The organism is Paracidovorax citrulli (assembly GCF_900100305.1).
Lineage (GTDB): Bacteria > Pseudomonadota > Gammaproteobacteria > Burkholderiales > Burkholderiaceae_C > Paracidovorax > Paracidovorax citrulli.
Window position 1 is genome coordinate 28041 of sequence record NZ_FNEY01000011.1, and the last position, 111861, is coordinate 139901.

The following is a 111861-nucleotide window of genomic DNA, read 5'->3' on the forward strand; positions in this document are numbered from 1 at the left end:
GTTCCGGCCAGTGCGCATATCCCAGTGATCTAGACTCTGATCGCGATAACCCCTTGATTCGTCAAGGGGTTTTTCGCTTTTGCGGTCCAGGAAAACATGGCGTCTGGCTAGAAAAGATCGAACTGGTCGGGTGCTTTTTGCGCTGGTTGCCGGCTGCGGCCATGGAAGGAAATGGCGCGTTCGTACTGCTTGTCGGTGAACTGGAAGATATGCACTTTGCCGCCGGGCGGCAAGGCCTGTTCCACCTGCCTGCAGAGCGTGTCCACCTGGGCCTGGCTGGTGCAAAAGCGCAGGTAAACGCTGAACTGGCTCATCTGGAAGCCCGCGTCCAGCAAGGCATTGCGAAACCCCGTGGCCGCCTTGCGTTCGGCCTTGGTGATCACGGGCAGATCGAACATCACCACCATCCACATCAGTCGGTACCCCGTCAGCATGGTTTGCAATCCTGTCGGTCGGCATCAATCGGGATCGAAGTTCCCTGCCAGCGACAGCGGCAGCCCGGGCAGAGGCAGGTCCAGCCGGAGCCTTTCCCCCAGATACACCTGGGCCAACGAAGTCGCCATGCGCTGCATGCACACCATGACGGGCGTCACGCCCTGCAGGGTCTGCATGTCGTCGTACAGCACACGCACCAGGGCGCGCTTGGTCTCGGGCGTGACGTGGGCTTCGCCCACCCGATGCAGTTGCCAGACCTTGAGGTCCACCACCGGCCGGAAGGGCTCCATCAGATCGTCCACCAGCCGCATGGGATTGGCATCGTTGCTGTGGTGCAGGCCCAGGCTGGGGTGTAGGCCGGCCGCCACCACGGCGCGGGCGGTGGCGGAGCGCAGCACGGTGTAGCCGTAGTTGAGCAGCGCATTCAGGCCGTCGCCATCCTGGTCGCGCCGGAAATCCGCACCGAACAGCAGGTTCCAGTAGCGCTTGGCCCCCTGCCCTTCGATGTTCTCGGGGTCACCGCTGCGCACCTTGCCCACCAGGGCCAGCAGCGGGGCCGTGGCGGCGCCTGCGGCTTCCAGCGCAGCGGCCTGCTGTTCCAGCTTGGCCTTGACTACGGTGGCCCAGAGGCGCTTGAGCAGCGGCAGTCCGGCGGCCAGTTGCGCTTCGATGCGCTTGGCCTGCACATGGTGGCCGTCGACGGGCAGCAGCATGCCGACCGCGTTGTGGTTGGCTCCGCAGAGCACGAAGGGCGCCCCGCGTTCGGCCAGTGCCACCAACAGGTTGTTGGTGTAGCTCAGGCCGTGGGCATTGGCGATGACGGCGGCGATGTCGTCCAGGGGGATCTGGCCGAGTTCCTTGCGCTCTCCCTCGGTGTCGCGCACGACGAGAAAGCCGCGATGCACAAAAAGGTGCCGCCTGTCGTCCGCGATTTCGACGATGCGGCCGACCATGGTGCGTCAGCCCTTGAAACCCGGATCGCGGAGTTCGCCGATGGGAGAGATGGTGACTTGGCGGGCCCTGGCTTTTTGGAAAGAACCAGCCATCTTGGAGACATAGGGCAAATCGCCGCTTCTGTTGCGGGCATCCACGTTAGCTTGATTTACCTCTGACATGAAGACCTGTCCCGCCGCAGACATCTTCGCGATGCGCAAAGTTTGCAGGTTCCCATCACCTGTCTCCAGCCGCACGCTATCGCCAATCACCAGCCGCATGGCCAATGCCCGCCCATTCTGGCCTTGGGTTGGATGCCGCAACTGCTGTAGGCCGCCTTCCCGCACGATGCGATACGCATCGAAGGTGGAGATCACCCGCCCTTCCCACTTGCCCTCGTCGTTGACGGTGATCTCGATACAGTAGTTGCTGCCGCCCACATAGCCCTTGTAGGGCAGCGGCCGGCCTTCGGCATCGACGCCATGACGCATGGGTTGGCGGGGCTCGGCAATGCGGATCAGGTTGCTGATCTCGCGCCCCGCACTGCCGTCGACCTTGCGGCGCTGCTTGATGCTGCCGTCGCGCAGGATGCCGTAGCTGGTCTCCTCCATCATGGCGCCTTCGAAGCCGTGGTCGGGCTTGTGGCTGACCCAGATGTGGCGCACGGCGCGCTCCACGTGGGCGCGGTAGGTGGGCCAGGGCAGCGGCATGTCTTCGACGAGGCGTGTCAAACCATCTTCACGCGCCTGCGCGTTGGCCTGGGCGAAGCGCTGCATCATGCGCTGGTCGGTCACGCCGATCACGCAGGCATCCACCGCATGGTGGCGGTGGTCGTTGCGGTTCTTCTCGCCGTCCAGGCCCAGCACGTCGTTCAGGCCGAACTTGCCGCGCAGTAGCGCCGTCATCTGGCCTGGGATCACCCGCGTGGCGCTGCCGGGGCACACCAGCCGCAGGTATTCCGCCGCCACGCGCGACAGATAGCGCGTGTCGTTGAGCGCACGGGCCAGGAAGTCCTTGTCCTCGCCCAGCCAGCGTTCATAGCCGTCGGGCGCGAAGCGGTAGCGCTTGCGCAGCGGCATCCGCTCGGCACGCTGCAGGATGCCGTCATAGATCCATCCGTGCGCCTCGAAGTCTGCGCGGGCATCCCACGGCGTGCGGTTGCGTTTGATGCGATTGGCTTCGCGCAGGGCCACCGTGCGGTTGTTCAGACTGTCGTCCAGGGTCACCGAGAACGGCAGGATGTGCTCTATCTCGACGCGATCGCCCAGCAGCATGTTCGCGCTGATCTGCACGCCGCTGTAGGGACAGCGGCGGTCGGCCGCGTCGCGGCTCAGCTCTTCCCACAGGATCCATTTCTGGATGTCCAGAGCGCGCACCCGTTCCTCGCTGATGCCCAGCACCTCGGCGATGGAGCGGCGGATGCGCGCGTTGCGGCGCTGGTTGTCCGCCTGCCGCTGCTGCGCTTCCAGCTTCTGCTCGCGGCTCTGCTTGAGATCGCGCGCCAGCTCGATCACCACTTCGGCCGGCCGGCCATAGCGACGGATCAGTGCGTTGACCACCGTGCGCATCTGGTTCAGGCCGATGTGAACGGTGGGGTTGGCGATCTTGCCGTAGCGCTTTTCTTCTGCGTCCTCGGGTTTGCCGCTGCCGAAGGCCACATGGCGCTGCAGCGCCCGCCCGTAGTACGGCAATTGCCTGAAGATGGGGACCGGCTTGATCTCTCCGGTAGAGGCAATGGTGCGTTCGCCGATGCATTCCACCTCGTCATCACCGTGGCCGAAGCTGAAACCCAAGTCGCTATGGTGCGCGAAGCCGGCCGCCTGCACGGCCTTGTCGTAGGTGATGACGTCGCGCCGCAGCTCCGGCACGATGCGGGCCAGTGCCGTGCGTCCCAGACTGCCGTAGCCTTCCGGCAGGCCGGCATTGGCGATGGCCTGCGCCCGCGCCTCGTCCACGCCCGTGTGTTCCTGCAGCCAGGCGATCAGGCGCGGCTCGCTTTCCTCGGTCATCAGCTGCGTGACGATCTCGTCCTGCAGGGCCGCATCGAAGTCCGTCCAACGCGGGCCGAACAAGTGCTTCTTGCCCAGCGCTGCCGCCGTGGCATTGCCTTTGAGGCCATCGCGCTTGGCGTCTTCCAGGTTGAAGAGAGCCGAAAAGCCCAGCGCCTTGCGCATCGCGGTGAAGGTCACTTTCGCCTGCTTCTCCAGCAGCGCCACGATCTGGTCGCGCTGCGTCAGGGTTAGCGGCTCTTCGCGCAGTTCACCCTCCAGCAGGCGCAGATTGTTGACCTCCTGGTAGATGCGGAAGCGCTGCGTGCTGGGTAGCGCCAGCAGGGCGCGGGGCTCGTCGGGTACCAGCGTGCAGCGGCCGGGCTGGACGGGACGCAGCTTGCGCTGGTGCAGCAGGGTGTCGCGCAGTTCGAAGCGGGCGGTCTCGTTGAACAGCACGGGGTTGAAGGCCGCCTGCGCGGCCCACAGCGCATCGAACTCCTGCGCCACCATGGCACGATCCACGTACAGGTCGTAGCGCTTGTCGATGCGCGGCTTGCCTTCATCGTTGGTGTAGCGGTTTTCGCGATAGCGGGCACGTACGCCCTGGCCTTTCACGCCTTCGGGCTTTTGCTCCATGCGCGCTTTCCAGAACCACTCACCCACCGTGCGGCAGCCGGATTCCTGCATCTGTGCCCGCAACGTGCCGATGGCCTGCTTGAGCGCACCGCTGTCGTTGTCCTTGCGGTCGGTCTTGCGGTTGCTCTGGAAACCCCGTCTCTGGTTCAGGTGGAACAGCGCGCGGCCGAATTCTTCCGGCTTGAGAGTGGACTCCAGCCCTCGGGCGCGCAACTCGTAGGGATTGAGCTTTTCCAGCGCCTTGCGGGCTGCCTCGTCCTGCGGAAAGAAACCATGCCGCTCCAGCGCGGCCAGCATGCGGGCCTTGCGCTTGAGGAGCCGGTCGCGCCGCCTTCGCATCGCACGTGCCGCGCGGCGGGTGACTGCCAGGGACGAACCGTCCTTTGGGTTACGGCCATCGCTGAAGATGCGTACGCCGGCCTTGATGATGGCCGAAGGCTCACCCGGCGCGCTCAGACGAAGCACGGCCCAGCCCAGCGACGTGGAGCCCAGGTCCAATGCCAGCCGATAGGCCAGCGGTTTTTCTTTCTGCATGCGTTCCCCCTCTGCTCTGCTATTTGCCGTTTGTAGCGGATTCGGGTAGATTCGCAAACACTCAGATCACTGGGATATGCGCTCTGGACGCTAACAAGCTGAAAGATGCACCAAATGGAAGGCCCCGCATGCGGGGCCTTCGTCTTTTCCGGGGCAGGACGCAAATCAGAGATTCGGCGCCAGCAGCCGCTCCAGCACCTTCTCGTCCATCCCGCGCCGCTCGGCCATGTCGTGCAGCTGGTCCTCCCCGATCTTGCCGACGTTGAAGTACGTGCTCTCGGGGTGGCCGATGTAGAAGCCGCTCACGCTGGCGGCGGGGGTCATGGCCAGGCTTTCCGTCAGGCCCATGCCGATCTCCTCGCACTGCAGCACGCGGAAGAGGTCGGTCTTGGCGCTGTGGTCCGGGCAGGCGGGGTAGCCGGGCGCTGGGCGGATGCCCTGGTACTTCTCGGCGATCATCTCTTCGTTGGTCAGCTGCTCGCCGGCCGCATAGCCCCAGAGGTCGGTGCGCACGCGCTGGTGCAGGCATTCGGCGAAGGCTTCGGCGAGGCGGTCGGCCAGGCCCTTGAGCATGATGGCGGAGTAGTCGTCCAGCGCGTCGATGAAGGCCTGTTCCTTCTTCTCCACGCCCAGGCCGGCCGTCACGGCGAAAAGGCCGGCGTAGTCGGCGATGCCGCTCTCCTTGGGCGCGACGAAGTCGGCCAGGCACCGGCTGGGGCGCATCACGCCGTCGATCACCTGCTTTTCGGTCTGCTGGCGCAGGCCGTACCAGGTCATGGCGACTTCGGTGCGCGATGCGTCGGTGTAGAACTCGATGTCGTCGCCCACGCTGTTGGCGGGGTAGAGCGCCAGCACGCCGCTCGCGCTGAGCCAGCGGCCTTCGATGATCTTCCTGAGCATGGCCTGGCCGTCGGCGAAGACGCGGCGGGCCTGCTCGCCCACCACCTCGTCGTCGAGGATGGCGGGGTACGGGCCGGCCAGGTCCCAGGTCTGGAAGAAGGGGCCCCAGTCGATGTATCTGGCCAGCTCGCCCAGGTCGAAGTTCTTGAACACGCGGCGGCCCAGCAGGCGGGGCGGCTGCGGCTGGTAGGTGCTGAAGTTGACGGGCGTGCGGTTGGCGCGTGCCTTGGCCAGCGGCCACATCGGCGTCTGCTTCCTGTTGGCGTGCTGCTGGCGCACCTTGTCGTAGTCGGCGTTCAGCTCATCGACGTAGCTCTGCGCGCCGTCGCCCAGCAGGCTCTGCGCCACGCTCACGCTGCGCGAGGCGTCGGGCACATACACCACGGGGCCTTCGTAGTGCGGCGCGATCTTGACGGCGGTGTGCACGCGCGAGCAGGTGGCGCCGCCGATCAGGAGCGGGATCTTCCGGACGCGGAAGTGGTCGTCCTTCTGCATCTCGCCGGCCACGTACTGCATCTCTTCGAGGCTGGGCGTGATGAGGCCCGACAGGCCCACGATGTCCGCGCCCTCGACCTTGGCCCTGGCGAGGATCTCGTGGCACGGGACCATCACGCCCATGTTCACCACCTCGAAGTTGTTGCACTGCAGGACCACGGTGACGATGTTCTTGCCGATGTCGTGCACGTCGCCCTTCACGGTGGCGATGACGATCTTTCCCTTGCTGCGCACGTCGCGGCCGGCGAGTTCGTCCTGGCGCTTTTCTTCCTCGATGTAGGGGATCAGGTGGGCCACGGCGGACTTCATCACGCGCGCGCTTTTCACCACCTGGGGCAGGAACATCTTGCCGGCGCCGAACAGGTCGCCCACGATGTTCATGCCGTCCATGAGCGGGCCTTCGATCACGTGCAGCGGGCGGCCGCCCCCGGCCAGGATCTCCCGGTAGGCCTCTTCCGTGTCCTCCACGATGAAGTCGGTGATGCCGTGCACCAGCGCATGGGCGAGCCGCTCGCGCACCGGGGCGTTGCGCCATTCGAGCTTCCTGCTCTCGTCCTTGGCGCCGCTCTTGGCGGTCTCGGCGATCTCGACCAGGCGCTCGCCCGCGTCGGGGCGGCGGTTGAGCACCACGTCTTCCACGCGCTCGCGCAAGGTGGGCTCCAGGTCGTCATAGACGCCCACCATGCCGGCGTTGACGATGCCCATGTCCATGCCGGCCTTGATGGCGTGGTAGAGGAACACGGTGTGGATGGCCTCGCGCACCGGGTCGTTGCCGCGGAAGCTGAAGGACACGTTGGAGACGCCGCCCGACACCTTGGCGCCCGGCAGGTTCTGCTTGATCCAGCGCGTGGCCTCGATGAAATCCACCGCGTAGTTGTTGTGCTCCTCGATGCCCGTGGCCACCGCGAAGATGTTGGGGTCGAAGATGATGTCCTCGGGCGGGAAGCCGACTTCATCGACCAGCACGCGGTAGGCGCGCTCGCAGATCTCGATCTTGCGCGCGTAGGTGTCGGCCTGCCCCACCTCGTCGAAGGCCATGACCACGGCGGCGGCGCCGTAGCGCTTGACGAGGCGCGCCTCGTGCTTGAACTTCTCCACGCCCTCTTTCATGCTGATGGAGTTGACGATGCCCTTGCCCTGGATGCAGCGCAGGCCGGCCTCGATCACCTCCCACTTGGAGGAGTCCACCATGATGGGCACGCGGGCGATGTCGGGCTCGGAGGCGATGAGCTGCAGGAAGCGCACCATGGCGGCCTTGCTGTCGAGCATGGCCTCGTCCATGTTGATGTCGATGACCTGGGCGCCGTTCTCCACCTGCTGGCGCGCCACGGCCAGGGCCTCTTCGTACTGGCCGTTGAGGATCATGCGCGCGAAGGCCTTGGAGCCCGTCACGTTGGTGCGCTCGCCGATGTTGACGAACAGCGTGCCCTCGCCGATGGAAACCGGCTCCAGGCCGGACAGCTTCATGGGAGGAAGGGAATGGGGGGCGGACATGGGGCTCACCTGCGCGGACGGTGGGAAAGGACAGGTGAGCGTCGTTGGCATCGATTCTTCGGCACGGGCTCCGAGCCTGACGGCGCACCCGCGGCGGTCGTGACCGACGCCGGCGGACGGGCCGCTGCAACGCTCCTCGGAGGGCGGGCGGATTTTAAACGGGGACGGCGGTGCGCCGCCGGGGGAGGCCTCTTCGCCTAGCGCACGGGCAGGAACTGCAGGAAGGTGCCGCCCACCAGGTTCTGCACGTAGCTGATGGCGGCGCGGCGGTACTTCTCGGCCACCACGCCGGCCAGCAGGTCGAGCCGCGCGATGATCTTGCCGAACTCGCGCTCGAAGCTCACGTTGCGCACGTCCGGGCCGATCTCGTCGGCCAGCAGCAGCGGCCGGCCGTCGGGGCCCTGCCGCTGGGCGATGAGCCAGACGGCGATTTCCACGTTGCGCGCGGCGTTGTAGAGGTGCTGCGCATCCAGCCCGTCGATCAGGAAGAAGCGGGTCTTGCCGCCGTGGGCGGTGACGATCATGTCGGCCGTGGCGTGGATGACCGCGGCCACCCGGTCGCCCGTGAACCCGGGGCTGAGCGAGTAGGCCAGCGCGGCGATGTCGCGGCGCCCCTGCAGCGGCGCCCAGGGCTGGCGCTGCTCGATGGCGTCGCGCACGCGCTGGGCGGCCAGGATGCGGCCCGGCAGCTGGTCCGGTGCCTGGCCCTTGCGCCACTCGGCCGGGTTGCGGCGGTAGAGCTTGTCCATCAGCCGGTAGAGGCTGTCCAGGTTGGCGCGCATGCCCAGCGTGGCCATGCGGTTCACGTCGGACTGCGCCAGTTCGGTGGGCTCGATGTCGGCGGCCTGCACCTCGCCGCGCTCGGTATGGGCGGGCGTTCCGCAACCGGCCAGCAGGGCGCCGGCCAGCGCGCAGCCCTGCCCCAGCAGGCAGCGGCGGGAAAGGAGGGAATCGGCCTTCGTCATCACACGCGGATTATGGGCAGGCGCCGGGTGCGCTCCATCCCGGGCGCGGTGCTGCAGCGCACCAAATGCAGGCAGCGCGGCAGGCCGGAGCAGAGATGCACCATGCCCGCGCGTTCCGGCAAGTTTCTTCCACGATCCGGCCAGCGAACTTATCCACCCTCGGTGGGTTGCTCCTCTTTTTGATACTGGCACGCAAATCGCTTTTGGCTGGGCACTGGTCCGACCTGTCAGGCCACCGATCCACCGAGCCCATGCACCGCATTCCCTCCTCCGTCGCGCAGACGCTGCAGCAGCAGATCCTGAGCGGCCACTACGCCAGCGGCAGCCCGCTGCCCGCGCAGCGCGAACTGGCGCAGCGCCTGGGCATCAGCCGGGCCTCGCTGCGCGAGGCGCTGTCGGTGCTGGAGACGCTGGGCCTGGTGGACATCCTGCCCGGCCGGGGCGTGATGGTGCGGGGCCCGCATGCCAGCGGCGAGCGCACGCACCGCGCCTTCGCCACGCCCGAGATGGGCACCCTCTCGCCGCGCCAGCTGATCGAGCTGCGGCTGGTGCTGGAGCCCGGATGGACAGCCCTGGCCGCCGGCCGCGCCGACGCGGGCGCGCACCACCAGTTGCAGTGGCTGCAACAGCAGCAATCCGAAGCGCTGCGGCGCAACGACCTGCTGAGCGCCGCCGAGGCGGACCTGCATTTCCACCTGCTGCTGGCGCAATGGTCGGGCAACCCCGGCCTGATCGCCATGGCGCGGCAGCTGGAGCCGGCCATCGCCCACAGCCTGCGCCTGCCTTTCGCCCGCACGGGTGCCGACGACGAGCCCGCGCGCGAGCACGGCGCGATCGTGCAGGCGCTGCGCGCGGGCGATGCCGCGGCCAGCGCCCAGGCCATGCACGCCCACCTGCTGTCGGCGGCGCGCCGCGGCGGCATCGACATGGATGCGCCGGAGGCCCCCGCGGCCGGCGCGCCGGCTTCCTTTCGCCTCGTTCCCCCCTCTCCCCCTTTCCCTGAAGGAGTTTTCCAATGACCCGCACCGCCACTTTCCCCTCGACCGCCCGCCGCGGCGCCCTCCACGCCCTGCTGGCCGCCACGGCCTTCGCGGCCGCAGCCCTGGGCGGCGCGGCGTCCGCCCGTGCCGACGTGCTGGCCAACATCCAGAAGGCCGGCGTGGTCCGCGTGGCCATTCCGCAGGACTTCCCGCCCTTCGGCTCGCTGGGCACCGACCTGAAGCTGCAGGGCTACGACATCGACATGGCCAACCTGGTGGCCAAGGAGCTGGGCGTGAAGGTCGAACTGGTGCCCGTCACCAGCACCAACCGCATCCCCTACCTGACCACCGGCAAGGCCGACCTGGTGATCTCCAGCCTGGGCAAGAACGCCGAGCGCGCCAAGGTGATCGATTTCACCCAGGCCTACGCGCCCTTCCCCAAGAGCGTCTATGGCCCCAAGGAGGCCGCCATCAAGGGCCCTGCCGACCTGGCAGGCAAGACCATCGGCGTGACGCGCGGCTCCACCGAAGACCTGTCGCTCACCAAGCTGGCCCCGGCCTCTGCCACCATCAAGCGCTATGAAGACAACAACGCCACGGCGCAGAGCTACCTCACCGGCCAGGTGCAGCTGGTGACGCTGGGCAACATCGTCGCCAACGCCGTGAACGAGCGCACCAGGCTGCGCCAGCTGGATGCCAAGTTCGCCGTGGAAGACACGCCCTGCTACGTGGGTGTCGCCAAGGGCGAGGACGCGCTGCTGCGGAAGGTGGACGCGATCATCACCAAGGCCAGGTCCGACGGCCGCCTGAACGACATGTCGCAGCGCTGGATGAAGATGCCGCTGCCCGCCACGCTGTAAGCGGCCGGGACCGCACCGTCCGCACAGGGCCACGTTGACCGGAAGAGACCTCCTCCATGGCATATGCATTCGACTTCGGCGCCGTCTTCGACTACAGCGGCCAGCTGGCGCAGGGCGCCGCCTTCACGCTGGGGCTGACGGCGGCCGGTGCCGTGCTGGGCGGCGTGATCGGCGTGGCCGGCGGCGTCTGCCGCGCCTGGCGCATCGCGCCGCTGAACTGGCTGTTCAAGCTGTATGTGGAGGCCATCCGCAACACGCCCTTCCTGGTGCAGCTGATGTTCGTGTTCTTCGGCCTGCCGTCGCTGGGCCTGCAGCTCAATGAATGGCAGGCCTGCCTGCTGACCACCGTGGTCAACCTGGGCGCCTACCTCACGGAGATCGTGCGGGCCGGCATCCAGGAAACGCCGCGCGGCCAGCTGGAGGCCGCGAGCGCGCTGGGCATGGGCCGCTGGGCCTGCTTCCGGCACGTGGTGCTGCGGCCCGCGCTGCAGAAGGTGTGGCCCGCGCTCAGCAGCCAGATCGTCATCGTGATGCTGGGCACCTCGGTGGTGTCGCAGATCGCGGCGCAGGACCTGACCTTCGCCGCCAATTTCATCCAGTCGCGCAATTTCCGCGCGTTCGAGACCTACATCGTGGTGACGGCGCTCTACTTCGCGCTGGCCCTGCTGCTGCGCCAGGCGCTGGCCTGGATCGGGCAGCACGTCATCGTGGCGCGCCGCGCGCCGGCCGGAGACGCCGCATGATCGCCGACATTCCCCTGCTGCCCATCCTGCTCAAGCTGGCCGAAGGCCTTTGGGCCACCCTGCTGCTGTCGCTCATGGCTTTCGCGCTGGGCGGCGCGGCCGGCCTGGTGGTGCTGTTCGCCCGCGTGGGCCGGCACCCCGGCCTGCAGCGCGTGAGCCGCACCTATATCCAGGTGTTCCAGAACACGCCGCTGCTCATGCAGATGTTCCTGGTGTTCTTCGGTGCGTCCATGGCGGGCTTCGACGTATCGCCCTGGGCGGCCGCCGCCATCGGCCTCACGCTCTACACCAGCGCCTACCTGGCCGAAGTCTGGCGCGGCTGCGTGCAGGCCATCCCGCGCGGGCAGTGGGAGGCGTCGTCCAGCCTCGCCATGGGCTACTTCCAGCAGATGCGCCACGTGGTGCTGCCGCAGGCCGTGCGCCTGGCCGTCGCGCCCACCGTGGGTTTCTCGGTGCAGATCGTCAAGGGCACGGCCGTGGCCTCGATCATCGGCTTCGAGGATCTCACCAAGCTCGGCTCCATGCTGGCCAACGCCACCTTCCAGCCCTTCCTCATCTACGGGCTCGTCGCCGCCGGCTACTTCCTGCTGTGCTGGCCGCTGTCCGCCTGTGCATCCCATCTGGAGAAGAAACTCTATGCCGCTCGTTGACGTCTGCGCCGTGCACAAGTACTACGGCGACAACCATGTGCTCAAGGGCGTCGATCTGCGCGTCGAAAGCGGCCAGGTCGTGGCCATCATCGGCCGCAGCGGCTCGGGCAAGAGCACGCTGCTGCGTTCCATCAACGGGCTGGAGTCGATCAACGACGGCCAGATCGTCGTCGATGACGCCGTGCTCAAGGGATCGCAGGCCACGCCCGCGCAGCTGCGCGCGCTGCGGCTGAACGTGGGCATGGTGTTCCAGCAGTTCAACCTGTTTCCGCACCTCACGGCGGGGGAAAACGTGGCGCTTTCGCCCGTGGTGGTCAAGGGCACGAAGAAAGCCGAGGCCCGGCAGCTGGCCCGCGAGATGCTCGCCAAGGTGGGCCTGGCCGAGAAGTACGACGCCTACCCCGACCAGCTCAGCGGCGGCCAGCAGCAGCGCGTGGCCATCGCCCGCGCCCTGGCCATGCAGCCCAAGGTGCTGCTGTGCGACGAGATCACCTCCGCGCTGGACCCGGAGCTGGTCAACGAGGTGCTGGCGGTGGTCAGGCAACTGGCCACCGAGGGCATGACGCTCATCATGGTCACCCACGAAATGCGCTTCGCCCGCGACGTGGGCGACCAGCTGGTGTTCATGCACCAGGGCCGCGTGCATGAATGCGGGCCCGCCAGGGAGTTGTTCGCCCAGCCGCGCACCCCGGAGCTGGCCGGCTTCATCGGCGCGGTGCAATGAGCGGGGCAGTAGTGCTGCCGGTGCGGCCCCTCACCGCCGAAGCCTTCGCGCCCTACGGCCAGGTGATCGCACCGGGCGGCAACGGCACCCGGCAGATCCCCATCAACGACGGCCGCTGCATGCGCCACCACGACCTGGCCCGGCCCTTCGCCGCCGGCCCCGGCACCGTGGCCTTCAGCCTGTTCGATGCCGCAGCCACCGCGCTGCCCGCGCGGCTCACGCTGATGGAGCGGCACCGGCTGGGCAGCCAGTCCTTCGCGCCCTTCGGCGCCGCGCTGCAGCTGTTGGCCGTGGTGGCCGATGCGGGCATCGCGCCCGAAGCGCTGGGCCCGGAACACCTGCGCGCCTTCGTCACCGACGGCCGGCAGGGGCTGCAACTGGCCCCCGGCGTGTGGCACCACCCGCTGCTGTCGCTGCAGGCCGGCCTCTGGCTGGTGGCCGACCGCATCGCGGCGGAGGTGGATTGCGACGTGGTGCGCATCCACGCCTGGGGCGTGGACTGCGGGCTGTAGGGCCGCGCGCTACAGGGCCGCGGCCTCGCGGGTGGCGAGCGCCGCATGCACCCGCACGATGTCTTCCGTCACCCGCAGGAACGCATCCACGTCCTGTGCCGTATGGCAGTGCAGCGGCGATACGCGCACCGCGCCGGCGAGGCCGAAGGATTCGAGCATGCGCCGCGAATACAGGCTCGCCACGCTGCGCTCATAGACCGTCACGCCGCGCAGGCCGTATTCGTGCACGGCCCGGGTGCAGTCCACCCCGTCGATGCCGATGGCGATGATGAGGTCGCGCAGGGTGAGGTCCGGGTGGTCCAGGAACACCTGCACGCCGGGCATGCCGCGCAGGCCGGGGCGGGCCGCGCCGTCGCCGTCCAGCAGGCGCGCCAGCAGGCCGCGCTCGTGCAGCATGATGCGTTCGATGCCGGCCGCGAACAGGGCCCGGCGCGGCGGCTCGCCGGCATCCGCGCCCGCGTCCAGCACGGCGGCCAGCTCCGGCAGTTCCTTCAGGGCCTGGCAGCCCAGCCAGCAGACGTAGTCGGCGATCTCGGTCACCACGGCGAACTGCCAGGGCGAGGAACTGCCCAGGTCCCAGAAGCCCTCCGGCTTGGCCGAGAGCTTGTGGTGCGGCAGCGCGGCCGCGCGGTCCGACAGCCAGGCCAGGCCCGATCCCCGGCAGCCGAAGAACTTGTAGGGCGCGAGATTGATGCCGTCCACCGGCGTCTTCTGCAGGTCGATCAGGCCGTGGGGGGCGTGCTGCACGGCATCCACCACGATGTAGAGGTCGGGCTTCACGGCGCGGGCCGCGGCCACGATGCGCTCCAGGTCCAGCTTGGCGCCGGAGATGTTGGAGGCGTAGATCACGTTCAGCAGCGTCGTGCCTTCGTCCACCAGCCGCACGATGGCGTCCACGTCCACCCCGCCCGTGGCCGGATTGCTGGGCGCCACGCGCAGTTCGCGGCCGGTCTCGCGCGCATAGCGCTCCATGGCGTCGTAGGACGAGGGGTGCTCCAGCACCGTGGTGACCATGTTGGTGCCCGGCACGTTCAGCGCGATGGCACGCACCATCTCGAACATGGCGCCCGATGCGGTGAGCGCGGCATGCACGCTGCCGCCCTCGGCATTGAGCATCATGCGCAGGTCGTCGGTGCCCGTGGCCTGGATGGCCTGCAGCTCGCGCGCGACGGGGTGGATGCGCTCGGTGTTGTCGGGCACGGCGTCGATCTGCGCGAAGCGCTCCACCGCCGCCTTCAGGCGGAAGGAGCCGCCCGCGTTGTCGAAATACAGCCGCGGGCGCCCCGCGTGGTCGTGGTCCACCTGCAGGAAGCGGCCGCGCACCTCGCGCATCACCGCCTCCGGGAACAGCAGGCCCTGCGGGTAGCGGGCCGAAATCGCGTCGTGGCCAGCCATCACACGCCCTTCTTGCTGGGGTTGCGGTAGGCCTCGCGCACGGCGTCCGTCATCGGGAAGTTCAGGTTCACGTTGTTGGGCGGAATCGGCTGGGTGAACCAGCGGGCGTAGAGGCGCTCCATCTCGCCGCTCTTCATGAGCTGGGTGACGGTCTCGTCCACCAGTGCCTCGAACTGCGGATCGTTCTTGCGGAACATGATGCCGTAGGGCTCCTGGCGCAGCACCACGTCGCGCAGCATGCGGTACTCGCCCGGGTTGGGCGAGGAGGCGATGAGGCCGGCCAGTTGCACGTCGTCCAGCACATAGGCGTCGGCCCGGCCGTTGGCCAGCAGCAGGAAGGCATCGGCCGTGTCCTTGCCGCTCAGTTCACGCACGTCCAGCGCTTCGGCCCGCTTGTAGGTGCGCAGCAGTTGCACCGAGGTGCTGCCGGCCACGGTGGCCACCGTCTTGCCCGCGAGATCCGACAGGGAATTGATGCCCGAATTCTTTTTCACCGCCACGGTGATGCCCGCCACGAAATGGCTGGGCGCGAACGCCACCATCTGCTGGCGCACCACGGAATTGGTGGTGGTGGCGCAATCCAGGTCCACCGTGCCGTTCTGCATCAGCGGGATGCGGTTGAGCGAATTGAGCAGCGTGTATTGCACGCGCAGCGCCGGCAGGCCCAGCTTCGCTTTCACCGCCTCGACGATCTTCAGGCAGATGTCGTTGGAAAAGCCCACCGGATCGCCGCCGCCCTTGGGGCTGTAGGAGAACGGAATCGAGCTGTCGCGGTTGCCGATGTGGATCACACCGGTCTGCTTGATGCGTGCCAGCGTGTCGATCTCCTGCGCGCTGGCGGCGGCGCCGTGGGCCAGCAGGCAGGCGCCCAGCACGGCGACCAGGGAGGAGGACGAGAAAAGGCGGCGAGAGGTCATGGCGGGCACTCCTGGATGAAGGCGGCTGCGGACGGAGGAAAAGCCGTGGGCGGTCAGCGCCACGGCCGGGATGCATCCCATTGTGAAAGCCGCGTTATTTCCCGAAAAGCGATTTTTTGTGCTCGAATCGCATGAATAAAAGCGATGAATCGACACCCGCCATGATGACCTTCAAGCAACTGGAAGCCCTGTACTGGATCGGCCAGCTCGGCGGCTTCGCGCCCGCCGCCCGCAAGCTGCACACCACGCAGTCCGCCATCTCCAAGCGGGTGCACGAGCTGGAACAGGTCTTCGACACCGCCCTGTTCGACCGGAGCCAGCGCAGCGCGCGCCTGACGGAAAAAGGCGAGGAGATGTTCATGCTGGCGCGCAAGCTGCTGCGCGAGCGCGATGCGGCGGTGGAGCAGTTCGGCAAGCCCGGGGTGATCGAACGGCGCCTGCGCATCGGCGTGACGGAGCTCACCGCCATGACCTGGCTGCCGCGCCTGGTGGGCCTGGTGCGCGCCCACTACCCCAAGGTCACGCTGGAGCCCGACGTGGACGGCAGCCTGCCCCTGCGCGACAAGCTGCTGGCCGACGCGCTGGACCTCGTCATCGTGCCCGACGCCTTCACCGACAGCCGCCTGCCCGCCAAGCCCGTGGGCCAGGTCGAGAGCGCCTGGATGTGCCGCCCCGGCCTCGTGCAGTCCCCCGCCCCCGGCCGCCCCGTGCGCCTGCACGACCTGGCCGCCCACCGCCTGCTGGTGCAGGGCAATGCCTCCGGCACCGGCCGCATCTACGACGGCTGGATGCGCGAGCGCGGCGTGGAGCCCGCGGACACCCTGGTGGTCAGCAACCTGATCGCCCTGGCCGGCCTCACCATCTCCGGCCTGGGCGTGAGCTACCTGCCCCGCCACTGCCTCGCCCCCCTGGTCGCCGCCGGCATGCTGGCCGAGATCGAGGTGCAGCCACCGCTGCCGCCCGTGCCCTATGTGGCGATGGTGCGAGGGGAGCAGCGCAGCGCCCTGGTGGCGTCGGTGATCATGCTGGCGCAGTCGTGCTGCGACTTCACGCGGGTGTTCCAGGCGGGGGTGGATGTGGCCAGTGCAGAGCCCGGTCGCATGGAATCTCGACCAGGACCATTCCGGCAGGGCCGCGGTGCGAGCGCGTGACAACCTTCTGAAAGCGCTTCCTGCCCTGCCCCATGCCAACGATGGCCACCCCATCGACATCCTCGCCCACGACCAGGCCGCCTGGGACCGCCAGGCCGCGCAGAGCTGCGAATGGTCCGCCCCGGTCGGCCCTGAAGCCATCGCCGCCGCGCGCGCCGGACGCTGGCAGGTCCACCTCACGCCGGGCCCGCTGCCCGCGGGATGGCTGGAGCAGGTTGCCGGCCCTGCGCATCTTGCATGGCTGGAATGAATGGCGGTGTCGGCCGTGGATGCATGGGATATTGCTTCTGCGTACCATCCTCCCGGAGCGGGCGGCGGCGGCATCCCCGCATTCTCGCCCTGCCGCCTCCCCCCATGCACCGTGTCAGGCCACCCGCCCGGAAGCTCCCCAGATGATCGATTGGATCCCCGTAGTCTTCATTGTGTTCAAGGTGCTCGTGTTCGGCACGTGCATGTTCTTCGCCATCAAGTGGCATTACGACCAGAGCGGGAGGAAGATGGACAGGCGCGCGCTGCTGCTGGCCACCTGCAAGCTCGGTGCCGCCTTCCTGCTGGCGCTTGCCGTGGTGCTGTGGTTGACGTTCGCGCTGGCCAGGCATCTCGGGATGGACCTGAGCCTGCCTTGAGGGCAAAGACCGGGCGTGGATAGAGGTCCGCGTCCGGTCTTGCAGTGGCCGCCAAGAAGCGCAGTGTTTACCCGCCGTACGCCGTCAACGCCATCCGGTGGCTCGACCAGTCAAAGGCCGCATTGAGCATTGCAATGGACACCTTCTGCCCCGGGCCCAGTTCCGGGTCATGGCAGATGACGTCTCCGTCTTCGTCGATGCCCGTGAGCACGATGGCATGGGCAACCAGTTCATCGTTGGGAGACTCGATGCGGGCCTCCAGCGGGCCATGCTGATCGAGCAGGGCCCTGATCTTGTCGGCATCCCAGGACTTGCCTGCAGGAACAGGGATGTTCTTGAGCTTGGCCTTGCGGTTTCTCGTCGCGTAATCCAGTGGCCCATTCAGCTCCTTGGGCACGCCTTCCGCATCGTACAGGTAGGCAAGTTGTCCCTTGTCGAGAGGCGGTTGCCCGAAGTAAGCCCGCAGCATGTTCATGGTGGCTTCCCAGCACCCTCTCGTCCCATTCTGGGGAATATAGGGAACTACAAGCTTGCAGCCTCCCGACGAGGAGCTGGACCCGGCACTTTGAAAATGCCCTCCGCCCAACGTCCTCGGCTTGCCCGCCGCGATGTCCAGGATGCCTTTCCTCGGGCGGATGCCGGGCGCCTGGGCCTCGGCCAGGTTCTTCCTGCCAGGTGTCAACGGCATGGCGTTGCCGTGGGACGCGCTCTTTGCACGGGCAGCGGGCGCCTGCACGGCAGCTCCGCCCTCGCGGGCAGCGTTCATGTTCCTGTGGTGGGCCACCGCATGGGTGATATGCATTTCATCGTCCAGATACAAAATTGCGGCGACTCTACGCAGCGCGGCACGGACTGTGAAATGCAACCATTCGGCTGACGGGCGAGTGCTTCGCCCGGGTTGGCGAGCACAACCTCCTCCAGACCTGCCGCCTCAATCCATCCGGATGTTGCGGTCCTTGATCAGCGCGCCCCACCGCGCCATTTCCTTGTCCAGGTGCGTCGCCAGCTGCGCGGGCGTGCTGCCGATGGGCTCGGCGCCGATGGCGTCGAAGCGGGCTCTGGTTTCCGGCTGCTTCATGGCGTCCAGCAGGGCGGCGTTGAGCTTCTGCACGATGGGCGCGGGCGTGCCGGCCGGGGCGAACACGGCGAACCAGGGCGAGACCTCGTAGCCGGGCACGCCGGCCTCGGCGATGGTGGGCACGCCCGGCAGCGTGGCCGAGCGCCTGGCGCTGGTGACGCCCAGGGCGCGCAGCTTGCCGGACTGGATGTGCGGGGCGGCGGAGGTGATGCTGTCGAACATCAGGTCCACCTGCCCGCCCAGCATGTCGGTCATGGCCGGGCCGCTGCCCTTGTAGGGCACGTGCAGCAGGTTGAGTTTGGCCATGGAGGCGAACACCTCGCCGGCCAGGTGGATGGAGGTGCCGTTGCCGGCCGAGGCGTAGGTGAGCTTGCCGGGCTCGCGCTTGGCGTGCGCGATCACGTCGGCCACCGTCCTGTCGGGGCTGTTGGCGTTGACGACGAGCACGTTGGGCACGATGGCCAGCAGGCTGACGGGCGCGAAGTCCTTCACCGGGTCGTAGCTCAGCCTGGCGTAGAGCGCCTTGTTGGTGGCCATGCCGATGGAGGTGATCATGATCGTGTATCCGTCGGCCGGCGACTTGGCCACGGCGTCCGCGCCGATGTTGCCGCCCGCGCCGGGGCGGTTCTCGATCACGAAGGGCTGGCCCAGGGTGCGGCCGGCGCGCTCGCCCAGGGTGCGGGCGATGACGTCCATGGCGCCGCCGGGCGGGAACGGGACGACCCAGCGGACGGGCTTGGCGGGCCAGGCGGCGGCGTCGGCCTGCTGCGCATGGGCCGGCGCGGGCAGCACGCCCGCCAGGGCGGCCGCGGCAGCGACCGCGCCACCGGCCGCAAGGGCCAGGACGCGGCGGCGCGTGGGGGCATGGGCGGACGGCAGTGCGTGGGCGCGGATGGATGGCATGGTGCTTGTCTCCGGATTCTGAGGTTCGATGAGGGTTGGATGGATGAAGGGGTGGCGCAGGCGTCAGGCAGAGGGGGCGGCAGGCGCCGGCTCCGCGGCCGGGGCGGCGGCCTGGCGGCCCATGTCCACGTGCACGGGCGCGAGGCCTTCGCGGGCGCGGTCGAAACGGCGCAGTGCTTCGGGCAGCACCTCCACGCCGAAGCCGGGGCCATCGGGCAATTGCAGCGCGAAGTCGCGCACGGTCATGGGCGTGGCGACGATGTCGTCCACCAGCAGTTGCGGGCCGAACAGCTCGCAGTTGTGGTGCGTGCCGGGCAGCGTGGCGAAAACGTGGGCCGATGCGGCACTGCCCAGCGACGTTTCCAGCATGGTGCCGCCGTACCAGCCGATGTCCGCGGCCTCGGCCACGGCGGCGACTGCGCGGGTGCGCAGCAGGCCGCCGTGCTTGGCGACTTTCAGGGAGAAGACATGGCAGGCGCCCTGCCGCGCCAGCAGCATGGCGTCCTGCGGCGTGCAGACGGTTTCGTCGGCCATCACCAGCGCGCCGGCGGGCAGGCCGGCGGTGAGCTGGCGCAGGGCCTCCACGTTCCATTGCGCGACGGGCTGCTCGATCAGGCTCACGCCCGCATCGATGAGCTGCGGCACGTAGCGGCGCGCGGTGTTGCCGTCCCAGGCCTGGTTGATGTCCACGGTCATGCCGGCGCGCCCGTCCAGGCCGCGGGCGATGCGGGTGACATGGGCCACGTCGTCCTGCGGGGCGCGCGCGCCGATCTTGAGCTTGAAGATGCGGTGGCGGCGGGCCTCCAGCATGCGCTCGGCCTCTTCCACGTCGCGGGCGGAATCGCCGCTGGCGAGCGTCCAGGCCAGGGGCAGGCTTTCGTGCTGCTTGCCGCCCAGCAGCTGCCAGGCGGGCAGGCCCAGGGAGCGGGCCACGGCGTCGATGGCGGCCATTTCCACGGCGCTCTTGGCGAAGCGATTGCCCTTGCAGACGGCGTCCATGCGCGCCAGCAGTTGCTCGAAGCGGCCCGCGTCCTGCCCGGCCACGGCGGGGCCGAGGTACTGCGTGATGGCGTGCAGGATGGTCTCGGGCGATTCCTCGTTCCACGAGGGGCCGCCGATGGTGGCGGCCTCGCCGAAGCCGCAGGCGCCGTCCGCCAGCCACAGCTGCACCACCACCGGGCTCTGGCGGTGGATCGCTCCGAACGAGAACTTGTGCGGCCGGATGGTGGGGATGTCGAGGATGCTCGCCTCGATGCGCTCGATGCGCAGGCCGGCGGAGGGGATTGCGGTCATGGCTGCACCTTATCCCGGAGAAAGCCTGCGATCCAATGGTATATATGACACGATTCATTCGATGCCATCGAACGATAATGCACACCTGCCATTCACCCGTTCCACCCATTCCCCAGGAGCCGCCATGGAATTGCGCCAGTTGCGCTACTTCCTGAGCGTGGCCGAGACCGAGCACCTCACGCAATCGGCCGACGCGCTCTTCGTCACCCAGTCCACCCTGTCGCACGGCCTGCGGCAGCTGGAGGCCGAACTGGGGCTGCCCCTGTTCGACCGGCTGGGACGGGGGCTGAAGCTCTCGCAGGCAGGCATGGCCTTCCGCAGCCACGCGGCGCGTGCGCTGCAGGAACTGGAGGCCGGCCGCATGGCGCTGGCCGACATGGCAGGGCTGCAGGCGGGCACGCTCACGGTGGGCGTGATCCCCACCTTCCTGACCCACCTGGTGCCGGACGTGGTGGCCGCCTTCAGCGCGGACTACCCCGGCGTGCAGGTGGTGGTGCGCGACCTGCGCGGCGGCCCGATCGAAGAGCAGCTCATTGCCGGCCGGCTGGACGTGGGCATCTCCTTCCACCCCGCGCACCGCGAGGAGATCGAGGCCGAGCCGCTGTTCGAGGAGCGCCTGCAACTGGTGGTGCACGCGGGCCACGCGCTGGCGCGCCGCCGCACCTTGCGCACGCGCGAGCTGGCCGGCGTGCCGCTGGCGCTGCTGCCCCGGAGCTTCGCCACGCGCCGCATGATCGACGCGGCCTTCGCCCAGGCCGGCGTGGTGCCCGTGGTGCGGGTGGAGATGGAATCGGTGGACGCGCTGCTGCACGCCTGCCGCGGCGGGCCGCTGGCCACCATCGCGGCCGAGCGCGCGGCCGGCCAGGCCGGGCCGGACATGCGCGCGATCACGCTGACCGAGCCCGCCACCGTGCGCCGCGCGGGCGTGCTGTGGCGCCGGGATGCGTCGCGCAGCGCGGCAGCGCGGGAGTTCGTGGCGCGGCTGCGGCCCATCGTGGGCGCCACGGCCACCGCTGCCCGCCGTCCGGCAGCGTGCCGGACAATGCGGTGATGAACGACTCCCCCATGCAGAAGACCGCAGAGGCATCTCCCGATACCTCCGAAGCGCCCATCCAGGAAGCGCGCCTGTGGAGCGACGGACGCTGGACGGCCGAGGTGATCAAGAACGAAGACGACGACGGCTGGGCCGTGTCCATGACGCTGCGCGGCGAATCGGAGCCGGCGCTGGTGGGCCCGTGGACGATGGGCCGCGACAAGAAGAATCCCAAGCCGCTGGACGTGACCGCCTTCCACACGCTGGTCAAGACCGCCTCCGAAGTGCTGCGCCGCCACGAGCAGCAGTTGCATGCGCAGCTGCACAAGGAGGTGACCGTGGGTTCCGGCGCGGACCTCGTCCGGGTGGCGCTGCGCATCGTGCCGGACGAGGAATATCCGTACGCGATGCTGACGGCGCATGACGCTTCCGGCCAGCTGCTGGGCGAGGCGCGCGTGGAGGCGAACTTCAAGCTCAGCCAGGGCAGCGCGCTGGCGTGGGTCGAGAGCGATTATTCGTCGAGCGGGCGCTGACGGCACCGATGCCCCAGGGTGGCAGGGCGGGCCGTAGCTGCCGGCACCGGAGTTGCGCGCGGGTCGGGAGTCCCGGGCAGCCCCTTCCGCGAATGTCCCCCGGCTTCGCCTCCTCCTTGATTTCGCTGCAGGGGCCACCCGGTGCTCCCGACCAGTTCACCGCTCTGCCGTGCCAGACTTCGCAAAGCCGCGGCGGCGCCGGCTGCCTGCGGTGGTGGCATGCCGCCGCCGCAGGCCACCCCGAACCCGAACCCGGGCGCGAGACGCAGCCGCTCAGTGGCGCGCCGAGGCCGGCAGGCCGAACACGCGGTCGAACACCCAGTTGAAGACGAAGGTGTAGCCCAGGAAGAACAGCAGCAGGCCCATGTCCATCACGAAGGCTTCCCACAGCCCGATGCCGAACCACCAGGCCAGCACGGGCACGAGGACCATCGCCAGGCCGCCCTCGAAGCCGATCGCGTGCGCCACGCGCCGCGCCATGCTGCGCCCGCGCACTGCCTGGCGAGATTCCCAGCGCTCGAACGCCCAGTTGAACGCCACGTTCCACACGATGGCGATGCCCGAGGCGATCGCGGCCACGGCGCCCGAATGGCCCGCGCCCTGGCCGGTGGCCCACATCATCCCGAACGTGGCGAACGCGATGGCGATGAGTTCGTAGAGCGTGACATAGACCACGCGGCGCAGGGGGCCCTGCAGGCCGGAGGAACGGGCAACGGAAGGGGCGGAAGTGGACAGCATGCGGGCCACTTTATGTTCCAGAGGCTGATATATAAAGTCAGCTTCTTTCAGTTTTTCTGATACATCGGAGCCATGGCGTTTTCTTCCGACAGCGTGAATGTGTTCCTCGCCGTGCTGGACCACGGCTCTTTCTCCGCCGCGGCGCGGGCACTTTCGCGCGTGCCCTCGGCCGTCAGCATGACCATCGCCCACCTGGAGGCGGAGCTGGACGTGCGGCTCTTCGATCGCGGTGGACGCGAGCCGCAGCCCACGGCCGCCGCGCGGGCCCTGGAGCCGCAGGCGCGGCTGCTGGCCGCGCAGCTGCGGCAGCTCAATGCGCAGGCCCTGGCGCTCACGCAGGGACTGGAAGAGCGCCTGACCATCGCCATCGCACCCGAGCTGCTCACCGGCCCCTGGACCGATGCGCTGGCCGCGCTGACCGCGGAATATCCCCAACTGCAGGCGGAAGTGCTGGCCGCCCCGCAGGCCGACGCCATGGCTTTGCTGCACGCCGGCCGGGCGCAGCTGGCGCTGGTGTTCGAGCGGTCCAGCCTGGACGGGCGCGAGGGCTTCCAGGAAGTGGGCAGTGAAACGCTGGTGGCGGTCATCGCGCCGCAGCACCCCGTGATGCAGGCCGCCGCGGGCGCACCGCTCAGCGAGGCCCACCTGACCACCACGCGCCAGATCGTCGTGGCCGGGCGCGACCTGGCCCAGACCGATCCGCGCTTCGTCTTCGCGCGCCACCACTGGCGCACCGACAACCACCTGGCCGCGCTCCGCCTGATCGAGGCCGGGCTGGGCTGGGGCTGGCAGCCGCGCGAACTGGTGGAGCCCGGCATCCAGGCCGGCACGCTGATGGAAATGCCGTTCGACAACCTCAGCAACGGCGTGGAGCTGTGGGTGGACGTGGTGTGGTCCAAGGAGCGGCCGCAGGGCCTGGGCGCACGGCGCTTCGTGGAGTGGTTGCGGCAGGCCGCGCAGGCCCCCGCGGGCCGCGGCGGTGGAGGTGGAGGTGGTACCGGTTTGCAGAAATTACATCCGGCAAAACAAAGGCACGGACCAGCACCCTAGACTGGGGCGTTTCCATTCCACGGATGGGTCATGCCTGCGCCGCAGAAAATCAACTACCACCATACAGGCCCCTATGACCGGGTCGTTTTCCAGGAGGAGTTCACCCGCCAGTTCGGCACCAGCGGCGGGTACAACGCAGCAGCCATTCCCGACATGCTGACCCTGCTCGGCATGATCGAACGCGACACGAACATCAACGACGTGCGCCAGGCCGCCTACATGCTCGCCACCGTGATGTGGGAGACCACGTCGCCGGTCACGGTCACCAAGGTGGCGACCCACAAGAAAGGGCAGCCGCTGCCGGACAAGAACCGGCAGCCCGTCGTCCTCAAGCAGAAGAATTGGCTGATGACCATGGCACCCGTGGCCGAGATCGGCCACGGCAAGGGGCGGCAGTACCACGAGCCCGTCAAGGTCAAGCTGCTGCCGGATGGCGGGGCGCGCATCACCGGGCAGGACGGCGACCAGTTCTCGGTCACGGCGGCCGGGGACGTCTCCCCGCTCACCAAGGGTGCCAAGATGGGGACCAGGGACGGCGGTGCCGCCACCACGTCCACACCCACACCAGCCACCGCCACGCCATGACACGCTGCAATCCCCCGACGACCCTGCGCGGCCCGGTGACGGCCCGCGTCCTCCATGCCCTGCTGTGGCTGGGTGCCTGCCAGATCGCCACCGCCGCGATGCCGCCCGATACGACCACGCGCTGCGGCTGGTTCGACAACCCGACGCCGGGCAACGCGACCCTGGCGGACAAGGACGGGGAATGGACCATCGGCATGCAGGGAGGCCACCAGGCCGAAGGCGACTGGCCGACGTTTCCCAAGGCGCGCTGGGTGGCGACCGGCGCCGGCAGCGCGGGCTACGGCTGCGCCTGCCTGAAACTGAGCGCCCGCGCCGATACGCGGGAAGTGACCCACATTTTCTCGGCACGTGCGCAGCCCCTGTCGGTCTGCCGCAAGGACAAGGCGCTGACGGGCAAGGAACCCGAGAACCCCCTCAAGTGAGTCCGGCGGCCCGGGCGTGCAGCCCCGGGGCAGCGTCGCGGTAATGCGACAGAGAATGAGAGTGGTTCTCAACTTGATGTTACAGTTCGGCGCCTTCAAGGCCGAGCCGCGCACCGTTGCGCGCTGATCCGCTCCGTCCTTTCTCGTCACTTCCCGCGCCGGAGCTCCCTCCGGCCCTGCTGCACATGCCCGCTTTCTCGTCGCTTTCCACACCGGCCGCCGTGGCCGCGGCCAATTCGCGCCCCGCCATGCCCCGCCGCGCCCCGCTGGCGCGGGCCGTGCTGGCACTCGCCGCCAGCCTTTCCGCCCAGCACGTGGCCCACGCGCAGGAGGCCGCCACGGCCCCTGCGGCCCCCACCGCCACGCTGCAGGAAGTGCGCGTGCAGGATGCCACCGACGGCTCCGGCTACCAGGGCGCGCAGCGCCAGACCGCGGCCACGCGCACCGACACGCCCCTGATCGAGACGCCGCAGGCCGTGCGCGTGGTGCCGCGCCAGTTGATCGAAGACCTGGGGGCCAGGCGCCTGGCCGATACGGTGGACTTCGTGAGCGGCGTGACCCGCATGAACGACTTCGGCGGTACCTGGGACAACTATGCGATCCGCGGCTTCAGCAACACCGAAGGCGGCTCGCTGCTGAACGGCTTCGCCTCCGGCCGCGGCTACGGCCCGCAACGCGACGCGGCCACCATCGAGCGGGTGGAGTTCCTCAAGGGCCCGGCCGCCGCGCTCTACGGCAGCAGCGAGCCCGGCGGCACGCTCAACGTGGTCACCAAGAAGCCGCAGTTCACCGCCGCGCGCACCGCCGGCCTGCAGATCGGCACGCTGGGCATGCGCCGCGCCACGCTGGACCTGACCGGCCCGGCCACGCAGAACCTGGCCTACCGGCTGAACGTGGCGGCCGAGGACGGCGCCAGCCGCACGGGCCTCGTGGACAACCGCAAGTACGTGGTCGCCCCCGCCTTCGCCTGGACGCTGGGCGCCGATACGGTGCTGCAGTACGAGGCGGAGATCATCCGCATCCGCACCCCGCTGGACCGGGGCGTGGTGCAGGTGAACGGCAACGCCCTGGCCCTGCCCGCCGACCGCTTCCTGCAGGAGCCCGACCGCGGCAACCTGCACGTGAACGGCGACACGCACCAGGTCACGCTGGACCACGACCTGGGCGGCGGCTGGCGCACGCGCCTGGGCGGCACTTATCGCGAAACCGAGTTCCACGGCAATGCCGTGGACTTCGGCACGGGCCAGATCGGGCTGCTCGCGGCCAACGGCCGCACGCTGTCGCGCACCGACAGCTGGCGCACCCTGCCCTCGCGCGACGTGTCGGTGCAGGCCGAGCTGGAAGGCAAGTTCAGCACCGGCAGCCTGCGCCACACCGTGCTGGCCGGCCTGGAGTCCTGGCGCCTCTACATGGGGCAGGACATCCGCTATTCCGCGCAGAAATACCCGATCGACATCTACGATCCGGTCTATGGCACCGTGCCGCGCGGCCCGCTGGTGCAGGGCTACCTGCAGGACGACCGCCTGCGCGCCACCGGCCTGTTCCTGCAGGACCAGATCGACCTGACGCCGCGCTGGAAGCTGATGGCCGGCCTGCGCTTCGACCGCTTCCACGAGGATTTCGTCAACTGGATGACGAATGCGCGCCAGAACCAGCAGCATTCCTCGGCCACGCCGCGCGTGGGCCTGAGCTACATGGTGACGCCGGACAGCTCGGTGTACGTGTCCTACGGCCGTTCGTTCCGGCCCAATGCCGGCACCGACGCCGCAGGCAATTCCTTCGATCCGCAGGAGGGCAAGGCCTGGGAGGCCGGCGCCAAGTGGCAATCGCCCGACCAGCGCCTGAACGCCTCGATGGCCGTGTTCGACATCCGCAAGACCAACGTGCTCACGCGCGACCCCGCCAACGGCAATTTCAGCGTGGCGGCGGGCGAAGTGCGCAGCCGCGGCATCGAGGCCGACGTGGCGGGCAAGCTGGACGCGCACTGGCGCCTGACGGCCAATGCCGCCTTCACCGACACCGAGGTGCTGCGCGACAACAATCCTGCCCTCGTGGGCAAGCGCCTGCTGGGCGTCCCGCGCGTGAGCGCCGGCCTGTTCGCCATCCGCGAAGACCGCCTGGCCTCGGGCGGACGCTACGGCGTGGGCGCGGGCCTGGTGCACGTGGGCGAGCGCACCGGCACCGCCACCGACACCTACCGGCTGCCCGCCTACACCACGGCACGCCTCACGGGCTACTGGCAGATCGACCCGCGCACCCGGCTCACGCTGGACATCCACAACCTGTTCGACAAGCACTACGCCGCCGCCTCGTGGAACGCGATCGCGGTCATCCCGGGCATGGGGCGGCAGGTGGTGGCGGGGGTGCAGGTCAAGTTCTGAGCCCCAGGCAGCCTGCAGGGCGGCCGTCCCAGGCGGCGCCGGTGGGGGCCCTGCGCGCGATGCGCGGTAACCTTGCCGGCGTACGACGCGAACGGAAGGCTTGCACATGGGCTTGGCGATGGGTTGGGACGAATGGGCCGCGCACGACGCGGTGGGGCTGGCCGGACTGGTGCGCCAGGGCGAGGTGACACCCGTCGAACTGGCCGCCCAGGCGGCGGCCGGCGTGGCGAAGGTCAATCCCGCCCTGAGCGCGGTGGTCGAGGTCTTCGCCGATGCGGTGGCCGATCCGCAGCAGGCCGGCATGCAGGCCGGCGGCCCGCTGGCCGGCGTACCCTTCTTCATGAAGGACCTCGGCCCCACCCTGGCCGGGCGGCTGCAGGAACAGGGCTCGCTCTTCATGCGCGGCCACCGCCCCACCGAAGACGCCTGGCTCGCGCAGCAGATGCGCCGCGCGGGCCTGAACCTGATGGGCCGCACCACCACCCCGGAATTCGGCGTGTGCAGCTCGGCCGAGAACCCGGCCGTCTATGTCACGCGGAACCCCTGGAACACCGGCTACACCACCTGCGGCTCGTCCGCCGGCACGGCGGCCATCGTGGCGGCGGGCGTGGTGCCGATGTCGCATGCCACCGACGGCGGCGGCTCCATCCGCATCCCCGCGGGCTTCAACGGCAACATCGGCCTCAAGCCTTCGCGCGGCGTGTTCTCCATCGCGCCCCATGCCTCGGACATCACGGGCTACGTCTCCACCCAGGGCTGCCACAGCCGCACGGTGCGCGACACGGCGGCCTTCGTCGATGCCTGCCGCGGCGGCGCGCCGGGCGAGTTCATGCCCTACTGGACGGCGCCCGAGCCCTACACGGAACTGATCCGGCGCGACCCGGCCCGGCTGCGCATCGCCCTCTCGCACGAATGGGGCGACTACCGCGCCACGCCCGCCATCGTGGCGGAACTGGAAAAGGCGGGCCGCTTCCTCGAAGGCCTGGGCCACCAGGTGGAGTGGGCGCTGCCGCAGGTGGACCTGCGCGCCGCCTTCCGCGCCCAGACCACCTGCTACATCAGCAACTTCGCCCAGGTCATCAACGGCCTGCTGGAGCGGCGCGGCCTGGAGCGCCTGCCCGCCGACCTGATCGAGCCCATCAACATCCGCATCTGGGAGGCGGGCCGCGGACTGCCCTACGCCGAGCGCCACCGCATGCAGGCCGTGTTCAACACCACGGCGCGCGGCTTCGGCGCGTTCTTCGAGGACTGGGACATCCTCCTCACGCCCATCACCGCGCGGCCCACGCCGCCCGTGGGCACCACCGAATACCTCACCACCAGCGGCAACCCCGACGTGCTGGACTGGTTCGACAACCTCTGGCGGTTCTTCGCGTACACGCCGCTGTCCAACCTCTGCGGCATCCCGGCCATCTCGCTGCCCATGGGCACGCAGGACCACGGCCTGCCCTTCGGCATCCACGCCCAGGCGCGGCAGGGCCACGACGGCCTGCTGCTGCAGCTGGCAGCGCAGATCGAGCGCGCGCTGGACGGGCGCTGGAACGGTGGCCGGCGGCCAGGGGTGCACGTGGCGCAGCCGCAGTAACGGCAGGGAAGCACAGCCCGGCAGTGGCGCGTTTTCCCACGGCAGGGCACGCGGGGAGCGGGGTACAGTGGCCCATCGCCCAGGAGACACCCACCGATGGAATTCGCCCCGCCCTTCTCCCGCATCGACCCCGCCCTGGCCCGCCAATGGGCCGGCTGGCAGCCGAAGGAGTTCGCCAGCCTCCCCGCCCTCCGCAAGGGCCTGCCCGCCCCACTGCCCCTGGAGCGCTTCGACCCCGGCGCCAAGCCGTTTTCCTCCGGCGAGAAAGCCATGGACAAGGCCGCCGTGGAGGCCCTGGCCGAAGAGCTGGACGGCCTGCAGAACCTGTTCTACGCCGACCGCCGCTACAAGCTGCTGGTGCTGCTGCAGGGCACCGACACCTCGGGCAAGGACGGCACCGTCCGCGGCGTGTTCGGCCGCATGAGCGCCCTGGGCGTGCGCGCCGTGGGCTGGAAGGCCCCCACCGAGGCCGAGCGCGCGCACGACTACCTCTGGCGCATCCACGCCCAGGTGCCGGCGGCCGGCGAGACCGTGGTCTTCAACCGCAGCCACTACGAGGACGTGCTGGTGCCCGTGGTGCAGGGCTGGATCACGCCGGAGCAGCACGCCCAGCGCCTGGCGCACATCAACGACTTCGAGCGCATGCTGGCCGAGACCGGCACGGTGATCGTCAAGTTCATGCTGCACATCAGCAAGGAAGAGCAGCGCGAACGCCTGCAGGCCCGGCTGGACGACCCGGCCAAGCACTGGAAATTCGAGATGGGCGACATCGCGGCCCGCAGGCAGTGGGACGACTACCAGCGCGCCTACGCCACGCTGCTGGCCGCCACGCACACGCCCTGGGCGCCATGGACCATCGTGCCGGCCGACTCCAAGACCCACCGCAACCTGATGATCGCCACCGTGCTGCGCGAGGTGCTGCGCAAGCTCGACCTGCGCTATCCCGCGGGCGATCCGGCGCTGGCGCGTTTCACGATCGAATGATTCGGCCGCCATGCAGGCTGCGCCGGGAACGGTCAGGCAAGGAGCAACCGGAAGCAAATATTTGCATAAACAAAAATAATCACACCGCCGCGTTGTTGTTGGGTATTTTCATAGGTAACTCATCCATACGGCCCACGCCATCCGTCCAACCACGCATCGGCAACACCGGAGGTATCCACCATGCAACGTCGTGCACGCAAGACCCTGTTCCGCTCGTTCCTGCCATGGCTGGGCCTGCTCATCGCAGGCTCGATCGGCGGCCCCGCCTCGGCGGCGGACACCACCGGTTTCAGCATGTCCTACAGCAGCTATGGCACCACCTATGGCATCAGCGGCCAGGAGCCCGCCGCCGCGGGCCGGTACCCGGTGTACATCCACATCAGCGGCACCGGCGAGCCCTACCAGAGCAATTGGTCTCTCGCCGCGGTGAACACGGCGGCCGCCAAGGGTTTCGTGGCCGCTTCCGTCCAGTACGACAACAGCAGCTTCGGCGACTGCAGCGTGATCGGCAGCCGGGCCAGGGCGATCTTCGATGCCCGGAATCTCCAGAGCGCCATCGCCCAGGTCTGTTCGCGCGGCAAGGCAGACTGCTCCAAGGGCGTGGTGACCGGCGGCCTGAGCCAGGGCTCCATCATTTCGGTGCTTGCGCACGACTATGACAGCCGGGTCGTGGCATCCTTCGGCCAGGGTACCGGCGCGACCTACAGCCCCTACTACAACCTCAGCAGCTGCATCGCCAACGGCAACCACTCGCTGCCCAGCGACCGGTTGCGCATCATCAATGGCGAGCACGACATGTTCGTCGGCGGCAACGAGAGCATCGCCCGCGACTCGGCCACGCTGGTGACCGGCTTGACCTGTCCCGGCGCGCAGTCCTGCGGCGGCAGGAACGGCAGCGGCTGGTACATCGTCAAGGACAGCGAAGTGCAGGATGGGTATGCCGACCATTGCTTCATGGGCTACGGGGGTTACTACGGCACCCAGTGCACCGGCCTGCTGGTGGACTCCGGCTACCTGTACGGCAACAGCGGCTGGGAACTCAATCCCACCCTGGATTGGCTCAAGAGCTTCGTGAAGCAGTGATCCGGGCAGGCGATGCGGAGCCCGGTTATGCATCTGCCGCATAACCCGGAAACACTCAGGCCTTGGACAGCCCGGAGGGCCGGGCATACAGTCGCTGGCCTGACCCTACCTCCTATACCCAAGGGAAACATCCGCATGTCGAACACCGCCGGCACCCTCGTCCAACATCCCGTGCCTTCCTATCTCCAGGCCGACCATCTCGGTCCCTGGGGCAACTACCTGCAACAGGTGGACCGCGTCACGCCGTACCTCGGCGGCCTCGCGCGCTGGGTGGAGACGCTCAAGCGTCCCAAGCGCATCCTGGTCGTGGACGTGCCCATCGAGCTGGACAACGGCACCATCGCCCACTTCGAGGGCTACCGCGTGCAGCACAACCTGAGCCGCGGCCCCGGCAAGGGCGGCGTGCGCTTCCACCAGGACGTGACGCTGTCCGAGGTGATGGCCCTGTCGGCCTGGATGTCGGTGAAGAACGCGGCCGTGAACGTGCCCTACGGCGGCGCCAAGGGCGGCATCCGCGTCGATCCCAAGAAGCTCTCGCGCGGCGAGCTCGAGCGCCTCACCCGCCGCTACACCAGCGAGATCGGCCTGCTCATCGGCCCCTCCAAGGACATCCCCGCACCTGACGTGAACACCAACGGCCAGATCATGGCCTGGATGATGGACACGTACTCGATGAACGTGGGCGCCACCGCCACCGGCGTGGTCACCGGCAAGCCCGTGGACCTGGGCGGCTCGCTGGGCCGCGTGGAAGCCACCGGCCGCGGCGTGTACACCGTGGGCGTCGAAGCCGCCAAGCTCACCGGCCTGCCCGTCGAGGGCGCGCGCGTGGCCGTGCAGGGCTTCGGCAACGTGGGCGGCATCGCCGGCAAGCTCTTCGCCGAGGCGGGCGCCAAGGTCGTGGCCGTGCAGGACCACACGGGCACCATCCTGAACAAGAACGGCCTGGACGTGCCCGCCCTGCTGGCACACGTCAAGCAGACCGGCGGCGTGGGCGGCTTCGCCGGCGCCGAAGCGATGGCGAAGGAAGACTTCTGGGGCGTGGACTGCGAGATCCTCATCCCCGCCGCGCTGGAAAACCAGATCACCAAGGACAACGCCGGCCAGATCAAGGCCAAGCTGGTGATCGAGGGCGCCAACGGCCCCACCACCACCGAGGCCGACGACATCCTGGCCGACAAGGGCGTGCTGGTGCTGCCCGACGTGATCGCCAACGCCGGCGGCGTGACGGTGAGCTACTTCGAGTGGGTGCAGGACTTCTCCAGCTTCTTCTGGAGCGAGGACGAGATCAACGCCCGCCTCGTGCGCATCATGCAGGAAGCCTTCGCCGGCATCTGGCACGTCGCGCAGGAACACAAGGTGACACTGCGCACCGCCACCTTCATCGTGGCCTGCCAGCGCATCCTGCACGCCCGCGAAATGCGCGGCCTGTATCCCTGATGCATTGACATCGGCAATACCGACGGCCCTCCCGCCGTGCACGCCCACCGAGCACGCACGGCAGAAAGAAGCCGCCAGCGCCTTACCCGGCCTGGCGGCTTTTTTCCATGGCACGGCGATGTGCCGCGTTGCGGGGGCGTGCCGCCTGCCGGAGCGCGGCCCGGTCAGGCCGGGCGGCGGGGCTCCACGCGCAGCGCCAGGCAGAAGGGCTGCTCGCAGGGCGCACGACCCTCGTAGGGGCAGCCCGGCTGGTCGCAGGGCGGCACCGCGCCCCGGTGCGCGGCGGCCTCGGCCTCCTCGTCCTCGCGGCGCCAGCCGCTGGCCTCCAGCGCCGCCATCTGCAGCCAGGGATCGGCGCGCAGGGCGGGCTGCATCCACTCGCGCCCGTACAGGCCCTGCTGGGGCGGCGGCTGGAACTCCAGGGACAGGAGCGCGCTCGTCCTGCCCGGCGTGCCCGGGCCGTCCCGGGCCGGGTGCAGCACCAGCGCGAACACGCCAGATTCCAGCCGGACCTGCCGCCCGGGGAACGGTACGGCCAGGGCCTGTGCGCCCGCGGAGGCCGCGGCACCCGCCAGGCCCGCGTCCGCCCCGGCGGCCGCGCCGCGCGCCGCCCAGGCCGACGGCACCTGGAGCGTGAAGGCGAATCCCCGCTCGCCGCCTTCCGCCTGCACGCGGCCCTGCCCCACGCGCCAGGTCTGCAGTGCGGCCGGACCGCCATGGGCCGACATGGCGGCCCGCAAGGCCCGCGCCATGTCCGCCGTCCAGGGCTGGGCCGCCACCACGCGCAGGGCCGGACCGCCGGCTTCCGCCATGCGGTGCACCAGCATGCCGAGCAGGGAGCGCATGGGGCTGCCGACCCCGCGGGCGGGCCATGCCTCCCTCGCGCCGTCCACCGGGGCCGTGCCGGCGGCCGGCGCAGGCATGGCCAGACCGGGCAGCCCGGCCGGAGGGCGGCCCGCCCCCGGCGAGCCATGGCCTGTGGTGCCGGGCACCGCAGCGCCGGGGCGTGGGGCGGCGGCCGGGCCGGGGCCCAGCGCCGCATCCGCGCGTGCGCGGGCCTCGGGCGACACGCTCACGCGTTCGGTGGACGGCAGGGGTCGGGGCGGCGCGGCAGCCCCGGGCGCGTGTGGCGGGGCCGGGGTCGAGGGGGCGGTATCGCCGCCACGGTCGGTGCCGAGCAGCATGCCCTGCCGCTGCAGCGCGGCTTCCGCGAACAGGCGCGCCAGGGCGCCCTGCGGCGGGAGCAGGGGATCGATGGATGAAGAGGGCATGGCGTTTCCGGAGGCCGGCCGCGCACGGCAGCCTGACCGGATTGTGCGGCCTGGCGGCCGCGAGCGCCATGCCTGCCGGCGCATGCCAGCGGCAACGCGCCAGCCAGGCCGCACCGCCTCAGGGCGCGGGGGCCTGCAGGGCCACGGCTTCCACGTGGGAGCGCAGCGCCGCCTGCAGGGAGGCGGCAGGCGCATTGCCTTCCGCGGATCCGGCCGACTTCAGGGCGATGCCCGTGCCGTCGCCCCGGGCCGTGGCCACGCGGCGTGCGACCAGGAACTGCTGCGCGTTGCTGCCGGCCGCCTGCGAGTAGCCCTCGCCGTCGTGGATGCTGTAGTTCATCACGTAGGCGCGCTGCAGCGTGCCGCTGCTGCCGACGCGCACGCACACCACACTGCCCGCCAGGGTACCGGACACCTGGTGCTCGCAGCCGAACAGGCCGTCGCTGCTCGCCAGCAGGCCATTGCCGTTGACGGAGCCCTGCAGCGGCGTGTCCAGCAGCACGGCGTCGGCGCGGGTGCCTTCGGAGCCCACCGAGGTGAAGGTCCAGATGCCGGCCAGGCTGGAAGGCTTCTGCGGGTAACCGAAGTTGAAGCGGGAGATGGGCTTTTCCGGCTCGTTCGGAAAAGTGATGAAGCCCGTCGTGCCACTCGTGAACCGGATGGTCACGTCGCCCGGGCTGCCGGCCTCGGTGCCGGACAGCGCGGGGCCGCCGAAATAGCGCCCGCCGGTGTACCGGTTCAGGCGCGCCGTGACCCGGTTGTCCGCCACGGCTCCGACGGCGAGGTAGAAAGTGGGCTGGCCGCTGCTCTCGTAGGCATACATCTGCAGGACGAGCGTACCGTTCTGCACGTCCACCGACAGGCCCCGCCCGGGTTTGCCGTTCTCTTCCGATGTCATGACCCAGGTACCGGCCTGGGGCTCGTAGGCGTGCGCGCCCGCGGCGCATGCCAGCAGCGCGACTGCTGCACATTGCTTGAAAACCAAAGCGCTCTCCTCCACGAGTGTTCACGCCGTTATACCCAAACGTGGAGAAAGCGTGAATATTTGTAATGCATTAACCCCCAGCCCTGGTCGGTCACGTGCTTCGTCAGCGGAGCGTAAGCACCGGGGAATAGCCGCGGCATCCCTGCTTCAGATGCTCCACCACGCGGGCAGCAGCCGCCGCACCTGCGCGCGCGCGAAGCGGTCGTCGATGAGGTGCACCACGCCCTCGTCCTCCGGCGTGCGGATCACCCGGCCCGCGGCCTGCACGACCTTCTGCAGGCCCGGGTAGAGATAGGCGTAGTCGTAGCCCGCCCCGAAGAGCCGGTCCATGCGTTCGCGCACCTGCTCGTTCACCGGGTTCACCTGCGGCAGCCCCAGGGTGGAGAGGAAGGCCCCGATCAGCCGGCGGCCGGGCAGGTCGATGCCCTCGGCGAAGGCGCCGCCCAGCACCGCGAAGCCGATGCCCTCGCCATCCTCGGTGAAACGCTCCAGGAACGCGCGCTGCCCGGCCTCCTGCATGCGGCGCGACTGGCACCAGTGCGGCACGCCGGGATGGCGCTGCGCGAACACCTGCGCCACCTGCTGCAGGTAGTCGTAGCTGCTGAAGAAGGCCAGGTAGTTGCCGGGCCGCTCCGCGAACTGCCGCGCCATGAGGTCGGCGATGGGCTGCACCGAGGCCGCGCGGTGGGCATAGCGCGTGGAGATGTGGCGCGCGACGTGCACCTGCAGCTGCGCCGCACGGAAGGGCGAGGCCACGTCGGCGCGGGCGTGGTCCTGCGGCAGGCCCAGCAGGTCGGCGTAGTAGTCCATGGGCTGCAGCGTGGCGGAAAACAGCGTGCCCGACTGCGCGGCCTGCAGGCGCGGCCCCAGGAACGGCGCGGGCACCAGGTTGCGCACGCAGACCACGGAACCGACGGGGGCCGCGCCCTGCGCGGGGCGGCTCACGTCCACGATGGAATGCGCGTCCAGCAGTTCGGCCATGCGCAGCAGCTGCAGCACTTCCAGGTGGAAGGTCTGCAGCGCGGCGTCCATCTGCTCCGGATGCTCGGCGAAGTGCTCGCCCAGCGCGACAGAGCACTGCTGCAGCGCCGCGAGCAGCTTGCCGGGGAAGGCCTCCAGCACGGCGTAGTCGGCCGGCTGCTCCCTGTCCAGTGCCATCCAGCCGCGCCGCACGCGGTCCAGGGCCTTCTTCACGGCCGGCACGGTGGCGGCGGTGGCCGAGCGGCGGGCCTGCAAGAGCGATTCCGGCAGCAGTTCCGCGCTGTACATGCGCCGGCCGCGCTCCACAAGGTTGTGCGCTTCGTCCACCAGCAGGGCCACGCGCCACTGGCCGGCCTGCGCCAGGCCGTGCAGCAGGCCGCCCATGTCGAAGTAGTAGTGGTAATCGCCCACCACCACGTCGGCCCAGCGCCCGAGTTCCTGGCCCAGGTAGTAGGGGCACACCCCGTGGCGCAGGGCGGCATCGCGCACGCGGGCCTGGTCCAGCGGTGCCGGCGCCCCGCACGCCGGCGGGCGCAGCGCATCGGCCCGCGCGGCCGGCAGCCGGTCGTAGAAGCCGCGCGCGAGCGGGCAGGCGTCGCCGTGGCAGGCGCTGCCCGGGTATTCGCAGGACTTCTCGCGCGCCACCAGTTCCAGCACGCGCAGGGGCAGGGTCAGGGGCGCCGCAGGGGCCTGGTGCGACTCCTGCGGTGCCGCGACGATGCGGGCGAGCGCATCCAGGGCGACCTGCCGCCCGGAGGTCTTGGCCGCGAGGAAGAAGACCTTGTCGATGCCCGCGCCCGGCGCGGCCTTGAGCAGCGGGAACAGCGTGCCCACCGTCTTGCCGATGCCCGTGGGCGCCTGCGCGAGCAGGCAGCGGCCGGCGGCGGCGGCCCGGTACACGGCTTCGGACAGGGGCCGCTGGCCTGCGCGGAAGCCCCCTGCGAACGGGAAGGCCAGGGTGCGCAACGCGGCGTCGCGCGCCGCGCGGTGGGCCACCTCCTGCGCGGCCCAGTCCACGAAGCGGCCGCACAGCGCCTCGAAATGCGCTCGCAGCGCCTGCGCCGTCCAGTCTTCGGACAGCACGGTTTCCTTCTGCGTGCCGATGTCCAGGTACACCAGAGAGACAGTGAGCCCCGGCAGGCCGCGCGAGGCGCACAGCAGCCAGCCGTACACCCGGGCCTGTGCCCAGTGCAGCGCGCGGTGGGCGGCCGGCTGGCGGTCGAGCCGGCCCTTGAAGGTCTTGACCTCGTCCACGCGACCCGCCACGGCGTCGAATCCGTCGGCGCGGCCGCGCACGCGCAGCAGGCCGCACACGCCTTCCAGCGGCACCTCGGCCTCGTAGCCGGGGGACCCGGCCGCCCGCCGGGCCGCCACCGCGGCATGGCCCGCCATGCCCTCCCGCGCCGTGGGCGCCGGCGTGAAGCGCAGATCGAGGTCGCCCTGCTTGGCGGTGAACTCGCACAGCTCGCGCACGGCGATGGTGTAGCCCCACGGTTGCGCGCGGTCCGCGCCGGACGCTCCGGGGTCCGCGGGCTCCGTGGCCGGTTCCGTTGCCGTCTGCATGGGCTGGCGCGTCAGGGAGCGGCGGAGGGCGCCGGCGCAGCGGCCTCTGCCCGCACATCGGCAGGCATACCGGAGGCCGGCGCCCCGCCCTCCTCGCCCAGCAGCGCCTGGGCAGGCTCGCCTTCGCTGTGCAGGGGCGTGGCGCGGCACAGCGCCATCCAGACGGCGAAGGGCAGCGGGCAGCGGGCGTGGCGCGCGGGGCGCAGCAGCTCGAAGCGGCCCGATTCGATCGCTCCGTGCAGCACCCACACGCCGAAGGGTTCGGGAATCTCCTCTGGCTCGGCGATGCCCGCCGGGAAGACGTAGTAGCACTCCTCGCACAGCCACTGGTAGGCCTCGCGCTTGGCCGCATGCCGCAGGTCGGAGAGCAGGTCGGCGCGGCTCGCCTTCACCTCGTGCACCATGGGCTGCAGGTAGGCGGGCACGCTGGTATGGCGGATCGAGAACAGGTCGGGCCGGGCCATGCGCCACACCCGCGCCACCGCGGGCGGCGGCAGGCAGGCGCCGTCCTGGGCCTCCTCCCCGTCCCACAGGCCGGCCGGGGCGCCGCGACCGGGCGCCGCTGGAGACAGCGGCGGCAGCGGCGCGGGAGACGGCTGCGGAAGGGCTTCCACGGCGGCGCGCAGCGACAGCTCGCGCCAGACGATGCGGCCCGCCGAGAGCAATTGCTCCGCGAAGCGCATCGCCAGCCGGTCGTGGGCGCTCAGGGCGCGCGCGCTGCGCTGCCGCGCCTGCGCCAGGCAGGCGATGCCTGCGTCGGTCAGGCGGAGCACCTCGTGCCCGCCCGGCTCCGGCACCAGGCGCAGCATGCCGGCGGCGAGCAGGTCGATCTCGACCGTATCGCGGCAAGGCCAGCCCGCGGACCGCCAGATCTGCAGCAGGCGGGTGCGATGGATGCGTTGGAGGGCGATGTCCGGCATGGCGCGATTGGAACACTGATTGTAAATACAGTGCATGGCCCGCCCCGCGCCGCCCTGCGGGCCGCAAGGGACATTGCCCTACGGCGCCGCGCGCGCGCCGGCGCTAGGGTGGACCTTCGCGCCCGTTCCGAGACCGTCCGCATGCCCCAGCTACCCGCAACCACGCACCTTCGCTTCCGCCCGTATCGCCCCCTTCGCCCGCTCCGGCTCCTGGCCTGCGCCACGTCCGCGCTGTGGCACATCGCCACGGGCACGGCGCATGCCCAGGCCGCGGATGCACCGCCCGCCGCGCTGCCGGCTCCCGCCTCCGCGCCGGCCTGGGTGCAGCCGCTGGAGCGCGCGCTGGCGCGGGCGGAGGCGGACAGCGGCGTGCGCATCGGCGTCCATGTACGCGATCTGGAGACGGGCGCCTCCGCATCGCTGCATGGCACGGAGCCGTGGTACCTGGCCTCGTCCATCAAGGTGCCGGTGGCGATCGCGGTGCTGCGCGGGGCGGAGCGCGGCGACTTCACGCTGGACACGCCCCTCACCCTGCGCGCCGCCGACTACGTGGACGGCGCGGGCCCCACCAACGGACGCCCCGTGGGCACGCCCCTCACCGTGCGCTACCTGCTGGAGCAGATGATCATCTACAGCGACAACACCGCCAGCGACATGCTCATCGGCCTGGTCGGCATCGGCACGGTGAACGCGGTGGTGCAGTCGCTGGTGCCCCGGGGCTTCGGGCGCATCACCACGCTGGCCGACGTGCGCCGCCACGTGTACGGCGTGCTCACGCCCGCGGCATCGCACCTGTCCGGCACCGACTTCCTGGCGCTGCGGCAGCAGCAGCGGCTGCATGGCGACGCCGCGGCACGGTCCGCGCTGGCGACGCTGCTGCGCGTGCCCGAGCGCTCCCTCGCGCCCGCCGACCTGGCTTCCGCCTACGAGAGCTACTACGCCACGGGCCTCAACAGCGGCCGGCTCGACGCCTACGCCGACCTGCTGCAGGCACTCGTCGAGGGCCGCGCGCTCGATGCCCGGCACACGGCCTACCTGCTGTCCGTGATGGAGCGCGTGAAAACCGGCCCCCAGCGCATCAAGGCGGGACTACCGCCGGGTGCGCGCTTCGCCCACAAGACCGGCACGCAGCGCGCACGAACATGCGATTCAGGCTTGGTCACCGTGCCGCGCGCCCTTCCGGAGCGGCGGGTGCTGGTGGTGGCCTGCACGCGCGGCGAACCTTCCACGGCCCGGTCCGATCGCGCGCTCCGGCAGGTGGGCATCGCCCTTTGCCAGTCGGGCCTGCTGTCCGACGGGAGATCGCATGAACCACGCTGCCCCACCCTGCCCCCCCGGGCTTCCGGCGCCACGGCCGCGCCCGCAGGCGGCGAGGCGCCGGCGGCTCGCCCGCACGGTGCTGGCGGCGGTGCTGCCCCTGCTGCTGGCGGCGCTGGGGACGACGACGCCTGAGCGGGCGCTGGCCGCGCCCGCATGGGCCGAGGCCCTGAGGAGCCAGGTGGAGAAGCTCGAACGCGAAACGCCCGGCCAGTTCGGCCTGTACGTGAAACGCCTGGACAACGGCGAGACCTTCGCGTGGCAGGCGGACCGGCGCTGGTACCTGGCATCGTCCGCGAAGCTGCCCCTGGCCATCGCGGTGCTGCAGGAGGTGCAGCAGGGCCGCCTGCGCCTGGACCAGGAACTGCGCGTGGAAGAGCGCGACAAGATCGACGGCTCGGGTGCGCTGGTCTGGCAGCCCGTGGGCACGCAGCACAGCGTGGAGACGCTGCTGCGCCGCATGCTGATGGACAGCGACAACACCGCGGCGAACCTGCTGATCCGCACCATCGGGCCGGACACGTTCAATACACGCGCCCGGGCGCTGATGGGCGCGCGCAACGTGGGGCCGCTCACCAACTTCACCCAGGTGCGCCAGGATGTGTACGCGGAGCTGCATCCCCGCGCGCGAGAGATCGCGCCGATGGAACTGGTGCGCGTGGCCGCGGCCCCCATGGGCTCGCAGCGCGTGCAGGCTTTGGCCCGCACGCTGCAGGTCCAGAAGGATGACCTGAAGGTGAAGACGATGGAAGAGGCCTACGACCGCTACTACGCGTGGGGCACCAACACCGCCACCCTGGCGGGCTACGGCGGCATGCTGGAAAAGCTGGTGCGCGGCCAGTTGCTGACGCCGCCGCACCAGCAGATGCTCTACAAGGACCTGAAGTTCGACACCTATGACGCCTACCGGCTGGAAGCCGGGCTGCCGCGCACCGTGCGCTTCATCCACAAGACCGGCACGCAGTACCACCGCGCCTGCCACATGGGTGTGATCGATCCGCAGGACGGGGGCGCGCAGGCGATCGTAGTGGCTACCTGCGCCGAGGACATGGACGAGATGCGCCAGGCGGGCCGCCTGTTCGAGCAGCTCGGGCGCGCGATCACCCGCACGCTGCTGAAGGACCGCCCGGCCACCGGTCCGGGCGCGGCGCAGGCCAGCGGCTGACGCCGGCGCGCAGCGCGCGGTGCGGCGTCAGGACACCGCGGCGCCCTGGCGGCACACGCGCAGCACGTCCTCGCCGTAGGCTTCCAGCTTCTTGGCGCCCATGCCGCTGATGCCCTGCAGGTCGGCCAGCGACGCGGGGCGCCGCTCGGCGATGGCGGCCAGCGTGGCGTCGTGGAAGATGACGTAGGCCGGCAGGTTGTGCTCGCGCGCCACCTCGGCGCGCCAGGCCTTGAGGTTGATGAAGCGCACCTGCGCATCCGGATCGAGGTTGGCCGCGGCCACGGGCGGGGCCGCGGTACGCCGCGTGCGCCGGGCAGGCGGCGCGGCGGCCGATTCGCGCAGCATCACGGGCACCTGGCCCTTGAGCACCGGGCGCGAACCTTCGGTGAGGCTCAGCGTGTCGAAGCTGTGGCCGCTTTCCAGCATCACCTTGTGCAGGCCCACGGCCCCCGTGGCCAGCAGTTGCCGCAGCACCCCGCGCAGCTGCGCCTCGGTGTAGTCCTTGCCGAGGCCGAAGGTGGAAAGCCTGTCGTGGCCGAACTGCTTGACCTTCTCGGTGTCCTTGCCGCGCACGATGTCCATGATGTGCCCGGTGCCGAATGTGAGGCCGCTCGCCTCGTGCACGCGGTAGATGGTGGACAGCAGCTTGCGCGCGGCGTCGGTGCCGTCCCAGACCGCCGGCGGGTTCAGGCAGTTGTCGCAGTTGCCGCATGTCGCCCCCACGCTCGGCACTTCGTGTCCTCGCTGCCCCCCGAGGGGGCCGCTCGCGCCTTGGGGCGGCCCGGCGGCGCTCGATGGCTCGCCGTAGACTTCGCCGAAGTAGCCCAGCAGCCGCACGCGCCGGCAGTCCGTGGCCTCGGCCAGGCCCAGCAGCGCGTCGAGCTTGCCGCGCATGACCTGCTTGAATTCCTCGCCCGCGGGGCTCTCGTCGATCATGCGGCGCTGGTTCACCACGTCCTGCAGGCCGTAGGCCATCCAGGCATCGGCGGGCAGCCCGTCGCGGCCCGCGCGGCCCGTTTCCTGGTAGTAGCCCTCGATGTTCTTGGGCATGTCCACGTGGGCCACGAAGCGCACGTCCGGCTTGTCGATGCCCATGCCGAAGGCGATGGTCGCCACCATGACGATGCCTTCCTCGCGCAGGAAGCGGTCCTGGTTCTCCTGGCGCACCTCGGGCGGCAGGCCGGCGTGGTAGGGCAGCGATTTGAGGCCCGCATCGACCAGCGCGGCGGACATTTCCTCCACGCGCTTGCGCGACTGGCAATAGACCACGCCCGCGTCCTCCGGGTGCTCGCGCTCGATGAAGCGCAGCAGCTGCGCGAGCGGCTCCCTCTTCTCGACGATGGTGTAGCGGATGTTGGGCCGGTCGAAGCTGGAGACGAAGTGCTGCGCGCCCTCGAGCTGCAGCCGCTCCACGATGTCCTCGCGCGTGAGCGCGTCGGCCGTGGCGGTGAGCGCGATGCGCGGCACGCCCGGGTAGCGCTCGTGCAGCACGGTGAGCGCGCGGTATTCGGGCCGGAAGTCGTGCCCCCACTGGCTCACGCAGTGCGCCTCGTCGATGGCGAACATGGAGAGCTGCCCGCGCTGGTGCAGGCCGTCGAGCAGCTCCAGGAAGCGCGGCGTGGTCAGGCGCTCGGGCGCGGCATACAGCATGGTGATGTCGCCGCGCGCCACGCGCCGCTCCAGTTCCTGTGTCTGCTGCCAGTCGAGCGTCGAATTGAGATAGGCCGCATCCACCCCCGCCTCGTGCAGCGCGCCCACCTGGTCGTGCATGAGCGCGATCAGCGGCGAGACGACGATGGCCACGCCCTTGCCCGCATCACGCCGCACGATGGCCGGCACCTGGTAGCACAGCGACTTGCCGCCACCCGTGGGCATGAGCACCAGCGCGTCGCCACCGGCGATCACGTGCTCGACGATGGCCTGCTGCGGGCCGCGGAAATGCTCGTAGCCGAAGACGTCGTGCAGGACGAAATGCGCGGGGGACAAGGCGGTGGAACTCTCTGGTCGATGGCGTCGGGGGTGCCCGCGCGGCAGTGGCGCAGGGCAGGGTGCAGGGCAGGACGGCGTCCCGGCGGAGCCGCTGCGCTGCACGCAGGCAAGGTGCCTATTGTGCTCCGTCCCGCAGGCTGGAAGCGCGGCAACCATTCGCAAAAGCTATCGCACGCTTCAACGATTGAATTGGACGCGAATGGATGGTCCCCCCAAGATGCCCTCCAGGCCCGGCTACAGAGGCCGCCATTCCAGGAGACAACCCCATGCGTTTTTCCCTTTCCCGCGCCCTGCGGCGGGCCTGCGGCGCCATGGCCGCGCTGGCCGCGACGGCAGCGCTGGCCCAGGCGCCCGACTACCCCGATGCGCCCATCACCCTCATCGTGCCCTTCGCCGCCGGCAGCGGCACGGACGCCGTGGCGCGCACCGTGGGCCAGAAGCTGGCCGAGCGCCTGAAGCAGCCGGTGCTGGTGGACAACAAACCCGGCGCCAACGCCCAGGTGGGCGCCCAGCTGGCGGCCCGGGCCATGCCCGATGGCTACACGCTGTTCATGACGACGAACACCTCGCATTCGGCCAATCCGGCGCTCTACGCCAGCCTCAAGTACGACCCCATCAAGGATTTCACGCCCGTGGCCCGCGTGGGCGAACTGCCCTTCGCGCTCGTGGTGAGCCCGGCCCTGCCGGTGAAATCGCTGCCCGAGTTCCTCGACTATGCCCGCGCCCGCCCCGGCACGCTGAGCTACGCCACGCCCAACAGCACATCGCTGGTGGCGATGGAGAGCATCAAGCACATCGCGAAGGTGGACATCCTGGGCGTGCCCTACAAGTCCAGTCCCCAGGCGCTCACCGACCTGCTGGGCGGGCAGGTGCAGGCCTACGTGGTGGACCTGGGATCGGGCAAGACCATGCTCACGGGCGACAAGGTGCGCACGCTGGGCATCACCACCGCCAAGCCCTCGCCCCTGCTGCCGGGCGTGCCACCCATCGGCCAGACGGTGCAGGGTTTCGACCTGACGTCGTGGAACGGCATCTTCGGCCCGGCCGGCATGCCGCCCGCCGTGGTGCAGCGCCTGAACACCGAGCTGCAGGCCGTGCTGGCCGACAGGGACACGCAGGACAAGCTCGCGCAGATCGGCTTCCAGGTCTGGCCCAGCAAGACGCCGGAGGAATTCGCGCAGTACGTGGCGCAGCAGCTGGCGCACTGGCGCACTTTGATCCGGCAAGCCGGTATTGAACCAACCCCCTGAGCGGCTGCGCCGCTTCCCCCTTCTCTCGCCGCGCTGCGCGCGGCGGGAAGGGGGACGACGCCGGTGGCCTGGCGGAGCCAGTTCCACGGCGTCTGCTCGCCTGGGCCGCGCTAGTGCAAAAGCCGTGGGCTCGGGCATAGGCATGGGCGACGTTGCCGAACGGACCTGTTCAACGGAACACGAGATGACAGAAGCTTCTTCTTTCGCTGCCTCCCCACCACGCACCGGCCCGCTGGCGGGGGTGCGGGTGCTCGATCTCACCTCGGTGATCATGGGGCCGTTCGCCACGCAGATCCTCGCGCAGCTGGGTGCGGAGGTGGTGAAGGTGGAGACGCCCGAGGGGGACAACATGCGGCACGTGGGACCGATGCGGCACGCGGGCATGGGGCACATCTTTCTGCATGCGAACGCGGGCAAGCAGAGCATCGCGCTGGACCTGAAGCACCCGGACGGGCGCGAGGCGGCGCTGCGGCTGGCCGAGGGCTGCGACGTGCTCATCAGCAATGTGCGGCCGCAGGCGCTGGCCCGGCTGGGGCTGGATCACGGGGCGGTGAGCGCGCGCAATCCCCGCATCATCCACGTGAGCTGCTGCGGCTTCGACCAGGACGGGCCGGACGCCGCGCGTCCTGCCTACGACGACCTGATCCAGGGCGCCACCGGCATTCCCTGGCTCATGCAGCGCTACGGCGCGCCGGAGCCGTCGTATGCGCCCACCACGCTGTCGGACCGGGTGACCGGGCTGCACGCGGTGTATGCCGTGACGGCGGCGCTCTACGCCCGCGAGAAGACGGGACGGGGCCAGGCCGTGGTCGTGCCGATGTTCGAGGCCATGGCGCAGTTCGTGCTGGGCGACCACATGGCGGGCCTCACCTTCGAGCCGCCGCTGGGCGAACCCGGCTACGCGCGCCTGCTCACGGCCCACCGCAAGCCCTACGCCACGGCCGACGGCATGCTCTGCGTGCTGATCTACAACGACAAGCACTGGCGAAGCTTTTTCGCGGCGATCGGCGAGGACGGCGATGGAGGCCTGGCGCACGACCCGCGCTTCGCCACGCATGGCGCGCGCGCCGCGCACATCGACGCCGTGTATGCCGAGGTGGCGCGCATCCTGCGCACGCGCACCACGGCCGCATGGCGGGCGGTGCTGGACGCGGCCGACGTGCCCAACATGCCCATGAATTCCCCGGCCGACCTGCTCGGCAACGCGCAACTGCGCGCGACCGGCTTCCTGCACGACACGGAGCATCCCAGCGAGGGACCGATGCACGCCATGGCGCACCCCACGCGCTGGTCCGCCACGCCCCCGGCGCGCGACCTGCCCCCTGCGCCGCGCCTGGGCGAACACACGCGCAGCCTGCTGGCCGGGGCCGGCTACACGCCCGCGCAGATCGACGCCCTTCTGGCGCAGGGCGCGTGCCTCGCTGCCGGAGACACCGCATGACCCCCACCACGACAGTCCCCACGACGACCGCCATGACCACTCCCGACGCCCCCTCCCGCTACCTGGTGCGCGCCGCCCAGGTGCCCGGCTACCAGCCCGCCAACCACCACCACACCGTGAACCAGCGCCTGATCGGCCCCGAGACCGTGGGCGCGCGGCAGATGGAAGTGCTGCTCGGCACGCTGCACAAGGGCGGCGGCGCGCTGCCGCACGCGCACCCGGGCATCGAGCAGGCCTGCTATCTGCTGGAAGGCACGGCCCGCGCCGAGGTGGAGGGCGAGGCCTTCGACATGGTGCCGGGCGACATGTGCTTCTTCCCGGCCGACCGCATGCACGTGTTCACCGTGACCAGCGACACGCCCGTGAAGCTCCTGGTGATCTACAGCCCGCCCTACGGCGAATCGCCCGACAAGGTGATCCGCCCGGCCGGGAAAGGCGCGTGATGGACTTCGCCCTTTCGCCGGAACAGGAGCAGATCCGGGGCGCCATCGAGCGCGTCTGCGCGCCGTTCGATGCCGACTACTGGCTCGCGAAGGACCGCGAAGGCGGCTTTCCGCACGACTTCCACCAGGCGCTCGCAGATGCCGGCTGGCTGGGCATCGCCATGCCCGAGGCCTATGGCGGCGCGGGCCTGGGCATCAGCGAAGCCGCGCTGATGATGCACGCCATCTCCGCCACGGGCGCGGGCCTGTCGGGCGCCTCGGCCGTGCACATGAACATCTTCGGGCTGCACCCGGTGGTGGTGTTCGGCACCGAGGAACAGAAGGCGCGCTGGCTGCCGCCGCTGATCCGGGGCCGCGACAAGGCCTGCTTCGGCGTGACCGAGCCCAACACGGGCCTGAACACGCTGGGGCTCAAGACCCGCGCCGTGCGGGAGGGCGACCACTACGTGGTGCACGGCCAGAAAGTGTGGATCAGCACCGCGCAGGTGGCCAGCAAGATCCTGCTGCTCGCGCGCACCACGCCGCTGGAGGAATGCCGCGGCACCGAGGGCCTGAGCCTCTTCTACACCGACCTGGACCGCAGCACGGTGGAAGTGCGCGAGATCGAGAAGCTCGGCCGCAAGTGCGTGGACTCCAACCAGGTGTTCATCGACGGCCTGCGCATTCCCGTGGAAGACCGCGTGGGCGAGGAAGGCAAGGGCTTCCAGTACATCCTGCACGGACTCAACCCCGAACGCATCCTGATCGCGAGCGAGGCCGTGGGCCTGGGCCGCGCGGCACTGGCACGCGCGGCCGGCTATGCGCAGGAACGCGAAGTGTTCGGCCGCCCGATCGGGCAGAACCAGGGCATCCAGCATCCGCTGGCGCAGTCGTGGATGGAGCTGGAGGCCGCGCACCTCATGGTGCAGAAGGCCGCCTGGCTCTACGACCGGCACCAGTCCTGCGGCGCCGAGGCCAACGCCGCCAAATACCTCGCGGCCGAGGCCTGCTACCACGCCTGCGAGCGCGCCATCCTGACCCATGGCGGCATGGGCTACGCCAGGGAATACCACGTGGAGCGCTACCTGCGCGAATCGTGGATCCCGCGCCTCGCGCCCGTGAGCCCGCAGCTGATCCTGTGTTTCATCGCGGAGAAAGTACTCGGCCTCCCGAAATCCTATTGACCGCGGCCTGGGGCATCATCGCCCCCATGAAACTGCACCTGCTGCGCTACTTCACCGTGCTGGCCGAGGAGCTGCATTTCGGCCGTGCGGCGGAGCGGCTGGCCATCACGCAGCCGCCGCTCAGCTCGGGCATCAAGGCGCTGGAGGACGAGCTGGGCGTGAAGCTCTTCGACCGCAGCAGCAAGCACGTGGCGCTCACGCCCGCGGGCGCGGCCTACCTCGCGGAGGCGCGCGTGGTGCTGGACCGCGTGGCGCGGGCGGGCGACACGGCGCGGGCCGTCGCCGCCGGCCGGCGCGGCCGGCTGGACATCGGCTTCACCGGCTCCATGGTCTATCGCGACATGCCGGCCATCGTGCGGGCCTTCGGCGAACGCGCCCCGGGCATCGAGGTGCACCTGCGCGAGATGTCCTCGGGCGAGCAGACCGAAGCATTGCTGCACCGCCAGCTGCATGCCGGCTTCATCAACGCCAGCGTGGTGCCCGCGCCCCTGCGCTGCCTGCCGCTGGCGCACGACCACTTCGTGGCCTGCCTGCCCCAGGGGCATGCCCTGGCCGGCACGGCGCCGGTGGACCTGCACGCCCTGGCCGGGGAAACCTTCGTGATGTTCGCGCGCGACGTGGCGCCGGCCAACCACGACAACGTCATCGCCCTCTTCCACCGCGCCGGCATCCATCCGCACACGCGCCACGCCGCGCGCCAGTGGCTGACGGTGGTGGCGCTGGTCGCCATGCGCATGGGCGTGGCACTGGTGCCGGCCTCGATGGCGCAGGCCGCCGTGCAGGGCGTGCGCTTCGTGCCCATCGCCCACCTGGAGCACCCCACGGTGGGGGTGCTGGCCTGGCATGAAGAGGGCACGAATCCGGCGCTGCAGGCGTTCCTGGACGTGGCATCTGCCGCTTCGCAGCAGCACCGCCCGGCCTCCGAGGGTTCCTGACAGACGGCGTCCGCTCCCCGCGCCAGGATCACCGGCAGTTGCCGACACGCCTGAACCGGTGGTTGTGCAAAGCCATGGCGGAGTCAGGAGCAAAGGGGCGGAACCAGCACGGACAGGCCGGGGTGCGGGACGCACTTTCTACAATGGAGGCTTATGCAACCGCTCCACTACACCCGCGCCCGGCAATTGCCTGGCATCCTGGCCGAACGCATCGCCATCCTCGACGGCGCCATGGGCACCATGATCCAGCGCTTCAAGCTGGGCGAGGCCCAGTACCGCGGCGAGGGCTACAGCGGCCCCGACGGTGCAGGCGACCGGTTCAAGGATTTCCCGCGGGACGTGAAAGGCAACAACGAGCTGCTCTCGCTCACGCGGCCCGACGTGATCCGCGACATCCACGAGCGCTACCTGGCCGCAGGCGCCGACCTGATCGAGACCAACACCTTCGGCGCCACCACGATCGCGCAGGAGGACTACCACATGGCCGACCTGGCGCGGGAGATGAACCTCGCCTCGGCCCGGTTGGCGCGCGCCGCCTGCGACAAATACTCCACGCCCGACAAGCCGCGTTTCGTGGCCGGGGCCCTCGGGCCGACGCCCAAGACAGCGAGCATCAGCCCGGACGTGAACGACCCCGGCGCACGCAACGTCGATTTCGAGCAACTACGTGCCGCGTACTACGAGCAGACCCAGGCGCTGGTCGAAGGCGGTGCCGACGTGCTGCTGGTGGAAACCATCTTCGACACGCTCAACGCCAAGGCCGCGCTCTTCGCCATCGACGAATACTTCGAGGCGAGCGGCGAGCGCCTGCCGCTCATCATCAGCGGCACCGTCACCGATGCCTCCGGCCGCATCCTCTCGGGCCAGACCGTGACGGCCTTCTGGCACAGCGTGCGCCACGCGCGCCCGCTGGCCATCGGCCTGAACTGCGCCCTGGGCGCCACGCTGATGCGCCCCTACATCCAGGAACTGAACCGGGTGGCGGAAGACACCTTCATCAGCTGCTACCCCAACGCCGGCCTGCCCAACCCCATGAGCGACACCGGCTTCGACGAGACGCCCGAGGTCACCAGCCGCCTGGTGCACGAGTTCGCCGCCGAGGGCCTGGTGAACATCGTGGGCGGCTGCTGCGGCACCACGCCGGACCACATCGCCGCCATCGGCCGCGCCGTGGCGCCGGTGCCCACGCGCAAGCTGTTCTACCCCGAAGCGGCCTGATCCCGCCCGGCCGGCCCACCCCGGAGCCGGCGGATGGGCTGCTCTCCTACCGCCGGCTCATCCGTGGCCCTTTAGGATGCGCACGTCTTCCACCCGGATCCCCCCCGTGCGCTCCCTGCGTATCCAACTCACCCTCTTCTGGACCCTGCTGCTGGGCGCCTGCGCCCTGGTGGCGGTCGTCCTCACGGTGCTCTACCAGTCGGGCTCCGGCGCGCAGGTGGCCGCCGGCCGCACCCGCGTGGCGCAGGCCTGCACCGACGTCGCCGGGCGCTACGCCCAGTCCGCGCCCGGCGTGGCGGCCGACGCCCCGCGCGAGGACCTGCTGCGGGTGCTCCTGCACATGGTCCTGCTGGAGGCGCCGCGCGTCGAAGGCGGCGCCTGGAGCGCCAGCGGCGGCATGCTGGCCTATGCCTACCCCACCTACGAAGGCAGCGGCGTGAAAAGCGACGTGCCCTCCGCCGAGGAACCCCTGATCGTGGAGATGGCGCGACAGGCCAGCGCCGGGCGCCAGCCGCTGGTGAACCTGGTGCGCGGCAGCCGCGAGGTGCTCATCGTGGCGGCCTGCCCGCTGGCCGCGCACCCCGGCACGGCCGTCTGGACCATGACCCGCGTGCATGCCGGCGCCATCGCCGCGCAGGACAGCCTGCGCGCGGGCATCGCCATCCTGGCCCTGCTGGTGGCGGTGTCGGGCGCATGGCTCGGATGGATGCTGCAGCGCGGCCTGCGGCAGGTGCAGCGCCTGGAGGACGCCCTGGCGCAGGCCGGCGGCGACACCGTCCCCGTGCTCCAGCGCACCGGAATTCGCGAGCTCGACCGGATCGTGGAAGGCTTCAACAGCTTCGGCGCCCGGCTGCAGGAAGCGCGCGAGCGCCTGCGCGAGGCGCTCGCCCAGCAGCATCGCGACATGCGCCTCACGGCCCTGGGCCGCATGACGGCCTCGGTGGCGCACGAAATCCGCAACCCCATCGCCGCCATGCGGCTGAAGGCCGACAACGCCCTGGCGGCGCCCCCCGCCCGCCATGCCGACGCCCTGGCCGCCATCGGCACGCAGATCGACCGGCTGGAGGGCCTGGTGCAGAGCCTGCTGACCCTGGTGCAGCCCCTGCAACTCGAACCCCACCCGGTGGACCTGCCCGCCTGGCTGCAGGAGCGGCTGGACACCGCCCGGGCCGCGGCCGAGGCCCGGGGCGTGCGCCTGTCGCTGCGCGGCGATGTACCGGCCACGGCCGTCTTCGACCCCGTGCACGCGGCCCGCGCCATCGACAACCTGCTGGACAACGCCGTGCGCCATGCGCCGCGGGGAGGCGAGGCCGTGCTCTCGGCCCAGGTGGATGCCGCCCGTTCCCTGTGCGTGATCGCGGTGGAGGACGACGGCCCGGGCGTGCCCGAAGCATTGCGCGCCCAGCTCTTCGAGCCCTTCGCCACCGGCCGCACCGACGGCAACGGCCTGGGCCTGGCCCTGGCGCGCGAGGTGGCGCTGGCGCACGGGGGCGACCTGCACTACGCGCCGCGCGAAGGCGGCGGCGCCCGCTTCCTCCTGGAGCTGCCATGGCACGCATCCTAGCCGTCGATGACGACGCGGCCTTCCGCGAATCGCTGGTCGAAACCCTGCAGGGCCTGGGGCACGAGGTGCACGAGGCCGCCAGCGGCGACGAGGCGCTGCGGCAGGCCGGGCGCCACCGCTACGCCGCCATCTTCCTGGACCACCGCATGCCCGGCATGGACGGGCTGGAGACCCTCGCCGCGCTCGCCGCCCGCGTGCCCGAGCTGCCCCCGGTGGTGGTGCTCACCGCCTACGCCAGCGGCTCCGGCACCATCGAGGCGATGCGCCTGGGTGCCTTCGACCACCTGACCAAGCCGGTGGGCCGCGCCGCGGTGATCGAGGTGCTGGAGCGCGCCCTGCGCTCCCGCGCCGAAGCGGACGCCGCCCCGCCCGCCCCCGCGGCGCGTGCCGGCGCGGACGAGGCGGACGGCGAACTCATCGGCGTGAGCGAGGCCATGCGCGAGGTCCACAAGCGCATCGGGCTGGCCGCCGCGAGCGAAGCGCCCGTGCTGGTGCAGGGCGAGACCGGCACGGGCAAGGAGCTGGTGGCGCGCGCGCTCCACCGGCACTCGGCCCGCAGCGCCGGCCCGTTCGTGGCGCTCAATTGCGCGGCCATCCCGAAGGAGCTGCTGGAAAGCGAGCTGTTCGGCCACGTGAAGGGCGCCTTCACCGGCGCCGCCACCGACCGGCCCGGGTGCTTCCGCGCGGCCGATGGCGGCGTGCTGCTGCTCGACGAGATCGGCGACATGGCGCCGGACGTGCAGGCCAAGCTGCTGCGCGCCCTGCAGGAAGGCGAGGTCACGCCCCTGGGCAGCCACCGGCCGGTGAAGGTGGACGTGCGCGTGGTGGCCGCCACGCACCGCGACCTGACCGCCGCCGTGCGCGAGGGGCGCTTCCGCGAGGACCTGCGCTACCGGCTCGACGTGCTGCAGATCGCCCTGCCCCCGCTGCGCGAGCGGCTCGCCGACATCGTGCCGCTGGCCGAGCATTTCCTGCGCCGTGCCGCGGCGCCGCAGCCGGCCAAGCGCCTCGCGCCGGACGCGGCGCGCGCCCTGCTCGCGCACGGCTGGCCGGGCAACGTGCGCGAACTGCGCAACGCCATGGAGCGCGTGCAGGCCCTGCAGCGCGGCCCCGTGGTGGGCGCGGCCGACCTCGACCTGGGCCCGCCCCCGGCATCGGCGGCGGCGTCCGGCACCGACGACGGCGCCCTGCCGCAGGACTGGCTCGACGTGCCGCTGCCCGAGGCCGTGGAGCGGCTGGAGCGGCAGTTGATCGCCCACGCGCTCGAACAGGCCCGCGGCAATCGTTCGCTCGCCGCCCGGCGGCTGGGCATCCACCGCCAGCTGCTCTACAGCAAGCTGGCCCAGTACGGCATGGAATGAAACGGATGGAGGCACCGGCGATGTCGCGAATCCGGACACAGTGTCGTCGCACCATCCATGCATTGACGATGGCCAGCAACGCAAGTCATTGATTCATAAGGCATTCCATGCTGGCACGCCTCTTGAAATACCAGAGCTCCACAACCTGAAGGAGTTCTGCCATGCGACTCAATACCCTGACCCGCGCCGGCCTCGCCGCCCTCCTGCTCGCCTGTGCCGGAGCGCAGGCCCAGCCCGCCCCCCCGGCCCCCGGTGCCGTTCCGCCGCCCCCCGGTGCCGTTCCGCCGCCCCCCGTGGCAGGCCAGCCGCCCGGCCCGATCGGCCAGCCTGCCGCCGTGGAGCAGGCCTCGCACAGCGGCGCCGTGCAGCGCTGGCTGCTCAACCCCAACGGCGAAGCCGACGGCCTGCTGCTGCAGGATGGCGCGCAGGTGGCCTTCCCGCCGCACCTGTCCGATACCCTGACATCCTGGCTGCGCCCCGGCGACGCCGTGGACGTGGCCGGCTGGCACTATTCCGGCGTGCCCGTGCTGCGCATCAGCGCGATCAGCTCGCAGGGCCGCACCGTCCAGGACACGCCCCCGTCCCCGGGCCAGATGCCTCCGCCCCCGCCGCAGCGCCCTGCCCTGGTCGAACTGCAGACCGACGGGCGCGTGGCTACCGTCCTGCTCAACACCCGCGGCGATGCCCACGGCCTGCTGCTCGACAACGGCGTGATCGTCCGCTTCCCGCCCCATGTGGCCGCCTCCATCGGCAACCTGCTGCAGACCGGCGCCACCGTGTCGGCCCGCGGCTGGGGCACGCGCAACGCGCTGGGCACGGCGCTGGAAGCCACGCAGTTGGGCTCCTCCGCCAGCACGCTGCAGGAAGTGTTCCGCGGCCCGGCCGGCGGCCCTCCCCGCCGCCCCTGAGCGGCCCTGGTTCGCCATCCTCCACAGGAGACCGCATGTCCCAACCCCAGGAAACCGTGGAAGTCTGGTCCCTCGAGGGCCGCTTCCAGCATCTGCTCCACAGCCCGCGCGGCGAGGTGGAAGGCGTGCTCATCGACGTGGACGGCGTCACCGCGCAGTTCACCTTCGGCAAGCATGACGAGTGCGCCGTGCGCGCCGCCGAAGCGCTGAAGCCCGGACAGGCTCTCGTGCTCGAAGGCAGCGTGGCGCCGCCCCCGCGGCACGGCGAGGCCTCGCACGAGGTCTATGCCTTCGAGCGGCTGGTGTCGATCGACGGCGAGCCCGCCGCGCCCGAAGAGGCCGTGCGGCGCGCCGAAGGCCGCGTGGCGCGCATCCACCACGCCCGCCATGGCGAGCCCAACGGCGTGGTGCTGGACACGGGCGACTTCATCCACCTGCGTCCCGACGGCTACGCGGCGCTGCAGCTGCAGCCCGGCGACGCGGTCGAGGCCGCCGGCCCCGCCCGCCCGCTGCGCGGCGCGCAGGGCCACGTGATCGAGGCCCGCACCGTCAACGGCAAGCCCCTTCCCGCCCAGCCCCACCACGGGTGACACCATGACCACCGCCGCGCACCCCGCCATCGCAGACACCGTGCCCTCCCCGCTGTTCGGAGGCCCGGCCCCCCAGGAAAAACGGCCTGCCGGCGCAAGCACGCCGGTGGCCGCCGGGGCCTCCCTCACGGCCCTGGCCTGGATGGCGTTCTTCATGGCGGACGTGCGCGACGGGCTCGGTCCGTTCCTCGCCACCTACCTGCAGACCCAGCGCATCGACCAGACCATGATCGGCATCGTGATGTCGGCCGGCGGCCTGGCCGGCATGCTGGCCACCCCCGTGGCCGGCGCCTGGGCGGACCGCATCCGCGCCAAGCGGATGCTGGTCGCGATCGCCGCGCTGGCCATCCTGGGCGCGAGCGCGGTCGCCTTCGGCACCCGGTCGCCGGGCATGCTGGTGCTGTCGCAGGTTCTCACCGGCGTGGCCGGCGCGCTGCTGGCCGCCGGCCTCGCCGCGCTCACGCTGGGCCTGGCCCGCCGCCAGGGCCTGCGCCACCAGACCGGCCGCAACGAGGCCTACAGCCATGCCGGCAACATCGTTTCCGCGCTGGGCGCGGCGGCTTTCGCGCACTGGCTGGGCGCGCCCTGGATGCTGGTCGTCATGACGGCCATGGCCGTGGGCGCCCTGGCCTGCCTGATGGCCATCCGCGACCGCGACATCGACCAGGTGGCGGCCCGCGGCGGCGAGCCGGCCCCGGAGGCACGCACGGACGCGGCACCGGCTGCCGCATCCGCCGGCGCCCCGGCCGCCCCCGAGGGCTGGCGCGCCTTCCTGTCGCACCGCGCGCTCTGGCTTTTCGGGCTGGCCTGCGCGCTCTTCCACCTGGGCAACGCGGCCATGCTGCCGCTGCTCAACCAGCGGCTGGCGGCCACCGTGCCCGACTCCGCGCCGCTCCTGTGGACCGGCATCGCCATCGTCGTCGCCCAGCTCACCATGGTGCCGGTGGCGCTGTGGGTGTCGCGCAGCCGCCGCCTCGACCTGCAGGTATTCATCTACATCGCCATCCTGGCGCTGCCCGTGCGCGGCATCCTGGCCTGGGCCATTCCCGATGCCTGGGCCAACATTCCCGTGCAGATCCTCGACGGCCTCGCAGCCGGCGCCCTGGGCGTGGCCACTCCCCTGATGGTGGAGCGCTACGTGCGCGGCAGCGGCCGCTACAACACCGCCCTCGGGCTGGTCATGACACTGCAGGGCGTCGGTGCCTCGCTGAGTCCGGCCATCGCCAACAGCGTGGTGGGTGCGCAGGGGCATTTCGGGCTGGCCTTCGCCGTGCTCGCGGGCTGCGCGATGCTGGCGCTGCCGGTCTTCTGGTTCGCGCAGCGGCAGGCCGAACGGCATCCCGCACCGCATCCCGCCTAGGGGAAGCGGCTACCGCCAGCTGGGCACGCAGGTGCGCGTGGCCACCTGTGGCGGCATGACCGGAACGACCAGTACCGGGGCCCGGGACATGCCCCGCCAGTGTTCGGCGCTTCGAGCCAGGGCGGCGACGACGCGCAGTTCATCGCGGCCCCAGCGCTCGATGATGCCAATCCCCTACACCAGTCCTCCAAGGGACCCGGCCCGGGTTGACTTGGTCGTTCCCGCCGTATTACAAAATGTATCCTTCTTTGCCTTTGGTTCTGTTCCGCGTCCTGCATCGGCGCCACGCTTTGCCGGCCCTCCCGCTCCACAGATACCACCCACCATCCGCCAGCCCATGGGCAAAGCGAAACGAGGCCGCGACCTCTCCCCCAGCGCGCAACAGGCCCTGCAGACCATAGCCTGCCGGGCGGATGCCCTTCTGCTGGCCATCTGTGCCCTCGGCGCGATCGTCGCGCTATGGATCGGTTTCGTATATGGCCGGCCCGGTACCGCAGCGATCTGGGGTGGTGCCCTGATGGCGCTGGCCGCATGGGCCTACCTGGCGGTGCGCGGCAGCCTGCTGGGCCGGCTGGCGCTCGTGACCGCCGGCATCGGGCTGGTGGCCCTGCACATCCAGCTCAGCCTGGGCGCCACCGAGATGCATTTCGGCGTCTTCGTCTTCCTGGCCTTCGTGCTGGCCTACCGCGACTGGCGGCCCGTCGTCTTCGCGGCAGTGCTGATCGCCGTGCACCACATCGCGTTCGATCGCCTGCAGCTGGCCGGGGGCCCGGTGTACTGCCTTACCGAACCCGACTTCGGGCGCGTCCTGGTACACGCCGCGTTCGTGGTCGTGCAGACCGCGGTGGAGGTGGCCATCACCCTGCGCACCCGCGCCGATGCGATCGAATCGGCGGAACTCCAGTACCTGTGCCGCCCCCAGCAGGACGGCCAGCTGTCGCTGGACGTGCGCGGCGTGCCGGTGGACAGCGCCGCGGCCCGGGCCCTGCAGGCCGCGCTGCTGCGGCTCAACGGGGTGGTGACCGATGTCCACCAGGCCGCGGCGGGCCTGGCGGCGGCGGCGGGCGAGATCGCCACGGGCAACCGCGACCTCAGCCAGCGCACCGAACGCACCGCCTCCCACCTGCAGGACGCAGCGGCATCGATGGGCCAGCTGGACGGCGCCGTGCAGCACAGCGTGCAGGAGGCGGTGGCCGCCCGCCGGCTGACGCAGGAAGCCACCCAGGTGGCGGAGCACTGCGGCGGCGTGGTGACCGAGGTCGTCGCCACCGTGCAGGACATCCACTCCAGCGCCGGACGCATTGCCGACATCGTGGGCGTGATCGATGGCATCGCCTTCCAGACGAACATCCTGGCGCTGAACGCCGCGGTGGAGGCGGCCCGCGCCGGCGAACAGGGCCGGGGTTTCGCGGTGGTGGCGAGCGAGGTGCGCTCGCTGGCCGGACGCAGCGCCGAAGCCGCCCGCGAAGTCCGCGCGCTCATCGCCGCCTCCGTGCAGAAGGCCGAGCGCGGCAGCCGGCTGGCGACGGATGCCGGCGAGCACATGCAGAACGTGGTGGACTGCGCACGCCGTGCCTCCGAGGTGGTGGGCGCCATCAGCACATCGGTCGAAGGGCAATCGGGCGAACTGGGCCGCGTCAACGCCTCGGTGACCGAACTCGATCACATGACCCAGCAGAACGCGGCGCTGGTCGAGCAGTCCTCGGCCGCGGCGGCCAGCCTGCTGGAGCAGGCCGGCCGGCTCAGGAGCGTGGTGGACGGCTTCCAGTTCCAGCCCGAACGCCTGCTCGCCGCAGCGCGCTGAATTCATGCCGGAGCCGGCGCCGAAGGCCCGGAGCCCCGGCCCGGCCCGGCTCACGCGCCTTCGAGCTGCAGGTACACCTTGCCCTGCTCGATCCGCACGGGGTAGGTGCGCAGGCCCCGCGTGAGCGGCGCGCACAGCGCGCTGCCGTCCCGCACGTCGAAGCGGCCCTGGTGCAGCGGGCATTCGATCTCGTGCCCCTCCAGGAAGCCGTCGCACAGCCGCGCGTTGCCGTGGGTGCAGAGGTTGTCGGTGGCGAACACCTCGCCTTCCACCGAATAGAGCGCCACGTCGCGCCCGCCGACGGTCACGCCGATCACGTCGTCTTCCGGCACGTCGCCCAGTTCGGCGGCTTCGGTCCATCCGGTATCGATAGCGGTCATGGAATGTCTCCTCAGATGGGGTAGATGATGGAGTTCGGGATCATTTCGCTGTCGTAGATGCATTCCTTGCGGGCGAAGCGCAGCCCCTGGGGCGTGCGCACCACCACGTCGAGGTAGCGGCCCACGTTGAACACCGCGGAAGGCTCCGACAGCTTGGTGCGGAACACGGCGTAGTTCGCCTCGCACTCCCAGCGGCCCTCGCCGGCCGCGCGCACGCGCGGCGCGCCGATCACGTGGCGCTGGTAGTACGGATCGTGGAACAGCGTCTCGCGGATGCCATAGACGCGGTCCTTCAGCATGCCCTGGCTGTCGAACGAGAGCGTGGCCAGCGGCAGGCCGCGCTCGTGGTTCTCGCGCGGCTGCAGGCGATAGACGCAGTCTTCGGTGAAGAAGCCCGGCCAGCGGTCCCAGTCGGCGGCGTCCAGCGCCGAGGCATAGTCGGCATAGAGCTGCTGCAGCGCGAACCAGTCGGCGAAGTCGATGGGTGTCTTCATGCTCATGGCCTCAGTCCTCCTTCTCCATCACGCCGCGCCAGTATTCGTACATGCCGCGGATCAGCGTCTCGGTCACCATGTGGTCGGTGTCGCCCACTTCGTGGCCGCCCAGTTCCACCAGCGCGCGGTGGAAGGGCTTCTGCTCGAAGCCCTGCTGCGAGAACTCGATCACCTCGCCGTCGTCGGCCGACACGAAGCCCGCCGGCCCGAACAGGTTGGACTGGCGCAGGCGGCGCTCGGTCATCTCGTCGGTGTCGTCCTCGTAGCCGAAATGCGTCCACACGAAATCGAAGGCATCGTGGCCCACGGGCTGGATGTGGCGCGTGGAGACGCTGTTGACCTGCTGCTGCAGGATCACGCTCGGGAACAGCGTGGTCATCACCGCCGTGGGGCCGCCCCACCAGGGCTCGGGCACGATGTCGAGAAAGCGCGGGTCTTCCAGCTGCATGCCGGCCTTGAAGCTGGAAACGTTCGACACGTCCGACTGCTTCTTGGCCTCGCCGCGCGTGGACACCATGGCCGCATGGCGGTGGCGCGCATCCATCTTCAATTCCGACTTGTTGTCCGCCCGCCAGAGGCCGAAGGTGACGAACCAGGTGTGCAGCAGGCCGGGGTGGTACGGGTCCTTGATGTTCTCCTGCATCAGCTTCCAGTTGCCCGGAATGCGCTGGCGGTTGTAGCCGAGGATCTTGAGCTTGCGGCCGTTGAACATGCGGTCGAAATAGCCCAGGATCACCGGGCCCATGAAGTCCTCCAGCGATTCCACGCCGTGGTCGAAAGAGGCGAACACCACCCCGCCGCGCACGGCCACCTTGAGCCGCGTGAGGCTGTGCTCCTCGAGCTTGAAATCCGCCGGCATGCCGCCATGCACCTTGCCGTCCTGCTTCACTCCGCGCCGGAACGGCACGCCCTGCAGCGCGCCATCGAGCCTGTAGCTCCACTGGTGGTAGGGGCAGACGAACTCCTTGCGGTTGCCGTGCCGCTCGCGGCAAAACCGCATGCCGCGGTGCGCGCAGACGTTCTCCACCACGTGCAACTGCATGTCCTCGCCGCGCACCAGGATCACCGAGCGCTCGCCGATCGCCGTGCGCTTGAAGTCGCCGGGGTTGGGCACTTCGGCCTCCAGCCCCACGTAGCACCAGTGGCCGCGGTAGAAAAATCGTTCCAGCTCGCGGCGGTAGATCTCTTCGCTGGTGTAGGCCGCGAACGGCACGCGATGGGTGCCGGGGCTCTCCCAGACGGGCTGCAATGGGAAGACGGGGTGGGGCGTGCTCATGTCGTTGGCTCCTCGGGATGTGTCAGGGCGTACTGGCGTAGAAAGCGTCCGCATAGAGATGCTCGGGCGCGATGCCGCGCTGGCGCGCCAGCAGCGACACCGCCTCCACCATCGGCGGCGATCCGCACAGGTAGGCGCGCCAGCCTTCCAGCGAGGGCCAGTCCTGCGCGATCGCATCGGTGACGAGGCCCGTGCGCTGGCCCGGCGCCGCATCGGCCGCGGCCACCACGGCATGCACCTGCAACCGCGGATGGCGCTGCTGCAGGTCGGCCAGCCACTGCAGGCCATAGACGTCGCGCGCAGACCGCGCACCGGCATAGACGTGGATCGGATTGGGCATGCCGGCCTCCAGCGCGCCGCGCACGATGGAGAGGATCGGCGCCAGCCCCGTGCCGCCCGCCACGCAGAGCATCGGCCCCTCGTACTTGCGGCGCAGGTAGGCCGAACCCAGCGGCCCGCTCACGCGCACCGCATCGCCCACCGCCAGCACGCTCGCGACGTGCGTCGAAACGAGCCCGCCTTCGACCAACCGCACATGGAATTCGAGTTCGCCGTCATGCGGCAGCCCGGCCATCGAATAGGGCCGCGCCAGGCCCGGCCCGAACTGCAGCTGCGCGTACTGCCCCGGCGAGAAATCCAGCGGCTTGGCCGGCTTCAGACGCAGGCGGCGGATGTCGTGCGTGAGCGTTTCCACGGCCGTCACCGTGGCCTTGAGCGTGCGGGCGGTGTGCACCACCACCTCGTCGGGCTCGGGGATCTCGATGGTGCAGGACTCGCTCAGCACCGTCTGGCAGGCCATCACGTACTGCGCCCCGCCATCGCCGCCCAGCGGCGGCATGCGCAGCGCCTGGCCGGAATCCAGCACCTCGCCCGCGATGACCTTGCAGCGGCAGGTGCCGCACCGGCCCGCCATGCAGCTGTACGAAACGGGGATCTGGTGGGCGCGCAGCACTTCCAGCAGGTTGGCGCCGGGCGCCACGGGCAACACGCGGCCCAGCGGCTCGATATGCAACTCCATCGGGGACTGTCTCCAGGTTTTCGTTATGGCCCCGATCATTCCCGCGATTGTTTCATCAGCCAATAGAATGGCATGAATACTCAGCATTAATGGCTTGAATAAAGGTTCGTCATGGAACTGGAAGACATCGACCTCAACCTGCTGGTGGTCTTCCAGCAACTGCTGGTCACGCGCAAGGTATCGCAGGCGGCCGAGAACCTGGGCCTGACGCAGCCGGCCGTGAGCAATGCCCTCGCGCGGCTGCGGCGCCTGCTGGGCGACGAACTGTTCCTGCGCACGGCCCATGGCATGCAGCCCACGCCCTACGCCGACCAGCTCGCGGAATCCGTGTCGTACGCGCTCGCGATGATCCACGGCGCCCTGAACCACAAGCTGGGGTTCGACCCCGCCACCAGCCGGCGCGTGTTCAAGGTGGGCATGACGGACATCGGCGAGATCTACTTCCTGCCCCGCCTGCTGGAGCGCCTGGCCCAGGTGGCGCCCGGCGTGCGCCTGGCCACCGTGCGCAATTCAGCGACGGATCTGAAGGACGCCATGGAAGCCGGCAAGATCGACCTCGCCGTCGGCCTGCTGCCGCAATTGAAGGCCGGCTTCTTCCAGCGCCGGCTGTTCCGCCAGCCCTACGTGTGCCTCTTCCGCCAGGGCCACCCGCTGCACAGGCGCCGCCGCATCGGGCTGGAGGATTTCGCGAAGGCGCAGCACGTGGTGGTCGTGTCCGAAGGCACGGGCCACGGCAAGGTGGACGAACTGCTCGAGCGCATGGGCGTGGCCCGCGACGTGCGCCTCACCGTGCCGCACTTCGTCGCCATCGGCCACATCCTCCAGGCCACCCGGATGATCGCCACCGTGCCCGAGAAGATGGCCCAGAGCATGGCCGGGCCCTTCGGCCTGGCGTATGCGCCCCACCCCGTCAAATTGCCGCAGGTGGCGATCAATCTGTTCTGGCACACGAAGTACCACCGGGATCCGGGGAACCAGTGGTTGCGGGGGTGGTGGTGGAGATGTTTGCGGAGGGGGAGTGAGGGGGCACGGCGGCCCCGTCGTTCGGCCTTCGGAATTCGGGATTTGGAAGCTATTGCGGCGCTACTTTTTCCATCAAGCACGGGGCACGTAGCAATGTCGCCTATAGGCTGGTTGCGGTCGTTCATTTTTGAATACGGACGATCGCTGTCTCTGAAACCTGCCAGACGTGATTCAAAGGCTCCGTGGTCCGCAGTGCGCCAGTCACTGTCGATCGCCTTGGGGACCTGCCCGGCGGCAGTGCGGCGTAACGGGCTACTGCAAGTCTGTCGCATTGCTGTCACAAGCACGAAGTCGGTCGGGTCGAGACGATTGCCACTAGCTTGGGGGCATTCTCTCGAGACGCCGTCCTCTTACCCATTGACCAGACCAGGGCAGACGGTCAGTTGACCGTCTGCAGCACATCATCCAAGGACCTCGCGACTAAGTAGCGCGCCGGGTTCTCGCCGGTCGCCAGTGCTGCGAAGTGCGCTCGGCCGCACTCGATCTTGGCCCACTCCTTGTCACGTAGATCGTCAGCAAAGAGGCTGCTCTTGGTTTCCACGACGAAGTACAGGCGCTGCACGCCATCCTTCTGCAGCAGCACAGCCCAGTCCGGATTGTAGTTGCCCAGCGGCGTGGGCACCTTGAACCAGTTCGGCAGCTTGGCATACAGCAACACGTCCTGGTTGAACTCCAGCGCCTGAGCAAAGTCGCGCTCGGTGGCAGAGTCGTAAACCACATGCTCGTGGATGGACTTGGCCGTGTCCAGAAGCATGCTCTTCAGGTAGCCGGTCAGCTCCTGCTGCTCGAACAGCTCCTGCGCGTAGACCTGCTGGTCACCCAGCTTCTGATACTTGATGCCATCGACCAGCGCTAGGCGCTTGCAGCGGTTGATCTGCTCGGCCGTCTGCTCGATGAACTGCTGCGGATTGCGGCGGAAGTCATCCAAGCGCCCCGACTCGGTCAAGATGGAGACCAGGCTGCGGCGCGTTAATTGGGTACGGTCCTGCAGGTCCGTCAACAGGTCTGGCAGCTCGATGCCCGACTCGTCCAGCCCCACGGTATAGGCACCGTCCTTTTGCTCCTTGGTCTCGACGCCTGCCTTGCCGATGGCTATGTCGGCCTTGCGCCATTGCAGGCGCGCCTTGGGGATTGGCGGCGCATCGCGCAACGCCTTCGTGCAGTCTTGAAGCAGCTTCGCGTTGTCGAACTGAACCCGGTAGGTAGTCTTGTGCTTGATGCGGTCCCACAGGGCCTTGAACTCCTCACCCAGCGTGATCGCCTTGCCATCTGCGTCCTTGCGCAGCGCCACCGTCTTGCGCTCGTCCGCGTTCTTCACCTCCAGGCGACCGCTCACCTTGCGCAGCAGCTCCAGCACCTGCGTTCGCTGTGCGGCGAACGCATCGGGCAATGCAAGCGTGCCGTCCTTCAGGGCTTGCTTGAGCGAGTCCTGCACCTTGCCCTTGGCGTCGATCTGGCCGGCAGCCTTCAAGTGTTCCCACAACAGCCTGGACTGCTCTACCCCGAAGGCCGTCACCTGCCCGTCAGCGCCGGCCACCGGAATGCCGGCGAACTGGTGTGGCTCGACGATGCCGAAGCGGATGCCCGTGTCGGCCTCGATTTCCTTCTGCAGGTTCTCCGCGAAGTCCTCGTACGACTCGGTCGCTATGACGGTCAGGCGGTTGACGTCGAAGCCGCGCACCCGCTCCCCGGCCTGGTTCACACACAGGCGCAAGCCGCGGCCGATGGTCTGGCGCCGTTCACGCTCGGAGCCCATCTCGCGGAGCGCGCAAATCTGGAAGACGTTGGGGTTGTCCCAGCCTTCCTTGAGGGCGGAGTGGCTGAAGATGAACTTCAGCGGCGTGGCAAAATCCAGCAGCCGCTCCTTCTCCTTCATGATGAGGTTGTAGGCCCGCTCGGCGTTCTCGCGGCCGGCCGCGTTGTTGTCGGCCGTATCTGTCCAGCCGCCCTTCTTGTCGATGGAGAAATAGCCGTTGTGCACCTCCTCGGCTGCGGTCGTCAGGTCCACCTCCGCGAACAGGCTCTGGTAGCTGGGCAGCTTGGCCGCGCGGCGATACTCCTCCTCGAAGATGCGCGCGTAGTCGCCCTTCACCGCCTGGCCTTGTGCATCGAGCTTGCGGTAGCGATCCACTGACTCGATGAAGAACAGCGACAGCACCTTGATGCCCTTGGGCCGCAACAGCTTCTCTTTCTCCAGATGCTCGCGGATCGTGCGGCGGATCATCTCCCGCTGCACGGCCAACTCGTCCACGCCGCCGTGCGCCTGGCCGATGGCCAGGGCCACCTCACCGCCGGGGTATCGCAGCTCGACGAACTCGGAGCCCTTGGCGGTGTTGATTTCGCCGACGCGGAAGTCGGCATAGATCGCGCGCTTGGTGACCTGCTGCAGGTCATCCCCGTCGCTGACGGACTCCTCCCTCAGCTTGGGCCCCGCAGCCTCTTGCACATAAAGTTCCAGCTGCGCGCTGATGCGGCCGCGCTTGTTGGTGACGGCTACCAGCCGCACGTAGGGCTTGTTGAAGGCGTCCTCCACGGTAGCCGCCGCCACCTCGATCTGCTTGACCAGCTTGCGCTCGTAGGCATCCACTGCGTCCAGCCGGAATACCATGTGGTGCTTGTCGGCATGAGTGGCCGAGTAGCGCAAGGTGCACAGCGGGTTCATCGCATCCAGCGCGGTCTTGCCCGCGCCGCTCAGGCCGCCGTCCACGCTCTGCGGCTCGTCGACGATGACGATGGGGTGCGTGGCCCGGATCAGGTCGATGGGCTTCTCGCCGCCGGTCTTCTCACTGTCCTTGTAGAGGTTGTTGACGTCCTTCTTGTTGATGGCGCCGACCGTCACGACCATCACCTGGATGGCCGAGCTGGTGGCGAAGTTGCGCACCTGCCCCAGCTTGGCCGAGTCGTACAGGAAGAAGTCCACCGGCACGCCGGCGTACAGGGCCTTGAAGTGTTCCTCGGTGATCTGCAGCGACTTGTAGACCCCTTCCTTGATGGCCACCGAGGGCACGACGATGACGAACTTGGTGAAGCCGTAGCGCTTGTTCAACTCGAAGATCGTGCGCAGGTAGACGTAGGTCTTACCGGTACCAGTCTCCATCTCGACAGTGAAGTCGCCTGACGCCAGCGTGCCGGCTGGCGCCAGGCCGTTGCGCATCTGGACGTCCTGCAGATTCTTCAGCAACTGGTCATCGAGCAGGGTCAGGCGGTTGCCCACGCCCAGGTCGGTTTCGGCTACACCCAAGGTGAGCTGTTGCTCAGGCAGGCGCATCGTGACGGTGAACTCCGTCCGGCAGACCTCCTGACCTCGGAACAAGTCGCAGACCGACTCGATGGCCTGCTTCTGGTAATCCAGATCGGGCTCGAAATGCAGCTTCATGCACCCACCTGTTCTGCGGCAGGAAGCCAGCCCTTGGCATCGAGCACGTTCAATGCAATACCGATCTGCCGCGGGGTGAACTGCTTCTTCCGGTCGTTCCAGGCATGCGTCTCCCGGACAACGTCTTCAACGCCCCCACCTGCGACCGTGTGGGATGCCACCCAATGTACGGTCGCCAGAAGCTCCAGCCCGAACGGCGTCTCGAACCCCTCAACCAGATCACCAACGCGGTCGAAACGCGCGCGGGTATCCACATGCTCACCCAGGAAAGCCCCGGCCTCCTCAACGGCTCCGGGCACCACGGTCAATGGCTTGGTGGGGTCATCGCCACCATCGGCGTACCCCGCCACCATGTGCCCCTCGATCTTCTGCAGCACATGGCGAAGGTTCTCCGCGTACGGGCCATACGGTGCCTTCACGTAGCTGAGGCGCAGCGGTTCGCCCGCCTCTTGCATGAAGTACATCAGCTTGTGCACTTCCAGCAGCGAAATAGTCGGGTCTAGCAAACCTTGTACATAGCGGTTCATCAACTCGACGAGCGCCGCCCGACCGGCCGTCATGCGGGGCACCTCGCGGCTGTGCTGCATCTTGTCCGCCGCCGGGGCGCCCTTGGGTTCGTATATGCGGACACGCACATCGGGCAGCGCCTGCATGGCGGCCTCGATGCGAGGGCGCACCTCGTCCCACTCCAGCCCGCCCAAGCCACTGCCCAGCGGCGGGATGGCTATTGAGCGGATGCCCAGGCGAGCAACGTCGCGCACCAGCGCCTCCAGGCCGGCGTCGATGTCCTGCATGCGGCTCTTGCCCTTCCAGTGGCGCTTGGTCGGGAAGTTGACGATGTAGCGCGGCGCGGCCAGTTGCTCTGTGTCGTAGATGAACATGCGCCCCGGCTGCACCTCCTCGCGGTCGCAGGCCGCCTTGTAGGCCTTGAAGTTCTCGGGCCAAGCGTTCTTGAACTGCAGCGCAATGCCGCGGCCCATGATGCCGACACAGTTCACCGTGTTCACAATGGCATCCGAGTCGTCCTTCAGGATGTCACCACTGGTGAGTTCGATCATGGTCAGTCTCCAATTCAGTAGTACCAGGCGGGCATGAGCTGCACGGGGGGCCGATGGCCTCCCACCGGCAGCGCATGCGCGACCTGGGTGGCAATGGGCTGCGACAGCACCCCAATGCGTTCAATCAATTGCCAGGGGAAGCCCCGCTCCAGCAGGAACTCCGCCTGCTTGCCTTCCTTCTGGGCACTCCAGTTGCGCGCAGCCACCGCGTCCCAGTCCACTTCGCCCAGCCGGCCAAGGTCGGCACGGTCTTCAAAGTACCGCGCCCCAGCGTTCGAGAGCGTGAACGCCCATCGCAGCCCTTGCTCATTTGCCCAGGCCACGGTGGTGTGCAAATCAGCCTCCAGGTGAACGATGGGCCCTTGCCCACCCTTGTAGGCCAGGTCCGCGTTCTGCCTGTGGATCAGGTAGAGCATGACCGAGCGCGGGCAGAAGTAGAACGGCACGCATTGCCCCACATACAAGCCCGGGTGGCTGGTCAGCTGCAGCTCTGTCATCCGGCGCTGCTTGATGTGGTTCATGCCGATGACAGTCCCAGGCGCCGCCACCTGCACCACGGCTGCGTCGGACAGCAGGCCGCCACTGGCAATGATGGACGGTAGCCGGTCTACATGGCAGATGTGGTACAGCTTCGGGCGGTCGGGCACGGCCATGGTTAGAGGCTCCGCACATTCTGGATGCCATGCTGCTGCAAGATGGCTGCCATGTTGGTCTTCGCCACATCGTCCGCGAAAGCGCTATCGCGGAATACGCACGTGGTGTCGCCGACCGGCGCGAGTTGCTGGTGCCACTGTACGATGCCTTCAGCCAGCGTCTCCACCTCGGCAGCGGTTATGCCCTCGGCCAGGCAGGCCAGCAGCACACCGGCGCCCACCGCGTGGACGGACTTGCTGGCGATCATCTGCTGCTGGATGGGGACGCAGAGGTCGAGGCCGAGCTTGAGCAGGAGTTCGTAGAGCAGGTCCTGCTCGGTTCTGTTCGGCAACAGGTGCTCTTGGTGCTCCAGTAGCGCTTGATTTAGGTCGGGGACTTGAGTTGTCCACCCCTTCACGTTTGAAGTGTCCAACTTGAAGACGCGAAAACCGTTGTCCCCAGTTGCCTCTCCCTTATTAGCTGAAAACTTCTTTGCCGCGCGGCGCAAACGTTCTTTGGTCAATTCGGCCACCGTCCTTGGCTTGCCCAATTTGTCGCAGTATGCGACAGCGGCCTTTTGAACATCTGAATCTGGGCTGAGCTGCTCGGGCAACTGAACTAATACAAATCGCCGCGTACCTTCATCTTCCGCATTTTGCTCATAGATTACATGTCCAAGTGGCGCTGAACCCGCGAAGAAATCCAAGAAGATTCCATCGTTGCCTGGAACCATCTTGGTTAGGTAGCGAATCAACTCAAGAGGTTTTGGGTAGCCATTGAAAAAAGCGCCTAGCTCTTCCAGCTGAGAGGTAGCCTTTTGAGTTCCGCCGAAGCCAGTCAGTACAGATATGACATGGCTTTTTGTGTCCGTGCGTTCTTTGATAACCTCAATCGCTCCTGTCCTGGATATGACAAAAGAGGTTGACTGGCCTTTGCCGTCGAAGATGGGAAGGCACCCATTGGCGACAAATTCAAGCAGCAAATCCTTGGAGCTCCAGCCACTTTCAACTAAAGCTGGCGCTATAAGGCGACCGCCTCTGATAACTGCGGCGCCCTTATAAATCGGCCAACCCTCTGTTCGCCCTTCGATTACCCCATCGTCAAAATCGGCAGGAAAACCAGCAGGCAATAAAATCTCCGAAGGAGGATTTTTCGGCCCATTTTTCACTATCGTATTTCGAATCTGTGGGCGAAAAATCTTGCTGTCCGTAGGCGTGCTTGGATCGACAACAGGAGGGTGCGCGAAGTTCGGCGCAGACTTGGCATATGCCACAATATATTCATGACAGACCTTTACCTTTGCCTGATTGTCGAAATTTCCATCGGAGCGCCAGACAAATTGCGCAATAAGATTATCTTCACCAAATAGCTCGTCGAGCGCAATTTTAAGCCGGGGCAGTTCTATGTCGTCAATAGAGACAAAAATAGCCCCATCTTCTTTCAATAGTTGCCTGGCCAGCTTCAAGCGGGGATACATCATATTAAGCCAGTCGGTATGAAAGCGACCGCTGGCCTCGGTGTTGCTGGACACCTTTACACCACTCTCCGTCTGCCCGGTCAACTCCAAGTAGTTTTGAATACCGTTCTGGAAGTTGTCTGGGTACACGAAATCCTTGCCCGTGTTGTACGGCGGGTCGATGTAGATGAGCTTGACCTTGCCGGCATAGCTCTTCTGGAGCAGCTTCAGCACTTCCAGGTTGTCACCCTCGATCATCAGGTTCTGAGTGCTGTCCCAGTCCACGCTCTCTTCTGGGCAAGGACGCAGCGTGCCGGTGCTGGGCGTCAAGGCCAGTTGGCGCGCCCGGCGCTTGCCGTGCCAGTTCAGACCATACTTCTCTTCAGCATCGGTGACCTTGGCGTCGCCCACCAGGGCCTTGAGGACGTCCAAGTTGATGGCGACGCCCTTGGAGCCTTCGGTGACAAGCTCGGGGAACAAGGCCTTGAGCTGGGCGATGTTGCCAGCCACCAAGTCGGCGGACTGCGTCTCGGGCGCCGTGGCGACGATTTTCTGCATATTCGAGTTCGTCATAAATGTGTCTGTTCTTGTTGTGTCATTGAAGCCGGGCACGCACCGCAGCCAGCTCGGCCTGCAGCCGCTGCAAGGCCAGGTTCTGATCGACGCGCTTGGCGATCTGGCTTTCTTTGCCAGCCAGGGCCCGCAAGCGGGCGGCCTCTGCCTCCAGTTGCTGGTGTTCGATCAAGGCGATCCGCCGCATGGCGGCCTGGTCGGTTGTGGGGTCCATACTGAAGTGCCCTGTCACCCGTGCCACCTGGGCGGCCAACAGGGTGTCCATCCAGCCTTGGTAGAGAGCCTTCAGGTCTTGCTGGGGCTGCTGCCCAAGCGCCAGGGCATCCAGCAGCCCGTCCGGCAATTCGTCGCTGAACTGGAAACTCACGACATCGCCGTCCAAGACCACTCGTCCAGCCTCGTTCTGCGCCGTGCGCTTGTGCGAGAGGCTCATGGCCACCGCATCCGGTGTGCTGACGATCAGGAGCACCGGGTAGGGCACGGCCCGATGCACGAGCTCGGCCAGGCGCTGCAACTGAGCCGGTTGGGCGTAGGTGGGGCGCGCCGCCATGCTCAGCACGGCGAGCTCCAGATACTCCCGCACCTCGTCCCGCCACGTCGGAATGGTCGTCGTCGCAGGCTTGATGGCGGCTAGCCAGTGGGCCTCTTCGATGCCGTCCGTCAACAGCCGGCGGTCGGCCGCAGTAGCACCGCCGTGCTCCGCCAGCATCTTCTTGGGCACGCGCTGGTCCACGCGGCAACTCGCCGGCAGGGCCAGAGAAGCCACGATGGCATCGTGCAGAGCGTTCACGGCGTCGCTCACGCGGCGCCCCCTTGAGGCTGGGTGCTGCCGGGCAGGATGACCATGAAAGCCAGCACCTCGAAGTCGTTGGCCCCCGCGAACTCGCCCTTCATGGCATGCGTGCCGCCCGGCGCGAACAGGCTGGCTACTGCGCGCTCTTCAGCCTTACCGACGACCGAGGCTATCGCCGCCGCTAACAGCTTTTGCGCATGGCGCATGTCCTCGCCTTGGCGGGTCTGCCGGTCGAAGCGGGCACACGTCCCCTCGTCCGGCAGCTCACGGCCGAGCGCCACGCGCTTGAGCCGATCCATGACGCGCTTGGCCTGCGGGTACGGTAATAAGACGGCGCCATCGTCACCAACATGGACGAGGTAGGTCGGCGCAAGCGGGTAGTCCGACGCCTCGCACTTGGCGGCAGCCGCACCCTCCGCCCGCAAGCAGAAAACGATGCCAGGCGGGATGTCGGCGTCTATGGTGGAAGTGACGGCATAGGTGCCGAGCGGTGCCCCTTCCAGCACGCCGGGGTGCTCCTTCAGGAACTCGGCCAGGTCGATGCGGAAGTCGGTGAGCGTGAGGTCGGTGATGGAGACGCCGCTGGAGAGGTCTTCGATGTCGATGACCGTGTCCTGCAGCTTCAGCAACTGCTTGCGCCGGTACTCCAGGTCGTTCATCGGATTGCCTGACTGCTGCTCGATCAGGTTTTCTTCGCCGGTGGCCGAAACATCCAGCAGCACCATGCGACCGCTGACACGCTGCTCCAGGCCGATGTACTCCTCCAGCTCCATGTTGGGCCAGAAGTTGACGAGCTGAACGCTTTGGTTCGGCGAACCGATGCGGTCCACGCGCCCAAAGCGCTGGATGATGCGCACCGGGTTCCAATGGATGTCGTAGTTGATGAGCCAGTCGCAGTCCTGCAGGTTCTGGCCTTCGCTGATGCAATCGGTGGCGATCAGCAGGTCGATTTCTCCTTCATCGGCCAGTTCGGCAGGGCGCTCCTTGGAGCGTGGGGCGAAGGCGGAAAGGATGCTGCTCATACTCTTCCGCAGACCCGGCAGTGTGGACTGGATGCCCGCTGAGCCTGTCACCAGGCCGGCGTCGAGCCCCAACTTTTCCTTGGCCCACGGCGCTAGCTGGGCGTAGAGGTACTGCGCCGTGTCAGAGAACGCGGTGAAGACAATGATCTTGCGGTTGGCTTTGCCGCCCACCACGTTGATGGGCTCGCGGCATTTGCGCTCGATCACCTCGCGCAGCTTGGCCAGTTTGGCGTCGCGGGCCGCGTCCACCTGCTGGGCAGCCTGAAGCAGGTTGTCCAGCCGATTGCGGTCCTCGATGAGGTCCTGCTTCCAGCGGTGCAGGTCCACGTCGCTCAGCAGCACCTTGACCTTGCGACCGACCAGCAATTGCTCGAAGACCGGGTCGTCGATGTCGACGTCGGCAATATCCAGCTCCTCCACCTCGCCTGCATCCGACGCATGCTCCTCGATCCGGGCCAGCGTGGTCTCTACATCCTTGAGTTGACGCTGGATGGTCAGCGCGAACGAGGAGACCGCGCTCTCCATGCGCTTCAGCACATTGACGCGCAGCAGGTGGATCAGGCTCTCCTCACGGTCCGCCTGGCGGAAGATGCTCTCGCCCCCGCGGATTTCGGTGCTGTACTTGGCATCGTAGGCCTCGGCCTTGTGGGGCAGGACGTAGCGCATCGGCGCATAGGAGGCCAGGTTGAGCCGCCGAATCTCAAGGTTGATGTCGCGAATAGCCCGGAACTGACCTGCGGTGTCGACATCGGCCTTGATGTTGATGGGCGCGCGACGCTCCGGGAAGCGCCCCGTCTCCTCAGTGCCGTAGTAGCGTTCGATGTGCCGGCGAGACCGCGCAATGGTCAGATGGTCCAGCAGGGTGAAGTAATCGAAGCCCAGCATCTCGACCAGGCGGCCAGGGACACGTTCTTCCTCGGGCAACTCCAACCAGCGGTTGAACTGAATCTGGGCCTTACGGGTCGTCTGCTCGATGCTCGCAATGCCGTGGTCTTGCAGGGCGGTGTCGTCACCCTCAGTGGCGAAGGCGATCTGGTTGCGCAGGTCGGACAAGCGGTTGTTAACCGGCGTGGCCGAGAGCATCAGCACCCGGGTCTTGACTCCCTCGCGGATGATCTTGCGCATCAGCCGGTGGTAGCGGGTCTCAGACCCTTGCTTGGGGGACTTCTTGTTGCGGAAGTTGTGCGACTCGTCGATGACGACCAAGTCGTAGTTGCCCCAGTTCACGTGTGCCAGGTCGATGTCGCCGGACTGCCCCCCATCACGCGACAGGTCGGTGTGGTTCAGGACGTCGTAGTTGAGCCGGTCGGCGGCCAGGATATTGCGGCGGTCGTTGGCCTTGTAGAGCGTCCAGTTGTCGCGCAGACGCTTGGGCGCCAGCACCAGAACCCGGTCATTCCGCAGCTCGTGGTACTTGATGATGGCCAGCGCCTCGAAGGTCTTACCCAGCCCCACTGAGTCGGCAATGATGCAGCCGCCGAAGCGGGCCAGCTTGTCAATGGCGCCCACGACGCCGTCGCGCTGGAACTTGAAGAGCTTCTTCCAGATGACGGTGTTGCGGATGCCAGTGGCCGCCTTGACGATCCGGTCCTCGTCCAGCGCCTCGTCGCGATTGCCGAGCAGGTGATGCAGGATCAGCGCGTACACCTCGAAGGGTGCTCTGTGCGCCGCCATGCCCTTGAGGGCATCGACCAGGCTCTGCGCTCCGTCAGGCTGGTGCCGCAGCGCGCTCCATTGCTGGTCGAACCAACGCGCCAGCGTGCGAGCCTCCTCCGGCGATTCCGAGGCCTGGATCAGGTTCAAGGGGTTGCCTGGGGCCAAGCCCAAACCTTCAGAGCTGAGTGCAAACGAGCCCAGGACTACTTGCGCAGGCTCGTCGCCGGCGCCCGTCAGCACCGCGGCGCCTTGCGGCACGCGGCCATGCGCGCGGCGCACCTCTGCCTTCTGCGTCAGCCATTGGGCGCACTGGTTCGCCAGCCATCGAGCTTGCAGGCGGTTGCGCTGCGCGCGGTCACCCTCCCCGCCAAGCAGCTCCAGCTGCTCGTTGTCAGCAGGCAGGACGAGTTGCACCTGTCCCAGCCCATTCAAGGCTTCGCGAAGCTCTGCGAAGGCATGCAGCGAAAACGAGGGCGTGACACAGCCCAACCTGCTGCCAGACACCAAGTGCGGCAGCAGCAGGTCGATCACGCGGTCTGAGCCGCTGTTTTGCACCAGCTTCATGAACTCTCCCTCCTGTGTCTCAGCCCCCTAGCTGATCCCTGCACCAGGCTCAGGCAGGCTAGAAGCTGCCTGAGCGTCGATCCAACGGTCGATGTCCGCACGCTTGAAGCGCCAGGTCGTTCCCACCTTGAACCCAGGCAGCTTGCGGTCCACGGCCAGCCGGTAGACGGTGCGCTGATTCACGCGCAGGTAGTCGGCGACTTCCTTCACGGTCATGACGCTGTCGGTCGCGGTGTTCATGGCAATAAGGGGGATGCAGGAGGGACAAGCCAGTGTAAGGGAGTACAAGGCAGACCAACGCCGCACAATCAGCAGGGGCTGGCTTCAGCCCCTTGACTTCGAGCGGCCGAGTATGCTTCCAGAGGATGCAAACCACCCGAATCGTCGCGCGCTTTCCCCGACGTTTGAAGCCTGGCGATCCAGCCCGCGACAACCGTCGCGGTCCGTTCAGCATCTGATGGCCTGCGCAAGACCAGCGCGCCGGTGAGGGGGCTCAATGTAAGCGCAGACCCAGCACCCTGTTCACTGGAGGTAGGAGCGTCACACATCCTAGACTAGCCGTGGCAACTGGAAATCGACGCGCCAGTTCCTTTCGTCCATCGCCTAGCGTCGCCTTTCGCCGATTGATCTTGTGCTCATCCCGACCTGCATGATGCCCTTGGCGTCGTCGAAGGTTTCCTTACAGCGCAGCCGGGGCGACTCAGACTTACGTCCGCGACGGGCCATTTAGCGTGAGTTCTCGCGCGGCAGGCCAGTGGCAGCAATCGCTGCCAAGCAGTCATTTCAAAACTACCGGCGCTACCAAACAGCACCGTGCATCGCACCTCAACATAAGCGTCCAAGATGGCAAAAGCGCACCGGCTTTTAATCCGACGCGCCTCTTTCCTTCATCGCCCGACCGAACCAGGCGCCCCTCAAAACCGATAACTCACCCCCGCCGTCACCACCAGCGGATCCAGCCGCACCTTCGCATGCGCAGGCGCCCCGCCCAGCGCCGGCAGCGTGCCTGTCGCCGTCGTCTTGAGCCAGATCTTCTTCGCATCGACGAAGAAGCTCCAGCGCGGGTCGATCGGCACCTCGAAGCCGGCCTGCAGCACCGGGCCGACGCCGTTCTTCACATCCAGGTTCGACACGAAGCCATCCCGGGATTCGAGCACCAGGGTGTAGTTGATACCCGCGCCGATGTAGGGGCGCACGGGGCCGTCTTCCCACAGGTGGCGGCGCACGGAGAGCACGGCGGGGCCGTATTTCACCTTGCCGAGCGTGCCCGCGCTGCTCAGGGTACCGGTGCCCTTGAGGGCGGTGGTGGGCGGCAGGCCCAGGGCGATTTCGGCGCTCCAGCCGGGGTGGAAGTCGTAGATGGCGCCGAAGCCGAGGCTGTTGTTGGAATCCGCTTCGGCATTTGCGCCGGGAACGAGCTGGCCGCCGGCACGCACTTCGGCCGAGGTGCTGAAGCCGATGTGCGCGGCACCGGCGTAGATGCGCCAGGGGGATGGCGCGGACAGGTCCGCCGATGGCGTGCGCGTTGCTGCGGCCTGTGCGGCCTGTGCGGCCTGTGCGGCCTGTGCGGCCTGTGCGGCCTGTGCGGATTGTTGCGTCTGCGTCTGTGCTTGCGCCTGGGCGGGCAGTGCGGGGATGAGGCTGCCGACAGCGGCTGCGAAGGCAGTGGCGGCGCGTGAATGGCGTGCGATGGCTTGCATGGTGTCGTCTCCTGAATGGCGTCCGTGTGCGGGCCCGCGGATCAATCCCGCCCCGCGCGCTCGATGCCGCGCGCGAAGCCTTCGGGGTCGGTGAACAGCGCTTCGTGGCTGCCGCTGGCCTCCACGTATCGGAACAGGCCCAGCCGCTCCGACAGGCGCGGGTGCCAGGGCAGGCTGTGGGGGAGCGCGGTGTCCTCCCGGCAGTTCAGGTACGACTTGCCCAGCGCCAGTGCGGCAGTGGGCTGCGAGAGGGTGATGGGGTCGGTCAGGCAGCGCAGCGGCTGCGGGTGCAGCAGCGCATAGGTGGTGCGCGCCAGCTCCGCATCGGCGTCGTTGATGAAGGATTCGCGCCAGACCTCGTAGGGCAGTTGCACCCCGCCGCCGTTCGCAGCAGCGATGCTTTCGAACATCGCCCGGTAGTAGGGCGGCGCCATGTCGGCCAGGGATTCGCCGGGCAGCGGCACGAAGGCGTTCACGTACACCAGCCGCCGGATGCGTTCGGGCACGCGGTCGGCCGCGCCGGAGAGCAGCATGCCGCCATAGCTGTGGCCGACGAGGCGCACGTCCTTCAGGTCATTCGATTCCAGGAACTGCACCAGCCCGTCGATCGCGTCCTGCAGGCCCAGCGGGGCCGTGCCGTCGCCGGGGCGGTTGCCCGGCAGCGTGGGGCAGTGCACGGTGTGGCCGCGCGCGCGCAGGTACTTCGCCGTCGCCGCCAGGGTTTCGCCCGTGTGCCAGGCGCCGTGGACCAGTACATAGGTGTCCGCCATGTCGTTGTCTCCTTGTGTGGTGGGAGACCCATGGTGGCCCGGCGGCAGGGCCGCGGATGGCCGCTGCGTGCCAGGCCGGCGGACGCAAGGTGCCAGGCAGCGGCTACCGGATGTCGTTGTACACCGTGGCCCGGGACACGCCCAGGTGCTGGGCCACCGTGTCCATGGAGCGCTTGATCTCCAGGAAGCCTTCGCCCTTGAGCGTCTGCAGCAGTTCGCGCCGCTGCTCGGTGCGCAGCGCGCGTGGCGTGGTGGCGAGCGTCATCGCGAAGCGGTCGATGCGGTCGCGCAGGGCCTCGGCGTTGCCCGTGTCCAGTGTCTCCTTGCGGCCGTCTTCGCCGATGGCGGAGAACTGCTCGATCATGGTGGCGATCCCGCGGAAGACGGTCATGTCCACGTTCAGGCACAGCGCGGCGAAGTAGTGCCCTTCGGAGTCCTTGATGCCGATCGAGGTGCTCTTGGCGCGGCGGCCGTCGGCGAACTGGTTGGCGTAGTTGGCCAGCACCTGGGGATACTGGTCGTCCGCGATGCGGGCCAGGCCCAGTTCCGTCGCAGGATCGCCGACCTTCCGGCCGGAAAGGTTGTTGTGGATGGCGAGGATCGCGTGCTTGGGCGACCGCAGGTCGTGTAGCACGACCTCGGTGAACGGCGCGAACGTCTCTCCCAGCGCGGAGGCGATGTGCTGGACCTGCTCGAGGATGGCCTGCTGCTCCGCGGTGTGCGCCTTCTTTTTCATCTGGACATTTTATCCAGCATTGGTCAGTTGGCCGGGAGTGCTCCAGGAGGTCATGGACAGCTTCTGTCCAAAACCAAACATATTGTCTAATTTTGGATTTATCATCCACATCCGATTGCAGGAGAACCGAGACATGACGACTTCGCTCTACATCGACCCGGCCAGCGGCCGGACCTACCCCCTGGACGTGCCGCGGTGGTGCTCCGACGACCGCAAGCCGCTGCTGATCACGCCGCAGCCCGGCATGTCGCGCGACGACATCGACCGCACGTGCCGCTCCCAGTGGCGCTACCGGGCATCGCTGCCGCTGGATGTCGCGCGCCCGATCTCCATGGGCGAGGGCTGCACGCCCCTCGTGCAGAAGGAATGGGGTGCCCACCGGCCACATTTCAAGCTCGAATGGTTCCACCCGACCGGCAGCTTCAAGGACCGCGGCACCACGGTGATGCTCTCCGTGCTGCGCCAGCAGGGCGTCGATGCGGTGCTGGAGGACAGCTCGGGCAACGGGGGTGCGTCGGTGTCCGCGTACGGTGCCGCGGGCGGCATGCGGGTGAAGATCCTCGCGCCGGCCTATGCCTCGAAGCCGAAGATCGCGCAAATGCGTGCCTACGGGGCGGAAGTGCAGCTGGTCGATGGGCCGCGCCAGGCCTGCGAGGACGAGGCGGTGCGGCAATCGGCCCACATCTTCTATTCGAGCCACAACTGGCAGCCCTTCTTCCTCGAAGGCACGAAGGCGATCGGCTACGAAATCTGGGAAGACCTGAATTTCCGCGCGCCGGACAACATCGTCATGCCCGCCGGGGCCGGCAGCAACGTGCTGGGGTGCTTCATGGCGTTTTCCGAGCTGCTGCGCGCGGGCCAGATCGCGAAGATGCCGCGCCTGTTCGTCTGCCAGCCGCTGAACTGCTCGCCGATCGACGCGAGCTTCCAGGCGGGCGTGACGACCCCGGTGGCGCGCGAGGTGCGCAAGACGGTGGCCGAGGGAACGGCGATTGCGCACCCCCTGCGGCTGCGGGAGCTCGTCTCGGCGGTGCAGGTCACCGGCGGCGCCACCGTGGCGCTGCAGGAGCAGGCCATCGTCGATGCGTTCAGGAAGGCGGCGCGCACGGGCCTGCTGCCCGAACTCACGTCTGCCACGGCGATCGCCGGGCTCGATCACCTGATCCAGGCCGGAACGGTCCACGAGAGCGAGGAGACGGTGGTGATCCTGACGGCCACCGGCATCAAGAATGCCGATGCCATCGCGGAGATGTTCGCATGACGGCCTCCACCACACGGGATGCGCGGCTGCTGCTGCTCACCAAGGACCACGTGGAACAGCTGCTGCAGCCGGAAGGCGTGCTGGCCGCCGTGCGCGAGGCCTTCGTCCTGCTCAGCGAGCGGGCCGGCCGGGTGTTCCCGGTGGTGCGCGAGCGCCTGGAGACGGGCGGCATCTTCGGCATCAAGTCCGGCGACGTGCCCTCGCAGGGGCTGCTCGGCTTCAAGGCGGCAGGGTTCTGGCCTTCCAACCGCGCGCTCGGCGGCGAGCCGCACCAGGCCACGATCCTGTTGATCGACCCCGCCACCGGCCGGCCCACCTGCCTGATCGACGGCAACGCCATCACCACGGCGCGCACCGGTGCCGCGGGCGGCCACGGCCTGGCGCTGCTGGCGCGCCCGGACAGCCGGCGGCTGTGCCTGTTCGGGACGGGCGTGCAGGCCGCCGTGCAGCTCACCTACGCCCTGCGGCTGCTGCCGCATCTGCGGGACGTGCGGTACGTGACGGCCGACGGCCGGCCCGACCCGGCGTTCGAGCAGCGGTTCGCGGGGCAATGCCTGCTGCGCCATTCGACGGACCGCAACGCGGACGTGGCCGCGAGCGACGTGGTGATCACCGCGACGCCGGGCGGCGGCCCGCTCTTCGACCTGGACGCCGTGCGCCCCGGCACGCACCTGAACTGCGTGGGCGCCGACACCCGCGGCAAGCGCGAAGCGCCGCAAGGCCTGCTGGACAAGGTCCGGATCTACGTCGATGACGAGGCCCAGGCCCGCCAGATCGGCGAGATGCAATGGGCCCCCGGGGCCGCATGCACGGAAATCGGCGATGTGATGCGGGGGAGCGCCTCCGTGGACAGGCAGCCCGAAGACATCACGCTGTTCGACATGACGGGCCTGGCCCTGCAGGACCTGACCGTGGCCCGGCTGGTGCAGGAGCAGGCGGGTGCCGCCGGGCTCGGGCTGCCGGTGGCCTGGCCCTGGTGACGTTCACGGCCCGCAAGGCATCGCCTCTTCCATTCACGCAGCCCGGGCGCGCTCCTGCGCGGGCGTCCTGCCGCACCACTGCCGGCAGGCGCGCGCGAAGTGCGACGGGTCCAGGAAGCCCGCGCGCCGTCCGATCTCGGCCACCGTCACATGCCGGTGCGAGGGTGCGTGCAGCATGCGCTGCGCCACGGCCATGCGCTCGCGCATGAGCAGCACCGCGAAGGTGGTGCCACCCGACGACAGCACGCGGTGCAGCGTGCGCAGCGACACGCCGACATCATCGGCCACGTGGGCGGCGGTGAGCCCGGGCTCGCAGAAGCGCTCGCGCACGCACTGTTCGATGCGCGGCAGCAGGCCGGTGCGCGGCGGCGCCTCGGGCACGGGGCCGCAGGCCAGGGACAGCAGGCCGCCCAGGTGCTCGGCCTGCAGCGCGGCCAGCCGTTCCGGCCGCTCGGCGCACAGCTGGCCCACGTAGGCGCTCAGCACCCTCCCCCAGCCCGTGGCGCCGTCCACGCGGCGGCCCAGCCAGCGGTCGGCGGCGGGCAGCCAGGTGTCCAGCCAGCCGATCGGGATCTGGATGGAGACGGTGTCCACCACGTCCGGAAAGTCCAGCAGGTAGCGGCGGCGCGAATCGACCAGGGCCAGGTCGCCGGGCAGCAGGCGCGCGGCACCGGCACCGTCCTGCGCGACGTGGCAGGGGGCGGAGTCCTTGCAGAGCAGGTAGTAGAAGTTGTCGCCGTCCCCGCGGCGGATGGCCTGCTGCGTGCGGCGCACGCGCTGCCCGCTGCCGCTCACGCGGTTGACGCGCAGGCCGCCGCAGGGCACGGACGTGAGCGTGGCCGAGAACGCGTGGCGCTGGCCCGGCTCGACCTCCATGTCGAGGAAGCAGTCGCAGACGGCGCCGACCCAGTAGTCGGCCCGCTGCGCGGGGGGAACGGCGTCGGTGGTCCAGGTGCGAAGGCCGTCGTGCATGGCATGCCTTCTCAGGCGCCGCGCCGCGCCTGCCCGAGCAGCACCACCGCCACGGCTGCGAGCACCGCCGGCACGGCGGCCACCAGGATGATGGACGACGGCGTCCAGGCCGCGGCCAATAGCGAGCCGCCCGCCAGCGGGCCCACGATGGCGCCGATGCGCCCCACGCCCAGCGCCCAGCCCACGCCGGTGGCGCGGATATGGGTGGGGTAGATGGCGGCGGCCAGTGCGTTGCAGCCGATCTGCGCGCCCACCACGCCGAAGCCCGAGAGCGCGGCGCCGGCCAGCAGGCCCGTGAGGTTCTGCCCGCTGAAAGCGATCAGCGCGATGAAACCGGCCGATGCGGCGTAGGCCGCGCCCAGCACGGTGTAGGCGCTGAAGCGGTCGATGAGCCGGCCCAGCACGAGCGCGCCCACCACGCCGCCCAGGTTGAGCATGGCGGTGGAGAGGATGGCTTTTTCCAGCGGCAGGCCGGCGCTCTTGAGCAGCGTGGGCAGCCAGTTCACCAGGAAATACATGACCAGCAGGTTCAGGAAGAACGCGAGCCAGAGCAGCACGGTGGTGTGCAGGCGGCCGTGGCGGAACAGCTCGAACACCGAAAAGCCGCCCTGCACGCCCGCGGCCTCGCCGCGCAGCCCGGCCATCACCGTGGCGGGGTCTTCGCCCGGGTAGGCACTGCGCGCGATGGGCTCGTAGCGTGCGGGCGCGGCGCCGCTGGCGGCCAGGTAGCGCAGCGATTCGGGCAGCAGCAGGGCCAGCACGGGCAACAGCAGCAGGGGCAGCACGCCGCCCAGCACGAAGACCGAGTGCCAGTCGAAATGCGCGATGAGCCAGCTGGAAATGAGCCCGCCCAGCGTGGAGCCCAGCGGGAATCCGCAGAACATCACCGTGACCAGCGTGGCGCGCAGGCGCTGCGGCGCGTATTCGCTGGTGAGCGCGATGATGTTGGGCATGGCCGCGCCCAGGCCCACGCCGGTGATGAAACGGTACGCCAGCAGCTCGTTCATGCTGGTGGCCCAGGCCGTGAGCAGCGCGAACAGGCCGAAGATGCAGGTGGACAGCAGGATCACCTTCTTGCGGCCCCAGCGGTCGGCCGCCGGGCTGAGCAGGAAGGCGCCGGCCATCAGGCCGAACAGGCCCGCCGCGAAGATGGGGCCGAACTCGGAGGCCTTGAGGCCCCAGTCTTCCGCGATGCGCGGCGCCACGTAGGCGATGGACTGGGTATCGAAGCCGTCGAGCATGGCGACGATGGCGCACAGCAGCGTCACGCGCAATTGCAGCGGCCCGAAGGCGGCGCGGTCTGCCGCCGGGATGCCGGCGGCCATGGATGGGGTCATTTTGTCTCGCTCCGTTCTTATGGATGGAAGGCCCGGCCCGCCAGTGCCGGGTGGTGTGCCCCACCCTGGCCCGCGGATCTCTGGCCCGTGGGACTGCCGGTCAACTCATGGCTGGTAATCCGGCTGCGCCTGCGGCCGCGCGGCGCTGAAGGCCGGATGCTGCGCGGCATGCCGGTGCACGGCCATCACGCGCGCATGGGGCGCGAGGTCGCAGCCCGCGCGCAGCGCATTCGCCACCTGGGGCACCAGGCACACGTCGGCCAGGGTGGGCTGGTCGCCGAAGCACCAGGGGCCTTCGCCGCCATGCCGCACCAGCAGCCGCTCCACGGCAGCGAAACCCTCGGCCGCCCAGTGGGCGTACCACGCGTCCTTCTGCGCCGCGCTCAAGGCCAGCGGGCCCTGCAGGTATTTCAGGATGCGCAGGTTGTTCACCGGGTGCATGTCGCAGGCGATCACATTCGCCAGCTCCAGCACGCGGGCGCGCTGGCGGGGTTCGAGCGGGATCAGCCGGGGCTCGGGATGGCGCTGGTCCAGGTAGTCGAGGATGGCCATCGATTGGCCCAGCGTGAAATCGCCGTCCACCAGCGTGGGCACCACGCGCGCGGCGTTCAGTTCGGCATAGTCCGCCGCGCGGTGCTCGCCGGTGCGGATGTTCACGCCGTGGTAGTCGGCCGGCAGCCCCTTGAGCGCCAGCGCGATGCGCACCCGGTACGAGGTGGAGCTGTTGAAAAAGCTGTAGAGCTGCATGGCGTCGCCGTCGCCTCAGACCACGTCCACCGCCAGCTCGCCCAGGCGCTCCACGCCCACCACCATGCGGTCGCCGCGCACCACCGGGCCCACGCCTTCGGGCGTGCCGGTGTAGATCAGGTCGCCGGGCTCCAGGCGGAAATACGTGGAGAGGTCCGCGATGGTCTCGGCCACCGACCAGATCAGGTGCGACACGTCGCTGCGCTGTCGGTCCGCGCCGTTCACGGTGAGCCAGAGGCCGGCCTGCTCGAAGTGGCCCACGTCGCTCGCGCGGTGGATCGGGCCGATCGGCGCGGAGGCATCGAAGGCCTTGCCGATCTCCCACGGGCGGCCCATCTGGCGCATCTCCATCTGCCGGTCGCGGCGGGTCATGTCCAGGCCCACGGCGTAGCCCCAGGCATGCTCCAGCGCGTTCTCGCGGGCGATGTCGCTGCCCGCCTTGCCGATGGCGACCACCAGCTCCGCCTCGTAATGGAAGTTGTCGGTGCGCACCGGATACGGCAGCCGCAGCGTCTCGCCATAGGCCACGGGAAGCACCGCATCGGCCGGCTTGCAGAAGAAGAACGGCGGCTCGCGGTCCGGATCGAACCCCATCTCCCGCGCATGGGCCGCGTAGTTGCGCCCCACGCAATAGACGCGCCGCACGGCGAAGGCATCCGATGTGCCCACGACAGGCACGGCCACGGTAGGAGGAACAGGAAACACGAAAGCCATGGTGTTTTTTCTTTCGGGGAAATGGATCGTTCAAAGAGGAAGGCGGGTCACGCTCGTGAGCGGTCCACAGAGCCCTGCTGGCAAGGCGCCGCATCGCAGACAGTGGCAGCGCCACGGCAAGATGCGGCAACGCCGCCAGAGAGGCTCTGTGGACCGCGCCCCGTCACATGCGGTGTTCGCGGTGGAGGTTGAGTGCTACTTGCACCGGCCGGTCGGAATAGCTGAACAGCACCGCGTCCTGCGTGGCGGCCAGCTGCACCGGCGCCCACGACGGCGCGACGAAGGTGTCGCGCGGGCCGAACTGGAAGGTGCTGCCGCCGATGCGCGCCGTGCCCTGGCCTTCGACCACGCTGAACACGGTGGCGTCGGTGCCGCGGTAGGTGCGGCCCTGGAAGCCCGCGGGCAGCAACTGCAGGAAGGTGGCCATGGTGGGCATGGGCCAGCCGCCGGTGGCGGGGTTCACGTAGCGCAGCTTCACGCCGTCCCACGCATCGAGTTCGCCCTGGCGGAACAGCCGGTCCAGCGCCTCGCGGCTGCGGTCGTAGGGGTAGCTGAAGATCGGCGAGGTCGGGCCGGCCGCGCGGTGGCGCACGGGTGCCATGTTGTGGCCGAAGGCGGCGAAGCTGTGGCCTTCGGCGCGGCTCACCGGCTGCACGGCCTCGGGGTAGTTCTCGGCGAAGCCGGCGTCCAGGTGGCCGATCAGGGGAATGTCCAGGCCGTCGAGCCACACCACGGGCTCGCCACCCTCGTCCACCGCGGGGTTGCCGTGGTCGTGCCAGGTCCACGACGGGGTGATGATGAAATCGCCCGGGTGCATGGTGGTGCGCTCGCCGTTGACGGCCGTGTAGGCGCCCTTGCCTTCCACGATGAAGCGCAGCGCCGACTGCGTGTGGCGGTGGCTGGGCGCCACCTCGCCCGGCAGGATCAGCTGCAGCCCCGCGTACAGCGTGGACGTGATGCTGGAGCGGCCCGGCAGGCCCGGGTTCTCCAGGATGAGCACGCGGCGCACGGCCTCTTCGGCGCTGATGACCTCGCCGGCCTGCATGACCAGCGGGCGCACGTCGTCGTATTTCCAGAAGGCGGGCACGGCCTGCGGACGCGGCTCGCGCGGCACGAGGCTGTGCAGCGATTCCCACAGGGGGGCCATGTCGTGGCCGGCGATGCGGTCGTAGTAGGCCTGGCGTTCCGGTGACGGCGTCCGGTGCGGCGGAGCCGATGCCGGAGCAGCGGCCGGGGTGGCGCCCTGTGCTGCGGGCCGGGCGAGGGTGGTGTCCATGGTTGTCTCCTTGGCAGCGGCCCGGCGTCGTGCCCTCGGGGGGAAGGCTCGGCCGTGCCATGGAGTCCATTATTCGAGGCGAGCGATAGTCCGTAAAATCATTTATTGGTCTTATTCATAATTTTTTGGATATACCTTCTTCCAGGACCGCCGCCATGGATTGGACCCACCGCCTGCGGCTGCGCCAGCTGCAGATGCTCCTCAGCCTCGCGCAGACCGGCAACATGAGCCAGTCGGCGCAGCAGCTGCACACCGCGCAGCCCGCGCTCTCCAAATGGCTCAGGGAACTGGAGGACGATCTGGGGATGGTGCTGTTCGAGCGCCATGCACGCGGCCTGCGGCCCACGCCCCAGGGCGAGGCGCTGATCGCCCATGCCCGGCGCATCGAGGCCCACCTGGACAGCGCCCGCGACGACATGCAGGCCCTGCGCGACGGCGGCAGCGGCCTGGTCGTCGTGGGCACCTCGGGCGCATCCGCCTCCGACGTGGTGCCCATGGCCGTGCTGCGCCTGCTGGAATGGCTGCCGCGCGCCCAGGTCCGGCTCGCCGAGAGCACCATGAACGTGCTCATGCAACAGCTGGCCATGGGCGAGCTGGACGTGGTGGTGGGCCGCTCCGCCCCCGAACTGCACGACACCCACATCCACGCCGAGACGCTCTACATGGAGCCCATCCACCTGGTGGCGCGCCCCCAGCACCCGCTGCTGCAGCGCACGGAAGGCCCGATCGACTGGCCCGACCTGATGGCCTGGCGCTGGCTGGTCTGGCCGCGCGGCACGCCCATCCGCAACGCGCTGGAAAACGCCCTCGTCGCCGCCGGCCACGCGCTGCCGCCGGGCAGCGTGGAATCCAACTCCGTCACGCTCAACCTCACCCTGCTGGGACACAGCGACATGATCGGCCTGGCCTCGCACCGGGCAGCGCTGCGCTTCTCGCACATGGGTGCGCTGCGCGTGCTGCCGGTGCGGCTGTCGGGTTTCGGATCGGTGTCGATGTACTGGCGCGAGAACACCACCGACCGCACGGCCGTGGCCACCATGCTGCGCGCCCTGCGCGAGGTCTCCGGGCCGGTGTCCTGAAAGCGCGTGCAGGCCCGGGCGAGTGCGGGCACCATGGAGGCTTCGGCGCACGCCGCCGCATCCCTGTGGAGGAGACACACCATGGCCCAGGCCACCCACGAGGTTTTCAACCAATACGCCGAGCTGGCCGACTACGACCTGCTCGCCACCGACGCCGCGCTGCAGGAGGCATTGCAGCGCGCGGGCGCCGCCCATGCCCTGCCCGCGCTGGGCGACTACGCCCGCCGGCTCGGAAGCGCCGGCACCCATGCCCTGGCCGAGCTGGCCAACCGCCACACACCCATCCTGCACCGCTTCGACAGCCGGGGCCGGCGCGCCGACCGGGTGGAGTTCCACCCTGCCTGGGACGCGCTCATGGCGCTCTACCGCGGCGAGGGGCTGGTCTCCATGCCTTTCGACAGCGACCGGCCCGGCCGCTGGTCCGCCTGGGCCGCCGGCTTCTACCTGCACGGGCAGGTGGAGCAGGGCACGCTCTGCCCGGCCACGATGACGCAGGCGGCCATCCCATTGCTGCGCAAGGAGCCCGCGCTCTGGGCACGGTTGGGAGACAGGCTCCACAGCCGCACCCATGATCCGCGCGAGGCGCCCGCGCATGAAAAAGCCGGCATCTGGCTGGGCATGGGCATGACGGAAAAACAGGGCGGCTCCGACGTGCGCGCCAACACCACCGTGGCCACGCCCCTCGGCGCGGGCGGGCGCGGCGGCGAATACCGGCTGCGCGGCCACAAGTGGTTCTTCTCCACCCCGCAGAGCGACGCACACCTGGTGGTGGCGCGCACGGGCGAAGGCGGCCCCTTCGCCTGCTTCTACGTGCCGCGCCGCCTGCAGGACGGCACGCTCAACGGCGTGCACGTGCAGCGCCTGAAAGACAAGGTGGGCAACCGCAGCAACGCCAGCGCGGAGGTCGAGTTCCACGATGCCTGGGGCGTGCTCATGGGCGAGGAGGGCCGCGGCATTCCCACCATCATCGAGATGGCCACCTATACCCGCCTCAACTGCGTGGCCGGCAGCGCCGCCATCCTGCGGCAGGCCACAGTGCAGGCCATCGCGTACGCGCGCCGGCGCCACGCCTTCGGCAAGGCCCTGGCCGAGCAGCCCCTCATGCGCACCGTGCTCGCCGACCTGGCGCTGGAGAGCGAGGCCGCGCTCGCCCTGCTGATGCGGCTGGCCGAGGCTTTCGAGCGCGATGCCGACGGCACCGCCACCCCGGCCGACCGTGCCTGGAAGCGCGTGATGACACCGGCCGCCAAGTTCTGGGTCTGCAAGCGCGGCGTGGAGATGGCGGGCGAAGCGATGGAAGTGTTCGGCGGCAACGGCTACGTGCAGGAGGGCGTGATGGCCCGCCTCTTCCTCGAGGCGCCCGTCAACTCCATCTGGGAAGGCTCGGGCAACGTGATGTGCCTGGATGTGCTGCGGGCGCTGGCGCGCGACACCGAGGCCGCCCATGCCCTGCTGGAAGAGTTCGCACCCGCCGCGCAGGGCGAACCGCGCATCGGAGCCACGCTGCGCGAGCTGCAGGCACTGCTGGCGCTGCCGCCACAGGAGCTGGAAGGCATGGGCCGCCTCGCCGCCCAGCGCCTGGTGTTGGCCGCCCAGGCCTGCCTGCTGCGCCGGCACGCCCCCGCGGCCGTGGCCGACGCGTTCATCGCCACCCGTCTCGGCGATGCGGGTGGCGGGCGCGTGGCCGGAGCGATCGATGCGCGCGCCATCGCAGTGGACGCGATCCTGCAGCGGGCCTGCCCCGCGTAAGCCCGAGCGGGGACTTCCCCTTCGCGCCAGCGCGCGGGACTTCGCGGCTCAGGTCGCCGAATGGCCGGCACGGTCCCACCATGGATGACAAGCCAGCCGTTGGCCGCACCGCCAGGCGTCCACCCAGCGCTCCATGCATTCCATTTCCGCACGAACCTCCTCTTCTCCAGCACAGCCGGATGTTTCCGGTACCTCCGAAACGCAGGGACCACCAGGCGGCGCGGTTGCTCGCCCGCCCTCGCCCCGCCTGCCGCAAGGAGACCTGGCCTCCCGCGCTTCACCCCATGCGCCGGACAGCCCGATGGCGCCGCGCCCCCCGTCGCCTTCCGCCTCCACCGCCCATGAACGGCTGCAGGCGATGCTGCTGCAGCGGGCCGACAGATCGGCCAGCGCGGAGCAAGCCGATATGGAACAGGACTCGGACACGGATTCCGAGGCCAGCTTCGATGTCGTCGTGGACGACGGCGCGATCCGGGCCGCGCGCCAGGCACGGATGGCGGACATCACCCAGGCGCTGGCCAACACGCGCACGCCCGAGGCCCTGAATGCCATGGTGGCCCGGGCCACGGAAATGGGCTGGCAGGCGTCCCAGTGCACGCTGCCCGGCGGGGAGGAGGTGTCCCAAGCCCTGCGGCCCACGTACAGGCATCGGACCGATGGCTTCATGGAAGTGAAGCAGGCCTTGCGGCACATCGAGGCAGCCGCGAACGCCTGGGAGGCCGCGGCGGAACACCAACAGGCCGCACTGTGCGCGCGCGAACTGCTGCTGCCCCAGGCAGGCCCGGATCTGCTCGACCAACTGCTGTGGCAGTCGCAGACCGTGGCCCGCCGGCTGCGCGCCCAGGAAAAGACCCTGGAAGCGCTGCTCCTGCTGCGGCAGTTTCCCTACGCGGGGGCGGCGGGCAAATGCCGTATCCACGACGAGGCCGCGGCCCGCCTGCGCGAGGCCTGCAGCCTGCGGATGAACGAACTGCCGGCAGAGCTGCCAGCCGCCGTCGCGGACATCGACGCCGCGCTCCACCGGGAGCTGGCGGATATCAGTCCCCGAATGGCGGGCCTTCTGGACGCGATCGGTCCTGATGGCAAATTGCCCGGCGTGCCCTCCCGCATGCCGCCTCCGGGCAGCGATGCCCGTCAGGCCGAAGCCATCGAAGAAGCATGGCTCGCAACATACGCGCACTCCTGCGCCGCGCTGGAAGACGCCGCGCGCGCCTTGCTGGCCCGGTCGCATCCATCCGAAATCTCCAGCCCCGCGGCCGCCGTGAAGGCAGGCGCCCTGACACACCCCGAGGCCCGGGAAGGCCGCGCCACCCTGCGGCGGAACGCGGCACTGCACAAAACCATGGCCCCCTTGCTGGCCGGGCTGCAGCCTCCGCCGGACGGCGCTGCAACACGGCGAAAGGCAGGGCAAGGCGCACCGCCGCAGGCGCCCTGGCTGCACGCGCTGGAGGCGTTCGGCGAATGGAACCTCGTCCTGCAGCGCGTGGAGAACGCCAGACGCACACTCCAGGCCCACTCCGCGTCGTGGAGCCCCGCGCAGCGCGAAGCCTCGCGCGATGCCATCGACAGCGTGCAGGCGCGCCTTGCCGCCGCCCAGGCGAACGCATCGGAGCAGGGCCGGGAAGCGCTTGTGCAATCGCTCGCCCATCTGGCCCGGCAAGGCATCCACGCATCGCAGGAAATGCCCGGCAGCGACCCGTCCGCGGCGCGGCACGCGCTGGCCGGCGCGGCCGAGGCAGCACGGCACGCCCGGGAAGCACTGGAGCGCTCGGGACTGCATGCGCGCATGGCCCCCGTATGCACCGCCATCGCCCAGGCATGCGAGGCCATGGCGCACGTGCCCCGCACGGCGGCGGAGGCCAGAGACCACGCGGCACGCCTGCAGGCCGCCGAACGGCAGGCCCGGGCGGCGGCCTGGGAAGAACTGGCCCCGGACATGCACCGGTTGGCAGACCTCTGCGGCACGGCCTGCGAGGGCGCGCTGCGCGGCGCCGCGGAGATGGAAGCGCAGGTGGCCGACCAGGCCCGCGCCCAGCGGGAAGGCGCATTGCAGGCCGCAATGGAGGCAGCGCTGGAGCAGCCACCCCGGCCTGCCGAAGGTGTGGACGACGGGCGGAACCGGCCGCCGATGCCATGGCAACGGCCTGGCGACGTCGTCGCCGCACTGCACCAGGGACTGCAGGCAGCGCAACAGGCGCAGTCCACGCTCGAGGAGCACCTCGCCGGATGGACCGTGGCGCAGCGCCAGGAATCCGGCGAGGCCGTCGGCGCGCTGCGCGCACGTCTCGACACCGCGCGTGCCGCCGCGCTGGAAAACGCCATTTCGGCACTGCAGCAATCCTTCAAGGAGATCTGGCGGGCCGCAGCCCCGCTGCTGTCCGCCGATACCGAGGAACGGTCATTGCCCTCCGGCGCCAGATCGCTGGCCGGCAAGGCGCTGGCCGCAGCCGGGGAATTCCACCGGACGCTCCATGGCATCGATGGGCAAGAGCTGCCGGAGCGTGCACGCATCGCCTCTATCGCCAGGGCATTCGCCCCCCTGTCCACGACCAGCGACGCCCTGCGCATGCCGCTGGACACCTCCGCGCAAGCCATGGCACGTGCCGACGTTCTGGACACAGCGGCCCGGCAGGCCCGTGAAGCCGCGCATTCCGACTTCAAGGTCCCATTGCAGCATTGGGCGCGCTGGTGCGACGGTCTCCGGACGGATGCCATCAGCTTTGCGTTGCTTCATGGCATGAAGGCCATCGACTTCCTCTGCAAGGCCAGCGAGGCAGACCTCAACGCCGCGACCTCCCAACTCAGCGACCGGATGCTGACCATCCATGAACTGGCCTTCGACCTGCCGCTGCATTTCACTGCCGATGGATCGATCGCGACATCGACACAGGCATCTCCCCCACCGGTGGTGCCATCCGAAGACCTGGAGATGGCCAGGTGCACGGCCGCCATCGCGCAGCGCGCCGCTGAACTGCGCGCGAGCCTGCTGCCGGTGCCGCCGGGCACCCTGCCGGAGATGGCGCAGGACTACCAGGCCTCCCGCAACAGCCTCAGCGAGACGGCCTACGCCGCGCGGGTCACCTCCGGCCTGCTGCCGCTCTTCCACGAAGCCTCGCAGGCCATCGCCCAGGCGCCGGCGGACCAGCAGCCGCGGGTGGCGCGGCAGTTCGCCAGAAAAGCGCTGACCTACCAGCAGGACGCGGCCAACGCCCTGGGCGACTACCTGGAGTCGAGCATGCGGCTGTCATCCCGCAGCGCCCGCCGAGCGGCCATGATCGACGGCGCGAACCTCCGCCAGAGCGAACGGCTGGTGACGCTGATGCAGCGGAGCCTCGATGGACTGGGCCATCTCCTGGAATGCCGGTCGATCGCGATCGGGGTCCACGCCCGGGCGGCCATCCGGCACCGCGACGTCCGGGACGGCCTGATGACGATCGCAGACCGCTATGAACGCGCGACCCAGAAAATCCAGGACAGCCTCGAGCACATGGAGCAGCGGCTGGAAGCGGAAAGCCGGCTTCCGGGCTACGCGGACATCGCGCAAGGTGAAAAGGCCAACATGGCCGGCGCCTTCGGCATGCTGATATGGCGCGGCAAATTCGAAAGCACCATCGTCCAGGCCATGCTGGCTGCGGACTGGCTCGCCAGGTTCCTGGGCCCCGACCTGCCGCTGCGCACGGCGTCGGACCTGAGCGCCTGCACGGAGCTCATCCAGTTCCTCCAAGGCGACCTCTCCGCGCAGAACCAGTTCGCCCTGCGGCAGCTGCGCGATGACGGCAACGCGCATCTGGTCAGGAAAATGCTCAAGGTATCGCTGGAGTGCATACAGCGGCTCAAGGCGTTCCAGGAGGCGATCGCCGCCCGCGAACAGGCGCCCGCCGCCGCGGCAGCGACGGGGTCTTCCAGCACGGCGCCGGCTCCGGGCCCCGCGAAGACGCGCCAGCGCCGCGGGCGCTAGGAAACGAAGGACCGCGGGGAAGCGACAGGAATGCCATCGGGATGAACGGCGCGTGACGCGCAGCGGACCGCACGCGCCACAATGGCGCACATGCTGACCCTCCCCGACATCCAGGCCGCCGCCGCCCGCCTCCAGGGCCAGGTGCTCGACACCCCCTGCGTCGAATCGCGCACGCTCTCGCAGATCGTGGGCGCGCAGGTGTTCCTCAAGTTCGAGAACCTGCAGTTCACCGCCTCCTTCAAGGAGCGTGGTGCCTGCAACAAGCTGAGCCAGCTTTCGCCCGAGGAGCAGCGGCGCGGCGTGATCGCCATGAGCGCCGGCAACCATGCCCAGGGCGTGGCCTACCACGCGCAGCGCCTGGGCCTGGCCGCCGTGATCGTGATGCCGCGCTTCACGCCCGGCGTGAAGGTGGAGCGCACGCGCGGCTTCGGCGCCGAGGTCGTGCTGCACGGCGACACGCTGGAGGAGGCTCGCGCGCATGCCTATGCCCTGGCCGAGGAGCGGGGGCTCACTTTCGTGCATCCCTACGACGACGAGGCCGTCGCCGCAGGCCAGGGCACCGTCGGCCTGGAGATGCTGCAGGCGGTGCCGGACCTGGACTGCCTGGCCATCGCCGTGGGCGGAGGCGGCCTGATCGCGGGCATCGCCACCGCGGCCAAGGCCCTGAAACCGGGCATCGAGATCATCGGCGTGCAGACCTCGCGCTTCCCGGCCATGGTCAACGCGGTCAAGGGCACGCAGCACCCGCAGGGCACCTCCACCATCGCCGAGGGCATCGCCGTGGGCACGCCCGGCCAGGTGACCCGCGAGGTGATCGCGCGGCTCGTGGACGACCTGCTGCTCGTGGACGAGGGCGACATCGAGCAGGCCGTGCTCATGCTGCTGGAAATCGAGAAGACCCTCGTCGAGGGCGCCGGCGCCGCCGGCCTGGCAGCGCTGCTTCGGCACCCGGAGCGCTTCCGCGGCAAGCGGGTGGGCCTGGTGCTGTGCGGCGGCAACATCGACCCCTTGCTGCTGGCGGCCATCATCGAGCGCGGCATGGTGCGCTCCGGGCGCCTGGCGCGCGTCAAGGTGAGTGCGCGCGACATCCCGGGCGTGCTCGCGCGCATCACGGCCACGGTGGCCGAAGCGGGCGCCAACATCGAGGAAGTCCACCACCAGCGCGCCTTCACCATGCTGGCCGCCCAGAACGTGGAGATCGAACTCGTGCTGCAGACGCGGGGCCGCGAGCATGTGCAGCAGGTACTGGCCTGCCTCCGCCAAGCGTCCATGGAAGCCGAACTCCTGTGATCCGGTGGCCTTCCGCGCTGTAGGACTGGAGCGGCTTTTGCGGCCAATGCCCACAGAGTCACACGGCGTTGCATCACCGCCGCGTCGTTTTCGGCACACTGCAGCCCCATGCAGAAACCCCAACGACGCCATTTCCTCCGCACCCTCGGCCACGGCGCCGCGCTGGCCACCGCAGGCGGCCTGGGCCTGAACTGGACCCAGGCCTTCGCGGCCCTCAAGCCCCTGGGCCAGCCCCAGGCCTTCGATTTCGCGGCGCTCAAGGGCCAGGCCCGCGCCCTGGCTGCCAAGGCCTACGAGCCGCCGAAGGACACCATCCCCCCCTCGGTGTCCAAGCTCGACTGGGACCAGTACCAGTCCATCCAGTTCCGCGGCGACCACGCCCTATGGGCCGACGAGAAGCTGCGCTTCCAGGCCAAGTTCTTCCACCTGGGCCTGTTCTTCAAGAAGCCGGTGCGCATGTTCGAGCTCGCGGACGGCAAGGCCCAGGAACTGGCCTACGACCCCGAGATGTTCAACTACGGCAAGAGCGGCCTGAAGCCCGGCGACCTGCCGCCGGATCTGGGCTTCGCGGGCTTCCGCCTCAACTTCCACACCGACCCGGTGCGCGACGTGGCCGCCTTCCTCGGCGCCAGCTACTTCCGCGCGGTGGGCGGGGAATGGCAGTACGGCCTCTCCGCCCGGGGCCTGGCCATCGATACCGGCATGCAGCGCCCGGAGGAATTCCCGGACTTCACCGCCTTCTACCTGGAGCGCCCCGCGCCCGGCTCCAATACCGTCGTCGTGCTGGCCCTGCTGGATTCGCCCAGCATCGCCGGCGCCTACCGCTTCGCGATCACGCCGGGCGACACGCAGGTGATGGAGATCGATGCCGCCCTGTATCCGCGCAAGGCCATCGAGCGCCTGGGTATCGCGCCCTGCACCAGCATGTTCCAGCACGGCGAGAACGATCGCCGCATGGCCAACGACTGGCGCCCCGAGATCCATGACTCCGACGGCCTGCAGATGTGGCGCGGCAACGGCGAATGGGTCTGGCGGCCGCTCACCAACCCGCCGGCGCTGCAGTTCAACGCCTTCGCCGACCAGGGCCCGCGCGGCTTCGGCCTCGTGCAGCGCGACCGCAATTTCGACCACTACCAGGACGACGGCGTCTTCTACGAGCGCCGGCCCTCGCTCTGGGTGGAGCCGAAGTCCGACTGGGGCGCGGGCTCCATCCAGCTGGTGGAGATCCCCACCATCGACGAAACCTTCGACAACATCGTCGCCTTCTGGAACCCCGACCGCAAGCCGCAGGCCGGCGAGGAACTGCTGATCGGCTACCGCCTGTTCTGGGGCGCCCACCCGCCGGCCCAGTCCCCGCTGGCGCGCTGCGTGGCCACCTGGACGGGCCTGGGCGGCGTGGTCGGCCAGCCGCGCAAGTACTTCTCCTGGCGCTTCGCGGTCGATTTCGCCGGGGAGAACCTCGTGGCGCTGGGCCGCGGCGCCAAGGTCGAGCCGGTGATCACCGCCAGCCGCGGCAAGATCGAGATCACCTCCGCGCGGCCGCAGGACGCCATCCAGGGCTGGCGCGCCATGTTCGACATCAAGCCCGAGGACGACAGCACCGCGCCCATCACCATCCGCATGTTCCTGCGCGGCGAGAACGGCGCGCCGCTCACCGAGACGTGGCTCTACCAGTGGGTGCCGCCCGCCCCGGCGGACCGCCGGCTCTCCTGACCGGCCACACGCCGCCCGGCACGGATACTGAGGTTATTACCGAGGAAACCGCGGCCCGGGCGCCGCGGGGCTGTGGCTAGAATGGGCCATTCCATCCGCAACCCCGTCCCGAGGAGAATGCCATGGCCCACGACACCACCACCACACCGCACGCCGGCGAGCAGCACGCACCCGACGGCGTGGAGGCCGTGGTGCCCTTCATGCCCATCGTGCTGCCCGTGGCCGGGGGCGTGCTGATGCTGCTGCTGGCCTTCATCGCGGTGTACATGGCCTGAAAGCCATCCCCCACCTGCCAGCCGGCCCCGCGCATGCGGGGCTTTTTCTTTTCGCTCCCGCTTTCTTCTTTTCCAAGGACCCATCCCATGCGAGCCGGCCACGCCCTCGTCCTCTTCTCCGGTGGCCAGGACTCCACCACCTGCCTCGCCTGGGCGCTCGAGCGTTTCGAACGGGTGGAAACCATCGGCTTCGACTACGGACAGCGCCACCATGTGGAACTGGAGGCGCGTACCGCCGTGCTGGCGGCGCTGCGCGGCCGTTTCCCCGCCTGGAGCGCGCGCCTGGGCGACGACCACATGGTCGACCTGGCCGTGCTCGGCCAGATCAGCGACACGGCGCTCACCCGCGACACCGCCATCCAGATGACGGAAGCCGGCCTGCCCAACACCTTCGTGCCGGGCCGCAACCTGCTGTTCTTCCAGCTGGCCGCCGCCGTGGGCTACCGGCGCGGGCTGCACACCCTCGTGGGCGGCATGTGCGAGACCGACTTCTCCGGCTACCCCGACTGCCGCGACGACACGCTCAAGGCGCTGCAGGTGGCCCTCTCCCTCGGCATGGGCCAGCGCTTCACCATCGAGACGCCGCTCATGTGGATCGACAAGGCCGAAACCTGGGAAATGGCCCGGCAGCTCGGGGGCGACGAGCTGGTGCAGCTCATCGTGGAAGACACGCACACCTGCTACCACGGCGTGCGCGGCGCCCTGCACGCCTGGGGACACGGCTGCGGCGAATGCCCGGCCTGCGCCCTGCGTCGCGCCGGACACGAGCGCTGGACCGCACAGCACACCGCATGAACCATACATAACCTCATGCGTCTTTTGCATGGGTTTCCCCCCTATCTGACAGACAGGAAGGGGGTGGATTCATAAAATCGTCATCCCAGCCGACCTGCGGATGACGCAATCGCCCCCTGGCGAACCGCCTGCCCGGTGCCGTCCACCCGCCCGCCGACTGAGCCGCAAGACGTTTTCTCAAAGACAGCGCTCAGGATCCAGCGCGGCCTTGCCGCATCCCGTCCGCTTCCTTTGAAAAACCGTTTTTCAACTTCAGGAAGCCCGCGATGAACGCACCCACCATGCAAGGTCTCGACCTCCAGGCCCCCGCATACGTCAAGAACGCCCGCCTGCTGGCCTGGGTGGCCGACATGGCCGCCCTCTGCAAGCCCGCCAGGATCCATTGGTGCGACGGCTCGCAGGAAGAGTACGACCGCCTCTGCCAGCAACTGGTGGATGCCGGCACCTTCAAGAAGCTCAATCCCGCCAAGCGCCCCGGCAGCTACCTGGCCTGGTCCGACCCGTCGGACGTGGCCCGCGTGGAAGACCGCACCTACATCTGCTGCGAGAAGAAGGAAGACGCCGGCCCGACCAACAACTGGATGGCCCCGGCCGAGATGCGCGCCACGCTGCAGCCGCTGTTCGACGGCTGCATGGCCGGCCGCACGATGTACGTCGTGCCCTTCAGCATGGGCCCGCTGGGCTCGCCCATCGCCCACATCGGCATCGAACTCTCCGACAGCCCCTACGTGGCCGTCAACATGAAGATCATGACCCGCATGGGCCGTGCCGTGTACGACGTGCTGGGCGTGGAAGGCGACTTCGTGCCCTGCGTGCACACCGTGGGCGCGCCCCTGCAGCCCGGCCAGCAGGACGTGTCCTGGCCCTGCAACAAGACCAAGTACATCGTGCATTACCCCGAGACGCGCGAGATCTGGTCGTACGGCTCCGGCTACGGCGGCAACGCGCTGCTGGGCAAGAAGTGCTTCGCGCTGCGCATCGCCTCCACCATGGGCCGTGACCAGGGCTGGCTGGCCGAGCACATGCTGATCCTGGGCGTTTCCAGCCCCGAAGGCAAGAAGTACCACGTGGCCGCTGCATTCCCCAGCGCCTGCGGCAAGACCAACTTCTCCATGCTGGTGCCCCCGAAGGCCTTCGAAGGCTGGAAGGTCACCACGATCGGCGACGACATCGCCTGGATCAAGCCCCAGGCCGACGGCAGCCTGCGCGCCATCAACCCCGAAGCCGGCTACTTCGGCGTGGCCCCGGGCACCAACTACCACACCAACCCCAACTGCATGGCCAGCCTCGACCGTGACGTGATCTTCACGAACGTCGCGCTGACCGACGACGGCGACGTGTGGTGGGAAGGCATGGAAAAGGACACCGGCAAGCTGCCGGACCACCTGATCGACTGGCAGGGCAAGGACTGGACGCCCCAGATCGCCAAGGAAACCGGCGCCAAGGCCGCCCACCCCAACGCCCGCTTCACCGTGGCCGCCACCAACAACCCCGCGCTGGACCAAGCCTGGGACGATCCCAAGGGCGTGAAGATCGACGCCTTCATCTTCGGCGGCCGCCGCTCCACCACCGTGCCGCTGGTGACCGAGGCGCGCGACTGGACCGAGGGCGTGTACATGGCCGCCACCATGGGCTCCGAAACCACCGCCGCCGCCTTCGGCGCGCAGGGCGTGGTGCGCCGCGACCCGTTCGCCATGCTGCCCTTCATGGGCTACAACATGAGCGACTACTTCCAGCACTGGCTCAACCTGGGCGAGAAGCTCTCCGCCTCGGGCGCCACTCTGCCGCGCATCTACACGACCAACTGGTTCCGCAAGGATGCCGAAGGCAAGTTCGTCTGGCCCGGCTACGGCGAGAACATGCGCGTGCTCAAGTGGATGATCGACCGCATCGAAGGCCGCGCCACCGGCCAGGAAACCGCCTTCGGCGTGGCGCCGCAATACGGCGAGATCAACTGGACGGGCCTGGACTTCTCGAGCGAGCAGTTCGACACCGTGACCCGCATCGACAAGGCCGCCTGGGCCGAAGAGCTGAAGCTGCACACGGCGCATTTCGACCAACTCGCCTACCATCTCCCGGAGCAGATGCTCAAGACCAAGGCAGCGCTGGAAAAGCGCCTGGCGGCCTGATTTCCTCGCGGCCCCGGCTCGCCCGCCACGTGCGGACAATTGTCCGCCAGCCCAGCGAAAGCCCCGCGCCACGCCCGTGGCCGGGGCTTTTTGCTGGCTGCGCCATACGGCTGGCCCGGTTGCGGCAGCGACGCGCCTCGGATCTTTCGTTCGCCCACGAAAAAAGGGCACCTCGCGGTGCCCTCGAAGAAGGTGCCAGGGCAAGACCCCGGCGATCTGGCCGGGCGCCAGGCCCGGTCCGGATCAGTAGTAGCGGCGGATGTTGTCCACGGCGATACCGTTCATGGCGCGGCTCAGATCGGCCATGATGCGGGCATCGTGCAGGGCGGCGTTCCAGGTCTTTTCGTCTTCGGCTTCACGGCGGCGGGCCTCCTTCCAGGCATGGAAGCCGGCGCGCAGCATGGCGGCAGCGCGGCGGACGGGGCCGGCCAGCAGGGCCAGGGCGGCGAAGGCGATCAGCCAGAGCACCATCCATGCAGCGAGGGTGTGGCCTTCGCCCCATGTGTCGATGAACTGGTTGGCCACCACCAGCACGGCAGCCACGACGGCGGCCAGGAGCAGCGAGGAGGCGCCGCGTGCGCCTTCGAAGGCGCTCTTCAGGGTGGCGGCGGCCTGTTCGGCACGTGCCACGCCGGGATGTTCGGTACGGTATTCGATGTGTACAAAGTTCGTCATGATGCAGACCCTTTCAAACGCTTGTGGCGAAGTTGCCGGGCGAATGCAGGTATCTTAGGGTTTACCCCATAGCTGTTCCACTTTATATTTTGAATCCCAGACATTCACAGCCATGATGATTCAGGCATGCAGCCCATCAATTTCCGCTCGCTCGACCTGAATCTCCTGCGCGTCTTCGACGAGGTCATGGCCGAGCGCAACCTCACCCGCGCCGCCGCCAAGCTCGCGCTCACGCAGCCCGCGGTGAGCAACGCCCTGCGACGCCTGCGCGAGGTGGTGGGCGACGATCTCGTGGTGCGCAGCGGGCAGGGCGTGGAGCCCACGCCCCGGGCCCTGGCCCTCTGGCCCCCGGTACGGCAGGCGCTGGCCCAACTGCAGCAGTCGCTGGCGCCAGGGGCTTTCGATCCGGCCTCGGCCAATTCCACCTTCGTGCTCGCGCTGGCCGATGCCACCGGCGCCACGCTCATCCCCCCGCTGGTGGAGATCGTGGAGCGCGAGGCGCCCGGCGTGTCGCTGCGCGTGGTGCCGCTCACCACGCGCGACCCGCGCAGCCTGCTGGACGACGAATCCACCGACATGGCGGTGGGCTACTTTCCCGCCGTGATGGCCGACCTCACCGCGCGGGCGCAGACCGACAGCGTGATCGCCTATGACAGCCTGCGGCTCTACGACGGCGAGTATGTCTGCGTGATGCGCCAGGACCATCCCCTGGCCCGCGAGCCGCTCACGCTGGACCAATACTGCGCGGCGCGCCACCTGCTGGTGAGCTTTTCCGGCAAGCCCTACGGCTTCATCGACGAGGCCCTGACCGCGCTCGGCCGCGAGCGGCGCATCGTGCTCACGGTGAACCAGTTCTTCACCGCCGGCCGGGTGGTGGCGACCACCGACCTGCTCACCGTGCTGCCGCGCCACTTCGTGGGCGTGGCCAGCCTCGGCGGGGAGCTCGTCTGGCGCCCGCTGCCCATGCCGCTGCCCACCGTGCACGTCGATGCGCTCTGGCACCGCCGCAAGCGCCACGACGCCGCCCACGTCTGGCTGCGGGGTGCCATGGCGCGATCGGCCCAGCACACGGCGGCGCGTCCTCCGGCAACCGCGGCAGCGCCCGCACCGGAGAATCCGGAGGCATGAAGATCCAACTGCTGTCCGACCTGCACCTGGAGGCCCATCCCGCATTCCAGCCCAGCCCCGCGCCGGAGGCCGACCTGCTCGTCCTGGCCGGGGACATCGGCTCCTACCAGACCGGCTCCCGGCTCGCGGACGACGACTTCGGCCTGGCGCGCTTTTCCCCGCTGCCGCAGCATGCGGGATGGCCGGTGCCGGTGCTGTTCGTGCCGGGCAACCATGAATACGACCTGCACGACTTCGACGCGGCGCGGGACCGCCTGCGCGCCACATGCGACCGGCTGGGCCTGCAATGGCTCGATCGCGAGACGGTGGTGCTGCAGGGCGTGCGCTTCGTGGGCACCACGCTGTGGAGCGACTTCGACGCGCTGGCCCTGGGCAAGAGCGACGGCGGCGTCGACATGGCCCGGCTGCTGCGCCACCGTGAAAAGGCCTTCCGCGCCGCCAATTTCTACCTGCGCAAGACCGGCGGCACGCGCGACGGCGAGCCGTTCCTGGCCGAGACGATGCGCGAGGAAGCCCTGCGCTGCCAGGACTGGCTGCGCGGCGCCCTGCAGGCACCGTTCGACGGACCCACGGTAGCGGTCACCCACTTCGCCCCCAGCCTGCGCAGTGCCGACCCCCGCTATGGGCTGGTGCCCGGCACGGCGGGCTTCTGCAACGCGCTGGACGACCTGCTCCCTCTGGCACGGGTCTGGATGCACGGCCACCTGCACGCCCCCAGCGACTACACCGCGCAGGGCACGCGCCCGGACGGCAGCGCCTGGGCCTGCCGCGTGGTCGCGAATCCGCTGGGCTATGCCGGCAAGGGCGAGCAGGAGACCTTCCGGCCGCATTTCACCGTGACCGTATGATGGCGCCACGGGGCCCCGCCCCGGCCCGCACGCGCACGGCAGCACAAAGATGACCCAGGTCAAGACAACAGGCACAGGCGCGCTTTAGTCTTCCTTCATCCTTTCGTGAAAGCCTTTCCACCATGAAGATCCTCCTTGCCGTCGATGGCAGCGCCTATACCAAGAAGATGCTGGCCTACCTCGCCACGCACGACGAACTGCTCGCCGGCGGCACGCACGACGTGACCGCGATCACCGTGCAGTCGCCCCTGCCGCCCCGGGCCCGCGCCGCGCTGGGCAAGGACGTGGTCGAGAAGTACTACGCCGACGAGGCCGAGAAGGTCATCGGTCCGGTGGCCAAGTTCCTGGCCCGCCACGGCATCACCGCCAAGCGCCTCGTGAAGACCGGCCCCGTGGGCGAAACCATCGCCAAGGCCGCCGATGCGGGCAAGTTCGACCTGCTGGTCATGGGTTCCCACGGCCACGGCGCCCTGGGCCAGCTCGTCATGGGTTCGGTCAGCACCCAGGTGCTGGCCAGCAGCCGGGTGCCGGTGCTGCTGGTGCGCTGAGGGACGAGGCTACGGACCGGCAGGAGGGGCTCCTGACCATGGCGGTGGTCACGCGCAACGCGGCGGACTTCCAACCCACGGGGTGACCATCGATCCGTGGGAACGAATGCCTACCTGGACTTCAAGCCATCGAAGCAGGTCTGCACCGCCCAGTCCACGATCTGCTCATCGGTGTGGCCGCCCTGGTCGCGCAGCATGGACAGCAGCGGGTCGGCACTGCGGGCATAGATGGAGTAGAGAATCACCTCGGCCGGCAGCATCCGGCTCAGCAGGCCTTCGCCCTGCGCGGCGGTGATCCACTCCATGACGCGCGCGCTCACGCATTGCAGGGCGCTCTGGTAGGCCGCGCATTCCTTGAGTGGCCGCTGCAGGCCCGAGTTGCGGCTGAGCAGCAGGGGCAGCTCGTCGGTGAGCTGCAGCGACAGCAGCCAGCGCAGCAGCCGCTCGAGGCAATCGAGCGGCGGAAGGCCTTGGGGCAGCCCTTCGAGGAACTCGCGCAGGCGCTCGACGGCGCGCGCCATGGCCGTGGCGCAGAGGTCTTCCTTGCCGGCGAAATGCTTGTAGAGGCTGGCCTTGGCCACGCCCACCTCGGCGGCGACTTCGTCGAGCGTCATGGCCTCGAAGCCCTTTTCGCCCAGCAACCGGCCTGCTGCGGCGACGATGGCCTGGGCGCGGGCCTCGTGCATCTGTGCCCTGAAGGAGCGGCGGGGTAGCGGGGAAGGCGTATTCATGCAGCCATCTTAGGGCCTGCGCCCAGAACGCCGTCGCTCACGGTCGAGCTGGTGGTCACGGGGCGGCGGCGAGCGTGCGGGCCGCAGTGGCCGTCAGCGCCTCGGTGAGGGAGTCCAGCACCTCGGACTCCAGATTCCAGCAATGCCAGTAGAGCTGGATCGGGAGGGCGTGGCCGGGCGCGAGATCCACCAGCGCGCCGCTGGCCAGGGCGGGACGCGCGAGCAGTTCGGGGACCACGCCGGCCCCCCAGCCGGCAATCGCCGCGCGCACCTGTCCTTCGGAACTGGGCACGAAAAGGTGGTGCAACGCCACGCGCTTGAGGCCGAACGCACGCATGATGAATTCCGACTGCATGTCGTCCTTGCGGTTGAACGACAGGAAGGGCACATCGCGGAAGTTGTGCGGCGTCAGGCCCTGGGGCAGGTGGTGCGCCGCCAGGCCCGGGGAGGCCACGGCCACGTAGCGCATGGCGCCCAGCGGCACGACCTTGCAGCCCCTCAGCGCCTGCCTGAGCGTCGTCACGCAGCCCAGCACCTGGCCCGAGCGCAGCCATTCCTGGGTGAAGTCCTGGTCGTCCACGATGATTTCGATGGGCAGGCGCTGGCGGGCCAGGTCGTGCAGCGCATCCAGCGCCCAGGTGGCGATGCTGTCGGCATTGATGGCGATGGCGATGCGCTCGTCCTCGCGGGCGCCACCGGGTGCGCTGGGCGCGAGCTCCTGCAGGTCGCGCTCCAGGTCGGCGCGCAGCAGGCGCAACTGCTTGGTGTGCTTGAGCAGCAGCTGGCCCGCGCTGGTGGGCTTGAGGGGCCGGCTGCGCACGATCAGCACGGAGCCCACCTGCGCCTCCAGCGCCCGCAGGCGCTGCGAGACGGCCGACTGGGTGACGTTCAGGCGCTGCGCCGCGCGTTCGAAGCCCCCCTCTTCCACGATGGCGGCCAGGCATTCCAGGGCGGCGGGATCGAAGGTGCTCATGGGGGCCGGCTCATTAGATGAACTGATGAATTTGGAGGAAGTTTAATTCCTCTTCAAAAAAAACGGACACCGCAGCACACTGCGGAGCCATGAAAACCATCGTCCTCGGAGCCGGCATCATCGGCATCAGCACCGCGTGGCACCTGCTCGAGCGCGGCCATGACGTCATCGTCGTCGATCGCCAGCCCGATGCGTCGCTGGAGACCAGCTACGCCAATGCGGCGCAGATCTCGGTGAGCTATTGCGAGCCCTGGGCGAACCGCGAAGCGCCCTGGAAGGCGCTCAAGTGGATGTTCGACAAGGAGGCCCCGCTGCTGTTCCGTCCCCAGCTGGACTGGGACCAGTGGCGCTGGAGCCTGAAGTTCCTCGCGCAGTGCAACGACGCCGCCTTCGCCCGCAACGTGCAGCAGATCGTGGCCCTGGGCGCGTACAGCCACGCCGCGCTGAAAGACATGGTGCGCTCCACCGGCATCGAATACCACCGGCTCGAGCGCGGCATCGCGCATTTCTACACCGACCAGAAATCCTTCGACGCGGCCGGCAAGGCCGTGGACCTGATGCGCCAGTACGGCGTGCAGCGCCGGCTCGTGAGCCGCGACGAGCTGCTGCAGATCGAGCCGGTGTTCCGCGCCTATGGCGACCGCATCACCGGCGGCACCTACACCAGCACCGACGAAAGCGGCGACGCCCGGGTGTTCACCCAGGCGCTGGCACGCCGCTGCGCCGAGCGGGGTGCGCAGTTCCTCTTCGGGCACGACGTGCTGCGGCTGCAGCGCACGGGCGATGCCATCGACGCCGTGACGGTGCGCTCCCGCGAGCCCGGCTCGGCCACGCAGGAACTGCGAGCCGACGCGTTCGTGGTGGCCTGCGGCTCCTACACGGCGCCGCTGCTGCGCACGGTGGGCGTGGATCTGCCCATCTACCCCGGCAAGGGCTACAGCGCCACGTTCCCGCTGCTCAAACCCGAGGGCGCGCCGATGGTCTCCACCATCGACGACGGCAAGAAGATCGCGATGAGCCGCCTGGGCAATTTCCTGCGCGTGGCCGGCACGATCGAGCTGGGAGGCTTCGACCTCTCCCTGGACAGCCCGGTGGCCCGCGCGCGCTGCCACATGCTCTCGCGCCGCATCGCCGAGATCCTGCCCGGCGTGTGCGACACGCGCACGCCCGAGGAAGGCGGCGATCCGCAGTACTGGACCGGGCTGCGCCCCGCCACGCCGACCAACATCCCCTTCATCGGCCGCACCCGCGTGGGCAAGCTCTGGGTGAACGCGGGGCATGGCACGCTGGGCTGGACGCACGGCGCAGGTTCGGGCAAGGCGATGGCCGAGCTGTTGAGCGGCGAACGGCCCGCGATGGACTTCGGCTTCCTGGGTTTCGGCACGCAGGGCCGCCAGGCGAGCGGCACGCCCGTCACCGCCTGACCCGGGCGACACGGCCGGCGGCGCGCGAGGCTACCATCGCGCGCATGCCGTCCTCCTCCCCCCACCTTCTTTTCCTGAACGCCTCCACCCGCGAGCCGGGCCACATCGGCAACACCGAATGGCTGGCCCGGCAGGCCGCGGCCACGCTGCCCGCAGGCACGGCCCAGACCTGGCTGCACCTCGCCCGCCTCGACCTGCCGCCGTTCGTGGACCTGCGCCACACCACGGGCACCTACCCCGCGCCCGAAGGCGATCTGCGCACGCTGCTGGATGCCACGCTCGCGGCGTCCGAGATCGTTTTCGTGTCGCCCGTTTACTGGTTCAGCATTCCTTCGACGCTCAAGACCTACCTGGACCACTGGAGCGCCTGGATGCGCGTGCCGGGCCTGGAGTTCAAGGAGCGCATGGCCGGCAAGGCGCTCAGCCTGGTCACGACCAGCGGCGACCGCGCCAAGGCACAGCCGATGATCGATTCGGTGCAGCTGTGCGCCCAGTTCCTGGGCATGCGCTACCGGGGCGCGCTCTGGGGCAAGGGCGGGCCGCCGGGCGCGGTGCAGGCGGAAGCGGCGGCCGTGCGGGAGGCCGCGAGCTTCCTGGCGGCGCCCCTTTCCTGAGAATCTACCGCGCAGGGGTGCCGGCGGCCGGCGTATCGGTGGCGGCCAGGTGGGTATCCATCCACCGCAGCAGGTCCACCCACATCTGGCGCACCTGGCTGTCTTCGGGCATGCGCAGTTCGTGCTGCAGCTCGATGGTGACGACGGGCATGCCCTGGCGCACGCTGCCGTAGTGGCCGAGCGAGCCCGGGAAGATGCCGAGCTGGTCGAGCCGCAGGCGGCCCAGGCGGCTGGGCGGCGGCAGCGGGCCGTCGTAGTCGAGCACTCCGTAGGGAGCGTGGATGCTCACCACCAGGTCGGGCCGGAAGCCTTCCATCTGCTCGTGCAGGAAGCGCGACTCGGGCTCGGACAAAGGCTTGGGCCCCGGCCAGCGGCGCGGATCGCGGCGGGTGCGCTTTTCCCAGTACACCGGGGCATCGCGTTCCCAGTTCGGCGTGGGGAAGTTGCGGTTCAGGTCCACGCCCCGTGCATTCACGCGCGTCGCCGGACGGGCCAGCATGCCGTCGGGGTTGAGCGCCGGAATGAAGCGCCAGTGCACGGGCTGCCGCAACGCCGGCTGCGGCTGGGCCGCGAAACCGATCCAGCGCATGGCCAGCGACGCGGAGGTGGGCTCGTCGCCGTGAATGGCACCGAGCACCAGCACGCGCAGGGGCTCCGGCCCCGCGGCACCGCCTGCCGCCGGTGCCGGAGTGACATCCCTCCAGTAGATCGGCAGCCCCTTGCGGGAGTGCGCCCCGCTTTCGGACAGGCGCGTGGACTCGCAGAGCGGCCGGTCCACCGTGGGCAGGCGCGGCAGCAGCAGCTTGCAGGCGGCCACCGATTGCGCCGCGCCGGGTGGAGGCAAGGGGACGGGCACCTGGGCGGGCGCCAGGGCACGGGTGGCCATGGCGCCCGACGCGGACGCCGCGGCGCCGTCGCTGCGGCCCGGAGCGGATGCGGGGCCTGTCCGGGGCTGGGCTCCGCTGGACGCCCGGGGCGCCGCCGGGAAGGCCGCGGCGTCCCCGGAACGTTCGGCGGGCGCGCCGAGCACGACCACCGAGTGGTATCCCGCTCCGCCCTCCCCCGTGCCCAGGTGCCCCCGGCCGATGGCGACCACCGCATCGGAGGCCGTGCCTGCGCCTGCCTGTCCGCCGGCCTGGAAGGCGCGGGAATCCCACACGGAAACGCCGAGCAGCGCCAGCGCCAGCGCGGCCGCCGGGGGCGTCAGCCATGGGGAAAGGAACCCCGGACGGCGCGGGATGGCCGGCACTCCGGAAGTGCCGTTCGTGCGCGCCGCCATCAGTGGATGGTCCGCGGAGCGGAGGAGCCGAGGAAGTCCAGCAGCGCGCCATCGAAACCGTCCGGATCCTCCAGCTGCGGCCAGTGCCCCACGTTCGGCAGGCTCAGGTGCCGCGCGTCGGGCAGCACGTGGGCCAGGGCCTGCAGGGCCTCGGGCGGCATGCAGCGGTCCTGGGCGCCGCTCACGAGCAGGGTGGGCATGGAGAGGTGTGCGAGGTCCGCGGCATCGCGCGCGAACGCCGGCAGCAATTCCAGCGCGCGGCGGAAGGCGGAACGGTGGACCTGGCCCATCGCATGGCCGGCCAGGCGCGCGCCTTCGGGCAACGCCCCGGTACCGGTCTGGCGCGGCACCAGCAGTTCGGCCACGCGCTCCATGGCCTGGTCGTCCTCCAGCGCGGCGACGCGGGGCGCCACCCAGGTGTCCAGGCCTTCGCCGTCCAGGGCCGGGCCGCCAGCGCACAGCACGAGCCGGCCCACGCGGCGGGGCGCCCGCAAGGCGACCTCGACCGCCACCATGGCGCCCAGGCCGTGGCCGACGAGGGTCGTGCCCTGCGTGCACTGCAGGGCATCGAGCAGGGCGATGCAGCTCTGCGCCAGCCCCTTGAAGCTGTAGGGCTCGATGGGCGCGCTGCGGCCGTAACCCGGCATGTCCCAGGCCACGGCACGGTAGCCGGAGCCCGCGAGGGTTTCGACCTGGGGAGCGAAAGTCAGGTGGCCGCCGTCGGCATCGTGCAGCATGAGCACGGTGGGGCCGGCGCCAAGTGTGGTGAAAGTGGGAAGCAGGGCCATGGAAGGTGGGACGACGACAACGCGCCCGGTGGGGATTCGGCCCCGGTCGGCGGCGGGGGCGCGGGCACCGGACCATAATAGCCGACCCATTCCTTCCGCCCGGCGCGCGCCGCGCCTCCGCCTTCCGTGACACGTCCCCTGCCCCGGCCCGCGCTGGCCAGTCCGCCGAGCTTTTCCCCCCGCGAGTTCCGCGACGCGCTCGGCATGTTCGCCACGGGCGTGACCATCGTCACCGCGCAGGATGCCGCCGGCGGCCTCGTGGGCCTCACGGCGAGTTCATTCAATTCGGTGTCGCTCGCGCCGCCGCTGGTGCTCTGGAGCCTGGGCCGCACCGCCGGTTCGATGAACGCGCTGGCCGCCGGTTCGCACTATGCGATCAACGTGCTGGCCGCCGACCAGAAGGCCCTGGCCGAGCGTTTCGCCAGCCGCGGCGTGGACCGCTTCGCGGGCGTGGCGTACACGCTGGGCGTGGCGGGCGCGCCGCTGATCGAGGGGGCAGTGGCCACGTTCGAATGCTTCAATCGCAGCCGCTACGACGAAGGCGACCACGTCATCTTCGTCGGAGAGGTGGAGCGCTGCGCGCACCGCCCGGGCGTGCCGCCGCTGCTCTACCACGGCGGACGCTTCTATACGGAACATCCTCTCTGAGCCGCCCGCGGCCGCCGGCCGCGCCTGGCCGCTCAGCGCACCGTGTCGGGCAGCTCGATCTTGACTTCGAGCACCTCGAGGTTGTCCTGGCGCTCCAGCTGCACCTTCAGGTCCTCGGGGCTGATCTTCACGTATTTGGAAATCACGGCGACGAGTTCGCGCTGCAGCGCGGGCAGGTAGTCCGGCTCCGAGGCATTGCGGCCATTGCGCTCGTGCGCGAGGATGATCTGCAGCCGCTCCTTGGCGACACTGGCGGTCTTCTTCTTTTCGCCGAGCAGGAATGAGAGAAAGGATGCCATGCGTTACCTCCCGCCGAAAATGCGCTTGAAGAAGCCGGGCTTCTGCGCGTCGATGAAGCGCAGGGGCTTGTCCTCGCCCAGGAAGCGCGCCACCACGTCCTTGTAGGCCTCGGACACGTCCGTGCCCTGCAGGTGAACGGCGGGCGTGCCCTGGTTGGACGCCTGCAGCACGCTTTCGGACTCGGGCACGACGCCGATGAGTTCGATGCGCAGGATGTCCTGGATGTCCTCCAGGCTCAGCATCTGCCCGTCCTGCACGCGGCCGGGGTTGTAGCGCGTGATGAGCAGGTGCTCCTTCACGGGCTCCTTGCCTTCGATGGCGCGGCGGGTCTTGCTGCCCAGCATGCCCAGGATGCGGTCGGAATCGCGCACCGAGGACACCTCCGGGTTGGTCACCAGCAGCGCTTCGTCGGCGAAGTGCATGGCCATGAGCGCGCCGCTCTCGATGCCGGCGGGCGAGTCGCAGACGATGTATTCGAAGTCCATCGCGGCGAGGTCGTTCAGCACCTTCTCGACGCCCTCCTGCGTGAGCGCGTCCTTGTCGCGCGTCTGGCTGGCGGCCAGCACGAACAGGTTCTCGCACTGCTTGTCCTTGATGAGGGCCTGGTTCAGGTTGGCCTCGCCCTGGATCACGTTGATGAGGTCGTACACGACGCGGCGCTCGCAACCCATGATGAGGTCGAGGTTGCGCAGGCCGACGTCGAAGTCGATCACGGCGGTCTTGTGGCCGCGCAGCGCGAGGCCCGATGCGAAGCTGGCGCTGGTGGTGGTCTTTCCCACGCCTCCCTTGCCGGAGGTCACGACGACGATTTTGGCCATTTCTGCAAATTCCTTGGGGCGTTGGTCTGGTGTTCTGGGTCAGGCGAGCGGCTCGATGATGAGCTTCTCGCCGTCGAGCCGCACCTGCGCGGGCTTGCCGCGCACGTTGTCGGGCAGTTCGGTATCGGTGGTGCGGTAGATGCCGGCCACCGAGACGAGCTGCGGTTCCAGGCAGGTGCTGAAGATACGGGCGGAGGTGTCGCCGCGCGCACCGGCGATGGCCCGGCCGCGCAGCGGCGCATAGACGTGGATGTTGCCGTCGGCGATGACTTCGGCACCGAAGCTCACCACGGCCATCACCACGAGGTCGGAGCCGCGCGCATAGACCTGCTGGCCCGAGCGCAGCGGCTTGTCCACCACGACGGTGCCGGGCGCGGGAGCGGGCACTTCGCGCACCACCTCGACCTCCCGCACGACTTCGCGGACCACCTCCCGCGCAGGCGATTCGGACGCGGCGGGCGGCTGGGCGGCGCGGGCGGGCGCCGCCTCCGGCGCGGCCACGAGCCCGGCGGCGAGCGCGGCCTCCATCTGCGCGGGGCTGCCGCCGCGCACGGCCACGGGCTGGGTGCGGTGCTGACGCAGCAGGGCCACGAGGGCGGGAAAATCGATGGGCGCAGCCTCCTCGCGCACGGCGACGAGGTCGATCAGCACCGGATCGTTGTCGAAGAAGCCCGGGTCCTCCCCGAGGCGCGCGGCCAGGTCGGCAGCGAACGCGTCGGCGTCGGTGGTCCGCAACGCCACGGCCACCACGGGCAGTTGGGCGCTCTTGAGGTCAAAGCTGGTGCGGGCCTGGCCCACCGTGTCAACGGCCATGGAAGAAAGGTTTGGAGCAGGAATGTGGCGCACGACGTACGTGGACGCAGGCCTTCGTCAAAGTCGGGAAGTGTACCGTGGGCTTGAAAGCCGGGCGTCCCGAGACGTATCCACGCCTCTGCCTCGCCCAATGCTCGTGGCCACTTTGAAATTTCGGGGGATTGTGCAATGGTTCGCCGAATTGTTTGCAAACCAGGATATTCCATACACACTGGATTACACAAAATCTCCCACATGAATTTCTCATGCCTTTCAAAAAAATCATCAATAGTTTCAGACCTCACAGGAATACGTCACGAACCGGCGCATCCGGGGTACAGGAACAGTCCACACGCAACTCCCGACAAAGCGGGAACAGTTCGCCTTTGCGCCCCCGCTCCTCCGGTTCATCAGGAAGCATGCCACCCCGGATGGAAGAAAAGACACGTCTTCTACAGAGTGCAATTTCAACAGCTAATAACCAAGGCATCAATCCAAGGTTCACCAACTACGGAGAACACGTAGCCTATGCACTGGCTTGCAATCACCAGCCCGGCGAGGATATTCTCCAAATGGATATTGCCAACTTCAGCACGATCCAAGAGGTTTACAACAACCGCTTTCCCGAACTCAGGATGTGGCATGCAAATACTCCTTCGGCGCTTTTTCATGCCTTGTCCGATCGCTCCAGCGAGGGAAGCTGGCGGGCCGTGGTCAGGCTGTCAGCCAATGGGCAGCATCATGTCGCAGTGGATGTCCGCACTCGGTACGGGGCTGCGCCGAGCGTTATCGTGATGGAGCCTGCCGCCATGCATACATACATGCCGGATTACTGGGCATTCATGGGCGAAGCGAAGAGCACACTTCCCGGGGATGTTCAACTGGCATTCATCGAGGTAGGGGCCCAGAAGTCTCCCGCCGACTGCGTGATGTTCGGGATGGGCTTCGCACTGGGGGCATTCCAGAAATCGGAGCTCTTCGACAACTGGCATAACAATCTGCACCGTCGCGGCACTCTGGAAGGCGAGCAGGAAAATCCGGAGGATTTTTGTGCCTCCCCCGACGTACTATTGGAAACAGCCGGAATCAAAAGGTTCAGTGGCACCAAACTACTCCCCCCTCTTTTCTACAAGCATACACAGTCTCGTTCGGTGCTTCAGGATCTGGATAAAGACCAGCCCGGCTCGGAGGAGAAAGATGTGAGCACCAGCGTACGGGACAGGAAATCAGAAACCCTGGGCGAGCGCATCAGAGAGTTCGCCGTCGAACGGGATGAGCGCCGCTACAGTGCGTCCATTGAGACATTCAGGGCAACGAAGATCCGGACAACGCTGTCCAGAATGGGAAGAAGATCGGGTTGATCCCGTGACCGCCTTGCTACGCCCACATGCGATGCCGACGGCCGTAGCCTCCCGCTCTGGTGCGGCAATCAGAACTTCGGAATGCGGATCCGGCTGATCATGAGCGAGCCGGACACCGCGAACAGCAGCACGAAGGGATGCAGCGTGAAGCCTCCCACCAGCAGCTTGCCGAACCACAGGTTCTCGCGCACGGCGCCGAGCGATGCGGCCAGTGCCATGAGTCCCACGAGCACGATGGACGTGGGGATCGGCGTGCCTTCGAAGTACTTCACCTTGCCCGAGCCTTCGGAGAGCGTTTCCGCCGTGACATTGTAGCGCGCGAGGCGCGAGACGCCGCAGGCCACGAAGAAGGCCAGCACGATGCGGTCGTAGAGGCCCTGCATGCCGCAGGCGTAGGCGATGATGGCCGGGGCCACGCCGAACGAAATCACGTCGGCCAGCGAATCCAGCTCGCGGCCCATGGCGGAGGATTTCTGCCGCCAGCGCGCGACGCGGCCGTCGAGCACGTCGAAGACCAGCGCCGCGAGCACCAGCGCGGCGGCGAAGTACACGTGGCGCACGTCGCCCGTCTCCATGAAGGTCATGGAGGAGAACAGCGCCCCCACGCCGCACACGGCGTTGCCCAGCGTGAACCAGTCGGCCAGGTGGAACTCGCGGATCATCGAAAAACGCTTGGGGGCTTGCGGGGTCATGGGCGGTCTTTCCTTCCTGGCAGTTTCCTGCGGATGCTGCGGCGCGGGGCCGTCAGCCGATTATGGGACGGGGCCGGCGCGGGCCTCGTCAGGTATGTCCTACCGGCGCGCGCCCGGACCCTGCTGGGGCGACGCGCGCAGGGTTTCCAGGTGGATGCTCGTTTCCGTGTTGCGGATGCCCTTGATGAGCCGGATGCGCTCCAGCGCCTGGGCCAGCTCGGCCAGGGACGCGACCTGCAGTTCGGCCAGGAGATCCCACTGGCCGTTGGTGGCGTGCAGGGACAGCACGCTCGGCTCGCCCAGCAGCGAGGCGGTGACGCGGCGCGCGTCGTTGCCCTCGATGGAAATGCTCATCCAGGCCTGCAGGCCACCGGTTTCCCCCTCCGGCCGCAACCGCACGGTGTAGCCGACGATCGTTCCCGCGTCCTCCAGCTTGCGGATGCGGTTGGTGACCGTGCCGCGCGACACGCCCAGGCGCGTCGCCAGCGTCGCCACGCTGGCGCGGGCGTTGTGGCGCAGGGCGGCGATGAGTTGCCGGTCGATGTTGTCCATAGTGTCAACGAATGCTGCCATAACGCCAGCTTTCTGCGCAATTGCGGTCAATCCTGGCGATTTGGATTGATGCACGCCTGTGGGAACCTCGTACACCAGCACCGAAGAGGCATGCCATGGACCGCACCCATACCTTTCGCCCAGCCCTGCGCCGCACCGGATCCACCGAATTCCTGGACGCACCGCGTGCCGCCGAACTGGTGGGAAGCACGGGCGTCATCGCCTGCCTGCGCGCCATCGCCCAGGCCATCGAGGCCGACTTCGCCCGGTGGAACGACTTCGACAAGACCGCCCGCACGGCCGCCCATTCGCCGCGCGGCGTGATCGAGCTCATGCCCGTGGCCGATACCCGGCCCGGCGGCGGCTATGCCTTCAAGTATGTCAACGGCCACCCGGCCAACACGCAGGACGGGCTGCCCACGGTGATGGCCTTCGGCGCCCTGGCGGACGTGGACACGGGCCTGCCGGTGTTCCTGGGCGAGCTCACCCTGACCACCGCGCTGCGCACGGCCGCCACCTCGGCCGTGGCGGCCCGGCGGCTGACTCGGCAGGACAGCCGCTGCATGGCGCTGATCGGCAACGGCTCGCAGGCCGAGTTCCAGGCGCTGGCGTTCTTCGGACTGCTGGGCGTGCGCGAACTGCGGCTGTACGACACCGATCCCGCGGCCACGCGCAAGCTCGTGCGCAACCTCGGCCCCTACGATGGGCTGCGCTGCGTGCCGTGCGCGAGCGCGCGCGAAGCGGTGCGCGGCGCCGACATCGTGACCACGGCGACCGCCGACAAGGCCCGCGCCGCCATCGTCCAGGCCGACATGCTGGAGCCGGGGATGCACCTGAACGCCGTGGGCGGCGACTGTCCGGGCAAGACCGAGCTGGCGCCGGAGGTGCTGCGGGCAGGTGCGGTTTTCGTGGAATACGAGCCGCAGACCCGCATCGAGGGCGACCTGCAGCAGATGCCGGCGGACTTTCCCGTCACCGAGCTCTGGCGCGTGCTGGCGGGTACGGCGCCGGGGCGCGTGTCGCCCGGGCAGGTGACGGTGTTCGATTCGGTGGGCTTCGCGCTGGAGGACTACTCCGCCCTGCGCACCATGCGTGCGCTGGGCCAGGCGGCCGGGCTGCTGGACCGCATCGCCCTGGTGCCGGACCTGGCCGATCCGAAGGACCTGTACGCGCAGTTGCGGCCCTGGTTGCCCGAAGGCGCCCCCGGCGCAGCCGCGTCGGCGCCGCGCGCTCCCACCTTCGCGCACGGGGCGGCCTGATCTCCGACGCCATCGCGCCGGTCCGCACCGCACAATGGCCGCAGCAGGAGAAACGCCCACCATGGTCAACGCCCCCTTTCCACGCCCGGTCACGCTGATCGGCGTTCCCACCGACGTCGGCGCCGCCCGTCTGGGCGCGGCCATGGGCCCGGACGCGCTGCGCGTGGCCCAGCTCGGTCCGGCGCTCGAACGGCTGGGACTGGAGGTCGAGGACCTGGGCAATCTGCACGGCCCGCCGAACCCGCGCGGCGAGCGCACGGCCGAGGGCCTGCGCAACCTCGCCGAATGCGAGGCATGGAACCGCTCCACGCACGATGCGGTGTTCGCCCAGCTGCAGGCCGGTCATCTGCCGGTGATGCTGGGTGGCGACCACAACCTCGCCATCGGCTCGGTCAGTGCCGTGGCGCGCCACTGCCGCGATACCGGCAAGCGGCTGCGCGTGCTGTGGCTGGACGCGCATTCCGACAGCAACACGCCGGAGATCTCGCCCAGCGGCAACGTGCACGGCGTGCCGGTGGCCAGCCTCTGCGGGCTGGGTCCTCCCGCGCTCGCGGCGCTCGGCGGCCCCGGGCCGGCGCTGCGTGGCGCGCAGATGTGCCAGATCGGGCTGCGCAGCGTGGATGCGGCCGAGAAGCGCATGATCCACGAGCTCGGGCTGGAGGTGTACGACATGCGCGCGATCGACGAACTCGGCATGCGCGAGGTGATGCGCCGCGCGCTCGCCGGGCTGGAGGGCGACGATGGCGCGCACCTGCACCTGAGCTTCGACGTGGACTTCCTCGACCCGGAGATCGCGCCCGGCACGGGCACCACGGTGCGCGGCGGGCCGAACTACCGCGAGGCCCAGCTGTGCATGGAGATGATCGCGGACACGGGGCGCCTGGCCTCGCTCGACATCGTGGAGCTGAACCCCGCGCTCGACATCCGCAACCAGACCGCCGAACTCGTGGTGGATCTGGTGGAGAGCCTGTTCGGCAAGAGCACGCTGGTGCGCGCGCCGGCCCCCGCCGGGCGGCGCTAGCTGTTGAGTCTCACGAGGTTGTTCACACCCGGAATGCGTGTGATGGGAGGCTGATGGCCGAGCGCGGAGTGTGGCCGGCACCAGTTGTAGCCGTCAATGAAGGGCTGCAGGGCAGCCGTGCGTTGGGCTGAGCTTTCGTAGGGTCTGGCATAGGCCCACTCCCGCAGGCTGGTCTGTACGAATCGCTCGGCCTTGCCGTTGGTCTTGGGCGTATAGGGCCGCGTGCGGATGTGGCGGATGCCCAATTCCTCGCAGGCCGCGCGGAAGGCGTTTTTGTAGCCAGAGCCGTTGTCGGTCATGACGCGCTCGATGCGTACGCCGATGTTGGCGTAG

97 protein-coding genes, 2 pseudogenes and 1 riboswitch are annotated in these 111861 nt (G+C 69.1%); of the genes and pseudogenes, 53 read left to right on the top strand and 46 right to left on the bottom strand.

Annotated elements, in window-relative coordinates; all coding sequences use genetic code 11:
- Positions 1-107 precede the first annotated feature (107 nt).
- The 5 genes from cas2 to BLR99_RS09475 all read right to left on the bottom strand — a co-directional run bounded on the left by cas2 (position 108) and on the right by BLR99_RS09475 (position 8383).
- Positions 108-434, bottom strand: coding sequence for a CRISPR-associated endonuclease Cas2 (gene cas2 / locus BLR99_RS09455; protein ID WP_170838039.1), 327 nt, complete (start codon positions 432-434; stop codon positions 108-110).
- 24 nt (positions 435-458) lie between these two features.
- Positions 459-1388, bottom strand: a complete 930-nt coding sequence (gene cas1, locus BLR99_RS09460) for a type II CRISPR-associated endonuclease Cas1 (RefSeq protein WP_074687094.1) — start codon at positions 1386-1388, stop codon at positions 459-461.
- A 6-nt stretch (positions 1389-1394) separates the two neighbouring features.
- On the bottom strand, positions 1395-4529 hold the full coding sequence (cas9, locus tag BLR99_RS09465) for a type II CRISPR RNA-guided endonuclease Cas9 (RefSeq protein ID WP_074687096.1): 3135 nt from the start codon (positions 4527-4529) through the stop codon (positions 1395-1397).
- A gap of 165 nt (positions 4530-4694) precedes the next feature.
- A complete protein-coding gene (gene metH / locus BLR99_RS09470) occupies positions 4695-7418 on the bottom strand; it encodes a methionine synthase (RefSeq protein ID WP_074687098.1) in 2724 nt (907 codons plus the stop codon).
- Between the two features lie 29 nt (positions 7419-7447).
- Positions 7448-7562: riboswitch (S-adenosyl-L-homocysteine riboswitch) on the bottom strand.
- Between the two features lie 53 nt (positions 7563-7615).
- Positions 7616-8383: a hypothetical protein gene (locus BLR99_RS09475; RefSeq protein ID WP_074687100.1), complete on the bottom strand. Its 768-nt coding sequence runs from the start codon at positions 8381-8383 to the stop codon at positions 7616-7618.
- A 251-nt stretch (positions 8384-8634) separates the two neighbouring features.
- Here BLR99_RS09475 and BLR99_RS09480 point away from each other — a divergent pair, with 251 nt between their 5' ends.
- The 6 genes from BLR99_RS09480 to BLR99_RS09505 are packed head-to-tail and all read left to right on the top strand — an operon-like array spanning position 8635 to position 12852.
- The gene (locus BLR99_RS09480) at positions 8635-9402 is read left to right on the top strand and encodes a FadR/GntR family transcriptional regulator (RefSeq protein WP_046059885.1); all 768 of its coding nucleotides are present in this window, start codon (positions 8635-8637) and stop codon (positions 9400-9402) included.
- Positions 9399-10223 carry a transporter substrate-binding domain-containing protein gene (locus tag BLR99_RS09485; RefSeq protein WP_074687102.1) on the top strand — a complete coding sequence of 275 codons (825 nt, stop codon included), beginning with the start codon at positions 9399-9401 and terminating at the stop codon, positions 10221-10223. The genes BLR99_RS09480 and BLR99_RS09485 overlap by 4 nt, the downstream gene beginning before the upstream one ends.
- 56 nt (positions 10224-10279) lie before the next feature.
- Positions 10280-10966: an amino acid ABC transporter permease gene (locus BLR99_RS09490; RefSeq protein WP_074687104.1), complete on the top strand. Its 687-nt coding sequence runs from the start codon at positions 10280-10282 to the stop codon at positions 10964-10966.
- Positions 10963-11616, top strand: a complete 654-nt coding sequence (locus BLR99_RS09495; RefSeq protein WP_011793398.1) for an amino acid ABC transporter permease — start codon at positions 10963-10965, stop codon at positions 11614-11616. Before BLR99_RS09490 ends, BLR99_RS09495 begins: the two co-directional genes overlap by 4 nt.
- The gene (locus BLR99_RS09500) at positions 11603-12340 is read left to right on the top strand and encodes an amino acid ABC transporter ATP-binding protein (RefSeq protein ID WP_011793397.1); all 738 of its coding nucleotides are present in this window, start codon (positions 11603-11605) and stop codon (positions 12338-12340) included. Before BLR99_RS09495 ends, BLR99_RS09500 begins: the two co-directional genes overlap by 14 nt.
- Complete coding sequence (locus BLR99_RS09505) at positions 12337-12852, top strand: ureidoglycolate lyase (RefSeq protein WP_074687106.1); 516 nt, start codon at positions 12337-12339, stop codon at positions 12850-12852. Before BLR99_RS09500 ends, BLR99_RS09505 begins: the two co-directional genes overlap by 4 nt.
- Positions 12853-12861: 9 nt before the next feature.
- Here BLR99_RS09505 and BLR99_RS09510 read toward each other — a convergent pair whose 3' ends face one another.
- Both BLR99_RS09510 and BLR99_RS09515 read right to left on the bottom strand, forming a co-directional pair.
- Positions 12862-14247, bottom strand: a complete 1386-nt coding sequence (locus BLR99_RS09510) for an aminotransferase class V-fold PLP-dependent enzyme (RefSeq protein ID WP_074687108.1) — start codon at positions 14245-14247, stop codon at positions 12862-12864.
- Positions 14247-15164, bottom strand: a complete 918-nt coding sequence (locus BLR99_RS09515; protein ID WP_011793394.1) for an amino acid ABC transporter substrate-binding protein — start codon at positions 15162-15164, stop codon at positions 14247-14249. The genes BLR99_RS09510 and BLR99_RS09515 overlap by 1 nt, the downstream gene beginning before the upstream one ends.
- A gap of 164 nt (positions 15165-15328) precedes the next feature.
- Between BLR99_RS09515 and BLR99_RS09520 the strand changes: the two genes are divergently transcribed.
- The 3 genes and pseudogenes from BLR99_RS09520 (at position 15329) to BLR99_RS09530 (ending at position 16941) form a co-directional block, all read left to right on the top strand.
- On the top strand, positions 15329-16315 hold the full coding sequence (locus tag BLR99_RS09520) for a LysR family transcriptional regulator (protein WP_233427224.1): 987 nt from the start codon (positions 15329-15331) through the stop codon (positions 16313-16315).
- A gap of 25 nt (positions 16316-16340) precedes the next feature.
- Positions 16341-16538 (top strand): annotated as a pseudogene (locus BLR99_RS09525) (hypothetical protein); the annotation flags it as partial.
- A gap of 169 nt (positions 16539-16707) precedes the next feature.
- Complete coding sequence (locus BLR99_RS09530) at positions 16708-16941, top strand: hypothetical protein (protein ID WP_017439256.1); 234 nt, start codon at positions 16708-16710, stop codon at positions 16939-16941.
- A gap of 67 nt (positions 16942-17008) precedes the next feature.
- Here the strand turns inward: BLR99_RS09530 and BLR99_RS09535 are convergent, their stop codons facing one another.
- The 3 genes from BLR99_RS09535 to BLR99_RS09545 form a co-directional block, all read right to left on the bottom strand.
- Complete coding sequence (locus tag BLR99_RS09535) at positions 17009-17743, bottom strand: papain-like cysteine protease family protein (protein ID WP_048857487.1); 735 nt, start codon at positions 17741-17743, stop codon at positions 17009-17011.
- Positions 17744-17872: 129 nt separating this feature from the next.
- Complete coding sequence (locus BLR99_RS09540) at positions 17873-18922, bottom strand: tripartite tricarboxylate transporter substrate binding protein (protein WP_233427222.1); 1050 nt, start codon at positions 18920-18922, stop codon at positions 17873-17875.
- A 63-nt stretch (positions 18923-18985) separates the two neighbouring features.
- The gene (locus tag BLR99_RS09545) at positions 18986-20215 is read right to left on the bottom strand and encodes a muconate/chloromuconate family cycloisomerase (RefSeq protein WP_046059881.1); all 1230 of its coding nucleotides are present in this window, start codon (positions 20213-20215) and stop codon (positions 18986-18988) included.
- Between the two features lie 124 nt (positions 20216-20339).
- Between BLR99_RS09545 and cynR the strand changes: the two genes are divergently transcribed.
- Together cynR and BLR99_RS09555 are read left to right on the top strand one after the other, a co-directional pair.
- Complete coding sequence (gene cynR / locus BLR99_RS09550) at positions 20340-21266, top strand: transcriptional regulator CynR (protein WP_074687110.1); 927 nt, start codon at positions 20340-20342, stop codon at positions 21264-21266.
- Positions 21266-21781, top strand: coding sequence for a hypothetical protein (locus BLR99_RS09555; RefSeq protein ID WP_011793387.1), 516 nt, complete (start codon positions 21266-21268; stop codon positions 21779-21781). The genes cynR and BLR99_RS09555 overlap by 1 nt, the downstream gene beginning before the upstream one ends.
- Positions 21782-22054: 273 nt before the next feature.
- Here the strand turns inward: BLR99_RS09555 and BLR99_RS09560 are convergent, their stop codons facing one another.
- Positions 22055-22519, bottom strand: a complete 465-nt coding sequence (locus BLR99_RS09560) for a PACE efflux transporter (RefSeq protein ID WP_011793386.1) — start codon at positions 22517-22519, stop codon at positions 22055-22057.
- Positions 22520-22591: 72 nt separating this feature from the next.
- On the opposite strand from BLR99_RS09560, the gene BLR99_RS09565 reads away from it, so the two are divergent.
- The 8 genes from BLR99_RS09565 (at position 22592) to BLR99_RS09600 (ending at position 32046) form a co-directional block, all read left to right on the top strand.
- Positions 22592-23569, top strand: coding sequence for a LysR family transcriptional regulator (locus BLR99_RS09565; RefSeq protein WP_046059879.1), 978 nt, complete (start codon positions 22592-22594; stop codon positions 23567-23569).
- 30 nt (positions 23570-23599) lie between these two features.
- Positions 23600-24154: a hypothetical protein gene (locus BLR99_RS09570; RefSeq protein ID WP_017439994.1), complete on the top strand. Its 555-nt coding sequence runs from the start codon at positions 23600-23602 to the stop codon at positions 24152-24154.
- Positions 24151-24576 carry a DUF4087 domain-containing protein gene (locus tag BLR99_RS09575; protein WP_017439995.1) on the top strand — a complete coding sequence of 142 codons (426 nt, stop codon included), beginning with the start codon at positions 24151-24153 and terminating at the stop codon, positions 24574-24576. The genes BLR99_RS09570 and BLR99_RS09575 overlap by 4 nt, the downstream gene beginning before the upstream one ends.
- A gap of 248 nt (positions 24577-24824) precedes the next feature.
- On the top strand, positions 24825-26957 hold the full coding sequence (locus BLR99_RS09580) for a TonB-dependent siderophore receptor (RefSeq protein ID WP_048857504.1): 2133 nt from the start codon (positions 24825-24827) through the stop codon (positions 26955-26957).
- A gap of 106 nt (positions 26958-27063) precedes the next feature.
- Positions 27064-28542: an amidase gene (locus BLR99_RS09585; protein WP_017438818.1), complete on the top strand. Its 1479-nt coding sequence runs from the start codon at positions 27064-27066 to the stop codon at positions 28540-28542.
- A 96-nt stretch (positions 28543-28638) separates the two neighbouring features.
- Entirely contained in the window at positions 28639-29526 is an 888-nt protein-coding gene (locus BLR99_RS09590; protein ID WP_017438819.1) for a PPK2 family polyphosphate kinase, read from the top strand.
- 180 nt (positions 29527-29706) lie between these two features.
- Positions 29707-30609, top strand: coding sequence for a hypothetical protein (locus tag BLR99_RS09595; RefSeq protein ID WP_011793379.1), 903 nt, complete (start codon positions 29707-29709; stop codon positions 30607-30609).
- Between the two features lie 135 nt (positions 30610-30744).
- A complete protein-coding gene (locus BLR99_RS09600; RefSeq protein WP_046059878.1) occupies positions 30745-32046 on the top strand; it encodes a Glu/Leu/Phe/Val family dehydrogenase in 1302 nt (433 codons plus the stop codon).
- Positions 32047-32210: 164 nt separating this feature from the next.
- On the opposite strand, the gene BLR99_RS09605 is transcribed toward BLR99_RS09600, so the two are convergent.
- The 4 genes from BLR99_RS09605 to BLR99_RS09620 form a co-directional block, all read right to left on the bottom strand.
- The gene (locus BLR99_RS09605) at positions 32211-33317 is read right to left on the bottom strand and encodes a hypothetical protein (RefSeq protein WP_011793377.1); all 1107 of its coding nucleotides are present in this window, start codon (positions 33315-33317) and stop codon (positions 32211-32213) included.
- Between the two features lie 118 nt (positions 33318-33435).
- Entirely contained in the window at positions 33436-34302 is an 867-nt protein-coding gene (locus BLR99_RS09610; protein WP_011793376.1) for a hypothetical protein, read from the bottom strand.
- A 147-nt stretch (positions 34303-34449) separates the two neighbouring features.
- Positions 34450-36846: an ATP-dependent DNA helicase gene (locus tag BLR99_RS09615; RefSeq protein WP_011793375.1), complete on the bottom strand. Its 2397-nt coding sequence runs from the start codon at positions 36844-36846 to the stop codon at positions 34450-34452.
- An 11-nt stretch (positions 36847-36857) separates the two neighbouring features.
- Positions 36858-37766 carry a hypothetical protein gene (locus tag BLR99_RS09620; protein WP_011793374.1) on the bottom strand — a complete coding sequence of 303 codons (909 nt, stop codon included), beginning with the start codon at positions 37764-37766 and terminating at the stop codon, positions 36858-36860.
- A 141-nt stretch (positions 37767-37907) separates the two neighbouring features.
- Between BLR99_RS09620 and BLR99_RS09625 the strand changes: the two genes are divergently transcribed.
- Together BLR99_RS09625 and BLR99_RS09630 are read left to right on the top strand one after the other, a co-directional pair.
- On the top strand, positions 37908-39218 hold the full coding sequence (locus BLR99_RS09625) for a serine hydrolase (protein ID WP_011793373.1): 1311 nt from the start codon (positions 37908-37910) through the stop codon (positions 39216-39218).
- Entirely contained in the window at positions 39175-40248 is a 1074-nt protein-coding gene (locus BLR99_RS09630; RefSeq protein ID WP_228193912.1) for a serine hydrolase, read from the top strand. The genes BLR99_RS09625 and BLR99_RS09630 overlap by 44 nt, the downstream gene beginning before the upstream one ends.
- Before the next feature lie 27 nt (positions 40249-40275).
- Here BLR99_RS09630 and BLR99_RS09635 read toward each other — a convergent pair whose 3' ends face one another.
- A complete protein-coding gene (locus BLR99_RS09635) occupies positions 40276-42234 on the bottom strand; it encodes a RecQ family ATP-dependent DNA helicase (protein WP_041827181.1) in 1959 nt (652 codons plus the stop codon).
- Between the two features lie 269 nt (positions 42235-42503).
- Between BLR99_RS09635 and BLR99_RS09640 the strand changes: the two genes are divergently transcribed.
- The 12 genes from BLR99_RS09640 (at position 42504) to BLR99_RS09695 (ending at position 56274) form a co-directional block, all read left to right on the top strand.
- Positions 42504-43487 (top strand): Bug family tripartite tricarboxylate transporter substrate binding protein, encoded by a 984-nt coding sequence (locus BLR99_RS09640; protein WP_011793370.1) that lies wholly within the window; start codon positions 42504-42506, stop codon positions 43485-43487.
- Positions 43488-43671: 184 nt separating this feature from the next.
- Entirely contained in the window at positions 43672-44928 is a 1257-nt protein-coding gene (locus BLR99_RS09645) for a CaiB/BaiF CoA transferase family protein (protein WP_041827180.1), read from the top strand.
- 32 nt (positions 44929-44960) lie between these two features.
- Entirely contained in the window at positions 44961-45371 is a 411-nt protein-coding gene (locus BLR99_RS09650; RefSeq protein WP_041827179.1) for a cupin domain-containing protein, read from the top strand.
- A complete protein-coding gene (locus tag BLR99_RS09655; RefSeq protein WP_011793366.1) occupies positions 45371-46534 on the top strand; it encodes an acyl-CoA dehydrogenase family protein in 1164 nt (387 codons plus the stop codon). The genes BLR99_RS09650 and BLR99_RS09655 overlap by 1 nt, the downstream gene beginning before the upstream one ends.
- Before the next feature lie 26 nt (positions 46535-46560).
- A complete protein-coding gene (locus tag BLR99_RS09660; protein WP_011793365.1) occupies positions 46561-47469 on the top strand; it encodes a LysR family transcriptional regulator in 909 nt (302 codons plus the stop codon).
- A gap of 153 nt (positions 47470-47622) precedes the next feature.
- The gene (locus BLR99_RS09665; RefSeq protein ID WP_011793364.1) at positions 47623-48687 is read left to right on the top strand and encodes a homocysteine S-methyltransferase family protein; all 1065 of its coding nucleotides are present in this window, start codon (positions 47623-47625) and stop codon (positions 48685-48687) included.
- 76 nt (positions 48688-48763) lie between these two features.
- Positions 48764-50251: a sensor histidine kinase gene (locus BLR99_RS09670; RefSeq protein ID WP_011793363.1), complete on the top strand. Its 1488-nt coding sequence runs from the start codon at positions 48764-48766 to the stop codon at positions 50249-50251.
- Entirely contained in the window at positions 50236-51612 is a 1377-nt protein-coding gene (locus tag BLR99_RS09675; RefSeq protein ID WP_011793362.1) for a sigma-54-dependent transcriptional regulator, read from the top strand. Before BLR99_RS09670 ends, BLR99_RS09675 begins: the two co-directional genes overlap by 16 nt.
- Positions 51613-51773: 161 nt before the next feature.
- Positions 51774-52520 carry a hypothetical protein gene (locus tag BLR99_RS09680; RefSeq protein WP_046059875.1) on the top strand — a complete coding sequence of 249 codons (747 nt, stop codon included), beginning with the start codon at positions 51774-51776 and terminating at the stop codon, positions 52518-52520.
- A 35-nt stretch (positions 52521-52555) separates the two neighbouring features.
- On the top strand, positions 52556-53110 hold the full coding sequence (locus tag BLR99_RS09685; protein ID WP_011793360.1) for a hypothetical protein: 555 nt from the start codon (positions 52556-52558) through the stop codon (positions 53108-53110).
- Positions 53111-53114: 4 nt separating this feature from the next.
- Entirely contained in the window at positions 53115-54470 is a 1356-nt protein-coding gene (locus BLR99_RS09690) for an MFS transporter (protein WP_228193914.1), read from the top strand.
- Positions 54471-54807: 337 nt separating this feature from the next.
- The gene (locus BLR99_RS09695) at positions 54808-56274 is read left to right on the top strand and encodes a methyl-accepting chemotaxis protein (RefSeq protein ID WP_011793358.1); all 1467 of its coding nucleotides are present in this window, start codon (positions 54808-54810) and stop codon (positions 56272-56274) included.
- Between the two features lie 50 nt (positions 56275-56324).
- Here the strand turns inward: BLR99_RS09695 and BLR99_RS09700 are convergent, their stop codons facing one another.
- From BLR99_RS09700 to BLR99_RS09715, 4 genes are read right to left on the bottom strand one after another with little or no spacing between them, the layout of a single operon-like run.
- The gene (locus BLR99_RS09700; protein WP_011793357.1) at positions 56325-56654 is read right to left on the bottom strand and encodes a non-heme iron oxygenase ferredoxin subunit; all 330 of its coding nucleotides are present in this window, start codon (positions 56652-56654) and stop codon (positions 56325-56327) included.
- Positions 56655-56665: 11 nt separating this feature from the next.
- Entirely contained in the window at positions 56666-57154 is a 489-nt protein-coding gene (locus BLR99_RS09705; RefSeq protein WP_011793356.1) for an aromatic-ring-hydroxylating dioxygenase subunit beta, read from the bottom strand.
- 4 nt (positions 57155-57158) lie between these two features.
- The gene (locus BLR99_RS09710; RefSeq protein WP_011793355.1) at positions 57159-58424 is read right to left on the bottom strand and encodes an aromatic ring-hydroxylating dioxygenase subunit alpha; all 1266 of its coding nucleotides are present in this window, start codon (positions 58422-58424) and stop codon (positions 57159-57161) included.
- A 22-nt stretch (positions 58425-58446) separates the two neighbouring features.
- Positions 58447-59442 carry a 2Fe-2S iron-sulfur cluster-binding protein gene (locus BLR99_RS09715; protein ID WP_011793354.1) on the bottom strand — a complete coding sequence of 332 codons (996 nt, stop codon included), beginning with the start codon at positions 59440-59442 and terminating at the stop codon, positions 58447-58449.
- 111 nt (positions 59443-59553) lie between these two features.
- Here BLR99_RS09715 and BLR99_RS09720 point away from each other — a divergent pair.
- A pseudogene (locus tag BLR99_RS09720) lies at positions 59554-60464 on the top strand (LysR family transcriptional regulator).
- Between the two features lie 380 nt (positions 60465-60844).
- On the opposite strand, the gene BLR99_RS09725 reads toward BLR99_RS09720, so the two are convergent.
- The 10 genes from BLR99_RS09725 to BLR99_RS09770 all read right to left on the bottom strand — a co-directional run bounded on the left by BLR99_RS09725 (position 60845) and on the right by BLR99_RS09770 (position 74802).
- On the bottom strand, positions 60845-63841 hold the full coding sequence (locus BLR99_RS09725) for a type III restriction-modification system endonuclease (protein ID WP_011793352.1): 2997 nt from the start codon (positions 63839-63841) through the stop codon (positions 60845-60847).
- Positions 63838-64899, bottom strand: a complete 1062-nt coding sequence (gene darG / locus BLR99_RS09730; protein ID WP_011793351.1) for a type II toxin-antitoxin system antitoxin DNA ADP-ribosyl glycohydrolase DarG — start codon at positions 64897-64899, stop codon at positions 63838-63840. Before darG ends, BLR99_RS09725 begins: the two co-directional genes overlap by 4 nt.
- Before the next feature lie 14 nt (positions 64900-64913).
- Positions 64914-65552, bottom strand: coding sequence for a type II toxin-antitoxin system toxin DNA ADP-ribosyl transferase DarT (gene darT / locus BLR99_RS09735; protein ID WP_074687112.1), 639 nt, complete (start codon positions 65550-65552; stop codon positions 64914-64916).
- A gap of 2 nt (positions 65553-65554) precedes the next feature.
- Complete coding sequence (locus tag BLR99_RS09740; RefSeq protein ID WP_011793349.1) at positions 65555-67561, bottom strand: site-specific DNA-methyltransferase; 2007 nt, start codon at positions 67559-67561, stop codon at positions 65555-65557.
- Positions 67562-67583: 22 nt separating this feature from the next.
- On the bottom strand, positions 67584-68351 hold the full coding sequence (locus BLR99_RS09745) for a DUF4391 domain-containing protein (protein WP_233427223.1): 768 nt from the start codon (positions 68349-68351) through the stop codon (positions 67584-67586).
- Positions 68352-68359: 8 nt separating this feature from the next.
- Positions 68360-71596: a helicase-related protein gene (locus BLR99_RS09750; RefSeq protein WP_074687116.1), complete on the bottom strand. Its 3237-nt coding sequence runs from the start codon at positions 71594-71596 to the stop codon at positions 68360-68362.
- A gap of 27 nt (positions 71597-71623) precedes the next feature.
- On the bottom strand, positions 71624-71836 hold the full coding sequence (mads1, locus tag BLR99_RS09755) for a methylation-associated defense system helix-turn-helix domain-containing protein MAD1 (protein ID WP_011793346.1): 213 nt from the start codon (positions 71834-71836) through the stop codon (positions 71624-71626).
- A gap of 674 nt (positions 71837-72510) precedes the next feature.
- Entirely contained in the window at positions 72511-73296 is a 786-nt protein-coding gene (locus BLR99_RS09760) for an OmpW/AlkL family protein (RefSeq protein WP_074687118.1), read from the bottom strand.
- Between the two features lie 41 nt (positions 73297-73337).
- The gene (locus BLR99_RS09765) at positions 73338-74066 is read right to left on the bottom strand and encodes an alpha/beta fold hydrolase (RefSeq protein ID WP_011793344.1); all 729 of its coding nucleotides are present in this window, start codon (positions 74064-74066) and stop codon (positions 73338-73340) included.
- Positions 74067-74169: 103 nt separating this feature from the next.
- The gene (locus BLR99_RS09770; protein WP_011793343.1) at positions 74170-74802 is read right to left on the bottom strand and encodes a helix-turn-helix transcriptional regulator; all 633 of its coding nucleotides are present in this window, start codon (positions 74800-74802) and stop codon (positions 74170-74172) included.
- A 133-nt stretch (positions 74803-74935) separates the two neighbouring features.
- On the opposite strand from BLR99_RS09770, the gene BLR99_RS09775 reads away from it, so the two are divergent.
- Together BLR99_RS09775 and BLR99_RS09780 are read left to right on the top strand one after the other, a co-directional pair.
- A complete protein-coding gene (locus tag BLR99_RS09775; RefSeq protein WP_074687120.1) occupies positions 74936-76063 on the top strand; it encodes a threonine synthase in 1128 nt (375 codons plus the stop codon).
- A complete protein-coding gene (locus BLR99_RS09780; protein ID WP_011793341.1) occupies positions 76060-77043 on the top strand; it encodes an ornithine cyclodeaminase family protein in 984 nt (327 codons plus the stop codon). The genes BLR99_RS09775 and BLR99_RS09780 overlap by 4 nt, the downstream gene beginning before the upstream one ends.
- Before the next feature lie 33 nt (positions 77044-77076).
- On the opposite strand, the gene BLR99_RS09785 is transcribed toward BLR99_RS09780, so the two are convergent.
- From BLR99_RS09785 to gtdA, 5 genes are all read right to left on the bottom strand, one after another.
- A complete protein-coding gene (locus tag BLR99_RS09785) occupies positions 77077-78015 on the bottom strand; it encodes an AraC-like ligand-binding domain-containing protein (RefSeq protein WP_011793340.1) in 939 nt (312 codons plus the stop codon).
- Positions 78016-78026: 11 nt separating this feature from the next.
- Positions 78027-79352, bottom strand: coding sequence for an MFS transporter (locus BLR99_RS09790; protein WP_011793339.1), 1326 nt, complete (start codon positions 79350-79352; stop codon positions 78027-78029).
- A gap of 105 nt (positions 79353-79457) precedes the next feature.
- Positions 79458-80099 carry a maleylacetoacetate isomerase gene (maiA, locus tag BLR99_RS09795; protein WP_011793338.1) on the bottom strand — a complete coding sequence of 214 codons (642 nt, stop codon included), beginning with the start codon at positions 80097-80099 and terminating at the stop codon, positions 79458-79460.
- Between the two features lie 15 nt (positions 80100-80114).
- Positions 80115-80813, bottom strand: a complete 699-nt coding sequence (locus tag BLR99_RS09800) for a fumarylacetoacetate hydrolase family protein (RefSeq protein WP_011793337.1) — start codon at positions 80811-80813, stop codon at positions 80115-80117.
- A 163-nt stretch (positions 80814-80976) separates the two neighbouring features.
- On the bottom strand, positions 80977-82089 hold the full coding sequence (gene gtdA, locus BLR99_RS09805; RefSeq protein WP_011793336.1) for a gentisate 1,2-dioxygenase: 1113 nt from the start codon (positions 82087-82089) through the stop codon (positions 80977-80979).
- A gap of 155 nt (positions 82090-82244) precedes the next feature.
- Between gtdA and BLR99_RS09810 the strand changes: the two genes are divergently transcribed.
- From BLR99_RS09810 to BLR99_RS09840, 8 genes are all read left to right on the top strand, one after another.
- Positions 82245-83168: a LysR substrate-binding domain-containing protein gene (locus BLR99_RS09810; protein ID WP_011793335.1), complete on the top strand. Its 924-nt coding sequence runs from the start codon at positions 82245-82247 to the stop codon at positions 83166-83168.
- A gap of 81 nt (positions 83169-83249) precedes the next feature.
- Positions 83250-84917, top strand: coding sequence for an acyl-CoA dehydrogenase family protein (locus BLR99_RS09815; protein ID WP_011793334.1), 1668 nt, complete (start codon positions 83250-83252; stop codon positions 84915-84917).
- 301 nt (positions 84918-85218) lie between these two features.
- A complete protein-coding gene (locus BLR99_RS09820; RefSeq protein ID WP_228193915.1) occupies positions 85219-88875 on the top strand; it encodes a hypothetical protein in 3657 nt (1218 codons plus the stop codon).
- A gap of 81 nt (positions 88876-88956) precedes the next feature.
- Positions 88957-90165 (top strand): threonine ammonia-lyase, encoded by a 1209-nt coding sequence (locus tag BLR99_RS09825; RefSeq protein WP_011793332.1) that lies wholly within the window; start codon positions 88957-88959, stop codon positions 90163-90165.
- 108 nt (positions 90166-90273) lie between these two features.
- Positions 90274-91878: an OpgD/OpgG family glucan biosynthesis protein gene (locus BLR99_RS09830; protein ID WP_011793331.1), complete on the top strand. Its 1605-nt coding sequence runs from the start codon at positions 90274-90276 to the stop codon at positions 91876-91878.
- Positions 91879-92000: 122 nt separating this feature from the next.
- Positions 92001-92153 (top strand): hypothetical protein, encoded by a 153-nt coding sequence (locus tag BLR99_RS23095; RefSeq protein ID WP_011793330.1) that lies wholly within the window; start codon positions 92001-92003, stop codon positions 92151-92153.
- A gap of 87 nt (positions 92154-92240) precedes the next feature.
- Positions 92241-92948, top strand: a complete 708-nt coding sequence (queC, locus tag BLR99_RS09835; RefSeq protein ID WP_011793329.1) for a 7-cyano-7-deazaguanine synthase QueC — start codon at positions 92241-92243, stop codon at positions 92946-92948.
- A gap of 266 nt (positions 92949-93214) precedes the next feature.
- Positions 93215-95077: a phosphoenolpyruvate carboxykinase (GTP) gene (locus BLR99_RS09840; protein ID WP_011793328.1), complete on the top strand. Its 1863-nt coding sequence runs from the start codon at positions 93215-93217 to the stop codon at positions 95075-95077.
- 243 nt (positions 95078-95320) lie between these two features.
- Here BLR99_RS09840 and BLR99_RS09845 read toward each other — a convergent pair whose 3' ends face one another.
- On the bottom strand, positions 95321-95752 hold the full coding sequence (locus tag BLR99_RS09845; RefSeq protein ID WP_011793327.1) for a hypothetical protein: 432 nt from the start codon (positions 95750-95752) through the stop codon (positions 95321-95323).
- A gap of 126 nt (positions 95753-95878) precedes the next feature.
- Here BLR99_RS09845 and BLR99_RS09850 point away from each other — a divergent pair, with 126 nt between their 5' ends.
- The 3 genes from BLR99_RS09850 to BLR99_RS09860 all read left to right on the top strand — a co-directional run bounded on the left by BLR99_RS09850 (position 95879) and on the right by BLR99_RS09860 (position 98276).
- Positions 95879-96880 (top strand): LysR family transcriptional regulator, encoded by a 1002-nt coding sequence (locus tag BLR99_RS09850; RefSeq protein ID WP_011793326.1) that lies wholly within the window; start codon positions 95879-95881, stop codon positions 96878-96880.
- Positions 96877-97728 carry a metallophosphoesterase gene (locus tag BLR99_RS09855; protein WP_011793325.1) on the top strand — a complete coding sequence of 284 codons (852 nt, stop codon included), beginning with the start codon at positions 96877-96879 and terminating at the stop codon, positions 97726-97728. The genes BLR99_RS09850 and BLR99_RS09855 overlap by 4 nt, the downstream gene beginning before the upstream one ends.
- 122 nt (positions 97729-97850) lie before the next feature.
- Positions 97851-98276 (top strand): universal stress protein, encoded by a 426-nt coding sequence (locus BLR99_RS09860; RefSeq protein WP_011793324.1) that lies wholly within the window; start codon positions 97851-97853, stop codon positions 98274-98276.
- A gap of 110 nt (positions 98277-98386) precedes the next feature.
- Here the strand turns inward: BLR99_RS09860 and BLR99_RS09865 are convergent, their stop codons facing one another.
- Positions 98387-98962, bottom strand: coding sequence for a TetR/AcrR family transcriptional regulator (locus BLR99_RS09865; protein WP_011793323.1), 576 nt, complete (start codon positions 98960-98962; stop codon positions 98387-98389).
- 100 nt (positions 98963-99062) lie between these two features.
- Positions 99063-99980 (bottom strand): LysR family transcriptional regulator ArgP, encoded by a 918-nt coding sequence (locus BLR99_RS09870; protein ID WP_011793322.1) that lies wholly within the window; start codon positions 99978-99980, stop codon positions 99063-99065.
- An 89-nt stretch (positions 99981-100069) separates the two neighbouring features.
- Between BLR99_RS09870 and BLR99_RS09875 the strand changes: the two genes are divergently transcribed.
- Both BLR99_RS09875 and BLR99_RS09880 read left to right on the top strand, forming a co-directional pair.
- Positions 100070-101404, top strand: a complete 1335-nt coding sequence (locus BLR99_RS09875; protein ID WP_074687122.1) for a D-amino acid dehydrogenase — start codon at positions 100070-100072, stop codon at positions 101402-101404.
- A 44-nt stretch (positions 101405-101448) separates the two neighbouring features.
- Positions 101449-102018: a flavodoxin family protein gene (locus BLR99_RS09880; RefSeq protein WP_011793320.1), complete on the top strand. Its 570-nt coding sequence runs from the start codon at positions 101449-101451 to the stop codon at positions 102016-102018.
- A 4-nt stretch (positions 102019-102022) separates the two neighbouring features.
- On the opposite strand, the gene BLR99_RS09885 is transcribed toward BLR99_RS09880, so the two are convergent.
- Positions 102023-103297 (bottom strand): M14 family zinc carboxypeptidase, encoded by a 1275-nt coding sequence (locus tag BLR99_RS09885; RefSeq protein ID WP_046059870.1) that lies wholly within the window; start codon positions 103295-103297, stop codon positions 102023-102025.
- Positions 103297-104085 (bottom strand): alpha/beta fold hydrolase, encoded by a 789-nt coding sequence (locus BLR99_RS09890; RefSeq protein ID WP_011793318.1) that lies wholly within the window; start codon positions 104083-104085, stop codon positions 103297-103299. Before BLR99_RS09890 ends, BLR99_RS09885 begins: the two co-directional genes overlap by 1 nt.
- 126 nt (positions 104086-104211) lie before the next feature.
- On the opposite strand from BLR99_RS09890, the gene BLR99_RS09895 reads away from it, so the two are divergent.
- Positions 104212-104733 carry a flavin reductase family protein gene (locus BLR99_RS09895; protein WP_011793317.1) on the top strand — a complete coding sequence of 174 codons (522 nt, stop codon included), beginning with the start codon at positions 104212-104214 and terminating at the stop codon, positions 104731-104733.
- A 32-nt stretch (positions 104734-104765) separates the two neighbouring features.
- Here BLR99_RS09895 and minE read toward each other — a convergent pair whose 3' ends face one another.
- The 3 genes from minE to minC are packed head-to-tail and all read right to left on the bottom strand — an operon-like array spanning position 104766 to position 106664.
- Positions 104766-105032 carry a cell division topological specificity factor MinE gene (gene minE / locus BLR99_RS09900; protein ID WP_011793316.1) on the bottom strand — a complete coding sequence of 89 codons (267 nt, stop codon included), beginning with the start codon at positions 105030-105032 and terminating at the stop codon, positions 104766-104768.
- A 3-nt stretch (positions 105033-105035) separates the two neighbouring features.
- Positions 105036-105851 (bottom strand): septum site-determining protein MinD, encoded by an 816-nt coding sequence (gene minD / locus BLR99_RS09905; RefSeq protein ID WP_011793315.1) that lies wholly within the window; start codon positions 105849-105851, stop codon positions 105036-105038.
- A gap of 39 nt (positions 105852-105890) precedes the next feature.
- Entirely contained in the window at positions 105891-106664 is a 774-nt protein-coding gene (gene minC, locus BLR99_RS09910; RefSeq protein WP_046059869.1) for a septum site-determining protein MinC, read from the bottom strand.
- Between the two features lie 410 nt (positions 106665-107074).
- Here minC and BLR99_RS09915 point away from each other — a divergent pair, with 410 nt between their 5' ends.
- Complete coding sequence (locus tag BLR99_RS09915) at positions 107075-108004, top strand: YopJ family acetyltransferase (protein ID WP_082081962.1); 930 nt, start codon at positions 107075-107077, stop codon at positions 108002-108004.
- 68 nt (positions 108005-108072) lie between these two features.
- Here BLR99_RS09915 and pssA read toward each other — a convergent pair whose 3' ends face one another.
- On the bottom strand, positions 108073-108696 hold the full coding sequence (pssA, locus tag BLR99_RS09920) for a CDP-diacylglycerol--serine O-phosphatidyltransferase (RefSeq protein ID WP_011793313.1): 624 nt from the start codon (positions 108694-108696) through the stop codon (positions 108073-108075).
- Between the two features lie 99 nt (positions 108697-108795).
- Positions 108796-109248 (bottom strand): Lrp/AsnC family transcriptional regulator, encoded by a 453-nt coding sequence (locus tag BLR99_RS09925; protein WP_017438023.1) that lies wholly within the window; start codon positions 109246-109248, stop codon positions 108796-108798.
- 116 nt (positions 109249-109364) lie between these two features.
- Here BLR99_RS09925 and ocd point away from each other — a divergent pair, with 116 nt between their 5' ends.
- Together ocd and rocF are read left to right on the top strand one after the other, a co-directional pair.
- Positions 109365-110507, top strand: coding sequence for an ornithine cyclodeaminase (gene ocd / locus BLR99_RS09930; protein ID WP_046059867.1), 1143 nt, complete (start codon positions 109365-109367; stop codon positions 110505-110507).
- A gap of 61 nt (positions 110508-110568) precedes the next feature.
- Positions 110569-111528 carry an arginase gene (gene rocF / locus BLR99_RS09935; protein WP_046059960.1) on the top strand — a complete coding sequence of 320 codons (960 nt, stop codon included), beginning with the start codon at positions 110569-110571 and terminating at the stop codon, positions 111526-111528.
- Here rocF and BLR99_RS09940 read toward each other — a convergent pair.
- Positions 111525-111861, bottom strand: a 337-nt coding sequence (locus BLR99_RS09940; RefSeq protein ID WP_139160154.1) for an integrase core domain-containing protein, incomplete at its 5' end; no start/stop codon positions are given. The genes rocF and BLR99_RS09940 overlap by 4 nt on opposite strands.

What these genes read in the sequence shown, in the direction of transcription:
- cas2 (WP_170838039.1), bottom strand. Translation starts at nt 434, where the DNA reads ATGCTGACGGGGTACCGACTGATGTGGATGGTGGTGATGTTCGATCTG.
- cas1 (WP_074687094.1), bottom strand. Translation starts at nt 1,388, where the DNA reads ATGGTCGGCCGCATCGTCGAAATCGCGGACGACAGGCGGCACCTTTTT.
- cas9 (WP_074687096.1), bottom strand. Translation starts at nt 4,529, where the DNA reads ATGCAGAAAGAAAAACCGCTGGCCTATCGGCTGGCATTGGACCTGGGC.
- metH (WP_074687098.1), bottom strand. Translation starts at nt 7,418, where the DNA reads ATGTCCGCCCCCCATTCCCTTCCTCCCATGAAGCTGTCCGGCCTGGAG.
- BLR99_RS09475 (WP_074687100.1), bottom strand. Translation starts at nt 8,383, where the DNA reads ATGACGAAGGCCGATTCCCTCCTTTCCCGCCGCTGCCTGCTGGGGCAG.
- BLR99_RS09480 (WP_046059885.1), top strand. Translation starts at nt 8,635, where the DNA reads ATGCACCGCATTCCCTCCTCCGTCGCGCAGACGCTGCAGCAGCAGATC.
- BLR99_RS09485 (WP_074687102.1), top strand. Translation starts at nt 9,399, where the DNA reads ATGACCCGCACCGCCACTTTCCCCTCGACCGCCCGCCGCGGCGCCCTC.
- BLR99_RS09490 (WP_074687104.1), top strand. Translation starts at nt 10,280, where the DNA reads ATGGCATATGCATTCGACTTCGGCGCCGTCTTCGACTACAGCGGCCAG.
- BLR99_RS09495 (WP_011793398.1), top strand. Translation starts at nt 10,963, where the DNA reads ATGATCGCCGACATTCCCCTGCTGCCCATCCTGCTCAAGCTGGCCGAA.
- BLR99_RS09500 (WP_011793397.1), top strand. Translation starts at nt 11,603, where the DNA reads ATGCCGCTCGTTGACGTCTGCGCCGTGCACAAGTACTACGGCGACAAC.
- BLR99_RS09505 (WP_074687106.1), top strand. Translation starts at nt 12,337, where the DNA reads ATGAGCGGGGCAGTAGTGCTGCCGGTGCGGCCCCTCACCGCCGAAGCC.
- BLR99_RS09510 (WP_074687108.1), bottom strand. Translation starts at nt 14,247, where the DNA reads ATGGCTGGCCACGACGCGATTTCGGCCCGCTACCCGCAGGGCCTGCTG.
- BLR99_RS09515 (WP_011793394.1), bottom strand. Translation starts at nt 15,164, where the DNA reads ATGACCTCTCGCCGCCTTTTCTCGTCCTCCTCCCTGGTCGCCGTGCTG.
- BLR99_RS09520 (WP_233427224.1), top strand. Translation starts at nt 15,329, where the DNA reads ATGACCTTCAAGCAACTGGAAGCCCTGTACTGGATCGGCCAGCTCGGC.
- BLR99_RS09530 (WP_017439256.1), top strand. Translation starts at nt 16,708, where the DNA reads ATGATCGATTGGATCCCCGTAGTCTTCATTGTGTTCAAGGTGCTCGTG.
- BLR99_RS09535 (WP_048857487.1), bottom strand. Translation starts at nt 17,743, where the DNA reads ATGCATATCACCCATGCGGTGGCCCACCACAGGAACATGAACGCTGCC.
- BLR99_RS09540 (WP_233427222.1), bottom strand. Translation starts at nt 18,922, where the DNA reads ATGCCATCCATCCGCGCCCACGCACTGCCGTCCGCCCATGCCCCCACG.
- BLR99_RS09545 (WP_046059881.1), bottom strand. Translation starts at nt 20,215, where the DNA reads ATGACCGCAATCCCCTCCGCCGGCCTGCGCATCGAGCGCATCGAGGCG.
- cynR (WP_074687110.1), top strand. Translation starts at nt 20,340, where the DNA reads ATGGAATTGCGCCAGTTGCGCTACTTCCTGAGCGTGGCCGAGACCGAG.
- BLR99_RS09555 (WP_011793387.1), top strand. Translation starts at nt 21,266, where the DNA reads ATGAACGACTCCCCCATGCAGAAGACCGCAGAGGCATCTCCCGATACC.
- BLR99_RS09560 (WP_011793386.1), bottom strand. Translation starts at nt 22,519, where the DNA reads ATGCTGTCCACTTCCGCCCCTTCCGTTGCCCGTTCCTCCGGCCTGCAG.
- BLR99_RS09565 (WP_046059879.1), top strand. Translation starts at nt 22,592, where the DNA reads ATGGCGTTTTCTTCCGACAGCGTGAATGTGTTCCTCGCCGTGCTGGAC.
- BLR99_RS09570 (WP_017439994.1), top strand. Translation starts at nt 23,600, where the DNA reads ATGCCTGCGCCGCAGAAAATCAACTACCACCATACAGGCCCCTATGAC.
- BLR99_RS09575 (WP_017439995.1), top strand. Translation starts at nt 24,151, where the DNA reads ATGACACGCTGCAATCCCCCGACGACCCTGCGCGGCCCGGTGACGGCC.
- BLR99_RS09580 (WP_048857504.1), top strand. Translation starts at nt 24,825, where the DNA reads ATGCCCCGCCGCGCCCCGCTGGCGCGGGCCGTGCTGGCACTCGCCGCC.
- BLR99_RS09585 (WP_017438818.1), top strand. Translation starts at nt 27,064, where the DNA reads ATGGGCTTGGCGATGGGTTGGGACGAATGGGCCGCGCACGACGCGGTG.
- BLR99_RS09590 (WP_017438819.1), top strand. Translation starts at nt 28,639, where the DNA reads ATGGAATTCGCCCCGCCCTTCTCCCGCATCGACCCCGCCCTGGCCCGC.
- BLR99_RS09595 (WP_011793379.1), top strand. Translation starts at nt 29,707, where the DNA reads ATGCAACGTCGTGCACGCAAGACCCTGTTCCGCTCGTTCCTGCCATGG.
- BLR99_RS09600 (WP_046059878.1), top strand. Translation starts at nt 30,745, where the DNA reads ATGTCGAACACCGCCGGCACCCTCGTCCAACATCCCGTGCCTTCCTAT.
- BLR99_RS09605 (WP_011793377.1), bottom strand. Translation starts at nt 33,317, where the DNA reads ATGCCCTCTTCATCCATCGATCCCCTGCTCCCGCCGCAGGGCGCCCTG.
- BLR99_RS09615 (WP_011793375.1), bottom strand. Translation starts at nt 36,846, where the DNA reads ATGCAGACGGCAACGGAACCGGCCACGGAGCCCGCGGACCCCGGAGCG.
- BLR99_RS09620 (WP_011793374.1), bottom strand. Translation starts at nt 37,766, where the DNA reads ATGCCGGACATCGCCCTCCAACGCATCCATCGCACCCGCCTGCTGCAG.
- BLR99_RS09625 (WP_011793373.1), top strand. Translation starts at nt 37,908, where the DNA reads ATGCCCCAGCTACCCGCAACCACGCACCTTCGCTTCCGCCCGTATCGC.
- BLR99_RS09640 (WP_011793370.1), top strand. Translation starts at nt 42,504, where the DNA reads ATGCGTTTTTCCCTTTCCCGCGCCCTGCGGCGGGCCTGCGGCGCCATG.
- BLR99_RS09645 (WP_041827180.1), top strand. Translation starts at nt 43,672, where the DNA reads ATGACAGAAGCTTCTTCTTTCGCTGCCTCCCCACCACGCACCGGCCCG.
- BLR99_RS09650 (WP_041827179.1), top strand. Translation starts at nt 44,961, where the DNA reads ATGACCACTCCCGACGCCCCCTCCCGCTACCTGGTGCGCGCCGCCCAG.
- BLR99_RS09655 (WP_011793366.1), top strand. Translation starts at nt 45,371, where the DNA reads ATGGACTTCGCCCTTTCGCCGGAACAGGAGCAGATCCGGGGCGCCATC.
- BLR99_RS09660 (WP_011793365.1), top strand. Translation starts at nt 46,561, where the DNA reads ATGAAACTGCACCTGCTGCGCTACTTCACCGTGCTGGCCGAGGAGCTG.
- BLR99_RS09665 (WP_011793364.1), top strand. Translation starts at nt 47,623, where the DNA reads ATGCAACCGCTCCACTACACCCGCGCCCGGCAATTGCCTGGCATCCTG.
- BLR99_RS09670 (WP_011793363.1), top strand. Translation starts at nt 48,764, where the DNA reads ATGCGCACGTCTTCCACCCGGATCCCCCCCGTGCGCTCCCTGCGTATC.
- BLR99_RS09675 (WP_011793362.1), top strand. Translation starts at nt 50,236, where the DNA reads ATGGCACGCATCCTAGCCGTCGATGACGACGCGGCCTTCCGCGAATCG.
- BLR99_RS09680 (WP_046059875.1), top strand. Translation starts at nt 51,774, where the DNA reads ATGCGACTCAATACCCTGACCCGCGCCGGCCTCGCCGCCCTCCTGCTC.
- BLR99_RS09685 (WP_011793360.1), top strand. Translation starts at nt 52,556, where the DNA reads ATGTCCCAACCCCAGGAAACCGTGGAAGTCTGGTCCCTCGAGGGCCGC.
- BLR99_RS09690 (WP_228193914.1), top strand. Translation starts at nt 53,115, where the DNA reads ATGACCACCGCCGCGCACCCCGCCATCGCAGACACCGTGCCCTCCCCG.
- BLR99_RS09695 (WP_011793358.1), top strand. Translation starts at nt 54,808, where the DNA reads ATGGGCAAAGCGAAACGAGGCCGCGACCTCTCCCCCAGCGCGCAACAG.
- BLR99_RS09700 (WP_011793357.1), bottom strand. Translation starts at nt 56,654, where the DNA reads ATGACCGCTATCGATACCGGATGGACCGAAGCCGCCGAACTGGGCGAC.
- BLR99_RS09705 (WP_011793356.1), bottom strand. Translation starts at nt 57,154, where the DNA reads ATGAGCATGAAGACACCCATCGACTTCGCCGACTGGTTCGCGCTGCAG.
- BLR99_RS09710 (WP_011793355.1), bottom strand. Translation starts at nt 58,424, where the DNA reads ATGAGCACGCCCCACCCCGTCTTCCCATTGCAGCCCGTCTGGGAGAGC.
- BLR99_RS09715 (WP_011793354.1), bottom strand. Translation starts at nt 59,442, where the DNA reads ATGGAGTTGCATATCGAGCCGCTGGGCCGCGTGTTGCCCGTGGCGCCC.
- BLR99_RS09725 (WP_011793352.1), bottom strand. Translation starts at nt 63,841, where the DNA reads ATGAAGCTGCATTTCGAGCCCGATCTGGATTACCAGAAGCAGGCCATC.
- darG (WP_011793351.1), bottom strand. Translation starts at nt 64,899, where the DNA reads ATGATCGAACTCACCAGTGGTGACATCCTGAAGGACGACTCGGATGCC.
- darT (WP_074687112.1), bottom strand. Translation starts at nt 65,552, where the DNA reads ATGGCCGTGCCCGACCGCCCGAAGCTGTACCACATCTGCCATGTAGAC.
- BLR99_RS09740 (WP_011793349.1), bottom strand. Translation starts at nt 67,561, where the DNA reads ATGACGAACTCGAATATGCAGAAAATCGTCGCCACGGCGCCCGAGACG.
- BLR99_RS09750 (WP_074687116.1), bottom strand. Translation starts at nt 71,596, where the DNA reads ATGAAGCTGGTGCAAAACAGCGGCTCAGACCGCGTGATCGACCTGCTG.
- mads1 (WP_011793346.1), bottom strand. Translation starts at nt 71,836, where the DNA reads ATGAACACCGCGACCGACAGCGTCATGACCGTGAAGGAAGTCGCCGAC.
- BLR99_RS09760 (WP_074687118.1), bottom strand. Translation starts at nt 73,296, where the DNA reads ATGCAAGCCATCGCACGCCATTCACGCGCCGCCACTGCCTTCGCAGCC.
- BLR99_RS09765 (WP_011793344.1), bottom strand. Translation starts at nt 74,066, where the DNA reads ATGGCGGACACCTATGTACTGGTCCACGGCGCCTGGCACACGGGCGAA.
- BLR99_RS09770 (WP_011793343.1), bottom strand. Translation starts at nt 74,802, where the DNA reads ATGAAAAAGAAGGCGCACACCGCGGAGCAGCAGGCCATCCTCGAGCAG.
- BLR99_RS09775 (WP_074687120.1), top strand. Translation starts at nt 74,936, where the DNA reads ATGACGACTTCGCTCTACATCGACCCGGCCAGCGGCCGGACCTACCCC.
- BLR99_RS09780 (WP_011793341.1), top strand. Translation starts at nt 76,060, where the DNA reads ATGACGGCCTCCACCACACGGGATGCGCGGCTGCTGCTGCTCACCAAG.
- BLR99_RS09785 (WP_011793340.1), bottom strand. Translation starts at nt 78,015, where the DNA reads ATGCACGACGGCCTTCGCACCTGGACCACCGACGCCGTTCCCCCCGCG.
- BLR99_RS09790 (WP_011793339.1), bottom strand. Translation starts at nt 79,352, where the DNA reads ATGACCCCATCCATGGCCGCCGGCATCCCGGCGGCAGACCGCGCCGCC.
- maiA (WP_011793338.1), bottom strand. Translation starts at nt 80,099, where the DNA reads ATGCAGCTCTACAGCTTTTTCAACAGCTCCACCTCGTACCGGGTGCGC.
- BLR99_RS09800 (WP_011793337.1), bottom strand. Translation starts at nt 80,813, where the DNA reads ATGGCTTTCGTGTTTCCTGTTCCTCCTACCGTGGCCGTGCCTGTCGTG.
- gtdA (WP_011793336.1), bottom strand. Translation starts at nt 82,089, where the DNA reads ATGGACACCACCCTCGCCCGGCCCGCAGCACAGGGCGCCACCCCGGCC.
- BLR99_RS09810 (WP_011793335.1), top strand. Translation starts at nt 82,245, where the DNA reads ATGGATTGGACCCACCGCCTGCGGCTGCGCCAGCTGCAGATGCTCCTC.
- BLR99_RS09815 (WP_011793334.1), top strand. Translation starts at nt 83,250, where the DNA reads ATGGCCCAGGCCACCCACGAGGTTTTCAACCAATACGCCGAGCTGGCC.
- BLR99_RS09820 (WP_228193915.1), top strand. Translation starts at nt 85,219, where the DNA reads ATGGCGCCGCGCCCCCCGTCGCCTTCCGCCTCCACCGCCCATGAACGG.
- BLR99_RS09825 (WP_011793332.1), top strand. Translation starts at nt 88,957, where the DNA reads ATGGCGCACATGCTGACCCTCCCCGACATCCAGGCCGCCGCCGCCCGC.
- BLR99_RS09830 (WP_011793331.1), top strand. Translation starts at nt 90,274, where the DNA reads ATGCAGAAACCCCAACGACGCCATTTCCTCCGCACCCTCGGCCACGGC.
- BLR99_RS23095 (WP_011793330.1), top strand. Translation starts at nt 92,001, where the DNA reads ATGGCCCACGACACCACCACCACACCGCACGCCGGCGAGCAGCACGCA.
- queC (WP_011793329.1), top strand. Translation starts at nt 92,241, where the DNA reads ATGCGAGCCGGCCACGCCCTCGTCCTCTTCTCCGGTGGCCAGGACTCC.
- BLR99_RS09840 (WP_011793328.1), top strand. Translation starts at nt 93,215, where the DNA reads ATGAACGCACCCACCATGCAAGGTCTCGACCTCCAGGCCCCCGCATAC.
- BLR99_RS09845 (WP_011793327.1), bottom strand. Translation starts at nt 95,752, where the DNA reads ATGACGAACTTTGTACACATCGAATACCGTACCGAACATCCCGGCGTG.
- BLR99_RS09850 (WP_011793326.1), top strand. Translation starts at nt 95,879, where the DNA reads ATGCAGCCCATCAATTTCCGCTCGCTCGACCTGAATCTCCTGCGCGTC.
- BLR99_RS09855 (WP_011793325.1), top strand. Translation starts at nt 96,877, where the DNA reads ATGAAGATCCAACTGCTGTCCGACCTGCACCTGGAGGCCCATCCCGCA.
- BLR99_RS09860 (WP_011793324.1), top strand. Translation starts at nt 97,851, where the DNA reads ATGAAGATCCTCCTTGCCGTCGATGGCAGCGCCTATACCAAGAAGATG.
- BLR99_RS09865 (WP_011793323.1), bottom strand. Translation starts at nt 98,962, where the DNA reads ATGCACGAGGCCCGCGCCCAGGCCATCGTCGCCGCAGCAGGCCGGTTG.
- BLR99_RS09870 (WP_011793322.1), bottom strand. Translation starts at nt 99,980, where the DNA reads ATGAGCACCTTCGATCCCGCCGCCCTGGAATGCCTGGCCGCCATCGTG.
- BLR99_RS09875 (WP_074687122.1), top strand. Translation starts at nt 100,070, where the DNA reads ATGAAAACCATCGTCCTCGGAGCCGGCATCATCGGCATCAGCACCGCG.
- BLR99_RS09880 (WP_011793320.1), top strand. Translation starts at nt 101,449, where the DNA reads ATGCCGTCCTCCTCCCCCCACCTTCTTTTCCTGAACGCCTCCACCCGC.
- BLR99_RS09885 (WP_046059870.1), bottom strand. Translation starts at nt 103,297, where the DNA reads ATGGCGGCGCGCACGAACGGCACTTCCGGAGTGCCGGCCATCCCGCGC.
- BLR99_RS09890 (WP_011793318.1), bottom strand. Translation starts at nt 104,085, where the DNA reads ATGGCCCTGCTTCCCACTTTCACCACACTTGGCGCCGGCCCCACCGTG.
- minE (WP_011793316.1), bottom strand. Translation starts at nt 105,032, where the DNA reads ATGGCATCCTTTCTCTCATTCCTGCTCGGCGAAAAGAAGAAGACCGCC.
- minD (WP_011793315.1), bottom strand. Translation starts at nt 105,851, where the DNA reads ATGGCCAAAATCGTCGTCGTGACCTCCGGCAAGGGAGGCGTGGGAAAG.
- minC (WP_046059869.1), bottom strand. Translation starts at nt 106,664, where the DNA reads ATGGCCGTTGACACGGTGGGCCAGGCCCGCACCAGCTTTGACCTCAAG.
- BLR99_RS09915 (WP_082081962.1), top strand. Translation starts at nt 107,075, where the DNA reads ATGGAAGAAAAGACACGTCTTCTACAGAGTGCAATTTCAACAGCTAAT.
- pssA (WP_011793313.1), bottom strand. Translation starts at nt 108,696, where the DNA reads ATGACCCCGCAAGCCCCCAAGCGTTTTTCGATGATCCGCGAGTTCCAC.
- BLR99_RS09925 (WP_017438023.1), bottom strand. Translation starts at nt 109,248, where the DNA reads ATGGACAACATCGACCGGCAACTCATCGCCGCCCTGCGCCACAACGCC.
- ocd (WP_046059867.1), top strand. Translation starts at nt 109,365, where the DNA reads ATGGACCGCACCCATACCTTTCGCCCAGCCCTGCGCCGCACCGGATCC.
- rocF (WP_046059960.1), top strand. Translation starts at nt 110,569, where the DNA reads ATGGTCAACGCCCCCTTTCCACGCCCGGTCACGCTGATCGGCGTTCCC.